This window comes from Streptomyces sp. NPDC044106 (assembly GCF_056433985.1).
Genome location: NZ_JBWKFZ010000006.1, coordinates 114,968 through 228,526, shown reverse-complemented (window position 1 = coordinate 228,526; position 113,559 = coordinate 114,968). Strand labels below are relative to the sequence as shown.

Below are 113,559 nucleotides of genomic sequence, written 5' to 3'. Positions count from 1 at the left end.
ATGTGCGGCTCCGCCGCGTGGGCGCGAGCCGGAAAGCAGCCGCAGCCGCGTCTGCTCGGTGTCTCGGCAGACGCGACTGCGGCTTTTCGCGGGCTGAGCGCGCAGTTCCCCGCGCCCCTGACAGATCACGGCACCCGCACCCACCGCGCCTTGCTCGGTGTGCCCTTGCCGTCCGTCACGAACAGCATGTACCAGCCCGACTCGACCAGGGACCGGTTCTTCGGGACCGTCACCGTGACCGAGTCCTTCGACTTCTTCAGGTCGAGCGCGATCGACGTCTGATCGATGTCCGTCACGTGCGTGGACGCGCTCGGCTTGATGAGGCGGGCCGTCTTGACCGACGCGGCCTGCCGGGTCGGAAACGTGCCCGACTCGCCCCGCCCGATCGTCTTCGGGCCCGCGCCCAGCGCCGGCTGCGCGCCGTGGTACAGGTACGGCGGCGTGTAGATCTCGATGCGCTGCTCGAAGACGCCCGGCTTGGTGTTGGCCTTGTCGGCGTAGAGCGAGTCGGAGCCGAAGAACATCACGCGGCCGTCGGGCAGCAGGATCGAACCGGAGTGGTAGTTGCGGCCCACCTCGGGGTCGGCCACCCGCTTCATCCCGCCCGTCTTCGCGTCGTAGATCCGCGCCTGGTGGATGTTGGAGTCGCCGCGTCCGCGGTAGTCCTCGGAGCCGCCGGAGATCAGCACGGTGTCGTCGGGCAGCGTGGAGATCTGCGGGTAGCGCGTGCCCTTCTCCAGCTCGGGTCCGTCGGCGAACCTCGGCTTCTCGGCCAGCAGGTCGACGATGCGGGTCTTCCTGCTCGACTCCTCGGACTCGCCGACACCGCCGCCGCCGACCACCATGTACTTCTGGTCCTGGGCGGGCGGCAGTTCGACCGTGCCGGAGGTCTCCAGGAGCTTGTCGTCGCTCAGGCCGGGGATGCCCCGCCACTTGTTGGTCCGCAGGTCCCAGATGCCGGGCTTGCGGCCGACGTCGTCCGGGCCGTAACCCGCGTTGGAACCGGAGTAGAAGAGCTTGCCGTCGGCCAGCTGGAAGATCGCCGGATAGGTCGGGAACTGCCGGATGCCCTTGGTGTACGTCCACTTCTTCGTCTTAGGGTCGTACACCTCGTTCTTGCCCGGGACCAGCTGGCCGATCTCGTCGAGTCCTGAGGTGGAGAGGATCCTGCCGTCGGTGAGCGTGGTCAGCGTGGGGTACCAGCGCGCCTCGTTCATCGGGTCGACCTTGATGTACCGCTCGGCGACCGGGTCGAACTCGAAGGCGTCCCTGATCCCCTGGAAGTCCTTCTTGTCCAGGGCGAGCTTCTGCGCCATGCCGTAGACGTTGCGGGTGTCGGCGCCCTTGAGGCCCTGGATGCGGTAGTTGTCCTGGGTGCCGGTCTCGTACTTGGAGCCGCTGCGGGCCGCCTCCACGTAGACCCGGCCCAGACCCGGCTCGGTGCGCAGGAACGCGCCGGTCTGCTTGTCGAAGACCTTCTTCGCCTTCTCGACGAGGATGTTGTCCTTGGAGACGAAGGTCTTGCCGTTCTTCTTGCCGGTGAACTTGGTCCCGGCCGGGATCGTCTTCGGCTCGTCGGGGTCCTCGTTGTGGACGATCATCAGGCCGCCGGCCTTGGTGATGTCGCCCTTCAGCTTCTCGTAGCGCTGCGTGCCGCCCGCGATCAGCAGATTGCCGTTGCCCAGCTGGGTGTGGCCCGTGCAGAACAGGTCGGTCGGCGTCGGGATCTTCTTGATGGTGTTCTTGACCGGGTCCCACAGCCGGGTGTCGAACTTCTTCTTGTCGAAGTTCTTCTGGTTGTTGCCCGACCCGGCGACAAGGAGCACCTTGCCGGTGTGCAGCAGGGCCGCGTGGATCGTGTTCTGGCGGTACTCCTCGGGGAAGTCGATGACCTGCCAGTGGCCGTTCTCGGCCTTGTACTCCGGCTTGTTGATCTTGTAGTCGTGGTACTTCTCCGAGCCCACGCGCCACAGCCACGGTCCGTTCATCCCCGCCAGCGCGAGGACGACCGCCGCGCCTATCGCGATGCGGCGGGCGCGACGGCGGCTGGAACGGTCTTTCATTTCTTACGTCCCCCAAGGGAAATCTGCATGGTCTGATCGGGTGCGGAGGCCCAGCTGGGCTTCTGCCGCGGAGCGTGGGGCCCGGGGGGCGGACCGAACTGGCCGGGCGGCCCGAACTGGCCGGACGGAGCGGGGTGGGCCTGCGGCAGGGGAGCCGTGGCGTCGCGCTGCTGCGGGACCGTCGTCCCGGGTCCCTGCGGCGGCCCGGAGGGCCCGGCTCCACCGGAGTGCCCGGCCTTCTTCCTCTCCTGCCGCATGCCCCAGCGCCACGCGAAGATCGGCGCCGCCGTGACAAGGAGGGCGAACGAGGCCCAGGTGATCATCGCCGGGTGGGAGTGCCCGTACACGAAGGACGCTGCCATCGAGCCCGCGAAGACCAGGATGAAGAACAGGTGGATGCGGAAGGTCCCGAAGAGGGTGTCGGGGCTCGCCGAGTCGCCCTTGGGGGTCACCACGAACTTGCTCTTGCGGCGCAGGGCGGCGTCCAGGAGCGAGCGGGCGTAGATCGGCGCGGAGAGGGCCGACATCACCATGCCCGCCACACCGCCGGAGCCCTCGGGCTCGTGCGGGGAGACGTTGTGCCTGCGGTTCCAGATGTAGAGGCCGATCTGGAGCGCCGAGGCGTTGCCGTACAGCATCAGCCAGATGGTCGGGTCGATGTTCACGCCGGACGCGCCGAGACCCAGGAACAGGGCGCAGCTCAGCGCCGCGAGGATCCAGTTCATGGCGGACATCGGGTAGAAGATGACCATCATCGTGTAGTTGAAGAGGCGGCCCGGGGGCAGTGAGAACGGCGCCTTCCAGAACTGCTTGAGGATCGTCTCGTACGTTCCGCGCGACCAGCGCAGCTGCTGGGTGAAGAAGTCCGTCCAGGCGTTGGGGCCCTCGCCGACCGCGAGCACATCGGGGGTGTAGACCGACTTCCACTTCTTTCCGGTCGCCGGGTTGGTGGCGCGGTGGATCTCGAAGCCGGTCGCCATGTCCTCGGTGATCGAGTCGTACAGGCCGCCGATCTGCTTCAGCGCCTTGATGCGTACGGCGTTGGAGGTGCCGACGAACATCGGGGCGCCGTAGGCGTTGCCCGCCCGCTGGATCAGCGCGTGGAAGAGGAACTGCTGGGACTCGGCGGCCTTGGTGACGAAATTGTCGTAGTTGCCGTAGACCTGCGGGCCGATGACGAAGCCGACGTTCTCGTCGCGGAAGAAGCCGAGCATCCGCTCCAGGTAGTTCGGCATCGGGACGTGGTCGGTGTCGACCGAGGCGAAGTAGTCGTACTCGTCGCCGTGCGCGTCGAGCCAGGCGTTGTAGTTGCCGTGCTTGGTCTTGGCGCGGTGCGGGCCCTTGGCCGTGTTCCACTTCGCCACGCCCTTGCGGGAGAAGTGGTGGACGCCGAGCCGCCGGCAGACCTCCTTGACCTCCGGGTCGTCACCCTCGTCGAGGAGCCAGACGTGCATGAGCCCGCGGTGCCGGATCCTGACCGCGGCCTCCAGCGTCTTCGTCACCATCTCGATCGGCTCCTTGCCGGGCACGAACGAGGTGAGGAAGGCGACGCGGGTGCCGGTCTCGGGCACCACGGGGACCGGGTCGCGGGCGACGAGCGTCGCGTGCGCGTTGGAGAGCACGTTCATGCAGCGGAAGAACTCGATCAGACCGATCGATATGAGCATGACGATGTCGAGCGCGGGCAGCCAGTCGTTGGCGACGTAGTCGCGCTCCGTCCAGTGCTCGGGCTGCAGCAGCCAGCCGAGCAGCACGAGCGAGAGCAGCGGCGCCGCGCCGAGCATCAGCGCGGCCCGTACCTTGTGCGGCTCCTGGGAGAGCAGCGAGCGGTACCGCACCGTGTACGGCTTGCCCGGGTCGGGCTGGGTCAGCGGCCCGGCGAGCCGGCTGTAGTGCTCGTAGTCGTACCGCGGCAGGGAGTTCTTGATTTTGCGGAAACCGCCCGTCCGGTGCGAAACCGCCCTGAGCTGGGTCGTCTCTGACGGGTCGTTCTGCTGTGCGCCCGCGCCCGTCGGCGTCGACGTCATGAGTCATCCCCCCGCACGCGATCACCCGCGTGTTCGTTGGTCGTTCCGGTCCGCTCGGTCCCCCTCGACCTTCGCGAACGCATCAGAGGCAGGCCACCGTCGGCTTAGACAGCGAAAGGCGACCTTCCGGTTGCATGATGCCCCCCTCGGCATCGCTTCATGAACGGGACCCCGCCCCTTGTCCCGCCACGGCCGAACCGGGTTCCCAACTGCCCCGCGTCGTCGGCCTCATGAGAGCCGATGGCTCCAGAACAGGGTTCTATGCCCTACGGCATGATCGCAAGGGCGAAGACCTCTTTACCGGTCATATGTGCGATTTGGGGCATCCGGTGAGACGGGTGAACTCAGGCGCGTGCGGATGTTGCCGAAGTGCTCACGCACCGCCTGCTCGGCCCTGAGGGTGTCGCCCGAGCGCACGGCCGCCAGGATCTCGCGGTGCTGGCGGCAGGTGACCCTGGGGTCCTGCGGCACGTCCACCAGATCGGTGCGGACCCGGTGGAAGGCGTCCCAGAACGCCTCAAGGACCTCGCCGAGGAGGAGGTTGCCGAGGCCGCGGTAGAGGGTGGCGTGGAAGGCCCGGTCGGTCTCGGCGCGCACGGCTGCCTCCGGGGACGCCGCCTCGGCCTCCATCCGTTCGACCAGGGCGTCGAGTTCGGCCAGGTCGGCGTCGGGGACCCGGCCCGCGAGGCGGGTGATCAGGCCGGTCTCCACGGCCTCGCGCAGCTCGAGGAGCTGGAGCAGGCTGTCCTCGCCGCGGTAGTGGCCCGCGACCGTGCGGAAGGCGAGGCCCTCGATCATCGGCGCGACGGACATCGGGCCGACATAGGTGCCGAAACCGTGCCGGATCTCCACGATCCCCATCGCCTGGAGCGCCTTGAGGGCTTCCCTGACGGAGTTCCTGCTGACACCCAGGCGCTCCATCAGCTCGGGCTCGGTCGGCAGTGAGGCCCCCGAGGGCAGCCTGGAGTCGATGATGAGCTTCTTGATCCGCTCCTGGATGTCGCGCGCCATGGCGCAACGGTAGCGGTACGCATACGGGGGCAGGCCCCGGACGGGCATGACCGGAAGGCGCCCCCGGGGCACGACGAAGGCCCCCCGCGTGAACGGAGGGCCTTCGCTGTCTGTGCGCCGCCAGGGACTCGAACCCCGGACCCGCTGATTAAGAGTCAGCTGCTCTAACCAACTGAGCTAGCGGCGCCTGCTGACCCGGAGAACTCTACCGGATGTCGGGCGGTGCTTCCGACCACCCGGCGGCGGTCCGCAGGGGCCCGGGGCGCCCGGTGAGGCCGAACGGCGGCCGCTCCATCATTCGGACCGTCAACATGCGATATCCCGGGACAGTTGCAAAACTGACGGACGTGCAGATGCGCGGAGATTCTTATTCGGGGTGTGAGGGGAATCGCATGGAGGCCGCTCCGCAGTTCGAGGAATTCGTTCCCGAGAGCGACTGCGGCTGTCCGGGCTGTATTCACTGGCGCCGGACGGAGCACACTCTGCCGCCGCGGCTCGGCGGCCACCCGGCGGCGCACGGCGCGCGCCGCGCCCTCGTCCTCGCCGCGGCGGCGGCCGCGGCGCTCGGCGGTCAGTCGCTGCCCGCCGTGGCATCGGTCGAGGTGGGAGGCCATGCGGCGGCGCCGGACGCGGCCCCGGCCGACGACGCCCCCGACACCCCGCAGGGCGCGGTGGCCCCGCTGCACGGCGGCTCGGGCACCCCGACGCCGGGGGCGCCCGCCGCGTCGGCGGCGCAGCCCATCACCCGGGCGGAGATCATCGCCAGGGCCGAGAAGTGGATCGCGGCGAAGGTGCCGTACACCATGGACAAGTTCTGGAGCGACGGCTATCGGCAGGACTGCTCGGGCTTCGTCTCGATGGCCTGGAACCTCCCGGGAAACGAATGGACGGGCAGCCTCGGAAAGTACGCGGTGCGCATCGCCAAGGATGAACTGCAGCCCGGCGACATTCTCCTCTTCCACAATCCGGCGGACCCCAACAAGGGATCGCACGTCACGCTTTTCGCGGGGTGGACCGACGCGGAGCGCACGCATTACGTCGCCTACGAACAGACCCGCCCGCACGCCAGGAAACAGGTCACCCCCTATCCCTACTGGACCGACGGGGACCGCTATCTGGCCTATCGCTACAAGGGTGTGAGCGACGGCACCCCGGGCGGCGCGGACTCCGCCGCCGCGCCGTACCCGGGCGCGCGCTCCTTCGGGCCCGGGGCGGACAACAAGTACGTGACGCGGCTCGGCAAGGCGCTGGTCGCCCGCGGCGGCAAGCGCTTCTACCGGTCGGGTCCCGGGCCGCGCTGGAGCGACGCGGACCGCAGGGCGACCCAGGCGTTCCAGCTGGCGCAGGGATGGCGGGGCGGGAACGCGGACGGGCTGCCGGGGCCGACGACGTGGTCGTACCTGATGAAGGGAAAGGGCCGGAACATCCCCGCACCGGGCGCGGGCGCGGACGGCCCCGCGACCGGCGCGGGCGGCGCGCAGGCGCCCGCCTACCCCGGCCGCGGCGTCTTCCGCCCGGGCAGCACGCACGCGGCGATCGAGCGGCTCGGCAGGCAACTGGTGAAGAAGGGCTTCGGCAAGCACTACGCGCGGGGCCCCGGGCCGCGCTGGAGCGAGAGCGACCGGCGCAATGTGGAGGCGTTCCAGCGGGCCCAGGGCTGGCGGGGCGCGGCGGCCGACGGTTACCCGGGGCCAGAGACGTGGCGGCGGCTGTTCCGGTGAGGGCGGCGCGGTGGGCGGAACGGGGAGACGGGGGGCGGGCCCGCACTGTCGTGCGTACGCCCGAAGAACGTGCCCCGCGCCGGACCGGACGGGACCGGACGGACACGATTCGCGTCAGGGCGTGGAGCAGGACGAGACACCGATGAGCCGAGGCACAGATGAGCCGAGGCACAGATGAGCCGAGGCATGGACGAGCCGAGGCACGGATGTGCCGCAGACACGGATGAGCCGGAGAGACGGATGAGGCGGAGGCACGGATGAGCCGGAGAGACGGATGAGTGCGACGGCGGCTTCCCAGCCACAGACCCCGCAGCCCGACGGGGCGCCCGAGCCGGCCGGCGCGCGACCGCCCCGGGTGATCCAGAGCGAGGCCACCACCGAGATCCCCGTGCACCTCCTCTTCCGCGACGATCCGGACGACGCGACGGGCGTACCGCTCCCGCCCGCCGTGGTGCGGCGCAGGCAAGGGACCGGGGAGCAGCCCCGCACGGCACGGCGGCCCGCACCGCCCGCCGTCGCCGAACCGCAGGCTCGGCCCGTCACCGACATCGACCCCGCGACGGTGGAGCGGCGGGCCTGGGTACTGCCCGGCCTCGCCGGAGTGCTCGGCGGCTGCGCGGGCGTCGCCGGCGGCGCGCTCTCGCTGTGGTGGGCGGGGGTGCTGCCGGAACCGCCGCTGCGGCTGACCGGGCTGCCGGGTTACGAGGGCGCGGGGCTCGGACCCGCGCAGTGGGCGTCGCTCGCCGGTTCCGGGACGCTCGGCCTCTTCGGGTTCGGCGGTCTCGCGCGCGGCCGGGTGGGCAGGGCGTGGGTGCTCAGCCTCTTCGGCCGCTACCGGGGCACGGTCCGGCGCACCGGCCTGATGTGGGTGAACCCGCTGCTGCTCCGCCGCCGGGTCGACGTACGGCTGCGGCACTGGCGGAGCGAGCCGATGCCGGCCGTGGACCGCAGCGGCGTGGCCCTGCGCGTGGTGGTGCTCCTCGTGTGGCGGGTGAAGGACCCCGCGCGGGCGACGCTGGCGATCGAGGACCACCAGGAGTATCTGCGGGAGTGCGTGGAGGCGGCCACGGCCAGGGTCGTCTCGCGGCTGCCCGCCGACGCCTTCCACGACGAGGCGCCCACCCTGCGCGACGCCGAGGCCGTCGGCGCCGCGCTGACCCGGGCGCTCGCGGCGGACACGGAGGCGGTCGGCGTCGAGATCTTCTCGGCCCGGCCCACCCGTATCGAGTACGCCCCCGAGGTCGCCGCCGCGATGCAGCGCCGCCGGGTCGCCGCGCTGGAGGCGCGCCACCGCGACACCGTGCTGACCTCGGTGGTCGACTCGGTCGAGGACACGGTGACGCGGCTGACCACCCGGGGCCTCGTGGAACTCGACGACTACGAGCGCAAGGCCCTGGTGAAGGACCTGACGGTGGCGTTCTGCACGGGCCACGGAGACCGTCACTGACCGCGGGCCCCCGGCCGGTGAACGATGCGGACGGATCCTCGCCGCTATTGGTATGGACATGTTCAACTAACGGCAATAATCTGAGCTTGGTCTAGACCGCAGTGCGCGCACGTCCCACGGAACTCCCCACGTTCGGCAGGAGCGGCACATGCGAAACAAGAAGGTTTACGCGGCCCTGGTCGGCCTCGGTACGGTCGGCGCGTTCGCGCTCTCCGCCGGTGGTGCCAGCAGTCATGGCTACACGGACCTGCCGGCCAGCCGGCAGATCAACTGCGCCAAGGGCGTGGTGTCCAACTGCGGTTCCATCCAGTACGAACCGCAGAGCGCCGAGGGCCCCAAGGGCTTTCCCGCCGGCGGCCCGGCCGACGGCAAGATCTGCTCGGCGGGCGTAGCCGGATTCGACCAGCTCAACTCGCCCAAGACGCCCGGGGGCGGGGCCTGGCCGACGACCAAGGTGAGTGGCGGTCAGAACTACACCTTCCGCTGGCAGTTCACCGCTCGTCACCGCACCACCGATTTCAAGTACTACATCACCAAGCAGGGCTGGGACGACAGCAAGGCGGTGACCAGGTCCGCCCTGGACACTACGCCGTTCCTCAGCGTTCCGTACAACAGCCAGCAGCCGCCCGCCACCCTGTCGCACAGCGGCACCATCCCCGGCGGTCGCAGCGGGCACCATGTGATCGTCGCGGTCTGGACGGTCGCGGACACGTCCAACGCGTTCTACGCCTGCTCGGACGTCGCCTTCTGAGCCCTGCCCGAGGACTTCCCCGCACTCCTCGGGCAGGTTCCGCGCACGCCGTGCCGACCACACGGCGTGCGCGGAAGCAGTCTTCAACGCGATGGCTGAGCCGACGGGCTCCACACCTGACGCGCCGTCAATTATGGTGCGCGGTCATGGAGAGCACCGGAGCCACGGTCGCGGAACTCGTAAAGGCGCGGTGGGGCGATCACCGCGCAGGACTGCGCCACACGGGCGGTGAGCTGAGCCACCACCAGGTGACGGCGGGGGCGGCGGCCAGGGCCGCACTCCTCGCCGACCTCCTGCGACGGCGCGGCGCACCGCACATCGGCGTACTGCTCGACAACACCCCCGAATTCCCGCAGTGGTTGAGCGCGGCGGCGCTCGCGGGCGCGGCCGTGGCGGGCATCAATCCCACCCGCCGCGGCCCGGAGCTGGCCCGCGACATCCTGCACACCGACTGCCAGATCCTGGTGACGGAACAAGCGCACCTGCCGCTGCTCGACGGCCTCGAACTCCCGGGCGTACGCACCCTGGTGACCGGCACCGAGGAGTACGAGGCACTGCTGGCGCCCTACGCGGACGCGAAGCCGGAACCCGCGCGCACGGTACGCCCGGACTCACCTCTCCTGCTCTACTTCACCTCCGGTTCGACGGGCGCCCCCAAGGCGGCGATCTGCAGCCAGGCACGGCTGGCGGCGGCGGGCGGCTCGCTGGTCGGGCACTTCGGCGTCCGGCCCTCGGACACCCACTACATCTGCATGCCCATGTTCCACGGCAACGCGGTGATCGCCGACTGGGCGCCGGCGCTGGCCGCGGGCGCGTGCGTCGCGCTGCGCGCCCGCTTCTCCGCGTCCCGCTTCCTTGGCGACGTACGTGACTTCGGGGCGACGTACTTCACGTACGTGGGCCGGGCGGTGCAGTACATCCTGGCCACGCCCGAACGCCCCGACGACCGGGAGAACCCGCTGCGGGTCGGCTTCGGCACCGAGGCGGGGGCGGTGGACGCGGCGCGCTTCGAGGAACGGTTCGGGGTACGGCTCGTCGAGGGGTACGGGTCCTCCGAGGGCGGGGCGGCGATCCAGCGCACCCCGGGCACACCGGCCGGGGCGATCGGCCGCGCCGCGCCCGGGGACGACCTCGCGGTGGTCGACCCCGGGACGCTGCGGGAGTGCGAGGCGGCACGGTTCTCCCCGGATGGCCGCCTGCTGAACGGGGGTACGGCGATAGGGGAGTTGGTCAACCGCGGCCCGAACCCCTTCGAGGGCTACTGGCGCAACGAGGAGGCCCAGGCGGAGCGGCAGCGGGACGGCTGGTACTGGACGGGCGACCTCTTCTACCGCGACGCGGACGGCTACCTCTACTTCGCGGGCCGCACGGACGACCGGCTGCGTGTGGACAGCGAGAACCTGGCGGCGGCGGTGATCGAGAACATCCTCGCGAGGTTCGCCGGGGCGGCGGCGGTGGCGGTGTACGCGGTGCCGGATCCGGTGGCGGGCGACCAGGTCATGGCGGCACTCGCGCCGCCGCCCGCCACCTCCTTCTCCCCGACCGCCTTCGCCGCCTTCCTGTCCGCGCAGCCGGACCTGGGGACGAAGATGGCGCCCCGCTTCGTACGGGTGGTACCGAGCATGCCGGTGACGGCGACGAACAAGGTCGCGCGGAGCGTGCTGCGCCGGGAGGGATTCCGGTGCGGGGACCCGGTGTGGTGGCGCCCCCCGGGCACGTCGGCCTACCACCGGCTGACCCCGCCCGCCGTCCAGGAACTGCTGCGGCAGTTCAGGGCGCGGGGCCGGGAGGACTTGCTGGACCGCTAGCCTGCCGCTTCGCGGGGGTTTCTCCCCCGCCTTCCGCCTGCGGGCGCGGACAGGCCCGCCGCTCCACGGCGGATGTATCCCACCCACCCACCCGTTTGCCCCGCAACGTACGGCAGGACGGGGCCAGCCCCCACCGGGCCGCAGTCGCACGCGCACCGGAGGGGACGTGGGGGTATGTGCGAACGGAGCACCGAGCATCCTGTAGCCCCATTGTCCGTGCAGCGCGACGCAGGGATAGCGAGTACGCACATACCCCCGCGGCCCCGCCCCACAACCGAACAACAGGCGCACCAGCCCAAACGTACCCGCACACGCCCCCGCTACCGTGCCCCCATGGCCCGGGGGCGTCGCCGAGGGCAGGTCGAACGCGGCGGTCGCCGGTGAACCGGGCGTCTCCGAGGCGGCGGCCCACCTGCGGGCGTGAGGGATCAGTGGGGAAGGGACACAAGTCGGTAAAACCGCTCGCTTGACCGATTACGATCCACGTCCATGAGCGCGTCAGAACAGCCCGGGGCAACGGCACAGCCCAAGACCACGGCACAGGGCGACACACCGGACGAGGCCGCCCAGAACCAGCAGAGCCCCGCCCCCGCCCCCACCCCCGCCGCCCGCGCCCGCCGCGCCCGCATCGCCGCGGCCTCGGTCCTGATGGCCGCCGCGGCGGTGGTGCTCGCGCTGCGCCTGGCGAGCAGGTCCTCCGTGCTCGTCGTCGGCGTCTACGGCCTGCTGCTCATCCTCTGCGGCGGAGTGATCGAACTGAGTCGCCGGGGCCGGACCAGGCTAGGCACGTACCTCCTGGCGGCAGGGCTGGCCGCGGCGCTGTTCATGGACGGCTTCGTACTGTCGTAACCACCACGACCGCCGCCCTCACGACTCAGATACCGCCGCCCTCACGACTCCAGATACCGCCGCCCTCACGACTCCAGATACCGCAGCACCGCGAGCACCCGCCGGCTGTACCCGTCGGCACGGGACAGGCCCAGCTTGTCGAAGATCGCGTTCAGGTTCTTCTCGACCGCGCTCAGCGAGATGAACAGCTTCTGCCCGATGGCCGCGTTGGTGTGCCCCTCCGCCAGCGCCTCGAGGACGGTGCGCTCCCGTGGCGTGAGCCGGGTCAGCGGGTCGGCGTGCGTGGTGCGGATGAGCAACTGCCGTACGACTTCGGGGTCGATGGCGGCGCCACCCGCGTGCACCCGTTCCAGTGCGTCAAGGAACTCCTCGACCTGGGCGACCCGGTCCTTGAGGAGGTAGCCGACCCGTTCGGCGCTCGAAGTGAGCAGCTACGCCGCGTAGTTGCGCTCCACGTACTGGGAGAGCACGACCACGCCGATCTCGGGGTGCAGCTCGCGGATCCGCACCGCGGCGCGCAGGCCTTCGTCGGTGTGGTCCGGCGGCATCCGGATGTCGGTGACGACGACGTCGGGGGCGCGCGCCTCGACCTCGCACAGCAGCGCGTCGGCGTCGCCCACGGCGGCGAGGACCTCGTGGCCCTCCTCGGCGAGCAGCCGGACCAGGCCCTCCCGCAGCAGGGTCGAGTCCTCGGCGAGGATTACGCGCACGGCAGCTCCGCGGTGATCGTGGTGGGTCCCCCGAGGGGGCTGTCGACCCGCAGCGTGCCGTCGAGCGCGGCGACACGGCTGCGCAGCCCGGTGAGCCCGCTGCCCGCCGGGTCCGCGCCGCCGACGCCGCTGTCGCGGACGAGGACGGCGAGCGTGGATCCGGTCTTCCGCACCCGTACGAAGACCTCGTCGGCCGCCGCGTGCTTGGCGGCGTTGTTCACGGCCTCCGACACGACGAAGTAGGCGGCCGTCTCGACGGAGGAGGGCAGCGGGTCCGGTACGTCGTACTCCATGCGTACGGGCAGCGCGCACCGCTCCGACACCCCGCCGAGCGCCTCGTGCAGGCCCAGGCTGTCGAGGGCGGTGGGGTAGACCCGCCAGGCCACCTCGCGCAGTTCGGTGAGGACTTCCCGCGCTTCCTTGTGGGCCTGTTCGAGCAGGGCGTCGGCCCGTTCGGGGGTGCGGCCGCGCCGGGCCCGGCCGAGCAGCATGGCGAGGGCGACGAGCCGCTGCTGGACGCCGTCGTGCAGATCGCGTTCGACGCGGCGCCGCTCGACGTCGACCGCGCGGACGACCGCGGCGCGGCTGGTGGCCAGTTCGTCGATGCGGCGCTGCATGAGTTCCCGCTCGCAGGGGCCGAAGCACTCGCGGGCGAGACGGGCGTCCTGGTCGGTCAGGGCGCGCAGGCCCTGCACGGCGAGGAAGAGCAGGGTGCCGCCGAGCACGACCTGGCTGAGCAGGTCGATCCAGGTCATCGAGGAGTGGGTGAGCGACACGGCGAAGATTCCGGCGAGGACGGCGCCGAAGTCGACGAGGCCGACCACCACCGCGCACAGCAGCCCGGAGTACGTACGGGCCGCGAGGTAGCGCAGGATCTGCTGGTCGCAGGCGCGGTGCTCGGGGAAGACGTCGTGGAAGAAGAGGGAGCGGCGCCGGCGCTCCAGGGCGGTGAGCCTGCGGGCGCCCGCGGCGAGCAGGGCGTGGGCGCGGCGGCGGGTGCGGGGCCAGAGCAGGAAGGCGCCGAGGGCCGTGCCCGCGACGACGAAGTACAGCAGTCCGAGCAGGGCGGTGAAGCAGCCGACGAGCACGCCGAGGACCCTGAGGACGAACGGGGCGGCCACGGGCTCCTTCACGCCGTCCGACATTAGCCGAGCCCTATCGGCAGCGGCGGTGTCGGGCCCCGGCGGCGTCCCGGGCCGGGTCACCGGGCCGGTTGCGGGACCGCACGCGCACCACCACGTACACCGCGACCGCCAGGAGGACGAGGACAAGGACGGCCTTGGAGAGCAGGCCCACGTACGTCTCGACCGCGTCCCACTGGTCGCCAAGCCAGTAGCCCGCCATGACGAGGACGGTGTTCCAGACGAGGCTACCCACGGTGGTGAGGGCGAGGAAGAGGGGCAGCCGCATGCGTTCCACGCCGGCCGGTACGGAGATCAGGCTGCGGAAGATCGGCACCATCCGGCCGAGGAGGACGGCCTTGGTGCCGTGCCGGTCGAACCACGCCTCGGTGCGTTCCAGGTCGGCGGGTTTGACCAGCGGCAGCTTCGCCCACAGGGCGTGCATGCGCTCGCGCCCGAACAGGACGCCGATCCAGTAGAGGGCGGCCGCGCCGACGACCGAGCCGAGCGTGGTCCAGAACAGCGCGGAGAACAGGCTGATCACGCCCTGGCCCGCGGCGAAACCGGTGAGCGGCAGGATCACCTCGCTGGGCAGCGGCGGGAAGAGGTTCTCCAGCGCGATGGCGAGCCCGGCGCCAGGACCGCCCAGCACGTCGACGAGGTCGGCAGCCCATCCTGCGATGCCGCCCGCGGGTTCCTGGGGGAGAGCGAGAGTCGTGAGGTCCATAGGGGGCAACGCTAGAAAGTGCAGGTCAGCGGCGGTATGAGGGTTGCCGTCGAGTGGGGGTGCGGAAAACCGCACCCTTGGCCCACCCCCGAGGGGACCAACGCGAAAGGGCGTCCCCGGAAGACCGGGAACGCCCTTTCGGCATTCGCAAGTGCGCCGCCAGGGACTCGAACCCCGGACCCGCTGATTAAGAGTCAGCTGCTCTAACCAACTGAGCTAGCGGCGCCTGCTGACATGTAAATAGTACCTGGTCCGAGAGGGTGCCTCCGACCACGGCGGGGAACCTAGATGGCCAGGGACAGCAGCACCGGCGCCGCCCCGCGGTTCAGCGTGTCCGCCGCCTCGCGCAGGCGGTGCGCGTGCTCGACCGGCAGGGAGAGCGCGAGGCACCCCACCGCGGACCCCGCGGTGATGGGTACGGCCGCGCACACCGTGCCGACCGCGTACTCCTGGAGGTCGAGGACCGGGACCGTGGCGGGCTGGGAGGCGAGGCGGTTGAGCAGGACCCGCTCGTTCGTGATCGTCCGGGAGGTGAGGCGGGCCATCTTGTGGCGTGAGAGGTGGTCCCTGCGGCCGTTCACGTCGAGCTGGGTGAGCAGGCTCTTGCCGACCGCGCTGGCGTGCGCGGAGGAGCGGAAGTCCACCCATTCGTTGACCGCGGGGGTGCGGGGTCCTGCCGCGAAGTCGGTGACGCGGACCTCGCCGTCCACGTAGCGGCTGATGTAGACCGCGGCGCCGATGGAGTCGCGCAGGCCGTCCAGGGTGCGCTGGAGCTTCTCGCGCAGCGCGTCGGCGTGGTCGCGGGCCGAGCCGAGGCGGCTGAGGGTCTCACCGGTGACGTACGCGCCGGAGGCCTCGTCGGTGAGCTGCTCGACGTACCCCTCGCTGCGCAGCATGCGGAGCAAGGGGGTGAGCTGGGCGAGGGGGAGGCCGGTGTCGCGGGCGATCCGGGCCGCGGTCACGCCGGTGTCGTGCCGGGAGACGGTCTCAAGGACTCGCAGGGCGCTCTGGACGGAGCGGTGCGGCGTGGTCGCCTCGTGCTTCAACGCCACGGCATCCCCCTGCGTGGAACGGTTCCGGACAGTCGGGCTCCGTCCCAGGATAGCCGTCAACTGGCCCATTCGGAGCGTCTGTTGCGGAGATTGGTGGCGCGCTCCGGCCGTGTCAGCAGGAACGCGCCACTCTGGCATATGCCAGTGTCAAGATCCGGTACGCGGACACCTCCCGGGCACCCGACCGGCCCCGGCACACCGGCCCCCGCTCACAGCACCGCGCCCCGGCCCCCGCTCACAGCACCGCGCTCAGGAACTCCCGGGTCCGCTCGTGCTCCGGCTCGGTGAAGATCTTCTCCGGCGTACCGGACTCGATGACCCGGCCCGAGTCGAACATGAGCACCTGGTCCGAGATGTCCCTGGCGAAGTTCATCTCGTGGGTCACGCACAGCATGGTGATGTCCGTGGTGTGCGCGATGTCGCGCAGCACGTCGAGGACGCCCGCCACCAGCTCGGGGTCGAGCGCGGACGTCACCTCGTCGAGCAGCAGCACCTGCGGGCGCATCGCCAGGGCGCGCGCGATGGCGACGCGCTGCTGCTGGCCGCCCGAGAGCTGGGTCGGGTACGCGTCGATGCGGTCGCCGAGCCCGACCAGGTCGAGCAGCTCGCGGGCCCGCTCCTCGGCCTCGTCCTTGGACAGGCCGAGGACGGTGACCGGGGCCTCGGTGATGTTTCTGAGCACCTTCATGTTCGGGAAGAGGTTGAACTGCTGGAACACCATCCCGATGTTCTTGCGGACCTCCCGAACGTGCTTCTCGCCGGCCGGGACGAGCTTGCCGTTCCTCTCCTCGTGGGTGAGGTAGTTGCCCCCCACCTTGATCGTGCCCTGCTCCGGCCTCACCAGCGTCATGAGCAGCCGCAGGATCGTGGTCTTGCCGGAACCGGAAGGTCCGATCAGCGTCACGTGCTTGCCGGAGGCGACGGAGAAGTCCAGCTCGTCGAGGACGACGTTCGAGCCGTAGCGCTTGACGACCTTGTCGAAGCGGATCAGCTCGCTGCCGTCGACGGCCGGGTTGGCGATTTCCTGGGAAGTGCTGCTGTCAGCGGACAAGGCGACGCTCCAAAACTCGCAGAAGAACAGAGGCCGGGTAGGCGATGACGATGAAGGCGACACCGACCACGCTGATCGCCTCGTAGGTGAAGGTCGTCTGGCTGTAGTTCTGGGCCTGGCCCAGCATGTCGAGCGCGCCGATGGCGGCCATCTGCGGCGACTCCTTCAGCATGACGATCACGTAGTTGCCGAGCGCCGGGATCACCCTGCGCACCGCCTGCGGCAGGACGACGGACGTCCAGGTGCGGCGCTTGGAGAGGCTGAGCGCGGTCGCCGCCTCCCACTGGCCCTCGGGGACGCCGTCGATGCCGGCGCGGTAGACCTCCGAGGTGTACGTCGAGTAGTGCAGCCCGAGGCCGACGATGCCCGTGGTGAGGGGCGACATCGAGGGGCCCCACTCCGGCACCACGTAGAACAGGAAGAACAGCTGCACCAGGAGCGGGGTGTTCCTGATGAACTCGGTGACCACCGTGACCGGCCAGCGGATCCACTTCTTCGGCGAGCGCTGGGCGATCGCCCAGACCAGGCCGAGGGAGAAGGCGATCAGGGAGCCGAACAGCAGCGCCTTGAGGGTGAGCCCCACACCGTCCCAGAAGACCGGCATGAAGTCGTCCACATGCGACCAGTTCCAGTTCACTTGGCACCCCCCGTGCCGGCGACGACGTCGATCGACGACTTCGAGCGCAGTCCGCCGAACAGGCTGGTCTTCTCCGGCGTCTGGCCCACCCGTTTCTTGGCGTGCCGCTCCAGGAGCCGCATGCCGCGCGTGAGGACGAAGGCGAAGACGAAGTACAGGGCGAGCAGCAGCGTGTAGATCGGCGCGCTCTCGTTCTTCACGAGCCGCACCAGGTCACCGGCGAAGGTCATGTCGGCCACCGCGATCAGGGACACCAGCGACGTGCCCTTGAGCAGCTCGATGAGCAGGTTGTTGAACGGCGGGATCATCTCCGGCCAGGCCTGCGGCAGTTCGATGCGGCGCAGCCGCTGCAGCGGGGTGAAGTTCAGGGCGATGCCGGCCTCGCGCTGTGCGGGCGGCACCGCGGCGAGCGCGCCGCGCACGATCTCCGAGCCGTACGCGCCGTACGTGATGCCCAGCGCGAGGATGCCCGCGAACATCGGCTGGAAGCTGATGTTGAACACCGGCGGCACCGTGAACGCGATCCAGAACATGAAGACCAGCGACGACGTGCTGCGGAAGATCTCGAAGTAGGCCCCGGCCAGGAACCGCACGATCCAGAACCGGGACGTGCGCAGCACCCCGATCGGGAAGGCGATCACGAAGGCGAGGGCCGCGCTGAGGAGCGTGACCTGGACGGTGATCCAGATGCCCGGCAGGAACCAGTTCCCGAAGAACTCCGACGACATCATGACAAGCCGCCCTTCGCCGGGGGGCAGAGCCTGGCCACGGTCAGGTCCGTCATCTCGGCCTCGGTGAAGCCGAACGGCTTGACGATCCGCAGCAGCTCGCCGCTCTCCTTGAGTTTGTGCAGCTCCTTGTTGAAGGCGTCCCGCAGGTTCTTCTCGGAGAGCCTGAAGGCGAAACCACCGGCGCCGTAGGCGGGCTTGCCGTCGACGACGGGCTGGAAGGGTTTCGTCGCCTCGACCCGCGAGTTCTTCTTGATCACCGTGCGGACGGTGACGTTGGTGCCGGCGAAGGCGTCCACCCGGCCCTGGGACACGGCGTCCATCCCCGCCACCTGGTCGGGCAGGACGAGCACGGACTTCACGCCCGCCGCCTTGGCGTAGTCGATCTCCGCGTAGGCGGTGCCGCTCGCCAGCTTCAGCCCCTTCTTGGCGATGTCCTCGTACCCCTTGATGCCGTGCGGGTTGCCCTTCTTCACGATGAAGGAGTCGAGCATGAGGTAGTCGGGGTCGGAGAAGAGCACCTGCTCGCAGCGGACCGGGTTGATGTACATGCCCGCCGACACCACGTCGAACTGCCGGGCCTGCGTGAGGCCGGGGATCAGGGCGCCGAACTTGGTGGGCACCGCCTTGACCTTGGGGATGCCGAGGCGAGGGAAGATGACCTTGGCGATCGCCGGCGCCTCGCCCGTGACCTCGCCGTTCTCGTCGATGTATCCGAACGGGACCTCGCCCGCGACACCGATCCTGACCGTGCCGCTGTCGCGCAGGCGGTCCAGCAGATCGCCCCCCTCAACCTTCCCCTCGTCGGGAACCCGGCTGCATGCCGAGACCCCGAGAGCGCCCAGTGCCGCCCCGCCCGCTCCGGTGAGCAGGGCGCGGCGGCGGACCGCTCTGCCGATGAATCCCTCGTTGTTCCCAAGTGGTGGAGCCATGGGCGCGCGGCTACCCGACTCGAAGCGAGTTATGCCGACGAATTCCGGCCCCTGATGCGATCGTTGTCCTCTTGACCCAGTGAGGAGCATGGGACACATGCCAGAGCGATTCATCGAAGTCTCCCTCGCCAAGCGGGGAGTCCAGTGCACGGCGAAACTGCTCGACGACCGGGCCCCGTTGACGTGTGCGGCGGTGTGGGAGGCGCTGCCACTCGGCTCGGACGTCTATCACGCGAAGTACGCGCGCAACGAGATCTACGCCCTCTTCCCGGCGTTCGCGGACCGGGAGCCGCCCCTGGAGAACCCGACCGTCACCCCCATCCCGGGAGACCTCTGCTACTTCTCCTTCTCCGGCACGGAACTGGGCACACAGGCCTACGGCTACGAGGCGGAGGCCGACGTGCGGGCGGGCACCACCGTCGTCGACCTCGCCCTGTTCTACGAGCGCAACAACCTGCTCCTGAACGGTGACGTCGGCTGGGTCCCCGGCATCGTCTGGGGCCAGATCGTCGAAGGCCTCGACCGGATGGCCGAGGCCTGCAACGACCTGTGGCGAGCGGGCGCCCAGGACGAGACGCTCAACTTCCGCAGAAAGTAGAGCCGTCCGGCGATTGAGGACCGGGGGTCCGGGGGCAGAGCCCCCGGGTCCTCAAGCCACGGCTGGCGGTGTGATGCCTCCCGCTCCGGCCTCGTACAACGCGTGCGCCGCCCGAAGCACCACCGTGTCGGCGTGCCGCGCCCCGACGATCTGCACCCCGATGGGCAACCCGTCGTCATCGACGCCGCAGGGCACCGTCGCGGCGGGCTGCTGGGTGAGGTTGAAGGGGTACGTGAACGGGGTCCAGCCCGTCCAGCGCCGGTGCCCCGACCCCTTCGGCACCTCGGTCCCCGCCTCGAACGCGGTGATCGGCAGCGTCGGCGTGAGCAGCAGGTCGTACGTCGAGTGGAAGCGGCCCATGCGCCGTCCCAGGTCCATGCGGACGTCGACGGCCGCGAGGTAGTCCAGCGCGCTGTACCGCGCGCCCTGCCCGCAGATCTCCCGCAGGCCCGGGTCGAGCAACTCCCGCCGGTCGGGCGCCAGCTGCTGCACGACGCGCGCCGCCCCGCTGAACCACAGGGTGTGGAAGGCCTCCACCGGCTCGGAGAAGTCGGGGTCGGCCTCCTCGACGTACGCGCCCTGCGCCGCGAGGGACTCCACCGCCCGCCGCACCGCCGCCGCGACGGCGGGCCGCACCGCGACCTGGCCGCCCAGCGAGGGCGAGTAGGCGACCCGCAGACCCCGTACGCCGCCGCCGAGGCCCGCACGGAAACTCCCCGCCACCGCGCCGAGTTGGGACCAGTCACGCGCGTCGGGGCCGGTGATGACCTCCATCATCAGCGCCGCGTCCGCCGCGTCCCGCGTCATCGGACCCACATGGGCGAGCGTGCCGAAGGGGCTCGCGGGATACAGCGGCACGCGCCCGTACGTCGGCTTCAGCGCGAAGATCCCGCAGAACGCCGCGGGGATGCGCACCGAGCCGCCGCCGTCCGTGCCGAGCGAGAGCGGGCCCGCGCCCACCGAGACGGCGACCGCGCTGCCCCCGCTCGAACCGCCCGAGGTGCGCGACGTGTCGTACGGATTGCGGGTGACGCCGCTCTGCGGGCCGTCCGTGACGCCCTTCCAGCCGAACTCCGGGGTCGTGGTGCGTCCGATGAACACCGCGCCGTGCTCGCGCAGGCGGGCCACCGACGGCGCGTCCTCGTTCCACTTCCCCTCCGGGCGCACGGTCAGCGAGCCGCGCAGGGTCGGCCCGTCGCGCATCAGGAGCAGGTCCTTCACCGACACGGGAACGCCGTCGACCAGGCCCTGCGGCTCGCCCCGCCGCCATCGCTCCGCACTGGCCCCGGCCTGCGCCAGAGCCGTCTCCGGCTCGATCCGGACGAACGCGTTCACCGCCGACTGGGTCTCCTCGGCCCGGCGCAGCACGGCACGGGTGGCGTCGACCGGGCTGAATTCGCCCTTGCGGTAGCCGTCGACGAGTTGTACGGCGGTGAGATCCGTGAGCTCGGTCATGCACGCTCCTCAGAAGCCAGACGGGTGGGGTGCCGTGCCATCAGTGCCCTGGGACATACCCACGTTCTTTGTCGACCACGTTCGCCAGTGGCCGTCCGGCCTCCCACGCCTCGTACAACTCGACGAACTGGGCGCCCAGTTCGTCGCGCCAGCCGATCGTGTCGCCGCTCATGTGCGGTGAGACGAGGAGGCCGGGAACCGTCCACAGCGGGCTGTCCGCGGGCAGCGGCTCCCGGTCGAAGACGTCGAGCGCCGCGCCCGCGATCCACCGGTCGGTCAGCGCCGCCACCAGGTCGCCCTCGACGACGAGGGGGCCGCGGCCGATGTTGATGAACCGCGCCGACGGCTGCATGACGCCGAAGCGTCGCGCGTCGAACATGCCGCGCGTGTCGTCCGTGAGCGGCGCCGCGCACACCACCCAGTCCGCGCGCGCGAGCAGCCGGTCGAGCTCCCCGGGCCCGTGCACGCCGGGGCGCGCGGTGCGGCCCACCAGCGCGGTGGTGATGCCGAGCGCCTCCAGCGTGCGCGCGATCGCCCGCCCGATGGGTCCCGAGCCCACCACGCACGCGCGCGTGCCCGCGATCCGCCGGGACTCGCGATGCCGCCAGCTCCGCTCGCGCTGCAGCTCCAGGGTGCGCGGCAGGTCCTTGCCCATGGCGAGCACGAGCGCGGCGACGTACTCCGCGATGGGCTGGTCGAAGACGCCGCGCGCATTGGTCACCAGCGTGTCGCAGGCGGCGAGTTCGGGGCACATCAGATGGTCCACGCCCGCGCTCGCGGTATGCACCCAGCGGGGCCTTCGCCCCTCGCCGGGCCAGGCGCGGCGCACCGCGTCGGAGGTGAAGTCCCACACGAGGAGCACGTCGGCGAGCGGCAGCCGCTCGGCGAGGGCGGTCTCGTCGGCGTGCAGGATCCGGGCCCGGCCGGTCAGGCTGCCGAGGCGCGGTGGTGGTGTCGGGGGGCCCGCGTCAAGGACGAGGACGGTCGTTTCGGACATCGAGGGGAAACCGTTTCGCAATGAGGTTCCGCTTCCCTGGCAGAGGTACGGCCGCGCCGGGTCGCAAACGCGTCGGAAACACGTGCCGGAAACCCGGTTCGGCCGTCTGAGATGTGCGGATTGACCACGCTCGCACCCGAACCTACCTTCGTCAACAGAGGCACTGCTGTACCGGCGGACCCTGTAGCCAGTACTCTCCGTGCAGCCGCTAGCACACTCTGTGCGGTACGTCCGCGCAGCATCCCCGTCCCGCCGTCCCGGCGCGTCGCCGGCATCGCTCGTCCCCGGCCTCCGGCCGGTCCCTGAACACACGCACGAACTTGGGGACTGTTCATGGACGTCTCTTTCCTCGGCGGACCGCACCCACAGCGAGGTGTAGGTGTCGTTGCCCCTTTCGATTTCGTCCTCGACCGCGAACTGTGGCGGTGGATCCCGGACGAGATCTCCCTCCATCTGACCCGTACGCCGTACGTGCCCGTCGAGGTCAGCCTCGACCTCGCTCGCCTGGTCAGTGAGCACGAGACACTCGGCGAGGCGGTCCGCGCGCTGACCGCCGCCGAGCCCGAAGTCCTCGCGTACGCCTGCACGTCGGGCAGTTTCGTCGGCGGCACCGCCGGTGAGCGCGCGATGTGCGAGGCCATGACACGGGAGGGCGCGGTCGCCTCGGTGACCACGTCGGGGGCGCTCCTGGAGGCCCTCGACGAACTGGGCGCGCGGCGCATCGCGCTCGTCACGCCCTACACCTGGTCGGTGACCCAGTCTCTGGAGGAGTACTTGGGCGAGGCCCGCGTCTCCGTGACGGCCCGCGCCTACCTCGGCCTCACCCGGCACATCTGGAAGGTCCCCTACCGCGATGTGGCGGACATGGCGCGCCGCGCGATCCAGGGCAGCGACGGAGGGGCCGACGCCCTCTTCATCAGCTGCACGAACCTCCCGACGTACGACGTCATCCCACAACTGGAAGCGGAACTGCGGATGCCGGTGATCTCCGCGAACCAGGTGACGATGTGGTCCGCCCTGCGTCGGCTGGGTACGCGTGCGGTAGGGCCCTACCAGGCACTGATCGATCCGTCGGCGCGGCCGGGCGCGATTCCGCTCGCCCCGCCGGCACCGCCGCAGGGCCTGCCCGAAGTACCACCCGCAGAAGGAGGAGGCTGGACGTGACGGCACTCGGATTTCTCTACCCGGGGAACTCGGCCGAGGACGAATACCCCCGCATGGAGCAGATGCTCGGCAGCGATGTCCGGCTGCAGGTCGTCCACACGGACATCGGTGAGGACGCGCACCGGGTCGACGCGCTGCTCGAAATGGGCTCGGACGCACGGCTCGCCGCGGGCGTCGAGGAGTTGCGGCTCTCCGGCGCCGAGGCGGTGGTGTGGGCGTGCACCAGCGGCAGCTTCGTGTACGGCTGGGAGGGCGCCCACGACCAGGTGCGCAAGCTGGCGATGGCGGCGGGCCTGCCCGCCTCGTCGACGTCGTTCGCCTTCGCCCATGCCGTACGGGAGGTCGGCGCGGTCCGCGTCGCGGTCGCGGCGACGTATCCGGAGGATGTGGCGGCCCACTTCTCCGCCTTCCTGAAGGCTGCCGGGGCGGAGGTCGTCTCGGCGCGCGGCAGCGGCATCGTCACGGCGGCCGAGGTCGGCACGTGGGGCCGCGACGAGGTGTTCGCCCTCGCCCGGGACGGCGACCACCCGGACGCGCAGGCGGTGCTCCTGCCGGACACGGCGCTGCACACGGCCGCGTACGTCACCGATCTGGAGGCCGAGCTCGGCAAACCGGTCCTGACGGCGAACCAGGTCACGGTCTGGGAGGCGCTGCGGCTGGCCCAGCGCCGGGTCAACGCGCCGGGGCTCGGCCACCTGTTCACAAGGGAGCCGGTGGTGCAGGCGGAGGGGTGAGGACGGGGCTCAGGGGCTGAGGATCAGTCTGACCACCGTTAACGTCTGGACCGACCCGGAGACGTAGTACAGGACGATGGCGCCGTCGATCGTCGCCTCCCGGCGGTCGGGGTCGTCCCGTACGGGCGTGGAGCCGTGCCCGTACGGGTCCCGGCCGATGGTCCGCACGAGCGCGGCGCGGAAGGCGTCGGGGTCGCCCATCTTGGCGAGGGTGTCGTCGGCGGGCGGCGCGTAGGTGACGCGGTGGCTCCGGCGGTGGCGAGGGCTCACGACGTGCCCCGCCTCTCGGCCTCGTCGGAGGCGAGCCGGGCGAGCCGGGCCTCGGCTTCCGGATCGGGCACGGCCTCCAGCATCCAGTGGCGCATCACGGCGTGGATCTCGTCGATCCCCGCCGCGTTGATGGCCCGGTCGAATTCGGCGCGCCGCCGCTCGGGCAGGGCGGCGCGGATGTCCGGGATGGTGTTGGGCACCTCGACCTCGACTCCGTCGACGAGGGTCTTCAGGGGATCGGCCATGGTCGGCACGGTAGTCGTGCGGGGCGACGGGGTGCGGGAAATCGGGTGGGCCGGGAATAAACGGAGTGACCCTCCTGTTGTTCCGGCCGTACCCGATCTTCCGTCAGGACCGACGCGACGTACGTACGTGTACGCGTACGTACATACGCATGCAGTGCAGGAGGCACCCCAGTGACAGTGGACCCGACCGGCGACGGCATCCGCGGCGAACGGCACGGGAGCGCGCCCGTACCGCTGTCCGTACTCGACCTCGTGACCGTCGGCGCGGGGCGCACCGCCACGGACGCGCTGCGCACCAGTGTGCGGATCGCGAAGCAGGCGGAGGCGCGGGGCTACCACCGCTACTGGGTGGCCGAGCACCACTCCATGCCGGGCGTCGCCTCGTCCTCCCCGGCCGTGATCCTCGCCCACCTGGCCGCCCACACCGACCGCATCCGGCTCGGCTCCGGCGGCGTCATGCTGCCCAACCACGCGCCGCTCGTCATCGCCGAACAGTTCGGCACGCTGGAGGCGATGGCGCCGGGCCGCGTCGACCTGGGTCTCGGCCGCGCGCCCGGCACGGACGGCGCGACCGCGGCGGCCCTGCGCCGCACGGACCGGCTGGGCGAAGGCGCCGACGAGTTCCCCCAGCAACTCGCCGAACTCACCCGCTTCCTGGACGACGACTTCCCGGACGGTCACCCCTACCGGCGCATCCACGCCGTCCCCGGGCCCATCCAGGCGACCTCGCCCGGCGGCGTCCAGTCCACGCACCGCCCGCCGCTGTGGCTGCTCGGCTCCTCCGGCTTCAGCGCGCGCCTCGCCGGTGCCCTCGGACTGCCGTTCGCCTTCGCGCACCACTTCTCCGCGCAGAACACGATCCCGGCGCTCGACCTGTACCGCGAGTCGTTCCGGCCCTCCGCGGTCCTGGATGCCCCCTACGCCCTCATCGGCGTCTCGGCGCTCGCGACCGACGACGAGAGCGAGGCCCGCCGCCAGGTCCTGGCCGCCGCCCTCAACATGGTCCGCCTGCGCACCGGCCGCCCCGGCCTCGTCCCCACCCCCGAGGAGGCGGCGGCGCACGAGTTCACCGAGATGGAGCGTGAGTTCGTCAACTCCTGGAACGCCAACGTCATCCACGGCACTCCCGACCAGGTCCGCACGGGCCTGGACGACCTGGCGAAGCGCACGGGCGCGGACGAGCTGATGATCACAGGCAACGCACACAGCGGCGAGATCCGCCTGCGCTCGTACGAACTCATCGCCGATGAGTACGGGTTGCCGTTGGCGTAGCGGGGAGGGGTGGTTTGACGGGTGCGGGTGGGTGGGGGCTGGGCGCGCCGTTCCTCGCGCCCCTGGGGGAGCCGGTGTGCTGCCGCCGTTGCCGCGGGGGGAAGCGGGGGTGTTTTGGGGGCGCGGGGAACTGCGCGAGCAACCACCGACGACTCGCACCCGCAGGCAGGCCGCCGCAGGCAGACGCGTCTGCGTGGTGCGGTGCAGCAGCCGGCGCGGCCCGCAGGGGGCTGGGCGCGCCGTTCCCCGCGCCCCTTGGGGGAGCCGGTGTGTTGCCGCCGTTGCCGCGGGGGGAAGCGGGGGTGTTTTGGGGGCGCGGGGAACTGCGCGAGCAACCACCGACGCCCCGCACCCGCGGGCAGGCCGCCGCAGGCAGACGCGTCTGCGTGGGTCCGGTTGGGATCGGCCGGTGCGGCCGATATGCGGGCTGGGCGCGCCGTTCCTCGCGCCCCTTACGGGGCGCCCCGCAACAACGTAGAGATGCGGTCCGCCGGCACGGGGCGGGAGTACAGCCACCCCTGCCCCGTATCGCAACCGATCTTCCGAAGCCGCGCAGCCTGAGCCGCAGTCTCCACGCACTCCGCCGTCACCGTAAGCCCGAGCCGGTGCGCGAGCTGGACCATCGCCTCGACGATGACCTCGTCGGCGGGGTTGGTGCGCTCCTCGCCCTCCTCGTACTGGAAGCCCCGTACGAAGGACCCGTCCAGCTTCAGCACGGACACCGGCAGCCGGCTCAGGTACGCCAGGTTCGAGTACCCCGTCCCGAAGTCGTCGATGGCGATCCGCACACCCATGTCGCTGAGCGCCTGAAGGGCCTGCAGCGGGCGCCCCGCCGAGCCCATGACGGCCGACTCGGTGAGCTCCAACTGCAGCAGGTGCGCCGGAAGCCCGGTCTCCGCCAGGATCTCCGCGACGTCCGCGACCAGGTCCGAGTCCCACACCTGCCGTACCGCCACATTGACGCTGACGAAGACCGGGTCGCGCTCGGGATGCGCCAGCTGCCAGCGCCGGGCCTGCCGGCAGGCACTCCGCAGCACCCAGCGGCCGAGCTGCACGATCGACCCGTCCTCCTCGGCGAGTCCGATGAACCGATTCGGCGTCAGCAGGCCGAACTGCGGATGCCGCCACCGTACGAGCGCCTCCACCCCGCGCACACCCTCGTCGTCGAGCCCCACCAACGGCTGGTACTCCAGGACGAATTCGTCCCGCTCGACGCCGGGCCGCAACGAGCTGGCGAGCGCCTGGCGCGTCATGCGGTGGGCGTTGCGCTCGGGGTCGAAGAGCGTCCAGCGGGCCTTGCCGTCCGTCTTCGCCCAGTACAGCGTGGTGTCGGCGGCCTGCATGAGCCCCGTCGTGGTGGTGCCCGCGGCGCGCCGCTCGACGACGCCGATGGACGCGGAGACGGAGAGCCGCTGCCCGCAGAGGTCGAACGGCTCCTGCAGGGCCGCCAGCGTCGTCTCGGCGAGGTCCACCAGCTGGTCCGTGCCGGTCGAGTCCTCGACGAGCAGCGCGAACTCGTCACCGCCCAGACGCGCGACCAGCGGCGCCGCCGCCCTGCCGTACCCGGCCCGGTCGGCGCAGCGCGTGAGCCGCTCGGCGACGGCGGCGAGCAGCCGGTCGCCGACCCGGTGGCCGAGGGTGTCGTTGACCGCCTTGAACCCGTCGAGGTCGAGGTAGCAGAGCCCGACCCGGCCGGTGCTCGTGTCGTCGTACATGCCCGCTTCGAGCGCGGCGGCGAGCCGTTCGAAGAACAGGTTGCGGTTGGGCAGCCGGGTCACCGGGTCGTGCATCTGCACATGGCGCAGCCGGGCCTGCAGCTCGCGGCGCGCGCTGATGTCGGCGGCGGCGAGGAGTACGGCCCCGCCCTTCCCGCTCCCGGCCCCGCCCCGGCCGACGGGCCCTGGGTCCGGCATCGACCCCGAGTCCGGCATGGACTCCGAGCCAAGCCCCGGCACGGGGTCCAGCTCCAGCTCCGGATCCGACATCCATGCCGATGCCGATGCCGACGCCGAGGCAGGCACAGGCGCCGAGACAGACACAGGCACATGCTCCGGCATCCGCTCCGGCATCCGCTCCGGCATCGGCGAGACCGTGATCTGCACCCACAGCGAGTGCCCGTCGGGGTGCTTCAGGCGCCGGGTGCAGCGCAGCCTTGCCTGCCGCCCGTGGAGCACCTCGCGGTACGCGTGCCAGGTGCGGGCGTCGGAGGTGAGGTCGATCAGGTCGGCGGCGACGCTTCCGGTGAGCGCCTCGGGGGCCGTGCCGAAGAGGTCGGCCAGGGCGTCGTTGGCGCTGAGGACCAGACCCTCGTGGTCGACGACGGCCAGGGGCAGTGGCGCGGCCGCGAACGCGGCGCGGTAGTCGGACCGCTCCGTGCGCCGGCGCTCCGCGCGGCGACGCTCCGTGACGTCGGTGGAGCTCCGGCCGGGTGCTGTGACCGTGGTGGGGGTGGGCCCTTCGGACGTTCCGTTCACCGCTCGCTCCCGCAGTGCAGTTGGTTCTCGAACAGGTCTCGTCGGGCGGCCGGCTGAGGCGGGCGGTGGGGGGAGGCCGGGCCCGCGCAGGAAAGTGTGCCGATCATAGAGGCTGGCCGGAGGCCCGTTCCAGCCGTACCGCCGGGGCGGACGGCGCCCGGCACCCTCGGCAGATCGTTTCTGCTCAGCCCTGAACTGATTCCGTTGCGACCCGATCGCTTGTGACGTTCCGTGAGCGTTCGGGGTGTCGCCATCCTGCCTCTCCCTCACTCGGAAGGGCCAGACCAACAGGGCGAACAGTAATAAATCATCACAAGGTGGGTGGGGTGTCCCGCATTCCGCACCCGGAGGTCGACGTGCCGCGTCAGCTCCCCCCTAGGGGACTCACCCGTGGAGGGGAGAATTCCCGTCTTCGCAGCGCCGCCGCCCTGCTCACCTCCCTGACCGCGCTGGCCGCCACCTCCCTGGTCGCCGGTCCCGCGAACGCCGACGCCACCGCGGGACCGTGCGCCCTGAGCCGCACCTCCGCGCACCACTCGGAGGGCCTCGACACCTGGAACACCGCCTACCCGCGCCCGGTCAGGACCCTGAACGCCGTCATGGTGTTCCTCTCCTTCCCGGACTCCCCGCCGCTGACCACCCCCGGGGAGCTCGCCGCCGACTACTTCCCGGCCACCGGCCAGTTCTTCGAACGCGCCTCGTACGGCAAGTTCAGACTGGCCCCGCATCCGCAGCGCGAGTGGGTCGAGATGCCGCAGGGCTCCCTGTCGTACGCCATACAGCGCGACTGGAACGCCAAGCGCCGCGCCGCCTATCTGCGCGACGCGGTGACGGCCGCCGACCCGCAGGTCGATTTCTCCCGGTACGACGTCATCTACTTCGTGGCCGACCCCGACGCGCCCGGCGTCGACTCGGACGCCACGAAGGTGGTGAACCTCGACCGGCCGATGCGGGCCGACGGCACGGACATCCGGCGCATCGTGACCGTCTTCGAGCGCCACCCGCCGGACCGCAACGTCCTGGCCCACGAGACGGGCCACGTCTTCGACCTGCCCGACCTGTACCACCGGCCGACCGACGGCAAGGGTGACTGGGACACCTACGTCGGCGACTGGGACGTCATGGGCAGCCAGTTCGGCCTCGCCCCCGACCTCTTCGGCTGGCACAAGTGGAAGCTCGGCTGGCTGGAGCGGCGGCAGGTGCGGTGCCTGGGCGCGGGGACCCAGCGGCTGACCCTGGACCCGTTGGCGGCGCCGCCGGTGCCCGGCGCCCTCGGCGGCACCCGGCTCGCCGTCGTCCGTACGGGCCGGGGCACGGCACTCGCCCTGGAGGCGCGCGGCGCCGTGGCCAACGACCGGGCGACGTGCACGGAGGGGATCCTCCTCTACCGGGTGCGGAGCGGGGCGGCGTCGGGCGGTGGCCCCGTCGAGGTGGTCGACGCCCACCCGGACTCGGAGTCCTGCTGGGGCGACTCGGTCTATCCGCAGCTGGCGGACGCCCCGGTGCGGGCGGGGGAGAGCTTCACGGTGCCCGGCGACGACGTACGCGTCGAGGTGGCGGGGCGGACGGCTTCCGGGGCCTGGACGGTGAAGGTGACGACGGGCTGAGAGCGGGTCCAGGTGTCGGGCTGATAGCCGGTCCGAGCGTCGGGCTATGAGCCGGTCCCGTCGGCATCGGCCGGGCATACGCGAGAAGCCCCCCGCTTCCGCGAGGGGCTTCTCACCGTCTGTGCGCCGCCAGGGACTCGAACCCCGGACCCGCTGATTAAGAGTCAGCTGCTCTAACCAACTGAGCTAGCGGCGCCTGCTGACGTCGTAGACCTTAGCACTCTGATCGCCGCGAGGAAAAATCGATATGCGGACCGCGGAGGAGGCCGCCGACCCGGCCGCCGACCTGGCCGCCCGTACACAGGCCCAGAGGATCACCTCCGGCCCCGGGAGCCACGGGTGGCGGGTGTCGGGGGCCACAAGCCACCGCGAACCGAGCCGGCCGCCGGGTGTGGCGCCCGGGGCGTCGGTGACGGCCGTGAGGGGTGGCACGGTGACCGCGTCCCCGGTGCCGTGACAGAGCACGGACGGGACGGCGGCGCCCCACTCCTCCCACTCCAGGAGGGCGGGCAGGCGCTGGGCGGTGCCGGGGGCGGTGAAGAGCAGGACGCGCCCGCGATGGGCGGCGACCGGCCCCGAACCCGGCCCCTCGCCCCATAACCGGTCGAGCATCCGCCGCCCGAAGACCGCGGGGACGCTCACCACGTCGAAGGCCGAGCCGCAGGGGAGTACGGCGGGGGCGGTGGGCTCGCTCCGCCAGAGGGCGAGGGCGCTGCGCGGGTACGCCTCCGCGGACGCGAGCCAGGCGGCCCCTTGGGCGGTGACGGCACAGGCGTCATGGGTGTGGAGGGAAGTACTGCTCATGCCAGGTACATGTACCGGTAGTGAGGGGTTCATCTCCGAGAGTTGCGGGAAATCGGGACAGCGAGGTGTGGAGAGGAGTACCTTGCCCCTCTGGCATATGCCACCAGATCCCTCGCGATCCGGCCGCCCGGCCCCCGGTCGCCTCGGCCCTCCGGGCCACCGGCGCCCCGCCCGCGCCCCCTCGGCTACCGCTTCTCGGCGCCGCCCCGCAGCAGGTCCCGCCCGAACTCGACCATCTTCTTCGCGTAGTCCTCGGTCCACTCGGCGCGCTCCGCGATCAGCGCGAGCGTCAGCCGGTCGAAACGGCGGGGGTCGGCGAGCTGCGCGGCCGCGATCGCCTGGAACTCGACGGACCGGTCCGCCGCGGCGCGGAACGCGTGGGCCAGCTCGGTCGCACGATCGAGGAGTTCGCGCGGGTCGTCCATCGACTCCAGGTCGAAGAAGTGCTCGGGATCACCGGTGGCTTCCGCCGGTTCGAAGAGCAGGGGCGCGGGTCGCATGCGCTGTTCGGTCCGGGGCCGCTCGGGCTCCGCCATGGTTGATCCTCCTCGTACGGGGGCGCGCCGTTCCTGCGGCGTCCGGCCGTCTCCCATTGTCCCCTGCCGCGCAAGTACGCGGTCGCGCTCTCAGAGCCTGTGTCATATCCCCGGCCGGGTGGTCGCCGTCTGGCACGCACGCTCGCCGCGTTGCCGAAAAGCCCTAGTAGCTCCGCTACAAGGACTTCCCGGCGCCTTGCGATCGCACGCACCAGACGACGCCCACTGATCCGGCCGGGGATATGACACAGGCTCTCAGGGGCGCCCCGGAGGGCGTTCCAGGGGCGCGGGGAACCCCGCGAGCAACCACGAACAGCCCGCAGCCCGACTCCATGGCCGCCACCGGCGGCGTGCCGGACTCCGTCCGGGGCGGGGCTATCGCGTCGGGCAGGGAAGTTCCGGCACGGCCCGATTCGGCGAGCAGCACACCAGGGCCAGGGACAGGAACGAGGGTCGTTCGAGGTAGCAGCCGTGCGACACGTCACCACCCCAACCGAGCCGTTCAGCGGCGGAGTGGACCAGTATCGCCAGCCGCGTACTGTCGCGGTCGGCTTCAGAATCGAACCGGGGCGCGTACTCGGTGAGCTGTTCCCCGAGCCATTGCGCGGCTTCCTTCGGTTCCTCCCACGTGCCGCGTACCAGCTTCCTGGGCTTGATGAGCCAGTACGCCGTTTCGAGCGGCGGAAGGTCCACGATGGGAAACTCCGCCTTCACTTCTTTGTACCGCTGGATCAGCTCCGGCTTGTCGGCCGGTGGTGGGTCAGGGTGCGGAGGCCGTCGCAGGGCCTCGTCGTCGAACCGTTGCTTGGAGCCGGTCCACAGGTAGCCGTGGTGGTGCAACTGTCGTCCCGTTCAGTGCAGGAAGAAGAGGGGCGCCCGACCGGCCCTGTCTCTCGGGGGTGAGTCAGGGCCAGGGGGCGCCAGGGATGGCCGTCAGGCGGACAGGCCGAAGCGGGCCGGGTCGATACCGGCCGCGTTCAGTTCCTCGGTGGTGAAGCGCAACGGCTCCGCACCGGGCCGTTTGCTGTCGCCCAACGCCCACGCGTGGGGGCCGATCTTCGCGAGCGTGGCGCAGGCCTCGCCGTCGGGGTGTGTGTTGCCTCCGCACGCCTTGTGGAAGGTGGCGCCTTCGATAGGCAGGCTGTACAGGTCGGTTCCGGGCATGGGTATGCCTTCCTGTGAGGTCAAAGACGAGACAGACTCAGAGCTGGTACTGATCCGACTTCGACACGTACACAACGCCAGGGGCAAGGGCCGTCGCCGACTCCCGAAAGAGCTCGCGCAGCACCGACCTGGAGTTGTCGCGCATCGCATTGGTCAAGTTGTCGGCCAGTAAGGCCGCCTCGGACGGGAGCAGAATCATTTCCGTGTCTGCCATATGCCGACCGTTCTTCGTCAGCCACACAGGAACGCGAATTTTCCCATCAGCATCCCGGTATGCCGGACGGCTCGGGATCGGGTCCATCCGCCAACCCTGCGGGGCCCTCTGTCTCTGGTGCTTCGGTTCGGACGGCATGAGTACATCCTCGGACTGCCAGCGAGGGACCTCTAGCCTCTTTCCCGTTGTCTCAAGAAGTCATCTCGGAGCCCTGCAACGAAGGCCCGCATTTCCTCACCCACGAGAGCCGTGCTCTCGAAACCAACGAACTTACTCACGTACAGCTCGACGTCTCTGGCTTCGGTAGTGGTGATCTCGGCGTGAGGGATTTCGACAATGGCTAGGTTTGTATCGAAAAGAACGAACGAGGAGCCAGGTAAGTCAGTCATAGGTGCCGACAGGGGAAGTACCCCGATACCCACATTCGGCATTCTCGACATAGTAATGAGCTTGTCTAGCTGCGCTGCCAGCATCGAGGGGCGAACGATTCTCCACCTGAGTACGGACTCAGTGATCACGAACCGAAAGGTTCGGCCGGTGCCGTGCAGGACCTCTTGCCGGAGCAGACGTGCACCCATCATCTTCTCTAGGGCGCCTTGCGTGTAGCCGTGCCTGCTAAGGATGGCGCGGGCGTATTCGGGGGTCTGGAGTAGGCCAGGAATGCATGACGGCTGAAAGAGCCGCATGAGGGTCGTCTGAGCCTCTATCGCCCGGATCTCGTCCTGGTGCTTGTGGAGCCCGGTACGCCGCAGGATGCGCCACGCCGTCGCCTCCGTCGCCGCCTTACGGGCAGCTTCGGTAAGTCGGGCCTTGACCTCCTCCGAGACCTCCAAGGCCGTGAGGATGCGCTCCACGTCTATCAGACTCGGCGCAAGCGCTTCGTTCTCAATCTTGCTGAGCTTGCTTGGAGACATGACAGCGCTACGGGCGACCGCCTTAGCCTGCTTTCCGCTGGCTTCTCGCAGTTCCCGTAGCGCCCGACCGATATTGATGTTGTTCACGCTGGCTTGTGCTGCTCCCACCAGTCGCGGAACGGGATAGCGTTACTCAGGGCTGCGTCTCGGTACTCTAGCCATTCCTGCGCCTGCTCCTCGGGGGCCAGTTCTGCGCCTAGAAATTCTCCGCCGTCGCCGTACTGCATAGTCACGACCGAGCGTTCATCGAAGGCCCAGAAGTCCGGCACACCTTCTAGAGGGCTCGGCTGTTCGGTGGTGTCGAGGATGAAGAACTCTTCCCCGGCTTCCTGGTTTCGGACGTAACCCCATCCGAGTTCGAACCGCAGGTAATCGCTCAAGGGGCGAGCCAGGATGTGCACGCGGTACATGCGCTTACCGGCTTGTGTGGCGTCCCGTACGGTCGTGACCCAACCGGCTGACTTGTACTCTTCCGGCTGCGGCTTACCGGCCAAGAATGCGTGGTAAGCGTTGACCCCGCCCGACTTGCTGTAGTCGTCCAGGGTCTCAAGCCGGAACGCTTCCCGCTGAAATTCCTTGAAGAGGTTCCCGAAGTCTTCAGGCGAGATGTTCACGGGCCACCCTCAAAAGCAGAGACACGGGGATACGCACGGCGGTTTCGTTGTTCGGTAGCTGCATGGTGGTGAGCGCTTCCTCGTCGTCCACCTTGAAGCCCTGCACTAAGACGTTCTCGGTGCCCTCTACCGCCCACACGGTCGGGCACGGCCCCTCGTCACATTCGCTTGCAAGCTGGTTGAGCTTCACTGGCTAACCCCCTGCGTAGGTCAGTGTCCTGTTCGATCCTCGCGACGCTGTGACAGCCGGGTCAAGGTGGCCCAGTTGAGAGAACAGGAAACTCGGGACGGTAGCCCACATACGGTCGTCACGAGGAAGGGAAGGAAGCTGCCTCGTCCGTGGGCGGTCTCATGACCCACGCATGACCAACAGCGGTCCGAACGCCGGACCGTGTACGGCGCAGGCCGCACGCTGGTTCAGGGACGCCACACCACGCGATGTTCGGACAAGTGATCCCACGTGGTAAACATTGCATCCCAGCCGTCCGGGAACTTCACCGTGACGCCCAGCTGGACCGGTTCCGTCGACGGGTGGTCGTCAAGCAGGGCGCTGACGCCCGCGCGGCAGACCACGATGCAGGCGTGCCGGTGGCGCGACGCCAGTACGCAGAGGCGGCCCGTCTCCAGGTGGAAGGCGGTCGCGTCGGGGCGGCCCGAGAGCGGGTGCAGGACGACCGTCACGTCGTACTCGCGGCCCTGGAGGCGGTTGGCCGTGTCCACCGTGACGTCCAGGACGCCAAGATCGGCGAGGGCCGCGCGGACCGCCGCCGCCTGGTCGCGGTGGGCGGTGCCGACCGCGATGCGGTCGGCGGTGAGAGGCGCGGGGTCGGGGCCGCGCTCCGACGTGGCGGCGCCCCCGCGGTCGAGGAGGCGGCGGACGACCTGGGCCAGCGCGTGGACCGCCTCGGGATCCGTGCGCGGCGTGTTGCGCGCGGGCAGTTCGAGGAGCCCCCAGCCCGACTCCGCCGCCTCGTCGATCACCCGGTCCGGACCCGAACCGTCCGACGGCACCGCGAAGACCAGCGAACGGTCCCCGTGGCCCGTGCCGCTGCGGAAGGGCGTGTACGGGTAGAACGCGTCGGAGACGAGGGGCGCGGCCGAGGCGGGAAGCCGCCAGGAGACCGGGAGGCGGTGCTGCGGCAGTTCGGGATTGTGGGCGAGGAGGGTGGTCACGGCCGAGGCCGAGGGATCGTACGACAGACCCGCCCACTGCTCCGCGCCGACGATCGAGAACGGATCCAGCTGCCCCGGATCGCCCACGAACAGCGCCCGCTCGAAGAGGCCCGCCACGGCGAGCAGCGCGTCCGAACGCATCTGGTACGCCTCGTCGACGATGGCGTGGCCCCACGGCGCGTCCAGCTGGTCGGCCTTGACGTGCGCCCACTTCGCGGCCGTCGAGATGACGACGTCCAGACCCGCGAGATCCCCCGCCTTCGTCGACTTGCGTACGTTCGCCAGGTCGTCGAGCGCCTTGTCGTACGGGTCGGCGTCGCTGCTGTGCAGACGGCCGACCGGAAGCTCGGGGTCCTTCTCGGCGAGGCGTAGGACCAGGTCGTCGACCTGCGCGTTCGTCTGCGCGATGATCATCAATGGGCGCCCGGCCGCAGCCAGTTCACGGGCCGCGCGGACCACGAGTGTCGACTTTCCCGCGCCGGGCGGGGAGTCCACCACGACGCCGCGGTGCGTGCCGTGCAGCGTGTCGTGGAGGATCGCCTCCGTGGCGCGCGCGGCGTCGGCGCCGGGGTCACAGGCGCCGCCCGCGGGCGGGGCGAGCTGCATCACAGGATGTCCTCCGCGGTGACGGGGTCGGGGCTCTGCGCGCGGGCCGGGTCCGTGGTGTCGGCGGGCGGTCCGCCGTGCGTCCACGGGGTGGCCTCCGGATCAGGCAGTTTGGGGCCGCCGCGCTGCTCGTGCTCGAAGAGGGTCCAGCAGATCCGGTCGCCCTTCTCGGGCACGGACCCCTGATCGGGCTCCTTGCCGCGACCCATCTTGTCGGTGAGGCGCAGCACGACGGCACCCTCCCCTTCGTACGCCACGAACTCCGCGGTCTGCGGCTTGCCCTGGAGCGAGCGGTACACCTTCGTGCGCTCGCCGAGGTGCGGCCGGTCGTCCGTGCGGACGGTGACGAGGGGACGCGGGCGCGGGCTCTTGGCCTCGCTGTACGCCATGACGACCTCCGTCACCTCACCGGCGAAGGCCTCGCCCGCGAGGCGGCGGCCCGCCATCACCAGGGGATCGTCGAGGGCTTCCTGGGCGTCCAGGCGCGCCTGTTCGCGCTCGCGGGTCGCCAGCTTGTTGGCCGCGGTGACCGCGTCGTCGACGCGCGGCTGCGGCGGCTCGCCCGCCGTCACGCGGTCGCGGTGCCCGGTGAACGACCAGCGGTCGCGGGTCCACCGCTCGGCGGCGCGCGGGGCCTCGGGGAGCGTGCACAGGGCGTCGAGACCGCGCCATACCGCGTCCCAGGTGGGACGCGTCCTGCTCTCGATGAGGGCGTGGATCTCCCGCTCGGCGGCGGTCAGCGCGGCCAGCCGCCGGTCGGCCTCGACGCCGTCCTCCGCGGCGGCAAGGGCGGTGCGCGCGCGGTCGTAGCGCTCCATGGCCGGGGCGAGCAGGTCGTTGTCGAACGCCGGGTCGGTGGCCGGTCCCGCGGGTGGGCACAGCAGCTGGCCGTCCCGGTCGCGGGCCAGTTCGGCGCGGAGCGCGGCCTCGGCGCCCGAGGTGCCCTCCGGGGCCTCGATCCAGGCGAGCAGGGCGCCCAGATGCTGGTCCTCAAGGCTGGACTGGCCGGTCGCCCAGTGCCGGGAGAGCAGCTCGGTCATGGCGACGAGCAGCGACGAACCGGGGACGCGGGCGCGCTCCCCGAAATGCGTCAGCCAGCGGCCGAGGAGGGGGACGCGGGGCGGCGCAGGGTAGGGCGCCTCGGGGTCCTGCTCGGCGGTGCGGCGAAAGCGCATGGAGCGGCCGAGGAGCCGTACGAACTCGATGCCGGCCCGGCTCGGGACGATCAGCTGCGGGGCGTCCGCGCAGAGCTCGACCTCGACCTTGACGCGTTTGCCGGTCTCCGGGTCGGTCTCGTTCCGCTCGGCGGCCTCGACGTCCTGCGCGAAACTGTCGACGTACGGCAGGACGACCTCGGCGAGCTGCGCGAGGAACGCGAAGCGCAGGTCGCGGTCGCGGGGCTGCGGGACGGTCAGGAGGCGGGGCGAGGTCCGCTCGGTCCCGACGAGCGCGCCGAGCGGCGCACCCGTCTCGCCCGCGGTGGTGAGCGGCACGAGGACGAGGGGCCGCTGCGAGATGTGCCGGTGCCGGACGGTGGCCCGCGGCTGGGCCCGCCCGGTACTGACCGCCTCAAGGCGGGCGAGGGTGTCGATCAGCGACATGGGCAGCCCCTTGCGGAGAACGGGTGGGTGGGTGAGGAGAACCCGCCGCGAAGTGGCAGGGCAGCCGGCCGCCCCACAACGGAAGCCCCACCCGGAAAGACGCCCACAAGAGCCGGCCTCAGCAAGAGCCACCCCCCAAGGCGCCCCCGCCGGACACCGCGGCCCTGCGCAGCCCCGCCGCCCGGCGCAACGCCGCGACCGCCGGGTCCGCCGGATCCCCCGCCGTCCCCGCGGCCGCCGCGAGAACCTCGCCGATGGTGCTCAGGCCGCCGAGCTCACCGCGGATCGAGCGCCCCAGGGCTGTCACGTCGCCCCGCGCGCGGGCCCGGTCCCGGCAGTGGAAGGCCAGCTCGCAGGCGGCCAGGCACTCGGGCGCGTACGTCGCGGGGACCGACTCGACCGCCGCGGCCAGCTCGTCGGCCGGGCGCCGCACGTCGAACGTGGTGCCTTCGGGGAGCTCCGCCGCGATGTCCTCGACCCGGGTCAGCCGCTCCAGCTGGCGACGGGTGACCGACAGCTGCTTGCGTACGTCGATCGCGGACGCGGCCAGCAGGTTGGAGAAGTCCTTGGGGCAGACGAGGAGGACGTGGTGCCGGACGTGGGGCGCCGGGTCCATGCGCCCGGCCACCCGCTCCAGCGCCAGTGCGTACACCGCGGCCTGGCGCGCGGCCGCGCCGACCTTCGCGGCGTCCGCCGAGCCGTCGATCATCGGGAAGGACTTGATCTCGACGACCGTCCAGGTGCCGTCCGGGTGGACGACCACCGCGTCCGGTTCGAGGAAGGCGGGCGTCCCGGCGACGTCCAGGGCCAGCATGGGGTGGTCGAGAAGCGTCCAGCCGCCGGACCCGGTGGCCTCCCGCAGCGCGAGCGCGGTGCGCGCGGCGCGGCCCTCGGGGCCCGCGGCGGACAGATCGGGCACGGAGGATTCGCCGGGCACGGGCTCGGGTCCGCCGCCCAGCCGGCCGTGGGTCAGCCGCAGCAGCTCCGCGCCGCCGTCGGCCTTGACCCGCGCCTCGAAGGCATTGCCCCGGATGAACGCGAACTGCGACTGGCCGAAGCCGGAGGGCGAGCCGAGCGACTGCGCGAGCGCCGTCTTGTCCACGCCCGCGCCGTCGAGCAGCGCGCGCCGTCTGCACCCCGGGTTGGCCGCGAGCGCGGCCAGGGCCCGGGCGTCCAGCGGTCGCGCGGGGAGATCCGCGCCGCGCAGCTCAGTGAGCCGGTGCCGGAGCGCCGTCCGCCGCTTCGGCCGGTCGGCCTGCCTCGGCCGGGCGGGCACTCGGCTCGGCGCCGGCGGCGGCACTCTGCTTGCGCTGTCGGGGAATTCGCTCACCTGCCGAAGTCTGGCACCCGGCACTGACAATTGAGGGCTCTGTGGTGGACGAGGTCGCGGAGGAGGACAGGAAACGCGCCCTGAGCCGGTTCGTCACCGGGTCCGTGAGCTGCCGCACGGGGCGTACGAGCAGGAGTCCGACACCCATCACGGCGACGCCCGCGAGCGCGTCGAAGAAGTAGTGGTTGGCGGTGCCCATCACCACGATCGTCGTGATGAGCGGGTAGGCGACCGCGGCCACCTTGGTCAGCGGCGAGCGCCCGCAGCGCCACAGCATCACACCGCACCACAGCGCCCACCCGACGTGCAGGCTCGGCATGGCCGCGTACTGGTTCGTCATCCCGCCGAGGCCGCGGGGCGCGCTCGCCTCGCCGCCCCACCAGCCGAAGTCGCTGTACTGCGCCATGGTGTCGACGAATCCGTGGCCCCCGCTCAGCAGCCGGGGCGGGCAGGTCGGCAGGAGCGTGAAGCCGATCAGGCCGATCATGGTGGAGATCATCAGCCACGCGCGTGCCGCGCGGTAGCGGACCGCGTGGCTGCGGAACAGCCAGATCAGGACGGCCGGCGTGACCAGGTAGTGCAGCGACGCGTACCAGAAGTCCGCGGGGACGCCGATCCAGGCGTTGGCCGTGAAGAGACGGTTCAGCGGGCTCTCCGCGTTGAGCCGCAGGAACTGCTCGACCCGGAGGATTCCCACCCCGTGGTCGACCGCGCTGGCGACGTCGCCACGGACGACCAGCCGTCCGGCCGAGTACGCGGCGTACACCAGCACGAGCAGTGGCAGCTCGGTCCACCAGCGAAGCCGGTGCCCGGTTGTGCCCGTCGTGGCCGGCACGTCGGTCTTCGGCATCCGGTCGGTCCCCCATCATCTCTGTTCATGCGGCGTATGCCGCGGCCTCACTTTACGGCGTACGCACAGGCCGTCGAGGCGTCCCCCGGCCGACTAAGACGCAGAGATCGGCACAGGGGTTGCCAAGGAGGGCGGTCGGTCGAATCCTGCCGCGTTCCGGGTGGGTGATGATGGAGGGAACAGGCGCCGACTGTCTGTAAAAAGCATCAAAAGTCCCGTCGGCCTGTGCGGCGGACGGGCGCGCGTACGACTTGGAGAGATCCCCATGGCACCCCGCATCCTGCTGGCCCGGCACGGACAGACGGAATGGTCACTGTCCGGGAAGCACACCGGCAGGACCGACATCCCCCTCCTGAAGGAGGGGCGCCGCGGTGCCGAACTCCTGGGCGAGCGGCTGCACCGCGCGCCCTACGACGGCCTCCCGGACGTCGAGGTGCGCACGAGCCCGCTCTCCCGCGCGCGGGAGACGTGCGAGATCGCCGGCTTCGGTGACCGCGCCACCGCCTGGGACGCGCTCATGGAGTTCGACTACGGCGCGTACGACGGCATGACCCCCGCGGACATCCAGGCGGTCCGCCCCGGCTGGTTCATCTGGCGCGACGGCGTTCCCGACGGCGAGACGCTGGAGCAGGTCGCCGCGCGCGCGGATGAGGTCGTCGACTGGGCCAGGAGCGCCGACCGCGATGTGCTGGTCTTCGCGCACGGCCACATCCTGCGGGTCATCGGCGCCCGCTGGCTGGGCCTCGGCATCGAGTTCGCGGCCCGCGTCCGCCTCAACCCGACATCCCTCTCGACTCTCGGCTGGGCCTACGGAGAGCCCGCCATCGAGTCGTGGAACGAGACGGGCCACCTGGCTTGACCCGACCCCCCTGCACGCACCGCTGATACCGCTGATACCGCTGATACCGCTACGTCCGCGCGGTGCGCAGGCGCGCGTGCTTCTCCAGGAAGTCGCTCACCTCGGCGTTGTCGCGGTGCGGCAGGAGCACCCGCGCCGTCGTGGCCAGCATCGACTGGATGCGCGAGGACTGCACCTCGCCGAGGAGCGCGAGGACCTCGAGCCCCGCCGTCGCGGCCTCGTCGGGACGGCCCGCGCGGGCCAGGTCGTCGGCGAGCTCGGCGGTGTAGAGGGCGATGTTCCGGGTGAACTGAGGGGTCTGCGAGGAGGCGGTGGCCGCCGCGAGCCGGGCGTGCCCCGCGGCCCGCGCCCACTCGCCGAGCGCCGACCAGCACTGCGCCTCGAGGCCCGCGAGCTCGGCCGGGCCGTAGAAGGTCATCCACTCCGGGTCGTCGTCGCAGGCCCCCCGGTCGAAGAGGCCGTGGGCGCGGATGAGTGCCTGCTCGCAGCCCGAGCGGTCGCCGAGCCCGGCCCACCCCCCGGCCTCCCGCAGCGCGAGGAGCGAGAGCAGCCGGTGCGAGCCGAGCCGGCGGGCGGCGCGGGTCGCCGCCTGCGCGGCCCGCACCGCCTCCCGGGGGCGGCCCGCGTCCCGCGCGAGGAAGGCCGTGTTGCAGAAGGCGTGCGCCTCCAGGGCGTCGTCCCCGCAGACCCGGGCCGTAGCGAGGGCCTCGGCGTAGTGCGAGCGGGCGTCGTCGAAGCGGCCCGAGTCGTGCGCCAGCCAGCCGACGGAGATGGCCAGTTCACCGGCGCCCGCGTGCAGCCGGTCCGAGGTGGACTGGCGGGTGGTGGTCCCGGCGTCGAGCAGGGTGTAGGCGGTGCGCAGGGGCGCCGCCGCGCGCCGGTAGAGGCCGTCGGCGCCGTGCCGGTCGTCGAGCAGCCTGATCTTGCGGACGGCCGCCTCGACCGCGCCGGCCTCGGCGTCGCCGACCTTGCGCCCGCGCAGCGCGGCCGCCTCCGCCGGGCCGCCCAGCGTGAGCCCGATGGGCCCGAGGGCCGCGACCACGGTGGCCGTCGAGCCGGTCATGAATGCGCGACGCTGCACGTCGCTCTCCTCGTGGGTCTGGACCGCGTACGGATCACAGGCGTGAGGGTCGGACCCGGACGGATGGGACTCGTACGGATGAATCGTGGTCGGTGGTCGGTTCGTTGTGCCGGTCCCGATGGTGCCGTTGAGCGCAGGCGCGTCGGGTTCGGCGTGCACATGCCTTCCGCGCACCAGGGCGCGGGGGGCGAATCCGAGGTCCGTCAGCGTCCTGCCCGGGAACATGTGCAGGAACACGCGTTCGTAGGCGTAGTTGGGGCAACGGATCTCGCCCGCCTCCACGCGTCCGACGTAGCGCGCGTCGCAGCTGACCCGCTCGCCGATCTCGCGGGCGGAGCGCCGCACCGCCGCGGCGAACTCGCCCGGCGAGCGCCGCCCGCGGAGCTGGCGGAAGACGAGGTTCGGTCGTGGGGACTGAGTTGACGATGCCATCGGTGAGGACGCCATGGCCGGACCCTCTCGTGCGGACCGTGCCGGAGTGTGCCCACGCTCGCGCACCGGGTTCCGCGCCCGCGCACTGGACCTCGCGGCGCTGCCCCTGTTCCGGCAGAGCACGAAGGTACCGGCTGTGACGGGCCCGACACACAGTGTTTGGCTACAAACCGGATATCTCACACCTCATCCGCCATGAACTGCCATCCTTTGCGGCGGCGCGCCGCAGTGCCTGTTGACGCCGAATCGCGTTGAACCACGAAGAGCGGGAGTCAGGCGGTCCCGCACTCGCGAGGAGGATCCCCTTGTTGGAGATCGGCATGGAGAACAGCGACTCCCGTACGAAGAACGGCGTGCCACCGGCCTCCCTGACGACAGCCCGGCACCGGCCATCCCAGGACCGCAGCGCCCCGCCGGGCCCGGTGCCCCGCGAAGAGGAGGGCTGCGACCTCGTCACGGTCCCGGCCAGGCAGGGGCTCGAAGCGGTCGACATCCTGCGCCGCGGCGCGGGCGACACCGTCGGCCCCGTGCTGCACGACGGGGGCTGCGACACCCTCGGCTTCCTGGTGCCGCCCGGCACCGCCGACGGCTGGGACCTGCCGGGCAGCGCCTGCACCCAGACCTTCGGGCGCGGCCTGAGTGTCCATGCCGAGCCGGAGCCGGGCCCCGACGGCCCCGTCGTCCCCGAGCCGCCGGTCGCGGGCACCGGCTGGCTGCTGCCCCCGGACGGTGAGAGCGACCCCGTGACCGACCCGGCCGTCCTGCGGGCCGCGCTCGGCCAGGCCGCCCGCACCATCGAGGCCGCCGACAACTGCCGCTGACCGGGAAACCGCCGCCGACCTGCGCCCCCGCACCACCCCGCGGGCCGCCCCGCCCCCGTACGCCGATAATGGCCGGATGGCAAGGAACAAGCGGTCCCGGGAAGCACGGGAGGCCGTCGTCGAGGATGTGGACGGCGGGCTCGCCGAACTCATGCCGGACCGGGACAGGCCCCGCGCCTGGACGCTGCTCGTGGACGGCGCCCCACAGTCCCACGTCGACCTCGACGACCCCGCGTACCTCGACTTCGAGTACCAGCGCAGGATCGGCCACATCGCCGACCTCGCCGCCCCGCCCGGCAAACCGGTCCACGCCCTGCACCTCGGCGGCGGCGCCTTCACCCTCGCCCGCTACATAGCCGCGACCCGCCCCCGCTCCACCCAGCAGATCGTCGAGCGCGACACCGCCCTCATCCAGCTCGTCCGCCGCGAACTGCCCCTGGACCCCCAGAGCCGCATACGCGTGCGCGGCACCGACGCCCGCGACGGCCTCGCCAAGATCGCCGACGGCTGGGCCGACCTCGTCATAGCCGACGTCTTCAGCGGGGCACGCACCCCCGCGCACCTCACGAGCACCGAATTCCTCACCGACGTACGCAGGGTCCTCAAGCCCGGCGGGTACTACGCCGCCAACCTCGCCGACGGCCCGCCCCTGGCCCACCTGCGCGGCCAGATAGCCACCGCGGCCGCGCTCTTCCCCGAACTCGCGCTCGCCGCCGACCCGGCCGTGCTGCGCGGCAAGCGCTTCGGCAACGCCGTACTGCTCTGCTCCGACCACCCGCTGCCCGTCGCCGAGCTGACCCGGCGCTGCGCGGGCGACCCGCACCCCGGCAGGGTCGAACACGGCCGCGGGCTCAAGGACTTCAGCGGCGGAGCGACGGCCGTTTCGGACGCCGGCGCGGTCGCCTCACCGGCGCCGCCCCCCTCGGTCTTCCGCTGACGGCGGCGCGGTCCGGTCCCTTGGGGACCGCACTGCCCGACTCCCGCCCGCTCAGTACTTGTTGATCTCCACACGCGGCGCCGTGTCGTGCCAGGTGCAGAAGACCGAGACCCGGGCCGCGCCCCCGGTGAACTCCACCCGGACCCACTTGTCCTGCTTCCACGTCTGCACCGACCAGCCCGTCGCCGGGGTCGCCGAGACCAGCGTCGCGGAGTCCCTGCCGAGGTCGAGGACGACCCGGCCGCCGTCGGTGTTGTAGCTCTTCACCGTGCCCGTACTGGAGGTCGTGGGCGGCGGCGACGGCTTGTCGACGTGCGTTCCGGACGGGTCGGGCGAAAGCGGCGCCTTCGACGCCTTGTGGGGCTTCGGGGACTTTGGGGGCTTCGAGGGCTTCTCGGTCGGCGTGGACACGGGGCGGTGCGTCGAGGAGGCCAGCGGATCCGCGCGACCGCCGTCGTCGCCCGCCAGGGGCAGGGCGCGCGGCGGGTCGTACGCGGTGCCCGCCATCACCGTGTGGACGCCCCACCAGGACAGCGTGACCGCCGCGCCCGTGGCGAGCGACCAGGCGATTGTGTGTACGAGTCCTCTGCGCATCGCGGGCCATACTGCACCACGCCTCGCGCAGCTGTCCCGCGGGACGGCCGGGCCCCGCGCTTCCCGGTGGGGGAGCGTCCCGGAGAGGACCGCGTTCCTCCGTATGGCGTACGGTGCCGCCCATGGCAAGTGTGCTCGTCGTCGAGGATGACCAGTTCGTACGCTCCGCCCTCATCCGGCATCTGACCGAGGCGTCGCACACCGTGCGCAGCGTCGGCACCGCCCTGGAGGCGCTGCGGGAGGTCGCGCATTACCGCTTCGACGTGGTGATCCTGGACCTCGGACTGCCCGACCTCGACGGGTCGGAGGCGCTGAAGATGCTGCGCGGCATCACGGACGTCCCCGTGATCATCGCGACCGCGCGGGACGACGAGACGGAGATCGTCCGGCTCCTGAACGACGGCGCCGACGACTACCTCACCAAGCCGTTCTCCGTGGAGCACCTCTCCGCGCGGATGGCGGCCGTGCTGCGCCGCGTGCGCGTCCCGGCCGGCGAGGGGCCGCCGAACGACGTCCTCCAGGTCGGCGGCCTCACCATCGACCCGCTGCGGCGCCAGGCCGATCTTGACGGGGCCCGGCTCGACCTGACCCGGCGCGAGTTCGACCTGCTCGCCTTCCTCGCCGGGCGGCCCGGCGTCGTCGTGCCGCGCAAGGAACTGCTCGCCGAGGTCTGGCAGCAGAGCTACGGCGACGACCAGACCATCGACGTACACCTGTCGTGGCTGCGGCGGAAGCTGGGCGAGACGGCCGCCCGCCCGCGCTACCTCCACACCCTGCGCGGTGTCGGCGTGAAGCTGGAGCCGCCGCTGCCGGAGCCACCACTGTGAGATGGGCCCTCGTCAAGGTCTGCCTGGCCGTCACGACGATGGTCGTGGTGGCCTTCGCGGTGCCGCTCGGCCTCGTCGTCAAGGAGATGGCCAGGGACCGGGCCATCTCGAACGCGGAGCGGCACGCCGCGGGAATGGGCCCCACGCTCTCCATCACCACCGACCGCGGCGAGCTCAACCGGGCCGTCGCCTCCTCCGAGGCGGGCGGCGAAGGGCGGATGGCCGTGTACGTACCGGCCATCGGCGGCGCCCCCGCCTTCGAGGTCGGCGACCCGCGGGCCGAGGCGCGCGCCGTGGAGGCCACCCGCAAGGAGGGCAGGGCGAGGACCACCGGGGTGCCCGGCGGGTTCGTGGTCCTCCAGCCGACCGCGCTCAGTTCGGGCACGGCCGTCGTGGAGATCTACGTGCCCGAGGCCGAGGTCAGCAACGGCGTGACCACGGCGTGGCTGGTGCTCGCGGGGGTGGGCATCGCACTCGTCATCGGCTCCGTGGCGGTCGCGGACCGGCTCGGCGTACGCATGGTCCAGCCCGCCAGGCGTCTGGTGGGCGCCGCGCACGACCTCGGCGAGGGCAAGCTGGGGGCGCGGGTGCCGGAGGAGGGGCCGACCGAACTGCGCCTCGCCGCCGTCGCGTTCAACTCGATGGCCGACCAGGTCGTCCAGCTCCTCGCCAACGAGCGGGAACTGGCGGCCGACCTCTCCCACCGGCTGCGTACGCCGCTGACCGTGCTGCGCCTCAACACGGCCTCGCTCGGTGACGGGCCCGCGGCCGAACAGACCCGCACGGCGGTCGAGACGCTGGAGCGCGAGGTCGACACGATCATCCGCACCGCGCGGGACGCCAAGCCGCAGACGGCCATGGCCGGAGCCGGAACGGGCTGCGACGCGGCCGAGGTGATCCGGGAGCGGATGGCGTTCTGGTCGGCGCTCGCCGAGGACGAGGGGCGCGAGGTCCGGGTCGCGGGCGTCGACCGGCCGGTCCGGATACCGGTGGCCCGCCCCGAACTGGTGGCCGCGCTCGACGCGTTGCTCGGCAACGTCTTCCGGCACACGGGCGAAGGCACCGCCTTCTCGGTGGACCTCCACAGCGGCGAGGACGCGGTGATCGTCCTCGTCTCCGACGCGGGCGGCGGCATCGCCGACCCCGAGGCCGCGCTGGCCCGGGGCGCGGGATCCGGTGAGGCCGGGTCCACCGGCCTCGGCCTCGACATCGTGCGCCGCCTCGCCGAGTCGACGGGCGGCGACGTGCGGATCGGCAGCTCGGTACTGGGCGGCACGGAGGTCCGCATCTGGATCCAGCTGGACGCGCGCCGTCCGGGGGAGGCCCGCCGGGGCCACCGGGGCGCCGCGGTACGCCGCCGCAGGCGCGCGCCCAGTACGGGCTGAAGGCCCTGCACAGTCCGCCGCGCCGGCGCCGGGCCGGCGGGGGGCGGAGACAGGCACGGAGACGGGCACGCGGACCGCACGTGAGGCAGGCGCCGGCGGCCCCGATCTTTAATCGACCCCCATCCCTCCCTTAAGCGCACCCTAAGATCCCCAACGCCCGCCCCGCATGGCCGTTTTGTCGCTCCGCGCCGGGCTAGCGTGCTGCCGCACCCCCACCCCCGTACAGCTAAGGCAGGCACGCGATGAGCAGCACGCACCGGCGCACGGTCAGCACCCGTTCCAAGGTCGTGGGAGGGCTTGTCGCCGCGGCACTCGTCGGCGGCGGCGCCTTCCTCTTCTCCGGGACGGCCCTCGCGACCAAGGCCCCGGCAGAGAAGGCCCACGCCGCGGCCGGGGCCGCGCGGGCCCCGAAGGCCGCCGCCCGGTTCGCGCCCTTCGTCGACACCTCCCTCACCCCGGCCTACGACCTGCTCGGCACGGCGGCGAAGACCGGCGTCAAGGAGTTCAACCTGGCGTTCATCACCTCCGGCGGCGGCTGCGCGCCGCTGTGGGGCGGCACCACCGCTCTCGGTGACGACAAGGTGGCCGCGCAGATCGGCGCCCTGCGTGCCAAGGGCGGCGACGTCCGCGTCTCCTTCGGCGGCCAGGCCGGCTCCGAGCTGGGTCTGAAGTGCGACGGCGCGGACGCGCTGGCCACGGCGTACGGCAAGGTCATCGACGCCTACAAGCTGACCAAGGTCGACTTCGACATCGAGGGCGCCGCCCTGCCGGACACCGCCGCGAACACCCGGAGGGCCAAGGCGATCGCCAAGCTGCAGAAGCGGCACCCCGGCCTGAACGTCTCCTTCACGCTGCCGGTGATGCCCGAGGGCCTGACCGGGCCCGGCGTCGACCTGCTGGCCGACGCCAGGAAGAACGGCGTACGGATCGGCGCGGTGAACGTCATGGCCATGGATTACGGCGCCTCCTACAGCGGCGACATGGGCACGTACGCCGTGCGGGCCGCCACCGCCACGCAGAAGCAGGCCAAGACCGCGCTCGGGCTCTCCGACGCGGCCGCCTGGAAGACCGTCGCCGTCACCCCGATGATCGGCGTCAACGACGTCGCGACCGAGGTGTTCAAGGTCGACGACGCCGCCCAGCTGGTGAAGTTCGCCAAGGCCAAGGGGCTCGGGTGGCTGTCGATGTGGTCCTCGACCCGCGACAAGGCCTGCGCGGGCGGCGCGTCCGGATCCGCGCAGCCGACGTGCTCGTCGGTCCAGCAGTCGCCGCTGGCCTACACGAAGGCGTTCGCGGCGTACAAGTAGGGAAGCCACCACCCAGAGGCGCCCCGGCCGGACTCCCCCCCCACCCGGCCGGGGCACCGCCATGCCAGTCCATGTCAGTCCAGATCAATCCTTGTCAGTCCAGGTCGGGGCCCTGCGGCAGCTCCCCGGCCGCGACCACCTTCGCGTACCAGTGGGCACTGGACTTCGGGGTGCGGGCCTGCGTCCCGTAGTCGACGTAGACCGCGCCGAACCGCTTGCTGTAGCCGTACGCCCACTCGAAGTTGTCGAGCAGCGACCAGAGGTAGTAGCCGCGCACGTCCGCGCCCTCCGCGATGGCGTCGTGCACCGCGGCGAGGTGGCCGTGCAGGTAGCGGATGCGGTCGGGATCGTGGACCTGGCCGCCCGCGCCAGGCTCGTCGTCGTAGGCCGCGCCGTTCTCCGTCACGTAGAGCGGAACCCCGGGGGCCTGAGCGGTGTACCCAAGGAGAAGGTCCTTCAGACCGGTCGGATCCACCGGCCAGTCCATGGCGGTGAGGTCACCGGGCGCCCGGTGGAAGGAGACGTGCTCGTCGGCGCCCGGCCAGGGGGAGTGGTTGCTGGCGCCGTGCCCGTCGGGGCGCGGCCCGGCGGTGCCGTCGGCGGGGGCTGCCGACACGACAGCGGGGGTGTAGTAGTTGATGCCGAGGAAATCGAGCGGGTGGTGGGCGGTGCGCAGGTCGTCGTCCCCGACGAAGGACCAGTCCGTGACGCTCGAGGTGTCCGCCAGCAGATCGTCGTCGTACGTACCGCGCAGCATGGGCCCGGTGAAGACGCGGTTGGCCAGCGCGTCGATCCGGCGCCGGGCATCCTCGTCGGCGGCCGACCCGGTGAGCGGGCGCACCGCGCTCGGGTTGAGGCTGACGCCGATCCGGGCGCGGCCCGGCAGCCCGTCGCGCAGCGCCTGGGCGCCCAGACCGTGCGCGAGGTTGAGGTGGTGAGCCGCGCGCAGGGCGGCGGCGGGGTCGGTGCGGCCCGGGGCGTGCACCCCCGAGCCGTAGCCGAGGAAGGCGCTGCACCACGGCTCGTTGAGCGTCGACCACATCTCCACGCGGTCCCCGAGCGCACCGGCGACGATCCCGGCGTACTCCGCGAAGCGGTAGGCGGTGTCCCGCTCGGGCCAGCCGCCTCCCGCCGTCGAACCGCTGGGGAAGGCATCCTCCAACTCCTGCGGGAGGTCCCAGTGGTAGAGGGTCACCATCGGCTGGATGCCGTGCGCGAGCAGCTCGTCGACGAGCGCGCGGTAGAAGTCGAGGCCGCGCTGCACGGCGGGCCCGCGCCCGGTGGGCTGCACCCGCGACCAGGAGACCGAGAAGCGGTACGCGGACAGCCCCAGGTCCGCCATGAGACGCACGTCGTCGCGCCACCGGTGGTAGTGGTCGACGGCGACGTCACCCGTGTCACCGCCGAGCACTTTGCCCGGCGTATGGCTGAACGTGTCCCAGATGGAGGGCGTGCGCCCGTCCTCCCGCACCGCCCCCTCGATCTGGTACGCGGCGGTCGCGGCGCCCCACAGGAAGCCGGGCGGAAAGGTCGGGTTGGCGGAGGCCGGATTGACGGAGGTCAGAGACATAGGAGCGCTCCCATGGGTGTTACGGAAAGGGGGGTGACGCACGGAAGGGGGAGTTGTCGTACGGGAAGGGGGAGTTGTCGTACGGAGAGGGGGAGTTGACGAATCAGTCGTACGGGCGGGGGCTCAGCCCTTGACCGCGCCCTGCATGATCCCGCCCACGATCTGCTTGCCGAACAGCACGAACGCGAGCAGCAGCGGCAGCGTGCCGAGCAGCGCGCCCGCCATGATCACGGACTGGTCGGGGATGGCCCCGCGGCCGAGCCCGGCGAGCGCCACCTGGACGGTCGGCTCGCCCTCCTGGGTCAGGGCGATGATCGGCCAGAAGAAGTCGTTCCACGCCATGACGAAGGTGAGCATGGCGAGGACCGCCATCGCGGGGCGCGCGGCAGGGAAGACCACGTGCCAGATCACGCGCCAGCTGCTCGCCCCGTCCACCCTGGCCGCCTCGATCACCTCGGTGGGCAGCGCCTCCGAGAGGTACTGCCGCATGAAGAACACCCCGAAGGCGCTGACCAGGGTCGGCAGGATGACGGACTGCAGCTGGTCGGTCCAGCCGAGGTCCGCCACCACCATGAAGAGCGGGACGACGCTGAGCTGGGGCGGCACCATCATCGTGCCGATCACGAGCAGCATCAGGAGGCCACGGAAGCGGAAGCGGAGTTTGGCGAAGGCGAAGCCCGCCAGAGTCGAGAAGAGCACGGTGCCGACGGTGATGGAGCCGGCCACGACCAGGGTGTTGAGGAGGGCCGTGCCCATGTTGGCGTCGGTCCAGGCGATCTCCAGGTTCTTGAACAGATTGCCGCCGAACCAGAAGGGAGGAGGGGTCTCGGCGAGCCGGGTGTTGTTGCGCGAGGCCGCGATCGCGGTCCACACCAGCGGGAAGAGCGAGCCGATGGTGAAGAGGATCAGTACGGCGTAGGTCACCCTGCCGCCGTGCAGCTGGCGCCCGGCGCCCCGCCTGCCGGTGCGTTTCGTGTCCTTCACGGCCCGGGTGCCGGGCCTCGTGAGCGAAGTGGTGGTCACGTCATCCCCTCACGCGCTCTTGCGGATCCGGCGGCTGATGGCCCAGTTGAGGAGACCGATCAGCACGAGAATCAGGAACATCGTCCAGGCGATCGCCGAGGACCGGCCCAGGTGCTGGTTGAACCAGCCCTGCTCGTAGAGGTAGAGGCCAAGGGTCTGGAACTGGTGGTCGGAGCCGCCGGTGGGGCTCGCGCCCTGGCTGAACAGCAGCGGCTCACCGAAGAGCTGGGTCGCCCCGATCGTCGAGACGACACAGGTGAACAGGATCGTCGGCCGCAACGAAGGGATCGTGACGTGCCGGAACTGCTGCCAGCGGCTCGCGCCGTCGAGCGCCGCCGACTCGTACAGGTCGTGCGGGATGGCCTGCATCGCCGCCAGGTAGATGAGCGCGTTGTAGCCCGTCCACCGCCAGATCACGATGGAGGAGACGGCGAACTGCGCGGACCAGTCGCCGTTCTGCCAGTCGACGGCGTCGACGCCGATCAGGCCGAGCCCCCAGTTGATGAGCCCGTGATCGGTCCTGCTGAACATCAGCACGAAGACCAGCGTCGCCGCGGCCACCGACGTGGCGTACGGGGTGAGGATCGCGACCCGGAAGAACATCGAGCCGCGCAGCCGGTAGTTGAGGAGGTGGGCCAGGCCCAGCGCCATCATCAGCTGCGGCACGGTCGAGAGGAGCCCGATGGTGAAGGTGTTGCCCAGCGCGTTCCAGAAGAACTCGTCGTCCCAGAGCCGGGTGAAGTTGCGCAGCCCCACCCACTCCATGTCGGTGGGCGTGCCGAGCTCCACGCGGTGCAGCGAGGCCCACCCCGTGTAGAGGAGCGGGAAGAGGCCGAAGGCGATGAAGAAGAGGAAGAAGGGGGCGATGTACGCATAGGGACTCCACTTGACGTCCCAGCGGTAGCGGCGGCTGCGCCGTGCCCGGCGGCGCTCGTCGGCGGGGTCCGCGGACCGGGTGCGCTCGACCGTGGTTTCGGTGCGGGGGGCCGCGCCCTCCTCCCCGTGGGAGGGCGCGGCGGTGCCGGCGTCACTCGTCATCCCGGTCACTGGTCCAAAGCGTTGTCGATCGTCTTCACGGCCTTGTTCCAGGCCTCGTCGGGAGAGGTTCCCGTCTGGTCGACGCCGAGCATCCCCGTGTCGGCCAGGTACTGGGAGATGATCCCGTCCTTGGGGCCGATGGGCTGGACCGGCACGCCCTTGGCGGCGCGGGAGAAGATCCGGCCCACGGGGGCGTTGCCGAAGTAGGGGTTCTTGGCGTCCTTGACCTCGGGCAGGGCGTACGCGGCGTCGGCGCTCGGGAAGCTGGCCCGCTCGTCGAAGAGGGTGGCGAGCTGCTTGGGCTCGGTCAGCCAGGCGGCGAGCTTGGCGGCCTCCTCCTTGTTCTTGCCCGCCTCGGGCACGGTCAGGAAGGAGCCGCCCCAGTTGCCGGGCCTGGGCGAGGGGGCGACGTCCCACTTGTCCTCGCCCTTGTCGCCCGCCTTGTCCTTGATGTAGCCGAGCATCCAGGGCGGGCAGGTGAGGGTGGCGAAGGAGCCGTTGGAGATGGCCTGGTCCCAACTGGGCTGGAACTGCTGGAGCTTGGCGGTCAGGCCCGCCTCGGCGAACTGGGCCGCGAGGTCCCAGCCGTGCTTGACCTCGGCGCTGTCCTTGTAGACCAGCTCGCCGCTCTTGTCGTAGAACTTCTCCTTGCCCGAAGCGTGCACGGCGGCCATCACGCCGGTCGCGCCGTCCACGAAGGAGGTGCCCTTGGGGGCCTTGGCCTGGTAGCGCTTGCCCGCCGCGAGGTACTTGTCCCAGTCACCGGCCCAGAGCTTGCCGACCTCCTCGCGGTCGGTGGGCAGGCCGGCCTTCTCGAAGAGGTCCTTGCGGTAGCAGATGCCGGTCGGACCGATGTCGGTACCGAGTGCGATCGTCTTGCCGTCCTTGGTGGTGCCCTGCTGCCACTTCCAGTCGAGGAAATCGTCTCTGTCGACGCCGCCGGTCTTGCCGAGGTCCATCAGCTTGCCGGAGTGGGTGGTGGTCAGCTCGGCGATGTTGCCGACCTCGACGGCCTGGATGTCGGAGAGGCCGCTGCCGCTGCTGAGGTGGGTGAGCAGGGCGGGCCAGTAGTTCTCGTTGCGCTGCACGGAGTTCTGCTTGATGGCGATGTCCGGGTGGAGCTTCTCGTACTCCTTGTAAAGACCGGCCTCCTGCAAGCCGAAGGCTCCGAAGACGCCGATCGTGAGCGTCGTCTTGCCCTTGCCGCCTCCTCCACCGCCGCCCGAGGAGCCTCCCGGCTCGTCGCCGTCGTCGGCACAGCCGGCCAGCAGGCCGGCGGCGAGAGCGGTGACGGCCGCGAGGACGGTCACCTTGCGATACGTAGAAGTCCTGTGGCGCATTACGTCCTCCTCATGCCCGGACGTGCCGACCGCCCTCGGTCAACCAGAGGTGACAGGCCGCGAGTTGGGCTGCCGGACGTGGGCGGGGGGCGTGCGGGTCGTGTAAGAGCCAGGTACGGTGGGAGCGCTCCCATGTGTGATGTCTTGAAGAGTCGCGGCTCTCCGCGGGGGTGTCAAGGCGGCGGACGCCAAGAGTTGAAGGCATCCGGCGGGCGGCGGCCGAGCCGCGCCCGGGACGGGGCCGGCCGGGCGGCCGGCGGTGGCCCGGCTGTTAGATTCGCGTCGTTGGGAGGCACAGATGGGGACTGGTCAGCCCAGGGGGCGCGGCGGGAGACGGCCCACGCTCGAAGAGGTTGCGGCCCGCGCCGGGGTCGGGCGCGGCACCGTGTCCCGGGTGATCAACGGCTCGCCCCGGGTGAGCGAGCGCACCCGTGCGGCGGTCGAGGAGGCGGTGGCCGAGCTCGGTTATGTTCCGAACACGGCGGCGCGGGCGCTCGCCGCGAATCGTACGGACTCGATCGCGGTCGTCGTCCCCGAGCCGGAGTCGCGCTTCTTCGCCGAGCCGTACTTCTCGGACATCATCCACGGCGTGGGCCAGGCCCTCGCCGACTCGGACATGCAGCTCCTGCTGACCTTCGCGGGCGACGACCGGGAACGCCGCAGGCTGGCCCAGTACCTGGCCGCGCACCGCGTGGACGGCGTGCTGCTCGTCTCGGTGCACGCCGACGACCCGCTGCCCGACCTCCTGGAGCAGTTGGAGATCCCCGCGGTCATCAGCGGCCGCAGATCGGCGGACGAGACGCTGGCCTCGGTCGACTCGGACAACTTCGCGGGAGCACGGGCCGCCGTCGGCCATCTGATGGACCGGGGCCGCCGCACGATAGCGACGATCACCGGCCGCCTCGACGTGTACGGCGCCGAGCGCCGCCTGGACGGATACCGCGACGCCCTGGAGCGCGCGGGCCGCCCGGTCGACGAGACGCTGATCGTGCAGGGCGACTTCACCGAGGAGGGTGGCCGCCGCGCGATGGCCGAACTCCTGGAACGCGCACCGCACTTGGACGCGGTCTTCGCGGGCTCGGACGTGATGGCGGCGGGCGCCCGGCAGGTACTGCGCACGGCGGGCCGCCGGATACCGGAGGACGTGGCCCTGGTCGGCTTCGACGACTCGGCGATCGCCCGCCACATGGACCCGCCCCTGACGAGCGTGCGTCAGCCGATCACGGAGATGGGCCGCACGATGACGGACGTCCTGCTCGGGGAGATCGCCGCCGCCGGACAGGCCGGAAGCGGACGGCCCGGGGGAGCGGGCCGCGGGCGCCGCCCGCAGATCGTGCTGCCCACGGAGCTGGTGGAGCGGGCCTCGTCCTGAGGGCCTGTGTCATGTCCCGGCCCCGGCCGTGCGGTGACCGGGCCGAGGAGGCCCTCGCCACGCTGCGTAACCCTTCGACATGCGCCTGTGGTCGCCACGCCCGAAGCTGTGACGGGGGGAACGAGTCCCACTGTGAAAGCACGAAGGGAACCCATCATGGGTATGAAGGACCAGTTCCAGGACAAGGCCGAGCAGCTCAAGGAGCAGGCGAAGAAGGGTCGGTCCGGCGCTCAGGACGAGGCGTCCGAGCGCAGCAGCCAGGCGAAGGACCGCGCCCGCAAGGGCCAGGAGCAGGCCCGGGACGTCGCCGACGACGCGCGGGACCGCTTCCAGTCCTGACTGTCCGGCCCTGGCCGATGTGCTGATGTCCAGGGCCCCGGCGTGAAACACGGTGGCGGCTGCAGCGCCCCGTGACCGAGCCCCCGTCTCGCGTGTCCGAGACGGGGGCTCTTCGCTACGAGAGCGGTCAGCTGTTGGCGCAGCTGTTGTTGGAGACCGGGTTCAGGAGCGCCAGGACGTCCACGCCGACGTTGCAGACGTTCACGGGGACGTGGATGGGCACCTGCACGTTGTCGCCGGAGAGGATGCCGGGGCTGTTGCCGGTCGTACCGGTGGGGCCGTCGTCGGCGAGGGCCGTACCGGCACCTCCCAGAACGGTCAGCCCCGACAGCAGCACGGCTGCGGTGAGTACACGGGCACGACGCATGGAAGACCTCCAAGGGTTCGGGAACGCGTGCGAGTCCAACTCATCGCAGTACTCGCCCGTTCGCGACCGCTGACCGCCATACGAACGACAGCGCGGGCGACGGCAGGGCCTTGAGGATCTTGTCCGCTTCGTGGCTGGAAGCGAGTCACACGAGTTTTCGCCAGGTTTGTCAATCGGGTCGCGGTAATGAGCTGAATTGCCAAGATGGCTGCTGTCCCCGCCGACCGGCCGAGCTGTCGGGCCGGCAGCGGCATGCGGCGTCGTCCACGAAGGGAAGTTCGATGGCGAACGAGCTCAAGTACGGCGACCAGATCCATCTGCAGAACGGCTACAACGGCTGGCAGGGCGGCTACCTCGACACCAACGGTCACAGCGCCGCCAGCGGCGGCAAGTACCAGGTGTCGACCGCCGATTCGCCCTCCCGGGGCAAGGGCACCGGCACCTGGGAGATCCTCTCCGCGTCCGGCAAGTCGGCGGGCCAGCCCGTCGTCAGCGGTGACGTGGTGTACCTGCGCAACCTGTACGGCGGCGACGGCGGCTACCTCGACACCAACGGTCACGCGAGTGACGTGCAGAAGACCGCGGGCGCCAAGTACGACGTGTCGACCTCCGAGGCACGGGACCGCGCGGCGGGCACCGGCCGCTGGCGCATCTTCGCCCGGAGTTCGAGCCCGGCCGACCAGAACGTCAGGGCGGGCGACGTGGTCCACCTGTGGAACCTCTATGGCGACAACGGCGGCTTCCTGGAGACCAACAACGTCTCCACGGCCACCGGCGGCAAGTACGACCTGTGCACCAACGCGTACGTCAACCGCAGCTCGGACGTCGGCGACTGGAAGATCCACAGGGCCCAGGGCTGACCGGAGCGGAACGGCACGGACAGAGCGCGGCACGAGCGGGAGCCGACCCGGTTTCACGGGTCGGCTCCCGCGCTGTTCCCGCGCGCTCGCCGCGACCGCGTGCGGACCGCCGAACGGCTTCTCCAGTGGCGGGCCGCAAGAAGCGTGCATAGAACGGGATACACGCTCACTGCGGGGCGAGGACGTCCCGCTGAAATGGAGAAGTGAAATGGCCGCTGAGTCATTCTCTGCCGCTGGGGATACGTCAGGGACCGGCGAACCTCTGGTTTCGACGTCGCTCCACTGGGGCACCGCGCAGCTCGGCGCCCCGCCACGCCCCGAGTCCGCGCCATGGCCCCAGGCAGCCGACCCCGGCACCGATCACCGCGCCGGCCCGGCCCCCGGCCCCGCCACCGGTGACGTGCCGTCGGAACGGCCCGCGCCCGCCGCCATCGACCGGTCCTCGGAAGAGCCGGTGCGGGACACCGAGGACGAAGCGGTGGAAGAGCTCATACGAGTCGCCGTGGTGTCCAGGCCCCTGGATGACGTGGTCGACCTCGTCACCCTCCTGGAGCAGTCGCCCGAGGACATGCCAACTGCCAAGTCGGTCCTCCGGCTGGCCGCTGTCGCCCGCTCCGTCGACGACGTCACCCAGCTGGTGGAACGCCTCGGTCCGCCGGAGCGCCCGGCCAACCACATGGACGAGGCCATCCGGCACGCCATCGAGGAACGACCCATTCCTGAGGTGAGCCGCCTCGTCCACCTGCTCTCCCGTCCGCCCTGCGACCCGCACAGCGGCGCCGAGGCGGTGCACGCCGCGGGTACGACCAGATCCGTCGAGGACCTGATGCAGCTGATCGGCAGCCTGCGCGACCACCGGGTCACCGACAGCGTCGAGGCCAGGACCCCGGCCGCCCCGCCGGTGCCGGCCAAGCCGCCCGCGGGGACCGTGCACGGCGCCCCGGCCGCCGCGGCCACACGCACCAAGGGCGGCACGCCGTTGGCCTGGCCGCGCCGCACGGCGGGCGTACTCCTCCTGCTCTGCGCCGCGGCCCATCTACCGCTGCGCTGGGCGGGCACGCCCACCCTCGGCCTGGCCGCCGCGGCCGGTGTCTCCTTCCTCTGTGCAGCGGCGGGCGTGGCGCTCTGCCTGAGCCGGTCGCCGGTCGTGGCCGTGGTGAGCACCTTGATCGCCGGCGCGCTGGCCGTCGGCCATCTCCTGGACGACCGCCTCGCCTCCAGAACGCTCGCCTACGTACTGCGCCCCGACGGAATGCCCGCGGCACTCCCCGCCCTGTCGGCGGTGGCAGCGACGCTGGCCGCCCTCCTGGTAGTGGCACTCACGGTCGCCGGCCTCAGGGCCGCGGCGGACAGGGCCCCGGCGGTGTAGCGGGACACGAGTGCTGGTGCAGCAGGACACGAGTGCTGGTGCAGCAGAACACGAGCGAGCGCGCACGACGAAGCGCGCACAAGAAGAAGGGCCGGCCCGCTTTCGCGGACCGGCCCTTCTTCATCAGGGTGAGTGACGGGACTTGAACCCGCGGCCACCTGGACCACAACCAGGTGCTCTACCAACTGAGCTACACCCACCATGTCCGGTCTTCTGTCGTTCTTCCGACCGGCCGAGAAAAAGTGTACAGGGTCCGAAGGGGTGCTCGCGCACACCTTTTCCGGACCCCGTACACGGGGCGTGTGCGGAGGCTAATCCGCAGGCAGGACGTGCTTGGCCGCGATCGTCCTCGCGGTGTCCGAGTCCGGTCCGGGCTGCGGGACGAAGATCGCCTCGCGGTAGTAGCGGAGCTCGGCGATGGACTCGCGGATGTCGGCGAGCGCGCGGTGGTTGCCGTTCTTGTCCGGACTGTTGAAGTACGCCCTCGGATACCAGCGCCGGGCCAGCTCCTTGACCGAGGAGACGTCGACGATCCGGTAGTGGAGGTACTCCTCCAGGGTCCGCATGTCCCGCGCGAGGAAGCCGCGGTCGGTGCCGACCGAGTTTCCGCACAGCGGAGCCTTGCGGGGCTCCTTGACGTGCTCACGTACGTACGCCAGGACCTGCTCCTCGGCGTCGGCCAGCGTGGTGCCGCCGGCCAGCTCGTCGAGGAGCCCCGAGGCGGTGTGCATGGTGCGCACCACCTCGGGCATGGTCTCCAGCGCCGCGTCCGGCGGGCGGATCACGATGTCCACACCCTCGCCGAGCACGTTCAGTTCCGAGTCGGTGACCAGTGCGGCCACCTCGATAAGTGCGTCGTCCGTCAACGAGAGCCCGGTCATCTCGCAGTCGATCCACACCATGCGGTCGTTCATGCGTCTTACCCTACGGCGCGCTCCTCTGGCCGGGCAGGGGAGCGCGTCCCGGTGCGTACGCGTCCGAGTGCGGCTTGCCGGGATCGGTGGGCACCGAGGCCGACGGACCGAGCGCGCTGGCGGCAGCCGTGCGCCGGGTCTGGGTCGGCACCGGGCCCGCCTCCACGAGGGTGGGCACCGACTGCGCCGTCGCCGCCACGGACTCCAGCGCCCGCTCGCCCTGTGGCCTGCGGGCGCGGTAGGCGGCCCGGTAGGCGGCGGGGGACGAGCCGAGCTGGCGCCGGAAGTGGCCCCGCAGCGCCACCGGCGAGCGGAAGCCGCAGCGGCCCGCGACCTCGTCGACGGAGTAGTCGGAGGTCTCCAGGAGCCGCTGTGCCTGGAGCACCCGCTGGGTGATCAGCCACTGCAGCGGCGCGCTGCCGGTCAGCGAACGGAACCTGCGGTCGAAGGTGCGCCTGCTCATGTACGCGCGCGCGGCCAGGGTCTCCACGTCGAACTGCTCGTGGAGGTGTTCCAGGGCCCAGGCGACGACCTCGGCGAGCGGGTCGGCGCCGATCTCCTCGGGTAAAGACCTGTCGAGGTAGCGCTCCTGGCCGCCGGCCCGGCGCGGTGGCACCACGAGCCTGCGGGCGAGCGCGCCCGCCGCTTCGTTGCCGTGGTCCGTGCGCACGATGTGCAGACAGAGATCAATTCCGGCCGCGGTGCCCGCGCTCGTCAGGACGTCCCCGTCGTCGACGAACAGCTCGCGCGGGTCCACGTGGACGGACGGGTAACGCTTCGCGAGCGTCGGCGCGTACATCCAGTGGGTGGTCGCGGGGCGCCCGTCGAGCAGTCCCGCCGCGGCGAGCACGAACGCGCCGGTGCAGAGCCCGACGATGCGGGCGCCCTCCTCGTGTGCGCGCCGCAGCGCGTCGAGCGCCTCCGGTGGCGGCGGAGATGTGATCGACCGCCAGGCCGGTACGACGACCGTGCCCGCCCGGCCGATCGCTTCCAGCCCCTGTGGCGCGGTGAGTTCGAGCCCGCCGGTGGTCCGCAGCGGTCCCTCCTCGCCGGCGCACACGAGCAGCCGGTAGCGGGGGACGCCGGCGTCCTGCCGGTCGATGCCGAACACGGAGAGCGGTATGGAACTCTCGAAGATGGGACCGCCGCTGAAGAGCAGCACCGCTACGATCTCCCGGCGGCGCCGCCCCGAGAGTTTCCGAGCCGTGGTCTCCGGCGCGGCAGTGGAGTCGTGGCTCATGGTGCTAAACCCCCCTCGGTCGTCGCTCCCTGTTCTTGACGTGCTTGCTGGGCCTGTCGCTCCTGCACGTTTCCCCTCGGTCCTCCACCAGTCCCCCGCCGTAATACAGTCAAGATCGAATCTACTGCGTCCCGTGCTGCCGGGGTGACCAGTTCATCACTCGGCAGATTGTCGACATGGCAACTTGGCGTGAAGCATTCGATCACGAAGCGTTGCACTCGCGCGGCCCGCTGGGAAGTGCGCCTCGGCTCCATGGCCGGTCCCCGTAGGGTGCGCGCGGCCCGAGAGCACCTTTCAGCCCTGGTCGGACGGGGGTTGAGGGGGCGTTCGGCCAGGGGATCGACGAGCCCCGGAAGTTGGCTGAAAAGCTATGGGAGCGTGTGTGTGAATCAGTCAGTCCACCGGCGCGCTGTCGGCACTGTGACGAGTGCCCCTGTGCGCCCCCGAACCCGTTCTGCTGTGCCGTCCGCGGTGCGCGTTGTTCTGTTCTGCAAGCAGTCGCGCGGCGCCCCTCTCGGACTGCCGCAGGAGTAGCCGGCAGACCCCGGTGACGGCCACGAGACCGAGCGCCGAGCCGGTGGCGCCGGCCAGTGAGGTCCCGTATCCCACGAGGACGACGGGGACCAGGACGCAGCTGAACGCCGCCCAGCGGACCACGTCGCTCACGGAATCCTGGGCGGGCGCGCCGTGCGGCGCGGGGCCACGCGGTGCCGACGCCCCGGCGGCGGAGCGGCGCTCCCGTGCTCCTTCGGGCGGGCGCCGGCGGCCGTGCGCCGGGGCGCGCCCACCGTGATCGGCTTGCTGGTTCGCTTGCGCCCACTGGGCCTGCTGACCCTCCGCGGCTTGCTCGGGTGAAGCAGGGAAGCGGGTGGAGGGTGGGGGCGCGGTCGGGAATCGAGGCACGGCGTGCTCCCTGTGGCAGTGAGGTACGGAGGTTCAACGCCCGGTCCCGCGACCGGTCACTGGGGAGGGTGCGGGGTGGCGCCGGACGGGTGGGCAAACCGCCTGTAGGAGGCAGCAACCATTGCCATACGGGCGAGGCTCGTGCATGCTCCGGTGAACGCCGGGAGGCCTGTGCAGGCCACTCCGGGGCTCGTGCGGGGGTTTACACGGGCTCTGGGCAGGAGGGGAGTGCCGCCGTACCCTTGGGGGTATGGCGTTGGGAAGATGATTCCCGGACGACCTTCCAGGTCCTGAACTTCCGCGTCACCTGAAAAAGCCGACCCTCCCACAGAGGACTCCTTCGCCGAGACACCGATGGCCGGTCACGAATTCTCCGAACCCGCGGACCGCAAGAGGCAGGTCGCTGATCCGACAGCGACCCCCCGAGCGGCGGAAGAACCACGCCACCCCTGCGACCCCGCCTTCCAGCACGGCGTCGTCGTCGGCTTCGACGGCTCGACCTCCAGCGAGCGTGCCCTCGCGTACGCGATCGGAATGGCCCACCGCTCGGGCTCCGGTCTGATCATCGTCCACGTCGCCAACCGGCTGCCCACCACGGTGTGGGCGGGGTGCGAGCCCCCGGTCTTCGTCGACGTGCCGGACCACCGCACCGAGGTGCTCGGCCTGGAGCTGGCCTGCGCGGACTATCTGTCCGAGGTGCCGTGGATCCTCGTCGAGCGCGGCGGCGACATCTGCCACGAGCTGGAGGAGGTCGGCCGCGAGTACAGCGCGGACGCGATCGTCGTCGGCTCCACGCACGGCATCGTCGGCCGCATCTTCGGCTCGGTCGCGGGACGGCTCGCCCGCCGTGCGCAGCGGCCCGTCGTCGTCATTCCGTAACACCCCCGCCCCCATGGCGAGTTGAGCGGGCGCTGAGCGGGCGACTGAGCGGACGCACCATCAACACCCGTCGTGCGGCGGCTTTGCGCGCAGATAAATCTACTCACGCGTAGAGGTGCTTTGTGCCCTTGTGAAGGGTACGTAGGCGGGTACACGCAAGGACGCCTCCACGGGAAGCGGCACCGCCACTCTCGGCCAACCTGGCCGGGGAGTTCGGGTGCTTCCTCCTGGTCCGTCCACAAATCTTCTGGGCCGGGGTAATGGGCGACCCCGGCCCCTCGAGGAACGGCCCCCTGTGTGCTGGTGGCACGCACAGGGGGCCGTTCGTGTGGAGGTTTCCACCGGTCGACGGGCGCTATTGGACTGCCACTACTGGACTGCCGCTACTCGACTGTCACTATTCGACGGTCACGGACTTCGCGAGGTTGCGCGGCTTGTCGATGTCCCGGCCGAGCGCCAACGCCGTGTGGTAGGCGAGGAGTTGCAGCGGGATGCCCATCAGGATCGGGTCCAGCTCGTCCTCGTTCTTCGGGACGATGATCGTCTGGTCGGCCTTCTCCTGCTCCTGGTGCGCGACCGCGAGGATCTTGCCGCTGCGGGCCTTGATCTCCTCGAGGGCGGCGCGGTTCTTCTCCAGGAGGTCGTCGTCCGGGACGATCGCGACCGTGGGGAGGGCGGGCTCGATGAGGGCGAGCGGGCCGTGCTTCAGCTCGGAGGCGGGGTAGGCCTCGGCGTGGATGTACGAGACCTCCTTGAGCTTGAGGGAGGCCTCGCGGGCGACGGGGTAGCCGCGTACACGACCGATGAAGAGCATCGAGCGGGCGTCCGCGTAGCTCTTGGCGATCTTCTTGATCTCGTCCTCCTGCTTGAGGATCTCCGAGATCTGGCCGGGCAGCTTGCGCAGGCCCTCGATGATCCGCTTGCCGTCGGAGACCGACAGGTCGCGGATGCGGCCCAGGTGCAGGGCGAGCAGGCCGAAGGCGACCGTGGTGTTGGTGAAGCACTTGGTGGAGACGACGCAGACCTCCGGACCCGCGTGGACGTACACGCCCGCGTCGGCCTCGCGGGCGATCGCCGAGCCGACGACGTTCACGACGCCGAGGACGCGGGCGCCCTTGCGCTTCAGCTCCTGGACGGCGGCGAGCACGTCGTACGTCTCGCCGGACTGCGAGACCGCGATGTAGAGGGTGTCGGGGTCCACGACCGGGTTGCGGTAGCGGAACTCGGAGGCCGGCTCCGCGTCGGCGGGGATGCGGGCCAGCTCCTCGATCATCTGGGCGCCGATCATGCCCGCGTGGTACGAGGTGCCGCAGCCGAGGATCTTGACGCGGCGCACCTTGCGGGCGTCGTGCGCGTCGAGGTTGAGGCCGCCGAGGTGCACGGTGGAGAAGCGGTCGTCGATGCGGCCGCGCAGCACGCGGTCCACGGCCTCGGCCTGCTCGAAGATCTCCTTGTGCATGTACGTGTCGTGGCCGCCCATGTCGTACGACTCGGCCTCCCACTCCACGGTGGTCGGCGAGGCGGTCGTGCGCGAACCCTCGGTCGTGTAGGTGCGGTAGTCGTCGGCCTTGATGGTGGCCATCTCGCCGTCGTCGAGGGTGACGACCTGGCGGGTGTGGGAGACGAGCGCGGCGACGTCCGAGGCGACGAACATCTCCTTCTCGCCGATGCCGAGGACGACGGGGGAGCCGTTGCGGGCGACGACGATGCGGTCGTTGAAGTCGGCGTGCAGGACCGCGATGCCGTACGTGCCCTCGATGTGGCGCAGGGCCTCGCGGACCTTCTCCTCCAGGGTGTCGGCCTGGGAGCGGGCGACGAGGTGGGTGAGGACCTCGGTGTCCGTCTCGGAGAGGAACTCGACGCCGTCGGCGGTGAGCTTGGCGCGCAGGTCGGAGGCGTTGTCGATGATGCCGTTGTGGACGACGGCGACCTTCTCGTCCTGGGACAGGTGCGGGTGGGCGTTCTCGTCGGAGGGGGCGCCGTGGGTGGCCCAGCGGGTGTGCGCGATGCCGGTCGTGCCCTTGAAGCGGGCGGGCACCTTGGCCTCCAGGTCACGGACGCGGCCCTTGGCCTTGACCATCTTCAGACCCGCGGCCTTGGGGCTGGTGACGGCGATGCCCGCGGAGTCGTAGCCGCGGTACTCCAGGCGCTGCAGGCCTTCGAGGAGGAGCGGGGCGACGTCACGCTTGCCGATATATCCGACGATTCCGCACATGGAGGGATTCCTAGCCGTAGACGATGCGGCGCAGCTGCCTGAGCGTGAGCTCGGGCGGCGCGACCGCGCGGTATTCGAGATCCGCCGAGATCTGCTGGAAGATCGCCGCGTTCAGCAGGCCCTGACCCTGCAGCTCGCGGTGGCGGCGACGGACGAACGCTTCGGTCGTCTCGTCGAAGTAGGCGAGCACGTCCTGGACGACCCGCAGCGCTTCGCCCCGCTGGAGCGGGGTGCTGCGGGTGAGGTGATCCACCAGGTCGTCGTGCATTCGTTGATCCTGGGGTATCGCATGCCCATTCGCAAGAATCCTGCCCGAAATCGGGCAGGGTCGTGTCGGAATGGGCGCTCACATGCGTCGTAGAACCGCCTGCTTGGCCGTCGCGAACTCGTCGTCCGTGAGAATTCCGGCCTGGCGGAGCTCGCCGAGCTCCCGCAGGCGGCGCAGCAGGGCGTCGTGGTCGTCGGCCGGGGCCTGCGGGGGCGGGGCCGGGGTGGCCGTCGCGTCGGCGGGGGCGGCCGTGAGCGACTTCGCCGCGGCGGGGGCCGCGGGGTGCGGCAGGCGCACCTGCACGGCGGCGGCCACCAGCGCCATCAGGGCGTCCTTCTTGAAGCCCCACAGCTCGACCGCGTTCGGGTCGTACTTCGCCGGGGCCTTGGTCGGGGCGTTCCGCACGGTGAACCGGAGGTGGCCGTTTTCCAGACCGGCCGCGGGCAGCCACTCCACGGCCGCGATGTCGGCGAGCGCCAGCGACCGCGGGCCCGCCGCCGACTTCGCCTCCTCCGTCTTCCAGTTCCACTCAAGCCGGACGCTCTCCCCGTCGAAGCTCGCCGTGCCGTCCCCGGCGGAGACGGACAGCGGCACGGAAGGGCCGGTGAGGAGGTAGCTGTCGCAGGGGGTGCTCGGCACCTGTTCGAGCAGGTGGGCGCCCCGGACCTCGTCGACCAGATACTCCGCGACCCCGTACCGGTCGGGCTCGACGTGCAGCTGGTACGGGTCCGCCGAGTCCGGCAGGTTCCCGCCCGTCGCCTGGAGCAGCGGATCGGCGCCGTCGCGCAGGCGCAGCCGCAACCGCCCCGACTTCTTGCCCTGTTCGAAGGCTATGCCCGTCAACGCCGCCAGGGGCACGGTCACTTCGCCCAGCGTCCTGCGCAGCAGTGAGACGTTCTTGTCGTGACCCGGCACCAGGCGCAGCGTCTCTCCGTCGAAGGTCCAGGTCCCGTCACGCTGGATGATTTCCGCCATGCGGGGATTGTCGCACCGACCACGTGGACGTACGGTCCACCCCCCTTTGCCCCCATGTCCCTCTGCCCCGCGCCTCCTTGCCCTCATGCCTCCCCGGCCGCATGCCTCCTGGCCCTTGACCCCTCGCGGGGCCCGGGTTACCAATGGGGACCGTTCGATTCGATTGCGATGCACCACAGTTGCGCCACGCGCCACCACAGACGCGCCGCACCCGTGCCCCACCGCGGCGCCGGCCCGTCGGAGGGACCCGCTTGTGAGATCGCAGACAAGATCGACACGACTACTCGGTGCGCTGCTGCTCGTGGCGGCCGCCGGAATCTCCTCGTTCGCCGCCGCGCCCGCCCCGCACCCGGCGGAGCCGCCCGTCACACCGCTAGGCCAGGTGGTGCCCGCACCCCTGAAGGCCGAGGCGGGCGGGGCCGGGTACGAGATCACCGCCAGGACCCGGATCATCGTGGGCAAGGGCGACTCCGAGGAACGGCGTGTGGGCGAGTACCTGGCCGATGTGCTGCGGCCCTCCACCGGCTACCGGCTCCCGGTCACCACCGGCAAGGGCGGCGACGGCATCCGGCTGCGCATCAGCGCCGACCCGGCGACCAGGGCGCTCGGCGACGAGGGGTACCGCCTCGTCTCCGCGCGCGGCTCCCTCACCGTCACCTCCCGGACCGGCGCGGGGCTCTTCCACGGCGTGCAGACGGTGCGCCAGCAACTGCCCGCGGCCGTCGACAGGACGACGCGGCAGCGCGGACCGTGGCGGATCGCGGGCGGCACCATCAAGGACGCGCCGCGCTACGGCTACCGCTCTACCATGCTCGACGTCTCCCGGCACTTCTTCACCATCGACCAGGTCAAGCGCTACATCGATCAGGCGGCGCTCTACAAGATGAACAAGCTGCACCTGCACCTCAGTGACGACCAGGGCTGGCGCATCGCCGTCGACTCCTGGCCGCGCCTCGCGACGTACGGCGGTTCGACGCAGGTCGGCGGCGGCAAGGGCGGCTACTACACGAAGGCGCAGTACAAGGAGATCGTCGACTACGCCGCGTCCCGGTACCTGGAGGTCGTCCCCGAGATAGACATGCCGGGGCACACCAACGCCGCACTCGCCTCGTACGCCGAGCTGAACTGCGACGGCGTCGCGCCGCCGCTCTACACCGGCACCGAGGTCGGCTTCAGCTCGCTGTGCGTGAAGAAGGACGTCACCTACGACTTCGTGGACGACGTCATCCGCGAGCTCGCCGCGATGACGCCCGGCGAGTACCTCCACATCGGCGGCGACGAGGCGCACTCCACCAGCCACGAGGACTTCGTCGCCTTCATGGACAAGGTGCAGCCGGTGGTCGCCAAGTACGGCAAGACGGTGGTGGGCTGGCACCAGCTGACCGGCGCGAAGCCCGTAGAGGGCGCCGTCGCGCAGTACTGGGGCTACGACAGGACGGGCGCCGCCGAGCGCGAGCAGGTCGCGAACGCCGCGAGGAACGGCACCAAGCTGGTCCTCTCGCCGGCCGACCGCTCCTACCTCGACCACAAGTACACCAAGGACACCCCGCTCGGACTCTCCTGGGCGGGCTACGTCGAGGTGCGGCGGTCCTACGACTGGGACCCGGGCACGTATCTGGCGGGCGCCCCGGCGGACTCCGTCATCGGCGTCGAGGCGCCGCTCTGGTCGGAGACCCTCTCCACCACCGCGCACCTCGACTACATGGCGTTCCCGCGGCTGCCCGGCATCGCCGAGCTGGGCTGGTCGCCCGCGGCCACGCACGACTGGGACACGTACAAGGTGCGGCTCGCCGCGCAGGCCCCGCGCTGGAACGCGCTGGGCATCGGCTACTACAGGTCGCCGCAGGTGCCCTGGCCCGCCGACTAGCCGGTCCTACTTGAGCTTCTTCGCCCGCTCGATCGCGGTGGCCAGGTCCTCCAGGATCGGCGCGCACTTGTCGTACGAGAAGATGGGCTCGGCGACGCGCGGGATGACCTGCCCGGCCTTGACCGCGGGCAGCTTCCGCCAGGTCGGCTTGGACTTGTCCAGGTCGGCGGGCTGCAGCGCGGAGGTGCGGTTGTCCATCATGATGACGTCCGCGTCGTACTTGTCGACGTTCTCCCAGCTGAGGTTCTCGAACCAGCCGCCGGACTCGTTCTTGGCCTTTTCCGGCGGCTCGACGAGGTTCACGCCGAGCGCCTTGAAGTACTCCAGGTCGACGGAGAGGTTCGAGCCGGAGACGTAGAACAGGTCCTGGCTCGCGGAGCCGACGAGGACCTTGATGTCCTTGTGCGCCTTGGCGACCTTGCGCAGCCGCTCCGAGGCGTCCTCGAAGCGCTTCTTCGCCTTGACGACCTTGTCGGACTTCACGTCCGCGCCGAGCGACTCGGCGAGCGCCTGGATGCGCTGCAACGGGTGCGTGAGCTGGCGGTCGTAGACGCTGATGCCGACGCTCGGAGCAAGCTTAAGGATCTTGTCCTTGCTCTCCTCGGGCACGTACCAGAGGGTGCCCTGGTCGTCGAACATCGTGGAGATCAGCAGGTCCGGGGCGAGGCCCGCGTACTTCTCGATGTTGAACTGGCCCCACTGGTTGCCGATGACCGTCAGCTTGCTGACGTCCATGTCACCGGCCTGGACGTCGGCCTTGCCGTCCTTGGTCTTCGTCGGGCCGAAGACGCCCTTGACCTCGATGCCGTAGTCGAACAGGGCGGCGGCGACGCCGGTGAACGCCACGATGTTCTTCGGCGTCGCGTCGCGCTTCACGGTCGTGCCACGGTCGTCCTTGAAGCTCCAGGGCCCGGTCTTGCCGCCGCCCCCGGTCTTGCCGGACCCGTCCTTCTTCTCGGTGCTGCAGGCCGCCAGGGCGGCGGTGAGGCCGAGGGCGCCACCGGCGGCGAGGACGCCGCGACGGGAGAGCTGGGGGAAGCGGGCCTGGGGCATGAGGGTCTCTGCTTTCGTGACGTACGGCAGCGGGGCCGCTGGCCGGAACTAGAGCTTAGGCTAACCTAAGCTAACTTCCGGCTCGGCGACCCCTCGTGTCACGCCCGGCCGAGGACTCCGGCCCCGCCCTGAGGACTCCGGCCCCGTCCTGAGGCCTCAGCCCGCGAACCCCAGCTCCCGGGCGATCAGCATGCGCTGCACCTCACTGGTGCCCTCGCCGATCTCCAGGATCTTGGAATCCCGCCACATGCGCGCCACCGGATACTCGTTCATGAAGCCGTACCCGCCGTGGATCTGGGTGGCCTCGCGGGCGTTGTCCACCGCGACCGTCGACGAGTAGAGCTTGGCGATGGCCGCCTCCTTCTTGAACGGCTCGCCCGCGACCAGGCGCGAGGCCGCGTCGTGCCAGCCGACGCGGGCCATGTGCGCCCGGGTCTCCATGTCAGCGATCTTGAACTGGATGGCCTGGTTGGCGCCGATCGGCCTGCCGAAGGCGTGCCGCTCCTTGGCGTACTTCACGGACTCGTCCACGCAGCCCTGGGCGAGCCCGGTGGCGAGCGCGGAGATCGCGACGCGGCCCTCGTCGAGGATGTGCAGGAACTGGGCGTACCCGCGGCCCTCCTGGCCCAGCAGGTTCGCGGCGGGGACCCGGACGTCGGAGAAGGACAGCTCGCGGGTGTCCGAGGCGTTCCACCCCACCTTCGAGTACGGCGCCGCCACCGTGAAGCCGGGCGTCCCGGACGGCACGATGATCGAGGAGATCAGCGGGCGGCCGTCCTCCTTGCGGCCGGTGACGGCGGTGACCGTGACCAGGCCCGTGATGTCCGTGCCGGAGTTGGTGATGAAGCACTTGGAGCCGTTGATCACCCAGTCGTCGCCGTCGCGCACCGCCGTCGTGCGTGTGCCGCCCGCGTCCGAGCCGCACTCCGGCTCGGTCAGACCGAACGCGCCGAGGATCTCGCCCGCGCACAGCCTCGGCAGCCACTCGCGCTTCTGCTCCTCCGTACCGAACAGATGGATCGGCATGGCGCCGAGGGAGACGCCCGCCTCCAGGGTGATCGCCACGGAGGAGTCGACGCGGGCGAGCTCTTCGAGGGCGATGCCGAGCGCGAAGTAGTCACCGCCCATCCCGCCGTACTCCTCGGGGAAGGGCAGGCCGAACAGGCCCATGCGGCCCATCTCGCGCACGATCTCGTACGGGAACTCGTGGCGCTCGTAGAAGTCGCCGATCTTGGGGGCGACGACGTCGTGGGCGAACGCCTCGACCGTACGGCGCAGTTCCTCGTGCTCGGGGCTCAGACGGTGGTCCATCGTTGTTCACTGCTCCTGGGTTCAGGCGTCGCCCGGCGCGGTCTGCTCTTCGTGGGAGCGGGCCGTGAGGGCACGGACGGTGCGGGACGGGCTGGGTCGGCCCAACTGCTCGGCCATCCAGGCGCTCGTGGCGCTGAGACGGACGAGATCGACCCCGGTCTCGATGCCGAGGCCGTGCAGCATCCAGACGAGGTCCTCGGTGGCGAGATTGCCGGTGGCGCTCTTCGCGTACGGGCAGCCGCCGAGGCCGCCCGCCGACGCGTCCACCGTGCTCACGCCGTGCTGGAGCGCGGCGAGGGTGTTGGTGAGCGCCTGGCCGTACGTGTCGTGGAAGTGGACGCCGATGCGCTCGGTCGGCACCTGTACCGCGTTGAGCGCGGCGAGCATCGCGGAGACGTGGCCCGGCGTGGCCACGCCGATGGTGTCGCCGAGGCTCAGCTCGTCGCAGCCCATGTCGATCAGGGCGCGGCAGACGCGGACGACCTTGGAGATGGGCACGGCGCCCTCCCAGGGGTCGCCGAAGCACATCGAGAGATAGCCGCGGACATGGGCCCCCTGCTCGCGCGCGCGAGCGACCACCGGCGCGAACATGGCGAGCGCCTCGTCCACCGTGCGGTTGAGGTTGGCCCTGGCGAACGAGTCGGTGGCGCTGGCGAAGACGGCGACGCACCCGGCGCCGAGCGCGAGGGCGCGGTCCAGGCCGCGTTCGTTCGGCACCAGGACCGGCAGGCGCACCTCCGGGAGGTCGCCGAGGAGCGGGAACAGCTGCTCGGCGTCGGCCAGTTGGGGCACCCACTTGGGGTGCACGAAGCTGGTCGCCTCGACGGTCGTCAGGCCCGCGTCGGCGAGGCGGTGGATGAACTCCGCCTTGATCCCGGTCGGAACGACCGTCTTCTCGTTCTGCAGGCCGTCGCGGGCGCCCACCTCGTGGATGCGGACCCGGGACGGCAGGCCCCGGGTCGGCACGACCATGGGGAGCGGGGCCTCGGCCAGCTCCAGGGGGGTGTCCCCGGGGTCCTGCGCGGCCGTCGGATCGGTGGTCATTCCTGCTCCTCCTCGGGGGTGACGACGGCGAGGATCTGGTCCATGGCGACGGTCGTGCCCGGGGTGACGTCGAGTTCGGTGACGGTGCCCGCGTGCGGGGCGGAGATGACGTGCTCCATCTTCATCGCCTCGACGACCAGGAGGCTCTGGCCCGCGGCGACCTGGTCACCGGGGGAGACCTTGACGACGGTGACGGTGCCGGGCATGGGGGCGGTGAGGGCGTCGGCACCCGCGTGTGCGGCGCCGGTGAGGGAGGCGGCCACCGGGTCGTGGTCCTGGATGTGCCAGGCGTCACCGTCCCGGCCGAGCCAGTCGCCGGCGCGGCGGAAGGTGTGCAGGGTGCCGTCCAGGGTGACCGAGACGCGGTCGGGCGTGACGGTGTGGCCGGGGTCGCGGAGCCGGTGCGCGACGGGTTCGAGTCCCGGTGCGCGCAGCCAGTGCGTCACGGGTGCCGGAGCGCCGCCGAGCCGCCAGCCGCTGGGGACGGAGAAGGGGTCGGTCCATCCCTCGCCGGCCGGGGCGAGGGCGGCCTCGCGGACGGCGGCCGCCGCCTCGTACACCTCGTCGGGGACGCCGTCGGGGACGAGGCCGTCGGCTTCGCGCTCCACGAGGCCGGTGTCCAGATCGCCCGCGACCACGGCCGGGTGGGCGAGGAGCCTGCGCAGGAAGCCCGCGTTGGTCGGCACGCCCAGGGTGACCGTGTCGGCGAGGGCGGCGCGCAGCTTGCGCAGGGCCGTGGCGCGGTCGGGGCCGTACGCGATGACCTTGGACAGCATCGGGTCGTAGAGGCTGCCGACCTCGGTGCCCTCGCTGAGGCCGGAGTCGGTGCGCACGCCCGCGCCCTGCGGCTCGTGCAGGGACAGGATGGTGCCGCCGGAGGGCAGGAAGCCGCGCGCGGGGTCTTCCGCGCAGACGCGGGCCTCCACCGCGTGCCCGGTGAGCGTGATGTCGTCCTGGGAGAAGGGCAGGCGCTCGCCCGCCGCCACCCGCAGCTGCCACTCCACCAGGTCGAGCCCGGTGATGAGCTCGGTGACCGGGTGCTCCACCTGGAGACGGGTGTTCATCTCCATGAAGTAGTACGAGGAGGGGTCGGAGCCGGGGACGATGAACTCCACCGTGCCCGCGCCCGCGTACCCGCAGGAGCGGGCCGCCTGGACGGCCGCCTCGCCCATCGCCGCGCGGGTGGCCTCGTCGAGGAGGACGGAGGGCGCCTCTTCGATGATCTTCTGGTGGCGGCGCTGGAGGGAGCATTCGCGCTCGCCGAGGTGGATCACGTTCCCGTGGCCGTCGGCCAGGACCTGGATCTCGATGTGGCGGGGGCGGTCGACCCACCGCTCCACGAGCAGCGTGTCGTCGCCGAAGGAGGCGCGGGCCTCGCGGCGGGCGGCCGCGATCTCCTCGGTGATGAGCGCCTCGTCCCTGACCAGGCGCATGCCCTTGCCGCCGCCGCCCGCGCTCGGCTTGAGCAGCACCGGGGTGCCGATCTGCCGGGCCGCGTCGGCCAGTTGGGCATCGGTCAGGCCGCTGCCCGAGGAGCCGGGGACGACCGGCACACCGGCCGCCTTCACGGTCTCCTTGGCGCGGATCTTGTCGCCCATGAGGGAGATGGCGCTCGCGGGCGGCCCGATGAAGACGAGACCGGCGTCCGCGCACGCCTGGGCGAAGCCGGCGTTCTCCGCGAGGAAGCCGTAGCCCGGGTGGACGGCCTGGGCGCCGGACTTCGCGGCCGCCTCCAGGAGGCGCTCCACGGACAGATAGCTCTCGGTGGCCGGCGGCGGGCCGATCCGCACCGCCGTGTCGGCCTCGCGCACATGGCGGGCGTCGGCGTCCGCGTCGCTGAACACGGCGACCGAGCGGACGCCGAGCTGCCGCAGCGTACGGATGACGCGGACCGCGATCTCGCCGCGGTTGGCGACCAGAACTGTTTCAAACATCGTCATTCGTTCCTCACATCCGGAAGACGCCGAAGCCGGGCTCGCCCAGGGGAGCGCCCGCGCACGCGGTCAGGGCCAGACCCAGCACCTGCCGGGTCTCCATGGGGTCGATGACGCCGTCGTCCCAGAGGCGGGCCGTCGCGTAGTAGGCGTTGCCCTGCTCGTCGTACTGCGCGCGGATCGGGTCCTTGAAGGCGTCCTCGTCCTCGGCGGACCACTCCTCGCCGCGGGCCTCGATCTGGTCGCGCTTGACCGTGGCGAGGACGGAGGCGGCCTGTTCGCCGCCCATCACGGAGATCTTGGCGTTCGGCCACATCCACAGGAAGCGGGGGCTGTAGGCCCGGCCGCACATCGAGTAGTTGCCCGCGCCGTACGAACCGCCGACGACGACCGTCAGCTTCGGCACGCGGGTGCAGGCCACGGCCGTCACCATCTTGGCGCCGTGCTTGGCGATGCCACCCGCCTCGTAGTCCCGGCCGACCATGAAGCCGGAGATGTTCTGCAGGAAGACGAGGGGGATGCCGCGCTGGTCGCACAGCTCGATGAAGTGGGCGCCCTTCTGGGCGGATTCGGAGAAGAGGATGCCGTTGTTCGCGACGATGCCGACCGGGTGGCCGTGGATGTGGGCGAAGCCGGTCACCAGGGTCTGGCCGTACTCCGCCTTGAACTCGGCGAAGCGGGAGCCGTCCACCACGCGCGCGATGACCTCGCGGACGTCGTAGGGGGTGCGGGAGTCCGTCGGCACCGCGCCGTACAGCCCCAGGGGGTCCACCTTGGGCTCCTCCACCGGCCGCACCGGCCACGGCAGCTCCGCGCGCGGGGGCAGGGTGGAGACGATGGTGCGCACGATGCGCAGTGCGTGCGCGTCGTCCTCGGCGAGATGGTCGGTGACTCCGGAGGTCCGCGAGTGGACCTCGCCGCCGCCCAGTTCCTCGGCGGTGACGACCTCGCCGGTCGCGGCCTTCACCAGCGGCGGGCCGCCCAGGAAGATCGTCCCCTGATTGCGGACGATCACCGCCTCGTCGCTCATCGCGGGCACATACGCCCCGCCGGCCGTGCAGGAGCCGAGGACGGCGGCGATCTGCGGGATGCCGGCGCCGGACATCCGGGCCTGGTTGTAGAAGATCCGCCCGAAGTGCTCGCGGTCGGGGAAGACGTCGTCCTGCATCGGCAGGAAGGCGCCGCCCGAGTCGACCAGGTAGAGACACGGCAGCCGGTTCTCCAGGGCCACCTCCTGCGCGCGCAGGTGCTTCTTCACCGTCATGGGGTAGTACGTGCCGCCCTTGACGGTCGCGTCATTGGCGACGATCACGCACTCGCGCCCGGAGACGCGGCCGATCCCCGCGATGACACCGGCCGCCGGGGCGCCCCCGCCGTACAGCCCGTCCGCCGCGAGCGGGGCCAGCTCGAGGAAGGGGGAGCCGGGGTCGAGGAGTGTGTCCACGCGCTCGCGCGGCAGCAGCTTGCCGCGCGCCACATGGCGGGCCCGCGCCCGCTCGCCGCCGCCGAGGGCGGCCGCCGCGAGCTTGGCCCGCAACTCCTCGACGAGGGCGGTGTGCGCCGCCTCGTTCGCCCGCCATGCCTCGGACGCGGGGTCAGCCGCGCTCGCCAGCACTGGTGCCTGCCGCATCAGTCGAGCCCCCTTGCTCGGTCCGTTCGGTCTCCCCGGGCCCGGCGGATCGTCGCCCGGAGCGGTTAATGACCGTTAACGCGTTTCCTTCAGGTTAACGACCGCTAACCGGCCTGTCTAGAATCAATTCCATGGCCACCAGAACCGACGCGCCCACCCGGCGCGAGCAGATCCTCAAGGAGGCCGCCCGGCTCTTCGCCGAGCGGGGCTTCCACGGCGTGGGAGTCGACGAGATAGGGGCCGCCGTCGGCATCAGCGGGCCCGGTCTCTACCGGCACTTCGCGGGCAAGGACGCGATGCTCGCCGAGCTGCTCGTCGGCATCAGCGGCCAGCTCCTGACGGGCGGCAAGCGCTGCGCGGCCGAGGTGGGGGGCACGCCCGAGCGGGTCCTCGACGCGCTGATCCAGGGGCACATCGACTTCGCGCTCGACGACCGCTCCCTGATCACCCTGCACGACCGTGAGCTCGACCGCCTGCGGGACAGCGACCGCAAGCTGGTCCGCCAGCTCCAGCGGCAGTACGTGGAGATCTGGGTCGACGTCGTGCGCAAGGTCTATCCGGACCTCGCCGAGAACGCGGCGCGCGTGGCCGTGCACGCGGTCTTCGGGCTGCTGAACTCCACGCCGCACCTGAGCCGCCGCGACGCGCTGCCGAGCCGGTCGGCCATGGCGGACCTTCTGCACCGCCTGGCACGGGGGGCCTTCGCGGCCGCCGCCGAGTGACACGCGTCTCTGGACGCTCTGGTGACCGCCGGGTAACCTGCCTCTGAGCAAGCGCTTAGTCGATGCAGGCGAGATGCAGGCAGAAGGAGTTCTCCGTGCGCCGTACCGTTTTCAATGAGGACCACGAGGCGTTCCGGGAGACCCTGCGCGCCTTCATCGAGGCCGAGGTCGTCCCGGTCCACGACGAGTGGTTCGCCGCCGGTCAGGTGCCGCGCGAGTTCTACTACAAGCTCGCCGAGCTCGGCCTCTTCGGCATCAACGTCCCCGAGGAGTTCGGCGGCGCGGGCATGGACACGCACAAGTTCGAGGCCATCCAGTACGAGGAGACGGCCCGCGCGGGCGTCAGCTTCGGCGGCTCCGGCGTGCACGTGCTGCTCGCCCTGCCGTACATCAAGGCGCTCGCCACCGACGAGCAGAAGAAGCGCTACCTGGAGAAGTTCGTCTCCGCCGAGGAGATGTGGGCCCTCGCGATGACCGAGCCGGGCACCGGCTCCGACCTCGCGGGCATGAAGACCACCGCCAAGCTCTCCGAGGACGGCACCCACTACGTCCTCAACGGCTCCAAGACCTTCATCACCGGCGGTGTGCACGCCGACCGCGTGATCGTCTGCGCCCGCACCTCCGCGCCCACCGCGGAGGACCGTCGCTTCGGCATCTCGCTCTTCGCCGTCGACACCAAGTCCGAGGGCTACTCCATCGGCCGCAAGCTCGACAAGCTGGGCCTGAGGACCTCCGACACCGCCGAGCTCGCCTTCGTCGACGTCAAGGTCCCCGTCGAGGACCTCCTCGGCGAGGAGAACAAGGGCTTCTACTACCTCGGCAGCAACCTCCCCTCCGAGCGCTGGGGCATCGCCTACGGCGCGTACGCGCAGGCCAAGGCCGCCGTCCGGTTCGCCAAGGAGTACGTCAAGGACCGCACGGTCTTCGGCAAGACGGTCGCCTCCTTCCAGAACACCAAGTTCGAGCTGGCCGCCTGCCAGGCCGAGGTGGACGCCGCAGAGGCCGTCGCCGACCGCGCACTTGAGGCGCTGGACGCCGGCGAGCTGACCGCCGCCGAGGCCGCGTCCGCGAAGCTGTTCACCACCGAGGTCGCGCACCGCGTCATCGACAAGTGCCTCCAGCTGCACGGCGGCTACGGCTTCATGAACGAGTACCCCATCGCCCGCCTGTACGCGGACAACCGCGTCAACCGCATCTACGGCGGCACCAGCGAGGTCATGAAGATGATCATCGCCAAGAACATGGGCCTGTAGAACGCCTGTAGAAATACCTTCATGAACCAGGCACTTGAAGCCCTCCTCGATCTGCTCGACCTGGAGCAGATCGAGGAGGACATCTTCCGGGGCGTGAGCCGCTCGGCGCTCGTGCCCCGCGTCTTCGGCGGCCAGGTCGCCGCGCAGGCCCTCGTCGCCGCGGGCCGCACCGTCCCCGACGACAGGCCTGCCCACTCCCTGCACGCCTACTTCCTGAGGCCGGGGGACCCCGGCGCGCCCATCGTGTATACGGTCGACCGCATCCGTGACGGCCGCTCCTTCACCACGCGCCGGGTCGTCGCCGTCCAGCACGGGCAGCCGATCTTCCACCTCTCCGCGTCCTTCCAGACGTACGAGGAAGGGCTGGAGCACCAGGCCGCGATGCCGCCCGCGCTCGACCCCGAGACGCTGCCCACCGCCGCCGAGATGCTGCCCAGGCACCTGCCGCGCGAGGTCGCCGACCGGCTCCTGGAGACCCGCGCCGCGGTCGACCTGCGCTACGCCGACGCGCCGCCCTGGGGCACCGTAGGGCAGCCCCGCGAACCGCGCTCCCAGGTCTGGTTCCGCGCCAACGGCAAACTCGCCGACTACGAGGCCGACCCCCTGCTGCACGTCTGCCTCGCCACCTACGTCTCCGACATGACGCTGCTCGACTCCGTGCTGCTCGCGCACGGCCGCGGCGGCTGGGCGGTCGGTGACGTCGTCGGCGCCTCGCTCGACCACGCCATGTGGTTCCACCGGCCCTTCCGCGCGGACGAATGGCTGCTGTACGACCAGGAGTCGCCCACGTCGTCCGGCGGGCGCGGTCTCGGCCAGGCGCGGATCTGGACGCAGGACGGGCGACTCGCGGTCACCGTCATCCAGGAGGGCGTCGTTCGCGTTCCCCGCTGATCAGACATACCGTCCGATACATGTCGGAGAACACGGGACACCAGGAGAACGCCGAGAGCACCTTCACCGTCGTCGTCGCCGCCGTCGCCAACCTCGGGATCGCACTGGCCAAGGCCGTCGCGGGCGTCATCAGCGGATCCAGCGCCATGCTCTCCGAAGCGGCGCACTCCGTGGCCGACACCGTCACCGAGCTGATGCTGCTCGTCTCCTTGAAGGCGAGCGACAAGCCGGCCGACGAGGAGCACCCGCTCGGCTACGGCGGCGCCCGCTACATCTGGGCGCTGCTCGCCTCCGTCGCCACCTTCGTCGGCGGCGGCGTCTTCGCCGTCTACGACGGCATCCACACCCTCACCCACGGCGAGGACCCCGGCGACCCGCTCGTCTCGTACATCGTCCTCGCCGTCGCCTTCCTTCTGGAGGGCTACTCGCTGCGCACCGGCCTCAAGCAGGCGCGCGGCGAGGCCGACCGCTTCGGCGTGCACATCAAGCGCTACCTCCGCCAGACCCCCGACACCGCGGTCAAGGCCGTCGTGATGGAGGACTCGGCAGCCCTCGTGGGTCTCGTGCTCGCCGCGGCCGGGCTGCTCGGCGGGCAGCTCACCGGATCCGGCGCGTGGGACGGCATCGCCTCGCTCTGCATCGGCGTGCTCCTCGTGTACGTGGCCTGGGTCCTCGGCCACGCCAACTCCGAGCTGCTCATCGGGCGTCCGCTGCCGCCGGAGATGCGCGCCGCGATCCGCGCCGAGCTCCTCGCCGACCCGCACGTCGTGGACGTACTGGAGCTGACCACGCTCCTCCAGGGCCCCAAGGAGGCGCTGGTCGCCGCGAAGGTCGACTTCCGGGACGTGTCGTCGGCCGGGGACATCGAGCGGGCCTGCGACCGGATGGCCCGCCGCATCCAGGAGCGCTTCCCCGCGATCAGGCGGGTCTACCTGGACCCCACGCCGGGTCCGGCTCAGGAGCCGGGCACAAGGCCCGCGGCGTCGAGCAGGTAGGCCGTCAGCGGGTCGTAGTGGCGCGGGCTCGTGACGTGGTCGTCGAGCGGCACGGTCACCTGCACGGTGCCCTCGGCCTCGCCGATGAACAGCGCCGGGTCGTTGCAGTCCGCGTACCCCACGGAGTCCAGGCCGCGCTGGCCCGCGCGCCCCGCCCAGCCGTGGTCGGCGACGACGAGGCCGGGCAGCGGGCGGCCCTCGCGCTCCAGGCCGTCCAGGATCGCGTTCATCGGCTCGGGCGAGTGCGTGTGCCACAGCGTCGCGCCTCGCTCGAGCACCGCGACGTCGGCGAACTGGAAGACCATTCCCTCGTCGGCCGTCAGGCCCTCGGGGATCACCACGATCTCGCAGCCGGCCGCGCGCAGGGCCGCGGCGGTCGCGCGGTGCACGTCGAGCAGGCCGCCGGGGTGGCCGGTCGCGAACAGCACGCTCTCCTTGGCGGCGGCCGCCTTGCGCAGGCGGGCCGCCATCCGCTCCAGGGCGTCGACCGTCAGCTCCGGGTCGATGGTGTCCTGGCCGTGCCGGAACTGCGGGTCGTCGATGACGCCGCAGCGCTCGGCCATCACCGCGAGGACGTCCTGCTCGTCGGTCCAGCGGTCGCCGAGCTCCAGACCGAGCCAGTAGTGGCGGTCTCCGTTCGCGAGCTTCCTGTAGTGGCTGAGGTTGTTCTCGCGGGGGGTGGCGACGTCGCCCGCGATGCGGGTGCGGATGAGATGGGCGACCAGGTCGGCACGGGTGGGTATGGGCATGGCCCCCATTGTGCCGGTGCTCGGGCCGCGGGGCCTCGGGGATTTCCTGGTCGGCGTTGGCTGTTGTGTCGAGCGGCGACGGGGTGGGGCGGTTTGTCTTTTTCGGGTGCGGGATCGTGGGGGCTTGTCGCGCGGTTCCCCGCGCCCCTGAAAGCTCCCCCCGGCGCCTGAATGCCCCGGCACCGGGGACCCGATGTCCACCGGGGCGCTCTCAGAGCCTGTGTCATATCCCCGGCCGGGTGGTCGCCGCCTGGCACGCACGCTCGCCGCGTTGCCGGAAAGCCCTCGTAGCTCTGCTACGAGGACTTTCCGGCGCCTTGCGATCGCACGCACCAGACGACGCCCACTGATCCGACCGGGGATATGACACAGGCTCTAACCGGGCCTGCTCAACGCGAACCACAGTTCCATGCGGACGTCCGGGTCGTTCAGGTCCGTGGTCAGGAGGGACTCGCAGCGGGCGATGCGCTGGCGGACCGTGTTGCGGTGGACGGAGAGGGCCAGGGCCGTGCGGTCCCAACTGCCGTGCAGGGAGAGCCAGGTGCGCAGGGTTGTCGTCAGGGCCTCGTTGCCAGTGAGCGGGGCGAGCAGCACGCGCGCATGGGCGTCGGCCTCCTCGGGGGCGACCAGGGCGGCGATGCCGGTCTCGTGGTGGCGTACGAGGGGGACGCGGGTGGCCTCCGCGCGGCGCAGGGCGCGGGCCGCCTGCGCGTCGGCGGCAGGCAGCTCCCCGGGCGGTGCGGCGGCGGAGACGCCCAGGGTCCAGCCGTCGGCGGGCGTGATCTCGCGGTCGGCGGGGACGAGGAGGCGTACCGCGTCCCCGGGCTCGCGCGGGTCCACCAGGGCGCTGCCCAGCGCCGTGGCGAGCGCCGGCGCGGCCAGCGGACCGTGCTCCCCGCGCGCGTGCACCACGGTCCAGAGGCCGCTCCCCAGGAGAGGACCGATTTCGTCGACCGGCGTCCCTAGGAGCAGCCGTACGAGGGCCGCCGAGCGGGCCGCCTCGGAGGCGCCCTGGTGTTCGCCGGTGAGGAGCGAGAGCAGGACGACCGCGGCTCCGGCGATGGTGTGGTCGCCCGGTTCGCGGCGGTCCGTGGCGAGCCCGAGCGCGAAGCCGCGGCCGCCGCCCAGGGCGTAGGCGGCGAGGTGCGTGGCCCCCGCGGTGTCGGCGGCGGACGCGGGGGAGGCGGGGGTGGTGCGGCGGACGATCCCGGTCAGCTCCCGCAGCGCGTCCCGTACGCCGTCGGCCAGGGGCTGCCCCGCTGCCTGCAACTCCGCCCCGTCCGGCCCGTACAGCACTGCGGCGCCGCCCAGCCGGGCCGCAAGCTGGCGCAGGACGGCGGGGACGGGGTCGGGGCGCGCCGCCGCCGTGGCGAGGCCCTGCTGCGCCTGTGTGACCCGGCGCAGCTCCGCGTGCCTGGCCTCGGCCATCAACCGCCACACGGCGCGGGCGACGCCGCTGAAGGTGGTGCGGGGCGGGACCTCGACGAGCGGCAGGCCGTACCGGTCGCAGGCCTCGGCCAGGGCGCGCGGCACCGTGTCGTGCACGGGTGCCACACCGAAGCCGAGGGCCGCGCCGCCCGCCGCGACGATGCGGGCCACGTAGTCGTCCAGGTGGCCGTCCGGGGCCGCCGGGTCCGTGATGTGCACGCCCGCGGTGAGCAGCAGCTCGCCGCCGAGCAGATACGGGTACGGGTCCCGCATCTCCGAGGTGTGCACCCACTGCACGGCCGTACCGGCGGCCCGCGCGTCGGGTCCGGCGATCTGGCGCAGGCCCAGGTCGTCGCGGGCGAGCAGCGCGGCGAGCGGGACGGGCGGGGTCGGGGGGACCGCCGGTGGGGTGGCGGGTCCGGCGGCAGGGTCGGTCATGGTGGACGATTCCTCCATATCCGTCGCGGAGAGTAGAGGAAACGTACACTTCAGCGTCGCATTCCGGCCACCTAAGGTCGTGCCGACCACAGGCAGCGGGTACGGGCGGATGTCCCCGCGGCCGGTCGCCACCCCCACTCCATCTGCACGACACGCCACCGAGGTGCGCGAAGGAGGCCCCCTTATGGCCGTCGACTACACAGTGATCGTCGTCTATCTCGCCGGGATGCTGGCCATGGGCTGGTGGGGCATGCGCCGCGCCAAGTCCAAGGCCGAGTTCCTGGTCGCCGGGCGGCGCCTCGGGCCGTGGATGTACTCGGGGACCATGGCCGCGATCGTCCTCGGCGGCGCCTCCACCATCGGCGGCGTCGGCCTCGGCTACCAGTACGGCCTCTCCGGCGCCTGGATGGTCGTCACCATCGGCCTCGGCATCCTGGCGCTCAGCGTGTTCTTCTCGGCCCGCATCGCGCGCCTGAGGGTGTACACCGTCTCGGAGATGCTCGACCTGCGCTACGGCGGGCGCGCGGGCGTCATCTCCGGGGTCGTCATGTGGGCGTACACGCTGATGCTCGCGGTCACCTCGACCATCGCGTACGCCACGATCTTCGACGTCATCTTCGACATGAACCGCACCCTGGCGATCGTCCTCGGCGGTTCGATCGTCGTCGCGTACTCGACGCTCGGCGGCATGTGGTCCATCACGCTCACCGACATGGTGCAGTTCGTGGTGAAGACGGTCGGCGTGCTGCTCCTGCTGCTGCCCATCGCGGTCGTCAAGGCCGGCGGCTTCGGTGAGATGAAGGCCGAGCTGCCCACCGCGTACTTCGACCCGCTGGGCATCGGCGGCGAGACGATCTTCACGTACGTGCTGATCTATACGTTCGGCATGCTCATCGGGCAGGACATCTGGCAGCGCGTCTTCACGGCGCGCAGCGACAAGGTCGCCCGTTACGGCGGAACCGTCGCCGGTACCTACTGTCTGCTGTACGCGGTCGCGGGCGCTGTCATCGGCACCTCGGCCAAGGTCATGTACCCGCACCTGCCGAGCGCCGACGCGGCCTTCGCGACCATCGTCAAGGACGAGCTGCCGGTGGGCGTCCGGGGGCTGGTCCTGGCCGCCGCGCTCGCCGCGGTGATGTCGACGTCCTCCGGAGCGCTCATCGCCTGCGCGACCGTCGCCAACAACGACATCTGGTCGCGGCTGCGGGGCACGGTCACCAAGGGCGGCGACGAGCCGCACGACGAGGTCAGGGGCAACCGCGTCTTCATCCTCGTCATGGGTGTCGGCGTGATCGTCATCTCCATCGCGCTCAACGACGTCGTCGAGGCCCTGACCGTCGCGTACAACCTGCTGGTCGGCGGACTGCTCGTGCCGATCCTCGGCGGCCTGCTCTGGCGCCGCGGCACCGCGGCCGGCGCGCTCGCCGCCGTCGCCACCGGCGGTCTCTCCGTCATCGGGCTCATGTGGGGGTACGGGATCCTCGCCAACGAGCCCGTCTACTACGGCCTGCTGACCTCCCTCGCCGTCTACGTCGTGGTCTCCCTCGCCACGAAGCCCACCGACGCGGCCGTGCTCGCCGCCTGGCGCGAGCGGCTCGCCGGGCGGGGAGCGGAGCCCGAGGCCCCTCCGGTCCCCGTACCTCAGTCCCCCCTCCCTCAGTAGAGTTCAGAAAGCGCCCACAAAGCGCATCGAAGCGTGCAGAGACGCACAAAGGAAGGCACCCCATGAGCAGCAACGAGACGCCCCGCGGCCCCGTCGACTCCTCCCGCATCCCGCGGTACGCGGGCCCGGCGACGTACGCCCGGCTGCCCCGCCTCGACGAGGTCGGCGGCAGGACGGATGTCGCGGTGGTCGGCGTGCCCTTCGACACCGGTGTCTCGTACCGCCCCGGCGCCCGCTTCGGCGGCAACGCGATCCGTGAGGCCTCGCGCCTCCTGCGCCCCTACAACCCGGCGCAGGACGCCTCGCCCTTCGCGCTCGCGCAGGTCGCCGACGCGGGCGACATCGCCGCCAACCCGTTCAACATCAACGAGGCCGTGGAGACCATCGAGGCCGCCGCCGACGACCTCCTCGGCTCCGGCGCCCGCATGATGACCCTCGGCGGCGACCACACCATCGCGCTCCCGCTGCTCCGCTCGGTCGCCAAGAAGCACGGCCCGGTCGCCCTGCTCCACTTCGACGCCCACCTGGACACCTGGGACACCTACTTCGGCGCCGAGTACACCCACGGCACGCCGTTCCGCCGCGCCGTCGAAGAGGGCATCCTCGACACCGAGGCGCTCTCCCACGTCGGCACGCGCGGCCCGCTCTACGGCAAGCAGGACCTCACCGACGACGAGAAGATGGGCTTCGGCATCGTCACCTCGGCGGACATCTACCGCCGTGGCGCCGACGAGGTCGCCGACCAGCTGCGCCAGCGCATCGGCGACCGCCCGCTGTACATCTCCATCGACATCGACTGCCTCGACCCGGCGCACGCCCCGGGCACGGGCACGCCGGAGGCCGGTGGCATGACGTCGCGTGAGCTCCTTGAGATCCTGCGCGGCCTCGCCTCCTGCAACCTCGTCTCCGCCGACGTCGTCGAGGTCGCCCCCGCGTACGACCACGCCGAGATCACGGCCGTCGCCGCCTCCCACACTGCGTACGAACTGACGACGATCATGAGCAGGCAGATCGCCGCGGGACGCGCCCGGGACGCGGAGCAGAACGCGAAGTGAGCGCGGCCACAACACCGTTGAACGCCTAGGTACGCCGGGCCTGTACGGCCCGGCGGCCGGAGAGCCCGCCGGGCCGGAGCCCGGGCGAGAAGGAGAAGACGACGCATGACCCACGACCACGACGTGGTGCTGCGCCCCACGCCGCGCCAGACCGAGGCCGCCCTGAACCCGCCCCCCGGGCGCAACGGCGGCGACCTCGTCGTCGAGACCCTCGCCGGTCTCGGCGCGACCACCGTCTTCGGGCTCCCCGGCCAGCACGCGCTCGGCATGTTCGACGCGCTGCGCCGCTCCTCGCTCTCGTACGTGGGGTTCCGCGTCGAGAACAACACGGGCTTCGCGGCGGACGCGTACGGCCGCGTCACCGGCGAGGTCGCCCCGCTGCTGCTCTCCACCGGGCCCGGCGCGCTGACCTCGCTCGCCGCGCTCCAGGAGGCGGCGGCGGGTTCGTCGCCGGTCCTCGCCATCGGCAGCCAGGTCCCGGTGGCCGGGCTCGGTGGCGGCCGCCACGGCTATCTGCACGAACTGCGCGACCAGCAGGCCTCGTTCCGTGACGTCGTCAAGTCCGTGCACACCGTCCGCACGGCCTCGCAGATCCCCTCCGCCATCGCCGCGGCCTGGGAGTCGGCGCTCACCGCGCCGCACGGCCCGGTCTGGGTGGAGATCCCGCAGGACGTGCTGCTCGCGGAGACGACCCTGCCCGCCGTGACGGCGATGGACGCGACGCCCGAGGACGTCGTCCCGCGCCCCGAGCTGACCGCGGTCGCCGCCGACCTGCTCTCCCGCGCCGAGCGCCCGGCGATCATCGCGGGCGGCGGCGTCGTAAGGGCGGACGCCTCCGGCAAGCTCCGCGCGCTCGCCGAACTCGTGAACGCCCCCGTCGTCACCACCTTCGGCGGCAAGGGCGCCTTCCCCTGGGAGCACCCGCTCTCACTCCAGTCGTGGCTGGAGGACCGGCACACCACGGACTTCCTGGAGGACGCGGACGTCCTGCTCGTGGTCGGCTCGGGCCTCGGCGAACTGTCCTCGAACTACCACACGTTCAAGCCGCGCGGCCGGGTGATCCAGATCGAGGCCGACGCCGGGAAGCTGGAGTCCAACCACCCCGGGCTCGGCATCCACGCGGACGCGCGGATCGCCCTGTCCGCACTCCTGGAGACCATCGAGGCGCCCCGCGAGGACCCGTCGGCGCCCGAGCGGGTCGCCCAGGTGCTCGACAAGGTCCGCGAGCGCATCGACGCGCAGGACCTCACCCTGGAGCGGCAGGTGCTCGCTGCCGTCCGCGAGGCCCTGCCGGACACGTCGCCGTCCTTCTGGGACATGACGATCCTGGCGTACTGGGCGTGGTCGGCGTTCGACGCGCGGCGCCCCAACACCATGCACTCGGCGCAGGGCGCGGGCGGTCTCGGCTACGGCTTCCCCGCGGCGCTCGGCGCGGCGGTCGCGGACCCCTCCCACCCGATCCTCGCCGTCTCGGGCGACGGCGGCGCGATGTACTCGATCGCGGAGCTGGCGACGGCCAGGCAGTACGACCTGCCCGTGACCTGGCTGATCGTCGACGACGGCGGCTACGGCATCCTGCGCGAGTACATGTCCGACGCCTTCGGCGAGGCGACGGCGACGGAGCTGGCGCGGCCGGACTTCGTGAAGCTGGCGGAGTCCTTCGGGGTGCCGGGGGTGCGGTCCTCTCCGGAGACGCTCCGGGACGACCTGGCGAAGGCGCTGTCCGAGCCGGGGCCGAGCGTGGTGGTGCTTCCGGCGGTGCTCCGGATGTTCGCGCCGACGCATCTGGACTGAGAGACAGCCGTACATATTTTCGGCATTCGTGCAACCTTTCACCACCCCTGGTGAGTCATGTGGGGCGAGTGCGCTGGGGGCGCACTCGTTTCGCACAAGGGGATGGGAAGCTCCATGACTCACCGGACATCCGGTATATCCAGCCGTGCCCGCGTACTCTCGGCGGGTCTCGCCGCCGGAGTGCTCGTGCCGCTCGCCGCGGCCGCCACGCCTGCCACCGCCGCCACGCCCACCGCGGCGCCGCAGGTCAGCTGTACCTCAGCGCAGGCCGGCCTGGCCGCCAAGCTGAAGAAGGACATCACGGCCGCCCTGAAGAACCGCAAGGGCACGATCGCCGTCGGTCTGCGCGACCGCACCACCGACACCACCTGCACCCTGAACGCGGGCACCTCGTTCGACTCGGCGAGCGTCGTCAAGGTCACCGTCCTCGCCACGCTCCTGTGGGACGCGAAGAAGACCGAGCGCAGGCTGACGACCCGCGAGTCCGACCTCGCGTACGCCATGATCACCAAGTCCGACAACGCGGCGACCAGCGCGCTCTGGCGCCAGCTCGGCACGGGCAAGGTCAAGGGCTTCCTCAAGGCCGCCAAGATGACGAAGACGGTGCCCGGCACCGGCGGCTACTGGGGCCTGACCCGGATCAACGCGGCCGACGAGCAGAAGCTCCTCGCCCTGGTCACCGCCAAGAACGCCGTCCTGAGCGACAACTCGCGCGCGTACATCCTCAAGCTGATGGGCAAGGTGACCTCCTCGCAGCGCTGGGGCACCCCCGCGGGCGCGCCCTCCGGCGTCGCCATCCACGTCAAGAACGGCTGGCTGCAGCGGTCGACCCACGGCTGGCGGGTGCACAGCATCGGCGCGTTCAAGGGCGGCGGCCACGACTACACGATCTCCGTGCTCACGCACGGCAACAGCACCATGAACTACGGCGTCGCGACCATCCAGGGCGTGGCCAAGGCCATCCACAAGGACCTCACGCCCCGCGCGTCCGCGGTGAACAGGTACGTGCCGACGGACACGCCGCGGGAGGCCTTCGTGGCCGTGCCCGCGGCCTGAGCCCCTCGGGCAGCCGCGGCTCCGCCGTGGCTCGTCGCGCAGCTCCCGCGTCCCTCATGGGGCGCGGGTTTGTTGCGGCGGGATGAAAATCGCATCGCGCCGTGTTGGGCCTCTCGGCAGGTCAGGTCGACGGGAGGCAGCACGTGGCGGAGCAACGGGGTGGAGCCGAGCGGGAGAAATCCGGCTGGGCAAGGCGACTCACCGGATACGCGTGGCGCTATCCGAAGGACGTCGTGCTCGCGCTGGGCTCCTCGCTCGCCGGCATGGCCGTCATGGCCCTCGTGCCGCTGATCACCAAGGTGATCATCGACGACGTCATCGGGCAGGACGGCCGGGGCGGGGACCGCTCCATGGGCCCCTGGGCCGGCGCGCTGATCGGCGCCGCCGTCCTCGTCTACGTCTTCACCTACATCCGCCGCTACTACGGCGGCCGGCTCGCCCTCGACGTCCAGCACGACCTGCGGACCGAGATGTACGGAACGATCACGAAGCTCGACGGGCGGCGCCAGGACGAGCTGTCCACCGGGCAGGTCGTCGGGCGCGCCACCAGCGACCTGCAGCTGATCCAGGGCCTGCTCTTCATGCTGCCGATGACCATCGGCAACATCCTGCTCTTCGTGATCTCCCTGGTGATCATGGCGTGGCTCTCCCTGCCGCTCACCTTCGTCGCCCTCGCCGTCGCCCCCGCCCTCTGGTTCATCGCCCGCCGCTCCCGCTCCCGCCTGCACCCCGCCACCTGGTACGCGCAGGCCCAGGCCGCCGCCGTCGCCGGAGTGGTCGACGGCGCCGTCAGCGGCGTACGCGTGGTGAAGGGCTTCGGCCAGGAGGACCAGGAGACCGGCAAGCTCAGGGAGGTCGGGCGCAAGCTGTTCGCCGGACGGCTCCGCACCATCCGCCTCAACTCCCGCTACACGCCCGCCCTCCAGGCCGTCCCCATGCTCGGCCAGGTCGCCATGCTGGCCCTCGGCGGCTGGCTCGCGGTCAAGGGCGAGATCACGCTCGGCACGTTCGTCGCCTTCTCCACCTACCTCGCCCAGCTCGTCGGTCCGGTGCGGATGCTCGCCATGGTCCTCACCGTCGGACAGCAGGCCCGCGCAGGCGTCGAGCGCGTACTCGAACTCATCGACACCGAGCCGAGCATGAGCGACGGCACCAAGGAGCTGCCCGCCGACGCCCCCGCGACGGTCGAGTTCGACGAGGTGGGCTTCGGGTACGAGGACGGCCGCCCCGTCCTTGACGGACTCACCTTCCGGATAGCCCCCGGCGAGACCCTCGCCGTCGTCGGCTCCTCCGGCAGCGGCAAGTCCACCGTCTCGCTGCTCCTGCCGCGCTTCTACGACGTCACGCACGGCGCCGTCCTCATCGGCGGCCGCGATGTGCGCGAGCTGACCCTCGACTCCCTGCGCGCCGCCATCGGGCTCGTCCCCGAGGACTCCTTCCTCTTCTCCGACACCGTGGGCGCCAACATCGCCTACGGCCATCCGGACGCGACCCGCGAGGAGATCGAGACCGCCGCGCGCGCCGCCCAGGCCCACGGCTTCATATCCGACCTCCCCGAGGGGTACGACACCAAGGTCGGCGAGCAGGGCCTCACCCTCTCCGGCGGCCAGCGCCAGCGCATCGCGCTCGCCCGCGCCATCCTCACCGACCCCCGCCTCCTCGTCCTCGACGACGCCACATCGGCGGTCGACGCGCGCGTGGAGCACGAGATCCACGAGGCGCTGCGGAGCGTCATGGCGGGGCGTACGACGCTCCTCATCGCCCACCGCCGCTCCACCCTCGGTCTCGCCGACCGCATCGCCGTCCTCGACGACGGACGCCTCGCCGACCTCGGCACCCACGCCGAGCTGGAGGAGCGCTCGCCCCTCTACCGGCGGCTGCTCACCGACCCCGATGAGCTCGGCGGCGTCTCGCCGGGCCACGCACTCCCCGCCGACCTGCCCGAGGACACCTCCGTACGCGACGAACTCGACGCCGAGTTCGACGCCGAGCGCGGCATCACGCCCGCCCTGTGGACCGGCGACAGGGAGCCCAAGGACACCGCCCTCTCCGGGATGCCGTCCACGCCCGAACTCCTCGCGCAGGTCGAAGCGCTGCCCCCGGCCGACGACACCCCCGGCATCGACGAGGCGCGGGCCGTCACCCCCGAGGAGTCCTACGGGCTGCGCAGGCTGCTCGCCGGGTTCGGTCTTCCGCTGCTCTTCAGCCTGCTGCTCGTCGCCGTCGACGCGGGCATGGGGCTGCTGCTCCCCGTCCTCATCCGGCACGGCATCGACGAGGGCGTCAGCCAGCTGGCGCTCGGCGCCGTCTGGGCGGCCTCCGGGCTCGCCCTCGCCGCCGTCGTCGTGCAGTGGGCGGCGCAGACCGGCGAGACGCGCATGACCGGACGTACCGGGGAACGGGTCCTCTACTCGCTCCGGCTCAAGATCTTCGCGCAGCTCCAGCGGCTCGGGCTCGACTACTACGAGCGGGAGCTGACCGGGCGCATCATGACCCGGATGACGACCGACGTGGACGCGCTGTCCACCTTCCTGCAGACCGGACTCGTCACCGCGTTCGTCTCCGTCGTCACCTTCTTCGGCATCATGGCCGCCCTGCTCGTCATCGACGTACAGCTCGCGCTCGTCGTCTTCGCGACACTGCCGCTGCTGGTCGTTGGCACGTACTTCTTCCGCAAGTCCAGCGTGAAGGCGTACGAGCTGGCGCGCGAGCGCGTGTCCGTGGTCAACGGCGACCTCCAGGAGTCCGTCGCGGGGCTGCGCATCGTGCAGGCCTTCCGGCGCGAGCGCACGGGCGCCGAGCGGTTCGCCCGCAACAGCGACAGCTACCGCCAGGCCCGCATCCGCGGCCAGTGGCTGATCTCCGTGTACTTCCCGTTCGTGCAGTTCCTGTCGTCCGTCGCCGTCGTCGCCGTGCTGATCGTGGGCGCGGGCCGGGTCGAGGCGGGCACGCTGACCACCGGCGCGCTCGTCGCGTACCTGCTCTACATCGACCTCTTCTTCGCCCCCGTGCAACAGCTCTCCCAGGTCTTCGACGGCTACCAGCAAGCCACCGTCTCGCTCGGCCGCATCCAGGAGCTGCTCCAGGAGCCGACGTCGACCAAGACCGCCGACGAGCCGAAGGAGGTGGCCTCGCTGCGCGGCGACATCGCCTTCGAGGGCGTGGACTTCGCGTACGCGGCCACCGGCGAGGGCGCGCCCGAGGAGGCGCTCAGCGGTGTGACCCTGCGGATACCCGCGGGACAGACCGTCGCCTTCGTCGGCGAGACCGGCGCGGGCAAGTCGACGCTCGTGAAGCTCGTCGCCCGCTTCTACGACCCCACGGGCGGTCGCGTCACCGTCGACGGCACCGACCTGCGCTCCCTCGACCTCACCGCGTACCGCCACCGCCTCGGTGTGGTGCCGCAGGAGGCGTACCTCTTCGCGGGCACGGTCCGCGACGCCATCGCCTACGGGCGTCCCGACGCCACCGACGCCCAGGTCGAGGCCGCCGCCCGCGCGGTCGGCGCGCACGACATGATCGCCACGCTGGACGGCGGCTACCTCCACGAGGTCACCGAGCGGGGCCGCAACCTCTCCGCAGGACAGCGCCAGCTGATCGCGCTGGCCCGCGCCGAACTCGTCGACCCCGACATCCTGCTCCTCGACGAGGCGACGGCCGCGCTCGACCTCGCCACGGAGGCGCAGGTCAACCAGGCCACCGACCGCATCGCGGGCAAGCGCACCACCCTGGTCGTCGCCCACCGCCTGACCACGGCGGCCCGCGCCGACCGCGTCGTCGTGATGGACGGCGGCCGGGTCGCGGAGGACGGCACGCACGAGGAGCTCCTCGCGCTGGACGGTCGGTACGCGCGACTGTGGCGGACGTTCGTGGGGGAGCCGGTGGAAGCGGTCTGAGGGCAGCCCCTAAGGACCCTGGGCGGGGCGGACGGAAAAGGCGGGGGATCGCGCAACCGCACGGGGCACGGGCTGCGTCCGTACATCAGAACGTGAGGCAGATGTGGCGGACGTGGCAGACGCGTCAGGTGTGACGGGAGGGGCAGCTGTGAGCAGTGGTCGCGGCGGTGGTCGGATACGACGGCGGCTGGCGCTCGGCACCGCCGTGCTCGCAGGCGCCGTCCTGTTCGCCCTCGCGGGCCCCGGCACCGCGTCGGCGGAGGCCGCAGTCGCCCCCTGCGCCGGCCGCAAGGTGCGTACGCTGCCCTTCAGCGGCGGCCGGGTCGACGTCTTCAAGAGCCGCGGTTACGTCTGCGCGGTGGTCTTCGCCAAGCACTCCGGCGGCCGCAGGACGATGTCCGTCAGCATCAAGGCGCGCGGCGGCAGGCCCGCGCGCGACGCGGGCCGTTACACCCACCACGCGGGCCCGGTGACGGTCCACGCCGGTCACCGCTGCGTCTGGGTGAAGGGGAAGGTCGGCGGGCGCGGGGTCAGTTCGGGCTGGATTCTCTGTTGATGCGGGCTGTGCCCGCTGTTGCCGCAAGGCAATTCCCCCTGGTGCGGATTCAGTTGCTCCGTTAGGTTCCGGGGCATTGCTGTGTCGACAGGGGAGGGTGCATGCGCAAGGCGCTCAGATGGCTGCTGTCGCTCGTGGTGCTGATAGGCACGGTGGGCGTGGCCGGAGCGACGACCGGGGCGGCCACAGCCGCGGAACCGGACGGGACCACCAGTGCCAACAGCACTGAAACCGACATCAAGGACAGGCTGCTCGCCATACCCGGCATGAGCCTGATCGAGGAGAAGCCGTATCCGGGCTACCGCTTCTTCGTCCTCAACTACACCCAGCCGGTGGACCACCGGCACCCGTCCAAGGGCACCTTCAAGCAGCGCCTGACCGTGCTGCACAAGGACACCGCCCGCCCGACGGTCTTCAGCACCAGCGGATACAGCGTCTCCACGAACCCCGGCCGCAGCGAGCCGACACGGATCGTCGACGGCAACCAGGTCTCCATGGAGTACCGCTTCTTCACGCCCTCGCGGCCCGAGCCCGCCGACTGGTCCAAGCTGGACATCTGGCAGGCCGCCTCCGACCAGCACCGCATCCACCAGGCCCTCAAGCCGATCTACGGCAAGAAGTGGCTGGCCACGGGCGCCTCCAAGGGCGGCATGACGGCGACGTACTACGAGCGCTTCTACCCGCGCGACATGGCGGGCATCGTCTCCTACGTCGCGCCCAATGACGTGGTCGACAAGGAGGACTCGGCCTACGACAGGTTCCTCGCGCGCGTCGGCACCAAGGAGTGCCGCGAAAGGATCCAGGCCGTCCAGCGTGAGGCGCTGGTGCGCAGGGAACCGCTGTCGGCGAAGCTCGCGGCGTACGCGGCGGCGGAGGGCTACACCTTCAACACCGTCGGCACGCTCGACAAGGCCTTCGAGGCCGTCGTCCTGGACCTGGTGTGGGGCTTCTGGCAGTACCAGCCCGCCGCCACCGCCTGCGGGAAGATCCCGGACGCGGCCACCGCGACCGACCAGGCGCTCTACGACTACGTCGACTCGGTGGGCGGCTGGTCCTCCTACACCGACCAGGACCTCAGCGCCTACACGCCGTACTACTACCAGGCGGGCACGGAGCTCGGCTCGCCCGACATCAAGCAGCCCTGGCTCGGCAAGCTGAGCCGCTACGGATACCAGCCGCCGCGGAACTTCGTGCCGCGCGACATCCCGATGAGGTTCCGGCAGCAGCCGATCCAGGACGTGGACCGGTGGGTGCGGCACAACGCGCGGCGGATGATGTACGTGTACGGCGAGAACGACCCGTGGGGCGCAGAGCCGTTCCGTCCCGCGCGCGGCGCCGGCCACGACAGCTACGTCTTCACCGCGCCCGGCGCGAACCACGGGGCGAGCGTCTCGCAGCTCGTCGCGGACCAGAAGGCGAAGGCGACGGAGCGCATCCAGGCGTGGGCCGGGGTCTCCTCCCCGTCGGCCTCGGGCAAGCCGCTCGCCCCGTACGACAAGAAGCTCGACCGGCGGGACGTCAAGAGGGAGCTGACGCTGCGGCCGTGAGGCGTCGGCGGTTCAAAGACGGGCTCTGACGCTCTGACGGGTTCTGCCCGTCGTCAGAGGGGCCGAAGCGGTGCTTCGGCCCCTCTGACGCGTCGTACGCCTTGTCCCGTCGTACGCCTTGTTCCGTCGTATGCCGCCGATCCGTGTGTCAGTACGTCAGGCCGTGGCCGACCGGGTACAGCACCCGCGCCGGGTCGTCCGCCCGGCGCACCGGGACCGGCAGCCGCCCCTGGGGTGCCGTCCTGCCCGCGATCACGCGTGCGGCGGCGCGCAGTTCGACGTCCGTCCACGAGTAGGAGGCGAGGGCGGCGTCGACCGGGGGCAGGTGCGCCACGTCGTACGGGTTGCGGATGGCGAGGGTGACGACGGGCAGGCCGGTGGCTTTGAGGGCGGCCACCAGGGTGGCCTGGCCGTCGGCGCTCTCGTCAGCCCCGAGCGGCCTCCCCCGGCTGTCCGGGCTCGCGTCCAGGTCCGTGTCCAGCTCCGTGTTGGCCGCCTGGGTGTTGTCCTTGGTGGCCGTGTGGGTGGTGACGTTGTACGTCGCCACCAGGACGGCGTCCTGCTCCTGCGCCGCCGCCACGGCCTTCTCGATCGTCGCCTCGTCGGGCGCCGTTCCGGTGGGCAGGACCACGGCCCGGAAGCCCAGGCTGTTGAGGGCGCCCGCGAGGACGGTGGTCGGGGGGCCCGTGGTGCCGGACGGCGAACCGGGGTCCGCGCCGACCACCAGGATGTCGGGGTGGGTGTCGGGCGACAGCGGGAGGAGCCCGTCGGGGTTGAGCAGCAGGGTCGTGGTGGCGTCGGCGATGCGGTCGGCGGTGACCTGGTGTGCGGGCGTGCCGACGGTGGCGTCGACGGCCTCGGGGGTGGGGTGCGTGGTCGGCTGTTCGCCCAGCCGGTCGGTGAGGAGGCCCACGTCCGCCTTCATGCGGAGCACGCGCAGTACGGACTCGTCGATGCGCTCCTCCGTCAGCTCGCCGTCCGCCACCGCCTTGAGCACGGCGTTCCATGCGACATCCGGGCGCGGCGGATTCAGGAGCTGGTCGGCGCCCGCCTTCAGCGCGAGTACGGCCACGCGGTCGTCGCCGTACTTCGTCCGTACGCCGCGCATCGCGAGCGAGTCCGTCGCGATCACGCCGTCGTAGCCGAGTTCCTCGCGCAGGAGGCCGGTCAGGATCGGGTGGGAGAGCGTCGCGGGGTCGCCCGACGGGTCGAGGGCGGGCACCACGATGTGGGCGGTCATCACCGAGTCGACGCCGGCGGCGATCGCGGCCCGGAACGGGGGCGCGTCGTAGCGCTCCCACTCCTCGCGGGTGTGGTGGATGTGCGGCAGCTCGGTGTGGCTGTCGTCCCGTGTGTCGCCGTGCCCGGGGAAGTGCTTGGCCGCGGTCGCGATGCCCGAACTCCGGTAGCCCTCGATCTGCGCGGTCACGAAGCCCGCGACCGCCTCCGGGTCGGCGCCGAAGGAGCGTACGCCGATGACCGGGTTGGCGGGGTCGACGTTGACGTCGGCGTCCGGGGCGTGGTCCTGGCGGATGCCGAGGGCGTGCAGTTCGGCGCCGGCGATGCGGGCGGCCTCGCGGGCGTGCTCGTGCGAGCCGGACGCGCCGAGGGCCATGGCGCCGGGCAGGAGCGTGGCGGGGGCGCCGATGCGGGCGACGGCGCCGTGCTCCTGGTCGACGGAGATGAGCACGGGGAGGACGGGGTCGGTGGCGGCCGCCGCCGCTCGCTGGATGCCGTGGGAGAGTTCGGCGATCTGGTGCGGGGAGCGGGTGTTGTGGGCCCAGCCGAAGTAGATGACGCCGCCGAGACGGTAGCGGGCGATCAGTTCGGCGGCGTCGCGGACGCCTAGCTCCCGGAGGTTCGTGTCGACGTCGGCGGGGTCCGGGTCGGTGGCGGTGTGCCCGTACACGTGCATCACGAAGAGCTGGCCGACCTTGTCCTCCAGGGGCATCGTGCCGATGAGGTCGCGGAGCTCGCGGTCGCGATGGCGGTCGCGGTCTTCGGGGTGGGGCACGGGGGGCTCCTGCGGGCCGGGGAAAGTTACTTTCAGGAGCAACGGATATCCCGAAGCTTTCTGCCGGTCAAGGGAGGGGTGGGGTGTGTGCGGGTCCGTTTGGGCTGGGGCGCCTCGGGTGCGTCTGTGGGGCGGGGCCGCGGGGGTATGTGCGTACTCGCTATCCCTGCGTCACGCTGCACGGACAATGGGGCTACAGCGTGCTCGGTGCTCCGTTCGCACATACCCCCACGTCCCCTCGGGAGCGCGTGCGACTGCGGCCCGGTGGGGGCTGGCCCCGTCCTGCCGTACGTTGCGGGGCAAACGACCCCCGCCCCCGCCCCTACCTCTGCCGTGCGTTGCGGGGCAAACGGGTGGGTGGGTGGGATACATCCGCCGCGGAGCGGCGGGCCTGTCCGCGCCCGCAGACGGAAGGCGGGGGGAGATACCCACCCGCCCACTCCGCCGCGAAGCGGCGGTCCCGCTCGTGCCTGCGGAAGGCTCAGAAGGAGCCGCTCACCAGCCGGGAGAGCAGCTCACGGCCCGGCCCCAGCAACCCCTCCAGCGGCGCAGCCTCCCCGTACCAGCGCTTCTCGTACTCCCAGCACAGCCACCCCTCCCAGTTCTCCCGGCCGAGCAGGGACACGCACTCGGCGAGCGGCAGCGCCCCGGCGCCGAGCGGCAGCGGCGTCGTGTCGTCCGGTGAGGCGACGTCCTTCACCTGGACGTAGCCGAGGTAGGGGGAGAGCGCGGCGAACGTGTCGGAGACGGACTCGCCGCCGAGCCAGGTATGCATCAGGTCCCACAGCGCGCCGACCTGCCGGTGGCCGACGGTGCCGAGCACGCGCGTGAGGTCGGCACCCGTGCGGTGCGAGTCGTGGGTCTCCAGGAGGATGCGTACGCCTGCGTCGGCCGCGTACCGGGCGGCCGTGCCGAGCCGCCTCGCGGCCGTGGCGTCGGCCTCCGCCGTGCTCTGCTCGGTGCCGCCGCCCGGGAAGACGCGGATGAAGGGGGCGCCCAGGTCACGGGCGAGGGTGACGAGGGAGCGGATCTCGTCGAGGACCGGCCCGTCGTCACCGGGGGCGGCCACGCGCGCGTACCCGGCGATACCGAGGATCTCCACGTCGGCGGCCTTGAACCCGGCGGCCACGTCGGCCCGTTCGGCCGGCCCGAGCCCCGGGTGCACCGGCTCCTCGGGGTGCGCGCGGAGCTCGACGCCGTGGTAGCCGTGGGTGGTGGCGAGCCGCAGCACGTCGGGTACGGGGAGGCCGGGCACGCCGAGGGTGGAGAAGGCGAATCTCATGGTCCCGACAGTAGGCGGCGTCCCGGACCGGTCAACCCCGCACGACGTCGGCGCGTCAGAGGAACGCCAGCCGCGCGCCCAGCGCCGCGAAAGCCACCGCGAAGGTACGCCGCATCCAACTCACCACCCGGGGGCGCGAGATGACCTGATCGCGCATCGCCGCCGCGAACCGCCCGTACGCCACGAAGACCACGAACGTGATCAGCATGAAGTACGCGCTCAGTTCCGTCATGCGCAGGAAGGCGTACGGCTCGTCGGCGCTCACGAACTGCGGCAGGAACGCGAAGAAGAACAGCGTCAGCTTCGGGTTGAGGATGTTGATCAGCACGCCCGTCAGGATCGTGCGGCCCGCCGAGCGCGGCTCGCTCTCCCGCTCGGCGGTGAGCTCGCTCTTGTCGCGCAGCGTGCTCCACGCCATGTACAGCAGGTAGGCCACGCCCAGGTACTTGAGCGTCTGGAAGGCGACCGCGCTGGTGTTCAGGAGCGCGGCGAGGCCGGTGATCGCGGCCACCATGTGCGGGACGACGCCCAGCGTGCAGCCGACGGCGGCGATCACCGCGGCGCGGGTGCCGCGGGAGAGTCCCGCCGCGATCGTGAAAAGGACGCCGGTGCCCGGTGTCACGCAGACGACCAGAGAGGTGAGGAGGAATTCCATGGCTCGACCCTGACGTCACAATGGCTCCATGAACAGGTCCATTGGATCTCCTTCCGACCGGTCCATAATCGCGGACGTCCCCGTTGCCACCTCCGACTGGTTGCAGCTCAACGCCGCCGACGCACCCAGGGGCGGGCTCTGCGACTGGCTGACCCGGCAGATCAGGGGCGCCATCGCCGACGGCCGTCTCGGCGTCGGCAGCAGGCTCCCCGCGACCCGCACCCTCGCCGCCGACCTGCGCGTCTCCCGAGGCGTCGTCACGGAGGCCTACCGGCGGCTCACCGAGGACGGGCAGGTCGAGGGGCGGGGGCGCGGCGGCACGGTGGTGGTGGCCGCGCCACACGCGGCGCTCGGAGTGCCGGGTTCCGCAACGCCCGTACAGGATGCGGGCTTTCACCCGTACCGCGGTAGGGGTGACGAGCCGCCCCCACCCCCTGCCGGCCTCTTCACCGCCCCTCCCGACCTCGGCGTCTTCGACGCCATCCGCGCCGCGCCCGCCCGCATCGACCTGTCGCCGGGGCTGCCCGACCTCTCCGCCTTTCCGCGCGCGGCCTGGCTGCGGGCCGAGCGATCCGTGCTCGCCGGACTCACGCCGTCGGACTTCGGGTACGGGGATCCGCGCGGCACCCCGGCCCTGCGAGCCGCCGTCGCGCGCTGGCTCTCCCGCAACCGGGGGATCCCCGCGGCGCCGGACGACGTGATGATCGTGAACGGCACGGCCCAGGCGCTGCGGCTGCTCGTCGACGTCCTGCACGCCGACGGGATCTCGCAGGTGGCGGTCGAGGAGCCGGGATCACTCGGCGTACGCCAGCACCTGCGGCCGCTCGGCACCCCGCCCGTGCCGGTCGACGCCCAGGGCATCCGCGTCGACGCGTTGCGCGCCACCGGGGCCCCTGCCGTGCTGCTGACCCCCGCCCACCAGTTCCCCACCGGTGTCGTCCTCGGCGGCGAACGGCGCCGCGAACTGATGGAGTGGGCCCGCGACGGCGGCCTGGTCATCGAGGACGACTACGACGCCGAACACCGTTACGACCGCCCCGCCGTACCGGCGCTGCGCTCCCTGCTCCCGGACCACGTCTGCTACGCGGGCAGCGTCTCGAAACTCCTCGCGCCCGCCCTGCGCCTCGGCTGGCTGCTCGCGCCGCCCGCCCACCGGGAGGCCCTCGTCGACGCCAAACGTCTCATCGACCTCGGCAGTGGCGCCCTGCCCCAGCTCACCCTCGCCCACCTCATGGACTCCGGCGCCCTCGAACGCCACCTGCGACTCATCCGCAAACACCACCGCAGGCGCAGGGACGCGATGATCGCGGCGATCAGGACGCATCTGCCGGGGGCGGTGGTGCACGGGGCGGCGGCGGGCCTGCACCTGATGCTCACCCTCGATGAGCACACGTACGACCACACGTACGCCGGCACCGACACGACCCTCGCCACGCAGGCCCTCCACCACGGTGTGAAGACCCACCCCCTGTCCTGGCACACCCAACTCCCGCACCCCCTGGGCCTGGTCCTCGGCTACGCGGCGAGCGGCACGGCGGAGATCGAGGAGGGGGTGGGGGTGCTGGGGAGGGTGGTGCGGGGCGGGTAGCCGCCCGCCAGGGTGCGGGCGGCCCCTACCGCGCCGCCGGGGCCCCCGTGGAGCCCCGCACCATCAACTCCCCGTGCACCGTCGCCACCCCACCGGGAGGCCCGTTCTCCTTGCCCATGGCGATGCGGCCCGCCCGTGCGCCCGCCTCGTGCAGGGGGAGGCGGACCGTCGTCAGTGCGGGGACCGCGTCGATGCTGAAGGGGAGGTCGTCGAAGCCCGCCACCGAGACGTCGTCGGGGATGCGCAGGCCCTTGTCGCGCAGGGCCGCGCACGCGCCGAGTGCCACCGTGTCGTTGGCGGCGACGACCGCCGTCAGGTTGGGGGCGCGGCGCAGGAGTTCGTCCGTGGCGTCGTAGCCGGAGCGGCGGTCGTAGGGGCCGTGGACCGTCAGCGCCGGGTCGTCCTCGATGCCGCGGGCGGCGAGCGCGGCGCGGTGGCCCTCCAGGCGGTGCCGGGTCGTCGTGCGCTCCTCGGGGCCCGCGATGTAGCCGATGCGCCGGTGGCCGAGGCTCAGGAGGTGTTCCGTCAACTGCTGGGCGCCGCCGCGGTTGTCGAAGGTGAGTGCCACCGCCGCCGTGTCCGGCGCGGGCGGCCGGCCGCAGAGCACGACCCGTGTCCCCGCCTCCGCGAGTCGCCGCAGCTTGCCCGCGATGGCGCAGGCGTGGTCGGGGTTCTCGACGGCCCCGCCGGTGAGGACGACCGCCGCGGCGCGTTGGCGCTGCAGGAGCGTGAGGTAGGTGAGTTCGCGCTCGGGGGAGCCGCCGGTGTTGCAGACGACGGCCATCCGCTCGCCGCCCGCGCGCCCGCCGGGTCCGCCGATCTCGGACTGCACGGCCCCCGCCATGATCCCGAAGAAGGGGTCCGCGATGTCGTTGACGAGGATGCCGACCAGGTCGGACGTGGCCGCGGCGAGCGCGCTCGCGGGGCCGTTCAGGACGTAGTCGAGGTCGTCCACGGCGCGCAGGACGCGTTCGCGGGTCGCGGCGGCGACCGGGTAGTTGCCGTTCAGCACGCGGGAGACGGTGGCGGGGGACACCTGCGCGCGGGCCGCGACATCCGCCAGGGTCACAGTCATCTCGTCGTCCTCCGGTCACCCGTCTCGTCGACTTCCGCCACGCCCGCGACCGAAGCCCTTGTCGCCACCTTGTCCGGCAGGCTAGCTTGCCCTTGGGTAGAAAGCGCTTGCTACGCACCTACGGAGGGACTGTCGTGACACGCAAGACGGTGCGCATCGCCATGAACGGCGTCACCGGACGCATGGGCCACTGCCAGCACCTGGTCCGCTCGATCCTCGCCCTCCGCGAGCAGGGCGGCCTCGACCTCGGCGACGGCACCGTGCTGTGGCCCGAGCCCGTCCTCGTCGGCCGCAGGGAGCACGCGCTGCGCGCGCTCGCCGCCCAGCACGGTCTGGAGCACGTCTCCACCGACCTCGACGCGGTCCTCGCCGACCCGGCCGTCGACATCTACTTCGACGCGCAGATCACCTCGGCCCGCGAGGACGCCATCAAGCGGGCCGTCGCCGCGGGCAAGCATGTCTACACCGAGAAGCCGAGCGCCACCGGGCTCGACGCCGCCCTCGGGCTCGCCCGCCTCGCCGAGGACGCCGGCATCAAGCACGGCGTCGTCCAGGACAAGCTCTTTCTGCCGGGCCTGCTCAAGCTGAAGCGGCTCATCGACGGCGGCTTCTTCGGCCGCATCCTGTCGGTGCGCGGCGAGTTCGGCTACTGGGTCTTCGAGGGCGACTGGCAGCCCGCCCAGCGCCCGTCCTGGAACTACCGCGCCGAGGACGGCGGCGGCATCGTCGTCGACATGTTCCCGCACTGGGAGTACGTCCTGCACGAACTGTTCGGCCGCGTCCGCACCGTCCAGGCGCTCACCGCCACCCACATCCCGCGGCGCGTGAACGAGGACGGCAGGCCCTACGACGCCACCGCCGACGACGCCGCGTACGGCATCTTCGAGCTGGACGGCGGCGCCATCGCGCAGATCAATTCCTCCTGGGCCGTCCGCGTCAACCGCGACGAGCTCGTGGAGTTCCAGGTCGACGGCACGGAAGGGTCGGCGGTCGCGGGCCTGCGCAACTGCCGCGTACAGCACCGGAGTACGACGCCGAAGCCCGTCTGGAACCCGGACCTGCCCGCCACCCACTCCTTCCGCGACCAGTGGCAGGAAGTCCCCGACAACCAGGGCCCCGAAGGGTTCGACAACGGCTTCAAGGCGCAGTGGGAGCTCTTCCTCAGGCACGTGTACGCCGACGCGCCCTACCGCTGGGACCTCCTCGCCGGCGCGCGCGGCGTGCAACTCGCCGAGCTGGGCCTGAAGTCCGCCGCCGAGGGCCGCCGCATCGACGTACCGGAGATCACGCTGTGAGCACCCCCGTCCTGCTCCCGGCCGCGGACGGCGGCACGCGCGCGTACACCCCCCGCGCCGACCCGCTGCGGCTCACGCCCGCGGGCCCACCGGCCTCCCGCACCGTCTTCTCCGCCGCCCACGTCGTCGCCGACCCCTGCGCGGACGTCTCCCCGGACGGCCCCGCCGCCGTCGACTGGGACGCCACGCTCGCCTTCCGCCGCCACCTCTGGTCGCACGGCCTCGGTGTCGCCGAGGCCATGGACACCGCCCAGCGCGGCATGGGCCTTGACTGGCCGGCAGCCGCCGAGCTGATCCGCAGGTCGGCCGCCGAGGCGAAGGCCGTCGACGGCCGGATCGCGTGCGGCGTCGGCACCGACCAACTGGCGCCGGGGGCCTCCCTTGTGGACGTACGGGCCGCGTACGAGGAGCAGCTCGCCCTCGTCGAGTCGGCCGGCGCCCGCGTGATCCTCATGGCGTCCCGAGCACTCGCCGCCGCGGCCACCTCGCCGGACGACTACCTGGAGACGTACGGCCACCTCCTGCGCCAGGCCCGCGAGCCGGTGATCCTGCACTGGCTCGGCCCGATGTTCGACCCCGTCCTTGAGGGCTACTGGGGCTCGGCCGACCTGGACGCGGCCACGGACACCTTCCTGGAGGTCATCGCCGCCCACCCCGGCAAGGTCGACGGCATCAAGGTCTCGCTCCTGGACGCCGGCCGCGAGATCGCCCTGCGCCGCCGCCTGCCCGACGGCGTGCGCTGCTACACGGGGGACGACTTCAACTACCCGGGGCTGATCGCGGGGGACGACCACGGCTTCAGCCACGCCCTGCTCGGCATCTTCGACCCGCTGGGACCGCTCGCCGCGTCGGCCGTAAGGGCCCTGGACACCGGCGACGTGAAGGGCTTCCGCGAACTCCTCGACCCGACAGTGGAACTGTCACGCCACCTCTTCCAGACCCCCACCCGCTTCTACAAGACCGGTGTCGTCCTGCTGGCCTGGCTCGCCGGGCACCAGACGCACTTCACCATGGTCGGCGGCCTGCAGTCGGCCCGCTCGCTGCCCCACCTCGCCCGCGCCTACGAACTGGCCGACGGGCTCGGCCTCTTCCCCGACCCGGCCCTCGCGGCCGCCCGCATGCGCTCCCTGCTCACCGTCCACGGAGTCCCCCAATGAGCACACCGGTGCCGCTGTCCCGGCTGAGCCTCAACCAGGAGACGATCAAGCAGTGGTCGCTCCCCGAACTCGCGGCGGGCTGCGTCAAGGAGGGCGTCACAGCGGTCGGGCTGTGGCGCGCGCCCGTGCAGGAGTACGGGGTCGGGCGCACCGCCCGCCTGCTGCGGGACGCCGGGCTCACGGTGACGAGTCTGTGCCGGGGCGGCTTCTTCACCGGCCCCGACGGGGCGGCACGCGCGCGTGCCCTCGACGACAACCGCGCGGCGGTCGAAGAGGCGGCGGCCCTCGGCACCGACACGCTGGTCCTGGTCTCGGGCGGCCTGCCGCCCGGCAGTAAGGACCTGACCGGCGCGCGCGAGCGCGTCGCGGACGCGCTCGCCGTCCTCGGGCCCTACGCCCAGGAGCGGGGCGTGCGCCTCGCCATCGAGCCGCTGCACCCGATGTTCGCGGCCGACCGCTGTGTGGTCTCCACTCTCGGCCAGGCCCTCGACCTCGCGGAACGCTTCCCCGCGCACCAGGTCGGCGTCGTCGTGGACACGTACCACCTCTGGTGGGACGACCGGGCGCCCGCGCAGATCGCGCGGGCGGGCGCGGGCGGCCGGCTGCACGCCTTCCAACTGGCTGACTGGATCACGCCGTTGCCCGCGGGCGTGCTGCTCGGGCGGGGGCAGCTCGGTGACGGCAGCGTGGACTTCGGGGCGTTCCGCGCGATGGTCGACGGCGCGGGGTACCGGGGCCGGATCGAGGTGGAGATCTTCAACGAGGCGCTGTGGGCGCGCGACGGGGGTGAGGTGCTGAGGGAGACGGCGGAGCGCTTTTGCGCGCATGCGTGAGGCGCGGGTGCGCGCATGCGCGGGCGCGGTGCGGCTGCTTCTTCCGGTGGCCGGAGTTCCGGTGGTCGGAGTTCCGGTGGCCGGAGGCGGCTACTTCCTGCCGCCCAGGATCTGGCCCAGCAGATCGCCGAGCCCGCCGGAGGACGCGGAAGGGCCCGCCCCGCCGGAGGCCTTCTTGCCCGCCGCCCGCTTGGAGAGCACCGCGAGGACCACGGGGATCAGCATCTCGATCACGCGCGTGACCGTCGCCACGGGCAGGCCGGTCTTCTTGGCGACCGCGTTGGCGACCGGCTTGCTCATCCTGGCGAGCACACCGGACATCATCCCGCCGCCCGCGAGGCCGCCGAGACCGCCGAGGCCGCCGAAGGACGCCACCCCGTGGAGGGGCGCATCGCCGGGTGCGGGCGCACCGCCGACCTCGGCGACGGCCTGACGCATCTCCTCGGCCTCCGAGGGGTCGGCCGTGGCCGCCTTGTCCTGGAGGTTCCCGGAGAGCGCGGACGCCGTGGTGCCCACGACCTCCTGGGCGCCGGACGCGTCCGTGCCGAGCAGCCCTGCGATCTCCTGGAGCTTGTCGTCGCCCAGCTCGTGCAGCACGTCCTGCTCGAAGGACCGAGGTTCATCGCTCATGCGTCAAACGCTACGTGCACCCCGCTTTGTCAGCATCTGGAAGCCGCTCTGAAAATTTTCCGCAACGCCGTGCAACCCTTCGGGCACCACGCGTGTCGTACATGGAGTCAGGGCTTCAGTGGGGGGAATCCGGGATCTGGGGGGATCCAGGCGATCCGGGGGGATCGAGAAGTTCTGGCAGGGGAGGGGAACCCGAAGGGGCCCGGTCCATTGGACCGGGCCCCTTCGAAGGTCCCTGCGCCCGGAGCCGGTCCGCGCGCAACGATTCCGCGCCCGTGAAGTTGTCCACAGGCCCACCGCGCTGTCGGTGCCGGGCGGTAGCGTCGGATCATGGCGAGTCCAGTTGCGGCGACGGCGGTGCTCGAGGGGGTCCTCGAGCGCATCACGTACGCCAACGAGGAGACGGGGTACACGGTCGCGCGCGTCGACACCGGACGAGGCGCGGGCGACCTGCTCACCGTCGTCGGCGCGCTGCTCGGCGCACAGGTCGGCGAGAGCCTGCGGATGCAGGGCCGTTGGGGCTCCCACCCGCAGTACGGCAAGCAGTTCACGGTGGAGAACTACACGACGGTGCTGCCCGCCACCATCCAGGGCATCCGCCGCTATCTCGGCTCAGGCCTCATCAAGGGCATCGGCCCGGTGATGGCCGACCGGATCACCACGCACTTCGGCGTCGACACCCTCGACATCATCGAGACCGAGCCGAAGCGCCTCGTGGAAGTGCCCGGACTCGGCCCCAAGCGGACGAAGATGATCGCCGCCGCCTGGGAGGAGCAGAAGGCCATCAAGGAGGTCATGGTCTTCCTCCAGGGAGTCGGGGTCTCCACCTCCATCGCCGTGCGCATCTACAAGAAGTACGGCGATGCGTCGATCTCCGTCGTGAAGAACGAGCCCTATCGCCTCGCCGCCGACGTCTGGGGCATCGGCTTCCTCACCGCCGACCGCATCGCCCAGTCCGTCGGCATTCCGCACGACAGCCCCGAGCGCGTCAAGGCCGGTCTCCAGTACGCCCTTTCACAATCCACCGACCAGGGCAACTGCTTCCTCCCCGAGGAGCGGCTCATCGCCGACGCGGTCAAGCTCCTCCAGGTCGACACGGGCCTCGTCATCGACTGCCTCGCCGAACTGGCCGGTGACGAGGAGGGCGTCGTCCGCGAGACGCTCCCGGGACCGGACGGCGGCGACGACATCACCGCCGTCTACCTGGTCCCCTTCCACCGTGCCGAACTCTCCCTGGCAGGCCAGTTGTTGCGCCTCCTGAGAGCCGACGACGACCGCATGCCCGCCTTCCGGGACGTCGCCTGGGACAAGGCGCTCGCCTGGCTCGCGGCCCGCACCGGCGCCCAGCTCGCGCCCGAGCAGGAGGAGGCGGTCCGGCTCGCGCTCACCCAGAAGGTCGCCGTCCTGACCGGCGGGCCCGGCTGCGGCAAGTCCTTCACGGTCCGCTCCGTCGTCGAGCTGGCCCGCGCCAAGAAGGCCAAGGTCGTCCTCGCCGCCCCCACGGGCCGCGCCGCCAAGCGCCTTGCCGAACTCACCGGCGCGGAGGCCTCCACCGTGCACCGCCTGCTCGAACTGCGGCCCGGCGGAGACGCGGCGTACGACAAGGACCGGCCGCTCGACGCCGATCTGGTCGTCGTCGACGAGGCCTCGATGCTCGACCTGCTGCTCGCCAACAAGCTGGTGAAGGCCGTGCCGCCCGGCGCCCATCTGCTCTTCGTCGGCGATGTGGACCAGCTGCCGAGCGTCGGCGCGGGCGAGGTGCTGCGGGACCTGCTGAGCGACGGCAGCCCGGTCCCCGCCGTCCGCCTCACCCGCATCTTCCGCCAGGCCCAGGAGTCGGGCGTCGTCACCAACGCCCACCGCATCAACTCCGGTGTCCCGCCCATCACCCAGGGCATGAAGGACTTCTTCCTCTTCGTCGAGGACGAGACCGAGGACGCGGGCCGCGTGACGGTGGACGTCGCCGCGCACCGCATCCCGCAGAAGTTCGGCCTCGACCCGCGCCGCGACGTGCAGGTCCTCGCGCCCATGCACCGCGGCCCCGCGGGCGCGGGGAACCTCAACGGCCTCCTCCAGCAGGCCATCACGCCCGCGCGGCCCGGCCTGCCCGAGAAGCGGTTCGGCGGCCGGGTCTTCCGCGTCGGCGACAAGGTCACCCAGATCCGCAACAACTACGAGAAGGGGCAGAACGGCGTCTTCAACGGCACGGTGGGCGTCGTCACCGCCCTCGACCCCGACGAACAGCGGCTCACCGTCCGCACCGACGAGGACGAGGAAGTCCCCTACGACTTCGACGAGCTGGACGAGCTTGCGCACGCGTACGCCGTGACGATCCACCGCTCCCAGGGCAGCGAGTATCCGGCGGTGGTGATCCCGGTCACCACCGGCGCCTGGATGATGCTCCAGCGGAACCTGCTCTACACGGCCGTGACGCGCGCCAAGAGGCTGGTCGTCCTCGTCGGTTCGCGCAAGGCTCTGGGACAGGCAGTGCGCACGGTCTCCGCGGGGAGGCGCTGCACGGCCCTGGATTTCCGACTTTCCGGGCGCCGCGGAGCCATTCCCGGCTGATTTGATCGATCAAATGAGTCGGAAACCTCACACAGGGTTTCCGGAACCGGGGCGAAGGGGGCAGGATGAGCAGGTTGGCGGCACTGAGTGCCGCCAATTGGCCCAATGGTCGACCCCGAGTGCACTCTCCAGGGCCAAATGGGGGATGGTAGAGACAGTCAGGGCACCTCGAAGAAGAGGCACAACGTCGGTGAGGGATGACGTGAGCGAGAACGCTAACAACGGTGTAGTACTGCGGTACGGCGACGACGAGTACACCTACCCGGTGATCGAGTCGACCGTCGGCGACAAGGGCTTCGACATCGGGAAGCTCCGCGCCCAGACCGGTCTGGTGACCCTGGACAGCGGCTACGGCAACACCGCCGCCTATAAATCCGCCATCACCTATCTCGACGGTGAAGAGGGCATCCTCCGGTACCGCGGCTACCCGATCGAGCAGCTGGCCGAGCGCTCCACCTTCACCGAGGTGGCGTACCTCCTGATCAACGGCGAGCTGCCGAAGGTCGACGAGCTGGCCACCTTCAAGAACGAGATCACGCAGCACACCCTGCTGCACGAGGACGTCAAGCGGTTCTACGACGGCTTCCCGCGCGACGCGCACCCGATGGCGATGCTGTCGTCCGTGGTCAGCGCGCTGTCGACGTTCTACCAGGACAGCCACAACCCGTTCGACGAGAAGCAGCGTCACCTCTCGACGATCCGCCTGCTCGCCAAGCTTCCGACGATCGCGGCCTACGCGTACAAGAAGTCGCAGGGCCACCCGGTCGTCTACCCGCGCAACGACCTCGGCTACGTCGAGAACTTCCTGCGCATGACCTTCTCGGTGCCCGCCGCCGAGTACGAGCTGGACCCGGTCGTCGTCTCGGCGCTCGACAAGCTCCTGATCCTGCACGCGGACCACGAGCAGAACTGTTCGACCTCCACCGTGCGCCTGGTCGGCTCCTCGCAGGCGAACATGTTCGCCTCGATCTCGGCCGGCATCTCGGCCCTGTGGGGCCCGCTGCACGGCGGCGCCAACCAGTCCGTCCTGGAGATGCTGGAAGGCATCCAGGCCTCCGGCGGCGACGTCGACACCTTCATCCGCAAGGTGAAGAACAAGGAAGACGGCGTGAAGCTCATGGGCTTCGGGCACCGCGTCTACAAGAACTTCGACCCCCGGGCGAAGATCATCAAGGCGGCGGCGCACGACGTCCTCTCGGCGCTCGGCAAGTCCGACGAGCTGCTCGACATCGCCCTGAAGCTGGAGGAGCACGCGCTGGCCGACGACTACTTCGTCGAGCGCAAGCTCTACCCCAACGTGGACTTCTACACGGGCCTCATCTACCGCGCGATGGGCTTCCCGACCGAGATGTTCACCGTGCTCTTCGCGCTCGGCCGCCTCCCGGGCTGGATCGCCCAGTGGCACGAGATGATCAAGGAGCCGGGTTCGCGCATCGGCCGCCCCCGGCAGATCTACACGGGCGAGGTCCTGCGCGACTTCGTCCCGGTCGAGGGCCGCTGACCCTCCCCGGCAAAGCGGAAAGCGCCCCGCCGTCGATCCCCCCACGGGTCGACGGTCGGGGCGCTTCCCTTTTTCCCGGTGCGGATTCCCCCCACGGGATCCGGCCGGGCGTCTGTGGATTGCCCTGCGGTCTGCCGGGACGCGTACGTACGGGAGGGCCGCTCAAAGCTCCCCGGTGCACGTGCCCCGGCAACGCAATGTCCAGGAACATCCCCCAAGATGCCCCTCGACGCGGAAGACGTCCCCCAAGACATCTTCCTGCATCGCCCCATTAGACTCGCGACTCCCCTCAATGGTTACGTTCCAATCACTGTGATCTGCGTCTCTTGCATATGTCCAGTACATGCGCAAGAGCACCGGTATGGGGATTCTGTGACGGGTGTGAGGGTGCTGAAACGACCCTGTGAAGGGGTTATGTGAAGCTCCTCAGCCGAAGGCTGTTCGTCACCACGAAGACGGAGGAGAACGCCATCGCGGCGCCCGCGATCATCGGGTTGAGCAGACCGGCGGCGGCGAGCGGCAGCGCGGCGACGTTGTAGCCGAAGGCCCAGAAGAGATTGCCCTTGATGGTGGAGAGGGTCTTGCGGGAGAGCCTGATGGCGTCGGCCGCGACCCGCAAGTCCCCGCGCACCAATGTCAGGTCACTCGCCTCGATCGCCGCGTCCGTGCCGGTGCCCATCGCCAGGCCGAGGTCGGCGGTGGCGAGCGCTGCCGCGTCGTTCACGCCGTCCCCGACCATCGCCACGACCTTGCCCTCGCCCTGCAACCGCCGTACGACATCGACCTTGTCCTCGGGCAGCACCTCCGCGTACACGGCGTCCGGCGCGATGCCCACCGCGCGGGCGACCGTTTCGGCGACGGCCCGGTTGTCGCCGGTGAGCAGCACCGGCGTCAGGCCGAGCGCACGCAGCCGGCGCACCGCCTCGGGGCTGGTCTCCTTCAGGGCGTCCGCCACGGCGAGGACACCGCGGGCGGCGCCGTCCCAGGCGACCAGGACGGCCGTGCGTCCCGCCGCCTCCGCGTCGTCCCGCAGCTTGGCCACCGCCTCAAGGCCCGTCACGCCCGCCTCCGCGAGCAGCCGTTCGCGGCCGACGAGCACGTCGTGGCCCTCGACGGTGCCGCGCACCCCGGACCCCGCGACGTTCTCGAACCGCTCCGGCGCGGGCAGCTCCCCGACGGCGGTCCCGAGCCGGTCCGCGGCGCCCGCCGCGACGGCCCGGGCGACAGGGTGCTCGGAGGCGTGCTCAAGGGCGCCCGCGAGGCGGAGCAGCTCCTCCTCCCCGGTGTCCCCGGCGACCTGGACGTCCGTCAGCTCCATGCGTCCCGTGGTCACCGTGCCGGTCTTGTCCAGGACGACGGTGTCGACGCGGCGCGTGGACTCCAGGACTTCGGGGCCCTTGATGAGGATGCCGAGCTGGGCGCCGCGGCCGGTGCCGACCATGAGGGCCGTCGGCGTCGCGAGGCCGAGCGCGCAGGGGCAGGCGATGATCAGGACGGCGACGGCGGCGGTGAACGCGGCGGTCGCGTCGCCGGTGGCACCGAGCCAGCCGCCGAGCGTGCCGAGCGCGATGAGCAGCACCACCGGCACGAAGATGCCGGCGATCCGGTCGGCGAGGCGCTGCACCTGGGCCTTGCCGGTCTGCGCGTCCTCGACGAGCCGCGCCATCCGCGCCAGCGAGGTGTCCGAGCCGACGCGCGTCGCTTCGACCAGGAGGCGCCCCGCGACGTTCACGGTGCCCCCGGTCACGGCGGCGCCCGCGCCCACGTCGACCGGCACGGACTCGCCGGTCAGCATGGAGGCGTCGACCGCGGAGGCGCCCTCGACGACGGTGCCGTCGGCCGCGACGGTCTCGCCGGGGCGTACGACGAAGCGGTCCCCGACGGCCAGCCGGTCGACCGGCACCCTGACCTCGGCGCCGTCCCGCACCACCGCCACGTCCTTCGCGCCGAGTTCGAGGAGGGCGCGCAGCGCCGAACCGGCCTTCCGCTTGGAGCGGGCCTCCAGCCAGCGCCCGAGCAGGATGAACGTGATGACGCCCGCGGCGACTTCGAGGTAGATGGTCGAGGCGCCGTCGCCCGGCGATGCGGTGAGGTCGAAGCCGTGCCGCATCCCCGGCATCCCGGCGTCGCCGAAGAACAGCGCCCACAGCGACCAGCCGAAGGCGGCGAGCGTGCCGACGGAGACGAGGGTGTCCATGGTCGCTGCCGCGTGCCGCAGGTTGGTGAACGCCGCCCGGTGGAAGGGCAGCCCGCCCCAGACGACGACGGGCGCGGCGAGCGTCAGCGAGAGCCACTGCCAGGAGTCGAACTGCAGGGCGGGGACCATCGCGAGCAGCACGACGGGCAGGGAGAGGAGCGCGGAGACGGTCAGGCGCTGCCGCAGGGTGTCGGGTTCGGTGATGTCGGCGGTGGTGGGGGCCGCCGCGGCATCGGCACGGTCATCGGGGGCCGGCGCGGGCGGGACGATCTCCTCGGCCGTGTAACCGAGCTTCTCCACCAGGGCGATGAGCCCGCCGACCTCGACCCCGTCGGCGTACTCGATCCGCGCCTTCTCCGTGGCGAGGTTGACCGTGGCGGTCACGCCCTCCACGCGGTTCAGCTTCCTCTCGATGCGCGACGAGCAGGAGGCGCAGGTCATCCCGCCGACGGCGAGTTCGACTTCGGAGACTTCCGTGACGTCCGGCATGGTTCTCTCGTACTGCTTCCGGGTCGTGGGACGGCTGCGGGCCCTGTGGCGCCGGTGTCGGCACCACAGGGCCCGGGGTACCCGGCGGTCCGCAGCTCAGACGTGGCGGCGGGGCCGGGCTCGGGTCCGGGGCGTCAGGCCTTGACGCCGACGAGCTCGTAACCCGCCTCGTCGACGGCGGCGCGCACGGCGGCCTCGTCGAGCGGGGCCTCGGAGACCACGGTGACCAGGCCCGTGGACGCGACGGCCTGTACGGAGCCGACGCCCGCGAGCTCCGAGATCTCGGCGGAGACGGCGCCTTCGCAGTGCCCGCAGGTCATCCCCGTCACCTCGTACACGGTGGTGACGGCGCCCTGCGGCGCCTCGGTGCCGCCGGAGTGGCAGGAACCGCTGGGGGAGCAGCAGGAGCCGGTCGTCTCGGACGCGGCCTGCGGGAGCTCGGTCTGGGCGCTCATGTCGTTCTCCTCGGGGGTGTGTACGTATGCGGCGTAGCGTGCGGGAGGGGGCCCCGGAGCCCCGGTGATCTCCCGACACCACTGAGACTATACCCCTAGGGGGTATTTCTCAACGAAAAGGGGGGCCGTCGCGTCATCCTCTGCGCCGGTTCCCCGGCCGGGCCGCGACCCAGGCGCGGATGGTGTCCGCGTACCAGTAGGGCTTGCCGCCCTCGATGTGGTCGGGGTCCGGCAGTAGACCGTGCTTGCGGTAGGAGCGCACGGTGTCCGGCTGCACACGGATGTGTGCGGCGATCTCCTTGTACGACCAAAGCCTGCGGTCGGTCATCAGTGGCACCTCCCTGCGCGCGCCCAGGGCGGCCGAAAGGCCGACGGGGGAGCTGGGCGCGGCGCGCGGCGATCACTCAGCCTGTGCCCGGTGAACGACGCTGAGTGACCGCAGGGGAGCGGCTGTGGACCGCCTGTGACGCAAGACCCGCGTACACGGGACATGTGTGACAGGACGCACGTGTTTGTGACACGAGTGACGCGTGGCGCCGGGCCGAAGAGATGACTGGGCGTACTAGGCGCCGCACGACCGCAGGTAGGAGCGGGTGCGGCGGGCGATCGGAAGGGGATCGTCCGGCGCGCACGGGTACATGTCCTGCTCCACGATGGCGAACAGGTCGACGCCCAGCCGCTGGGCCGCGGTGAGGACGGGCTCCAGGGCGGGCACCCCGGCGGGCGGCTCGCACATCACCCCGCGCGCCACGGCGGGCCCGAACGGCACCTCCTGGGCCCGCACTTCGGCGAGGACCGCAGGCTCGACCTGCTTGAGGTGCAGATAGCCGATGCGTTCGCCGTACGTCTCGATCAGCTTGACGCTGTCACCGCCGCAGTAGGCGTAGTGGCCGGTGTCCAGGCAGAGCGAGACGAGGTCCGGATCGGTGGCGTCGAGGAAGCGGCTGACGTTCTCCTCGGTGTCGATGTGGGTGTCCGCGTGCGGGTGCACCACGACGCGCAGGCCGAACCGCTCGCGGACCTCGTGGGCAAGCCGCTCGGTCTGGGTGGTCAGTTCGCGCCATTGTGCGGGCGTCAGGACGCGGTCCTCCAGGACCTCGCCGGTCTTGTCGTCGCGCCAGAAGGAGGGGATGACGACGAGGTGCCCGGCCCCCACGGCCTGCGCGAGCGCGGCGTTGTCCGCGACGTGGGCCCAGGTCTTCTCCCAGACGGCGGGTCCGTGGTGCAGGCCCGTGAAGACCGTGCCGGCGGACACCTTGAGGCCGCGTCGGGCCGTCTCCGCGCGCAGTTCGGCCGGGTCGGTGGGCAGATAGCCGTACGGGCCGAGCTCGATCCACTCGTATCCGCACTCCGCGACCTCGTCGAGGAAGCGGCTCCAGGGCACTTGGCGCGGGTCCTCGGGAAACCACACGCCCCACGAGTCGGGCGCCGAACCGATACGGATGCGAGACAGCGTCGTCATGTCAGCCAGCCTCCAGGCCGTTTCGGAAGAGTGTCAAGCAAGTGGTCCGAATGTAAGGACAAATTGTTGACAGGATTCCCGGGGCGGGATTAGACCTGGGGGCACACGGACGAGACGAAGGGGCGGGCCGCCATGAACGCACGTGTCGCGATGGGGAGGCGTGCGGGGTGAGCGAACCGTACGACGTCATCACGATGGGCCGGATCGGGGTGGACCTGTACCCCCTGCAGACGGGAGTGCCCCTCGCCGAGGTGACCGCGTTCGGGAAGTTCCTCGGCGGCTCGGCGTCGAACGTCGCGGTGGCCGCGGCCCGGCTCGGACGCCGCGTCGCCGTCATCACCCGCACCGGAGAGGACCCCTTCGGCGACTACCTCCACACGGCGCTGCGGGAGTTCGGCGTCGACGACCGCTGGGTCACCGCGGTCGCGGGCCTGCCGACGCCGGTGACGTTCTGCGAGATCTTCCCGCCGGACGACTTCCCGCTGTACTTCTACCGGCAGCCGAAGGCGCCCGACCTGGAGATGTACGAGAGCGAGCTCGACCTCGACGCGATCGCGACGGCGCGGATCTTCTGGATGACGGGGACCGGGCTCTGTGCGGAGCCGAGTCGCACGGCCACGTCGGCGGCGCTGGCCGCGCGGCGGGCGGGGGCCGGCGCCACGGTGTTCGACCTGGACTGGCGGCCCATGTTCTGGGCCGATCCCTCGCAGGCCCGGCCCCACTACGCCGCCGCCCTCGCGCACGCCACCGTCGCCGTCGGCAACCTCGACGAGGTCGAGATCGCCACGGGGGAGCGTGAACCTCGCGCGGCGGCCCGTGCGTTGCTCGACGCGGGGGTCGAACTGGCCGTCGTCAAACAGGGGCCCGACGGAGTGCTCGCGATGAACCGCGCGGGCGAGGCGGCGCGGGTGCCGCCCCTGCCGGTGAAGGTCCTCAACGGGCTCGGCGCGGGGGACGCCTTCGGCGGGGCGCTGTGCCACGGGCTGCTCGCCGGTTGGGAGCTGAGCCGGATCATGCGGTACGCCAATGCGGCGGGGGCGATCGTGGCTTCCCGGCTGGAGTGTTCCTCAGCCATGCCCTTCGCCGGCGAGGTCGCCCTTGCGGTGGAAGCAGGGGCTGTCACATGACCCGGGGTCACCGTTCACGGGACTCAGCCCCGGCCCCCGCTCCTCGGACGACGGAGGGGCTGGAACGTTCCGTCGACGTCGCGGCGCTGGCCCGCACCCGCGCCCGGCACCCCGAAGCCATCGCCGAGGCCGCCTCCCGGCGCGGGCGGCGGGAGCTGCTCGGGACGACCGGGCGGCTGATGATCGTCGCCGCGGACCACCCCGCACGCGGCGCCCTCGGCGCAGGGGCCGCGCCCCTCGCCATGGCCAACCGGCGGGACCTGCTCGAACGGCTCTGTCTCGCGTTGTCGCGGCCCGGGGTCGACGGAGTCCTCGCAGGCGCCGACGTGCTGGAGGATCTGCTGCTCCTCGGCGCCCTCGACGGCAAGGTCGTCATGGGATCGATGAACCGGGGCGGACTGGCCGGGGCCGTCTTCGAGATGGACGACCGGTTCACCGGGTACCGGCCCGCGGACATCGAACGGCTCGGCTTCGACGCGGGCAAGCTGCTGCTGCGCGTCGACTACGACGACCCGGGGTCCCTGCGGACCCTGCACTCCGCGGCCCGCGCCGTCGACGCGATGGCGGAGCGCGGACTTCCGGTCTTCGTCGAGCCGTTCCTGACCGGCCGGGGCCCGGACGGCACGGGGCCGCTCCGCAACGACCTGAGCGCCGACGCCGTCACCCGTTCCATCGCCATCGCCTCCGGCCTCGCAGGGACCTCCGCGTACACCTGGCTGAAGGTCCCCGTCACCGAGAACCCCGACGACATGGCCCGCGTCATGGAGACCTCGACGCTGCCCGCCGTGCTGCTCGGCGGCGACGTCGGGGGCGATCAGGACGCCGCGTACGAGAAGTGGCGCGGCGCCTTGCAACTGCCCACCGTGCAGGGTCTCGTCGTCGGCAGGGCCCTGCTGTATCCGCCCGACGGCGACGTGGCGGGGGCGGTCGACACCGCCGTGGGGCTGTTGTAGCGGGCGGCGGGGCAGCGGATACCGGTGGGGGCAGAGCGGCTGGGAGGCCCATATGACGTACGTACCGAAAGGGAGCGCGGCCGACGGTCCGTACGCCCTCTCCATCGATCCGGAGCGGGCCGGCTGGACCTACTCCCAGCTGCGCGTCGTCGAGATCGAACCGGGCGGGCTGCACTCCTTCGCCACCGGTGGGAGTGAATGGATCGTGCTCCCGCTGACCGGCGGCTGTACGGTGCAGACAGCAGACGGGATCATCGAACTGCTGGGCCGCGAGAGCGTGTTCAGCGGAGTCTCCGACTTCGCTTACGTGCCGCGTGACGCCCGGATCCAGATCGCCTCCGGCGCGGGAGGCCGCTTCGCCCTGGCAGGAGCGAAGTGCGAGCGTCGACTCCCCGCCCGCTACGGCTCCGCGCCGGAGGTACCCGTCGAGAGCCGCGGCGAGGGCGGCTGCACGCGCGAGGTCCGCAACTTCGCGTCCGCGGACGCCTTCGCGTGCGACCGGCTCATCGCCGTCGAGGTGATCACGCCCGGCGGCAACTGGTCCTCGTACCCGCCGCACAAGCACGACGAGCACCGTCCTGGCGTCGAGGCGGAGCTCGAGGAAATCTACTACTTCGAGATCGAGGCGCGAGGCGGCCGTGCGGGGATGGGGTACCAGCGGGTCTTCCCGTCCCGGGAGGGCGGCACCGACGTGCTCGCCGAGGTCCGCACCGGGGACGCCGTGCTGGTGCCCGACGGCTGGCACGGGCCGTCCGTCGCCCAGCCGGGGCACACGATGTACTACCTGAACGTGATGGCGGGTCCGGGCGAGGAGCGGGAGTGGCGGATCTGCTTCCACCCCGACCATACGGAGGGATATCGATGACGGGGACCCCGAACGACAGTGTCAGGCTCACCACCGCGCAGGCGCTCGTGCGCTTCCTGTCCCGGCAGTTCACCGAACGGGACGGCGTCAGGCAGCGGCTGATCGGCGCGACCTGGGGCATCTTCGGGCACGGCAACGTCGCCGGTATCGGCCAGGCGCTCGTCGAGCACGCCGACGACATGCCCTTCCACCAGGGGCGCAACGAGCAGGCCATGGTGCACGCCGCCGTCGGGTACGCCCGGCAGTCGGGGCGGCTCTCCACCCACGCCGTCACCACGTCCATCGGGCCCGGCGCCACCAACCTCGTCACCGGCGCCGCGCTCGCCACCGTCAACCGGCTGCCCGTCCTGCTGCTGCCC

General features: G+C 71.4%; 99 protein-coding genes, 4 tRNA genes and 1 pseudogene (1 of these 104 running past the window's edge). 43 read left to right on the top strand and 61 right to left on the bottom strand.

The genetic code is table 11. The features are described 5' to 3' along the window. Positions 1-125 precede the first annotated feature (125 nt). The 4 genes from glxA to AC07DI_RS12710 form a co-directional block, all read right to left on the bottom strand. A complete protein-coding gene (gene glxA, locus AC07DI_RS12725; RefSeq protein ID WP_478904216.1) occupies positions 126-2,063 on the bottom strand; it encodes a radical copper oxidase GlxA in 1,938 nt (645 codons plus the stop codon). Next, complete coding sequence (locus tag AC07DI_RS12720; protein WP_478904214.1) at positions 2,060-4,090, bottom strand: glycosyltransferase family 2 protein; 2,031 nt, start codon at positions 4,088-4,090, stop codon at positions 2,060-2,062. The genes glxA and AC07DI_RS12720 overlap by 4 nt, the downstream gene beginning before the upstream one ends. A 297-nt stretch (positions 4,091-4,387) precedes the next feature. Further along, positions 4,388-5,101 (bottom strand): FadR/GntR family transcriptional regulator, encoded by a 714-nt coding sequence (locus tag AC07DI_RS12715; protein WP_384253864.1) that lies wholly within the window; start codon positions 5,099-5,101, stop codon positions 4,388-4,390. 113 nt (positions 5,102-5,214) lie between these two features. Next, a tRNA-Lys gene (locus AC07DI_RS12710) sits at positions 5,215-5,288 on the bottom strand. A 205-nt stretch (positions 5,289-5,493) separates the two neighbouring features. Here AC07DI_RS12710 and AC07DI_RS12705 point away from each other — a divergent pair. The 5 genes from AC07DI_RS12705 to AC07DI_RS12685 all read left to right on the top strand — a co-directional run bounded on the left by AC07DI_RS12705 (position 5,494) and on the right by AC07DI_RS12685 (position 11,677). Next, positions 5,494-6,822, top strand: coding sequence for a peptidoglycan-binding protein (locus AC07DI_RS12705; RefSeq protein ID WP_478904212.1), 1,329 nt, complete (start codon positions 5,494-5,496; stop codon positions 6,820-6,822). 274 nt (positions 6,823-7,096) lie between these two features. Next, positions 7,097-8,269, top strand: a complete 1,173-nt coding sequence (locus AC07DI_RS12700) for an SPFH domain-containing protein (RefSeq protein ID WP_478904210.1) — start codon at positions 7,097-7,099, stop codon at positions 8,267-8,269. A 148-nt stretch (positions 8,270-8,417) separates the two neighbouring features. Next, the gene (locus AC07DI_RS12695) at positions 8,418-9,020 is read left to right on the top strand and encodes a lytic polysaccharide monooxygenase auxiliary activity family 9 protein (protein ID WP_384253870.1); all 603 of its coding nucleotides are present in this window, start codon (positions 8,418-8,420) and stop codon (positions 9,018-9,020) included. A gap of 146 nt (positions 9,021-9,166) precedes the next feature. After that, positions 9,167-10,828, top strand: coding sequence for an AMP-binding protein (locus AC07DI_RS12690; protein ID WP_478904208.1), 1,662 nt, complete (start codon positions 9,167-9,169; stop codon positions 10,826-10,828). Positions 10,829-11,317: 489 nt separating this feature from the next. Next, positions 11,318-11,677, top strand: a complete 360-nt coding sequence (locus AC07DI_RS12685; protein WP_478904206.1) for a hypothetical protein — start codon at positions 11,318-11,320, stop codon at positions 11,675-11,677. A 65-nt stretch (positions 11,678-11,742) separates the two neighbouring features. On the opposite strand, the pseudogene AC07DI_RS12680 reads toward AC07DI_RS12685, so the two are convergent. The 9 genes and pseudogenes from AC07DI_RS12680 to ehuB all read right to left on the bottom strand — a co-directional run bounded on the left by AC07DI_RS12680 (position 11,743) and on the right by ehuB (position 18,635). Further along, positions 11,743-12,387 (bottom strand): annotated as a pseudogene (locus AC07DI_RS12680) (response regulator transcription factor). Continuing rightward, complete coding sequence (locus AC07DI_RS12675) at positions 12,378-13,532, bottom strand: sensor histidine kinase (protein WP_384253880.1); 1,155 nt, start codon at positions 13,530-13,532, stop codon at positions 12,378-12,380. Before AC07DI_RS12675 ends, AC07DI_RS12680 begins: the two are co-directional and overlap by 10 nt. A gap of 10 nt (positions 13,533-13,542) precedes the next feature. After that, positions 13,543-14,235 carry a DedA family protein gene (locus AC07DI_RS12670; protein WP_478904204.1) on the bottom strand — a complete coding sequence of 231 codons (693 nt, stop codon included), beginning with the start codon at positions 14,233-14,235 and terminating at the stop codon, positions 13,543-13,545. A gap of 152 nt (positions 14,236-14,387) precedes the next feature. Beyond that, positions 14,388-14,461, bottom strand: a tRNA-Lys gene (locus AC07DI_RS12665). A gap of 58 nt (positions 14,462-14,519) precedes the next feature. Further along, positions 14,520-15,287 carry an IclR family transcriptional regulator gene (locus AC07DI_RS12660; protein WP_478904202.1) on the bottom strand — a complete coding sequence of 256 codons (768 nt, stop codon included), beginning with the start codon at positions 15,285-15,287 and terminating at the stop codon, positions 14,520-14,522. A 235-nt stretch (positions 15,288-15,522) separates the two neighbouring features. After that, positions 15,523-16,338 carry an ectoine/hydroxyectoine ABC transporter ATP-binding protein EhuA gene (gene ehuA, locus AC07DI_RS12655; RefSeq protein ID WP_384253886.1) on the bottom strand — a complete coding sequence of 272 codons (816 nt, stop codon included), beginning with the start codon at positions 16,336-16,338 and terminating at the stop codon, positions 15,523-15,525. After that, positions 16,328-16,975: an ectoine/hydroxyectoine ABC transporter permease subunit EhuD gene (gene ehuD, locus AC07DI_RS12650; RefSeq protein ID WP_384253889.1), complete on the bottom strand. Its 648-nt coding sequence runs from the start codon at positions 16,973-16,975 to the stop codon at positions 16,328-16,330. Before ehuD ends, ehuA begins: the two co-directional genes overlap by 11 nt. Next, on the bottom strand, positions 16,972-17,703 hold the full coding sequence (gene ehuC, locus AC07DI_RS12645; protein ID WP_384254086.1) for an ectoine/hydroxyectoine ABC transporter permease subunit EhuC: 732 nt from the start codon (positions 17,701-17,703) through the stop codon (positions 16,972-16,974). Before ehuC ends, ehuD begins: the two co-directional genes overlap by 4 nt. Next, positions 17,703-18,635 (bottom strand): ectoine/hydroxyectoine ABC transporter substrate-binding protein EhuB, encoded by a 933-nt coding sequence (ehuB, locus tag AC07DI_RS12640; protein ID WP_384253891.1) that lies wholly within the window; start codon positions 18,633-18,635, stop codon positions 17,703-17,705. The genes ehuC and ehuB overlap by 1 nt, the downstream gene beginning before the upstream one ends. A gap of 97 nt (positions 18,636-18,732) precedes the next feature. On the opposite strand from ehuB, the gene AC07DI_RS12635 reads away from it, so the two are divergent. Continuing rightward, positions 18,733-19,233: a DUF3830 family protein gene (locus AC07DI_RS12635; protein WP_478904200.1), complete on the top strand. Its 501-nt coding sequence runs from the start codon at positions 18,733-18,735 to the stop codon at positions 19,231-19,233. 51 nt (positions 19,234-19,284) lie between these two features. Here AC07DI_RS12635 and AC07DI_RS12630 read toward each other — a convergent pair whose 3' ends face one another. Continuing rightward, positions 19,285-20,688 (bottom strand): amidase, encoded by a 1,404-nt coding sequence (locus AC07DI_RS12630; RefSeq protein WP_478904198.1) that lies wholly within the window; start codon positions 20,686-20,688, stop codon positions 19,285-19,287. A 40-nt stretch (positions 20,689-20,728) separates the two neighbouring features. Continuing rightward, positions 20,729-21,685 (bottom strand): D-2-hydroxyacid dehydrogenase, encoded by a 957-nt coding sequence (locus tag AC07DI_RS12625; protein WP_384253899.1) that lies wholly within the window; start codon positions 21,683-21,685, stop codon positions 20,729-20,731. 333 nt (positions 21,686-22,018) lie between these two features. Here AC07DI_RS12625 and AC07DI_RS12620 point away from each other — a divergent pair, with 333 nt between their 5' ends. Together AC07DI_RS12620 and AC07DI_RS12615 are read left to right on the top strand one after the other, a co-directional pair. Then, positions 22,019-22,849, top strand: coding sequence for a maleate cis-trans isomerase family protein (locus AC07DI_RS12620; RefSeq protein WP_384253902.1), 831 nt, complete (start codon positions 22,019-22,021; stop codon positions 22,847-22,849). After that, positions 22,846-23,583: a maleate cis-trans isomerase family protein gene (locus AC07DI_RS12615; protein WP_384253904.1), complete on the top strand. Its 738-nt coding sequence runs from the start codon at positions 22,846-22,848 to the stop codon at positions 23,581-23,583. Before AC07DI_RS12620 ends, AC07DI_RS12615 begins: the two co-directional genes overlap by 4 nt. Before the next feature lie 9 nt (positions 23,584-23,592). On the opposite strand, the gene AC07DI_RS12610 is transcribed toward AC07DI_RS12615, so the two are convergent. After that, positions 23,593-23,784, bottom strand: a complete 192-nt coding sequence (locus AC07DI_RS12610) for a hypothetical protein (RefSeq protein WP_384254088.1) — start codon at positions 23,782-23,784, stop codon at positions 23,593-23,595. Between the two features lie 65 nt (positions 23,785-23,849). Then, entirely contained in the window at positions 23,850-24,098 is a 249-nt protein-coding gene (locus AC07DI_RS12605; RefSeq protein ID WP_384253907.1) for a hypothetical protein, read from the bottom strand. A 171-nt stretch (positions 24,099-24,269) separates the two neighbouring features. Here AC07DI_RS12605 and AC07DI_RS12600 point away from each other — a divergent pair, with 171 nt between their 5' ends. Next, on the top strand, positions 24,270-25,370 hold the full coding sequence (locus tag AC07DI_RS12600; RefSeq protein WP_384253910.1) for an LLM class flavin-dependent oxidoreductase: 1,101 nt from the start codon (positions 24,270-24,272) through the stop codon (positions 25,368-25,370). 452 nt (positions 25,371-25,822) lie between these two features. Here the strand turns inward: AC07DI_RS12600 and AC07DI_RS12595 are convergent, their stop codons facing one another. Next, a complete protein-coding gene (locus AC07DI_RS12595) occupies positions 25,823-27,844 on the bottom strand; it encodes a sensor domain-containing protein (RefSeq protein ID WP_478904196.1) in 2,022 nt (673 codons plus the stop codon). Positions 27,845-28,170: 326 nt separating this feature from the next. Between AC07DI_RS12595 and AC07DI_RS12590 the strand changes: the two genes are divergently transcribed. Continuing rightward, on the top strand, positions 28,171-29,451 hold the full coding sequence (locus AC07DI_RS12590; protein WP_478904195.1) for a M6 family metalloprotease domain-containing protein: 1,281 nt from the start codon (positions 28,171-28,173) through the stop codon (positions 29,449-29,451). 122 nt (positions 29,452-29,573) lie between these two features. Here the strand turns inward: AC07DI_RS12590 and AC07DI_RS12585 are convergent. From AC07DI_RS12585 to AC07DI_RS12525, 13 genes are all read right to left on the bottom strand, one after another. Next, a tRNA-Lys gene (locus AC07DI_RS12585) sits at positions 29,574-29,647 on the bottom strand. Next, positions 29,638-30,255, bottom strand: a complete 618-nt coding sequence (locus AC07DI_RS12580; RefSeq protein ID WP_478904194.1) for a bifunctional DNA primase/polymerase — start codon at positions 30,253-30,255, stop codon at positions 29,638-29,640. Before AC07DI_RS12580 ends, AC07DI_RS12585 begins: the two co-directional genes overlap by 10 nt. A 185-nt stretch (positions 30,256-30,440) precedes the next feature. Then, positions 30,441-30,791 (bottom strand): hypothetical protein, encoded by a 351-nt coding sequence (locus tag AC07DI_RS12575; RefSeq protein WP_384253918.1) that lies wholly within the window; start codon positions 30,789-30,791, stop codon positions 30,441-30,443. 375 nt (positions 30,792-31,166) lie between these two features. Beyond that, positions 31,167-31,631, bottom strand: a complete 465-nt coding sequence (locus tag AC07DI_RS12570; RefSeq protein WP_478904192.1) for a hypothetical protein — start codon at positions 31,629-31,631, stop codon at positions 31,167-31,169. Between the two features lie 93 nt (positions 31,632-31,724). Next, positions 31,725-31,955 (bottom strand): DUF397 domain-containing protein, encoded by a 231-nt coding sequence (locus AC07DI_RS12565; protein WP_478904190.1) that lies wholly within the window; start codon positions 31,953-31,955, stop codon positions 31,725-31,727. A 37-nt stretch (positions 31,956-31,992) separates the two neighbouring features. Further along, positions 31,993-32,256, bottom strand: coding sequence for a hypothetical protein (locus tag AC07DI_RS12560; RefSeq protein WP_478904188.1), 264 nt, complete (start codon positions 32,254-32,256; stop codon positions 31,993-31,995). An 83-nt stretch (positions 32,257-32,339) separates the two neighbouring features. Further along, the gene (locus tag AC07DI_RS12555; RefSeq protein WP_478904187.1) at positions 32,340-33,170 is read right to left on the bottom strand and encodes a helix-turn-helix domain-containing protein; all 831 of its coding nucleotides are present in this window, start codon (positions 33,168-33,170) and stop codon (positions 32,340-32,342) included. Next, entirely contained in the window at positions 33,167-33,697 is a 531-nt protein-coding gene (locus tag AC07DI_RS12550) for a DUF6879 family protein (RefSeq protein WP_478904186.1), read from the bottom strand. Before AC07DI_RS12550 ends, AC07DI_RS12555 begins: the two co-directional genes overlap by 4 nt. Continuing rightward, positions 33,681-33,887 carry a hypothetical protein gene (locus tag AC07DI_RS12545; protein WP_478904184.1) on the bottom strand — a complete coding sequence of 69 codons (207 nt, stop codon included), beginning with the start codon at positions 33,885-33,887 and terminating at the stop codon, positions 33,681-33,683. The genes AC07DI_RS12550 and AC07DI_RS12545 overlap by 17 nt, the downstream gene beginning before the upstream one ends. 227 nt (positions 33,888-34,114) lie before the next feature. Further along, complete coding sequence (locus AC07DI_RS12540; RefSeq protein ID WP_478904182.1) at positions 34,115-35,476, bottom strand: AAA domain-containing protein; 1,362 nt, start codon at positions 35,474-35,476, stop codon at positions 34,115-34,117. Next, positions 35,476-37,077 carry a hypothetical protein gene (locus tag AC07DI_RS12535; RefSeq protein ID WP_478904181.1) on the bottom strand — a complete coding sequence of 534 codons (1,602 nt, stop codon included), beginning with the start codon at positions 37,075-37,077 and terminating at the stop codon, positions 35,476-35,478. The genes AC07DI_RS12540 and AC07DI_RS12535 overlap by 1 nt, the downstream gene beginning before the upstream one ends. A 118-nt stretch (positions 37,078-37,195) precedes the next feature. Next, on the bottom strand, positions 37,196-38,353 hold the full coding sequence (locus AC07DI_RS12530; RefSeq protein ID WP_478904179.1) for a hypothetical protein: 1,158 nt from the start codon (positions 38,351-38,353) through the stop codon (positions 37,196-37,198). After that, positions 38,286-39,257: a phosphatase PAP2 family protein gene (locus AC07DI_RS12525; RefSeq protein WP_384253939.1), complete on the bottom strand. Its 972-nt coding sequence runs from the start codon at positions 39,255-39,257 to the stop codon at positions 38,286-38,288. Before AC07DI_RS12525 ends, AC07DI_RS12530 begins: the two co-directional genes overlap by 68 nt. A 265-nt stretch (positions 39,258-39,522) precedes the next feature. On the opposite strand from AC07DI_RS12525, the gene AC07DI_RS12520 reads away from it, so the two are divergent. Continuing rightward, positions 39,523-40,116: a histidine phosphatase family protein gene (locus AC07DI_RS12520; RefSeq protein ID WP_384253941.1), complete on the top strand. Its 594-nt coding sequence runs from the start codon at positions 39,523-39,525 to the stop codon at positions 40,114-40,116. Between the two features lie 49 nt (positions 40,117-40,165). Here AC07DI_RS12520 and AC07DI_RS12515 read toward each other — a convergent pair whose 3' ends face one another. Further along, a complete protein-coding gene (locus AC07DI_RS12515; RefSeq protein WP_384253943.1) occupies positions 40,166-41,644 on the bottom strand; it encodes an NsdA family TPR-like regulatory protein in 1,479 nt (492 codons plus the stop codon). Between the two features lie 305 nt (positions 41,645-41,949). Here AC07DI_RS12515 and AC07DI_RS12510 point away from each other — a divergent pair, with 305 nt between their 5' ends. Then, the gene (locus tag AC07DI_RS12510) at positions 41,950-42,450 is read left to right on the top strand and encodes a hypothetical protein (RefSeq protein WP_384254096.1); all 501 of its coding nucleotides are present in this window, start codon (positions 41,950-41,952) and stop codon (positions 42,448-42,450) included. A 76-nt stretch (positions 42,451-42,526) separates the two neighbouring features. After that, positions 42,527-43,387 (top strand): spermidine synthase, encoded by an 861-nt coding sequence (locus AC07DI_RS12505; RefSeq protein ID WP_478904177.1) that lies wholly within the window; start codon positions 42,527-42,529, stop codon positions 43,385-43,387. Between the two features lie 51 nt (positions 43,388-43,438). Here AC07DI_RS12505 and AC07DI_RS12500 read toward each other — a convergent pair whose 3' ends face one another. Then, positions 43,439-43,981, bottom strand: coding sequence for a hypothetical protein (locus tag AC07DI_RS12500; RefSeq protein WP_478904175.1), 543 nt, complete (start codon positions 43,979-43,981; stop codon positions 43,439-43,441). Between the two features lie 122 nt (positions 43,982-44,103). Between AC07DI_RS12500 and AC07DI_RS12495 the strand changes: the two genes are divergently transcribed. From AC07DI_RS12495 to AC07DI_RS12485, 3 genes are all read left to right on the top strand, one after another. Next, positions 44,104-44,808, top strand: a complete 705-nt coding sequence (locus tag AC07DI_RS12495) for a response regulator transcription factor (protein WP_384253950.1) — start codon at positions 44,104-44,106, stop codon at positions 44,806-44,808. Then, positions 44,805-46,193: a sensor histidine kinase gene (locus AC07DI_RS12490; RefSeq protein WP_478904173.1), complete on the top strand. Its 1,389-nt coding sequence runs from the start codon at positions 44,805-44,807 to the stop codon at positions 46,191-46,193. The genes AC07DI_RS12495 and AC07DI_RS12490 overlap by 4 nt, the downstream gene beginning before the upstream one ends. A 242-nt stretch (positions 46,194-46,435) precedes the next feature. Further along, a complete protein-coding gene (locus AC07DI_RS12485; RefSeq protein ID WP_478904171.1) occupies positions 46,436-47,500 on the top strand; it encodes a chitinase in 1,065 nt (354 codons plus the stop codon). A gap of 94 nt (positions 47,501-47,594) precedes the next feature. Here AC07DI_RS12485 and AC07DI_RS12480 read toward each other — a convergent pair whose 3' ends face one another. The 4 genes from AC07DI_RS12480 to AC07DI_RS12465 form a co-directional block, all read right to left on the bottom strand. Beyond that, entirely contained in the window at positions 47,595-49,070 is a 1,476-nt protein-coding gene (locus tag AC07DI_RS12480; RefSeq protein WP_478904169.1) for a GH1 family beta-glucosidase, read from the bottom strand. A gap of 123 nt (positions 49,071-49,193) precedes the next feature. After that, positions 49,194-50,093 (bottom strand): carbohydrate ABC transporter permease, encoded by a 900-nt coding sequence (locus tag AC07DI_RS12475; RefSeq protein ID WP_478904167.1) that lies wholly within the window; start codon positions 50,091-50,093, stop codon positions 49,194-49,196. A 9-nt stretch (positions 50,094-50,102) separates the two neighbouring features. Next, positions 50,103-51,131, bottom strand: coding sequence for a carbohydrate ABC transporter permease (locus AC07DI_RS12470; RefSeq protein WP_384253959.1), 1,029 nt, complete (start codon positions 51,129-51,131; stop codon positions 50,103-50,105). 5 nt (positions 51,132-51,136) lie between these two features. Beyond that, positions 51,137-52,471 (bottom strand): ABC transporter substrate-binding protein, encoded by a 1,335-nt coding sequence (locus AC07DI_RS12465; RefSeq protein WP_478904165.1) that lies wholly within the window; start codon positions 52,469-52,471, stop codon positions 51,137-51,139. A gap of 298 nt (positions 52,472-52,769) precedes the next feature. Here AC07DI_RS12465 and AC07DI_RS12460 point away from each other — a divergent pair, with 298 nt between their 5' ends. Next, complete coding sequence (locus tag AC07DI_RS12460) at positions 52,770-53,843, top strand: LacI family DNA-binding transcriptional regulator (RefSeq protein ID WP_384253963.1); 1,074 nt, start codon at positions 52,770-52,772, stop codon at positions 53,841-53,843. 156 nt (positions 53,844-53,999) lie between these two features. Then, the gene (locus AC07DI_RS12455) at positions 54,000-54,182 is read left to right on the top strand and encodes a hypothetical protein (protein ID WP_478904163.1); all 183 of its coding nucleotides are present in this window, start codon (positions 54,000-54,002) and stop codon (positions 54,180-54,182) included. Positions 54,183-54,309: 127 nt separating this feature from the next. On the opposite strand, the gene AC07DI_RS12450 is transcribed toward AC07DI_RS12455, so the two are convergent. Then, positions 54,310-54,549, bottom strand: a complete 240-nt coding sequence (locus AC07DI_RS12450; protein WP_478904161.1) for a chaplin — start codon at positions 54,547-54,549, stop codon at positions 54,310-54,312. Positions 54,550-54,830: 281 nt separating this feature from the next. On the opposite strand from AC07DI_RS12450, the gene AC07DI_RS12445 reads away from it, so the two are divergent. Together AC07DI_RS12445 and AC07DI_RS12440 are read left to right on the top strand one after the other, a co-directional pair. Continuing rightward, positions 54,831-55,409, top strand: a complete 579-nt coding sequence (locus AC07DI_RS12445) for a hypothetical protein (protein WP_478904160.1) — start codon at positions 54,831-54,833, stop codon at positions 55,407-55,409. Between the two features lie 208 nt (positions 55,410-55,617). Then, positions 55,618-56,778 (top strand): hypothetical protein, encoded by a 1,161-nt coding sequence (locus AC07DI_RS12440; RefSeq protein WP_478904159.1) that lies wholly within the window; start codon positions 55,618-55,620, stop codon positions 56,776-56,778. A 127-nt stretch (positions 56,779-56,905) separates the two neighbouring features. Here the strand turns inward: AC07DI_RS12440 and AC07DI_RS12435 are convergent. The 4 genes from AC07DI_RS12435 to AC07DI_RS12420 all read right to left on the bottom strand — a co-directional run bounded on the left by AC07DI_RS12435 (position 56,906) and on the right by AC07DI_RS12420 (position 59,598). Further along, positions 56,906-56,978, bottom strand: a tRNA-His gene (locus AC07DI_RS12435). A 111-nt stretch (positions 56,979-57,089) separates the two neighbouring features. Beyond that, positions 57,090-57,692, bottom strand: coding sequence for an oligoribonuclease (gene orn / locus AC07DI_RS12430; protein WP_384253992.1), 603 nt, complete (start codon positions 57,690-57,692; stop codon positions 57,090-57,092). A gap of 10 nt (positions 57,693-57,702) precedes the next feature. Then, positions 57,703-58,932: a helix-turn-helix domain-containing protein gene (locus AC07DI_RS12425; RefSeq protein ID WP_384253995.1), complete on the bottom strand. Its 1,230-nt coding sequence runs from the start codon at positions 58,930-58,932 to the stop codon at positions 57,703-57,705. Positions 58,933-59,325: 393 nt separating this feature from the next. Further along, entirely contained in the window at positions 59,326-59,598 is a 273-nt protein-coding gene (locus AC07DI_RS12420; RefSeq protein ID WP_384253997.1) for a hypothetical protein, read from the bottom strand. A gap of 591 nt (positions 59,599-60,189) precedes the next feature. Between AC07DI_RS12420 and AC07DI_RS12415 the strand changes: the two genes are divergently transcribed. Beyond that, the gene (locus tag AC07DI_RS12415; protein ID WP_384254000.1) at positions 60,190-60,714 is read left to right on the top strand and encodes a universal stress protein; all 525 of its coding nucleotides are present in this window, start codon (positions 60,190-60,192) and stop codon (positions 60,712-60,714) included. 397 nt (positions 60,715-61,111) lie between these two features. On the opposite strand, the gene glmS is transcribed toward AC07DI_RS12415, so the two are convergent. The 3 genes from glmS to AC07DI_RS12400 all read right to left on the bottom strand — a co-directional run bounded on the left by glmS (position 61,112) and on the right by AC07DI_RS12400 (position 64,172). Then, a complete protein-coding gene (gene glmS, locus AC07DI_RS12410; protein ID WP_384254002.1) occupies positions 61,112-62,929 on the bottom strand; it encodes a glutamine--fructose-6-phosphate transaminase (isomerizing) in 1,818 nt (605 codons plus the stop codon). Between the two features lie 10 nt (positions 62,930-62,939). Further along, entirely contained in the window at positions 62,940-63,197 is a 258-nt protein-coding gene (locus tag AC07DI_RS12405) for a hypothetical protein (RefSeq protein ID WP_384254004.1), read from the bottom strand. Between the two features lie 78 nt (positions 63,198-63,275). Next, on the bottom strand, positions 63,276-64,172 hold the full coding sequence (locus tag AC07DI_RS12400; RefSeq protein ID WP_478904157.1) for a DUF4429 domain-containing protein: 897 nt from the start codon (positions 64,170-64,172) through the stop codon (positions 63,276-63,278). 253 nt (positions 64,173-64,425) lie between these two features. Here AC07DI_RS12400 and AC07DI_RS12395 point away from each other — a divergent pair, with 253 nt between their 5' ends. After that, positions 64,426-66,039: a beta-N-acetylhexosaminidase gene (locus AC07DI_RS12395; RefSeq protein ID WP_478904155.1), complete on the top strand. Its 1,614-nt coding sequence runs from the start codon at positions 64,426-64,428 to the stop codon at positions 66,037-66,039. Positions 66,040-66,045: 6 nt separating this feature from the next. Here AC07DI_RS12395 and AC07DI_RS12390 read toward each other — a convergent pair whose 3' ends face one another. The 5 genes from AC07DI_RS12390 to AC07DI_RS12370 all read right to left on the bottom strand — a co-directional run bounded on the left by AC07DI_RS12390 (position 66,046) and on the right by AC07DI_RS12370 (position 73,011). Further along, a complete protein-coding gene (locus tag AC07DI_RS12390; RefSeq protein WP_478904154.1) occupies positions 66,046-67,092 on the bottom strand; it encodes an ABC transporter substrate-binding protein in 1,047 nt (348 codons plus the stop codon). A 156-nt stretch (positions 67,093-67,248) separates the two neighbouring features. Then, entirely contained in the window at positions 67,249-68,403 is a 1,155-nt protein-coding gene (locus AC07DI_RS12385) for an acyl-CoA dehydrogenase family protein (protein ID WP_384254014.1), read from the bottom strand. Positions 68,404-68,424: 21 nt separating this feature from the next. Then, positions 68,425-69,447, bottom strand: a complete 1,023-nt coding sequence (locus AC07DI_RS12380; protein ID WP_478904152.1) for a hydroxymethylglutaryl-CoA lyase — start codon at positions 69,445-69,447, stop codon at positions 68,425-68,427. Then, complete coding sequence (locus tag AC07DI_RS12375) at positions 69,444-71,381, bottom strand: acetyl/propionyl/methylcrotonyl-CoA carboxylase subunit alpha (RefSeq protein ID WP_478904150.1); 1,938 nt, start codon at positions 71,379-71,381, stop codon at positions 69,444-69,446. Before AC07DI_RS12375 ends, AC07DI_RS12380 begins: the two co-directional genes overlap by 4 nt. Positions 71,382-71,394: 13 nt before the next feature. Then, positions 71,395-73,011, bottom strand: a complete 1,617-nt coding sequence (locus tag AC07DI_RS12370) for a carboxyl transferase domain-containing protein (RefSeq protein ID WP_384254021.1) — start codon at positions 73,009-73,011, stop codon at positions 71,395-71,397. 131 nt (positions 73,012-73,142) lie between these two features. Here AC07DI_RS12370 and AC07DI_RS12365 point away from each other — a divergent pair, with 131 nt between their 5' ends. The 4 genes from AC07DI_RS12365 (at position 73,143) to AC07DI_RS12350 (ending at position 76,872) form a co-directional block, all read left to right on the top strand. Continuing rightward, positions 73,143-73,733 (top strand): SACE_7040 family transcriptional regulator, encoded by a 591-nt coding sequence (locus AC07DI_RS12365; RefSeq protein WP_478904148.1) that lies wholly within the window; start codon positions 73,143-73,145, stop codon positions 73,731-73,733. 95 nt (positions 73,734-73,828) lie between these two features. After that, positions 73,829-74,986, top strand: coding sequence for an acyl-CoA dehydrogenase family protein (locus tag AC07DI_RS12360; protein ID WP_384254027.1), 1,158 nt, complete (start codon positions 73,829-73,831; stop codon positions 74,984-74,986). Between the two features lie 21 nt (positions 74,987-75,007). Beyond that, positions 75,008-75,877: an acyl-CoA thioesterase gene (locus AC07DI_RS12355; RefSeq protein WP_478904147.1), complete on the top strand. Its 870-nt coding sequence runs from the start codon at positions 75,008-75,010 to the stop codon at positions 75,875-75,877. A gap of 20 nt (positions 75,878-75,897) precedes the next feature. Further along, on the top strand, positions 75,898-76,872 hold the full coding sequence (locus AC07DI_RS12350; RefSeq protein WP_478904145.1) for a cation diffusion facilitator family transporter: 975 nt from the start codon (positions 75,898-75,900) through the stop codon (positions 76,870-76,872). Here AC07DI_RS12350 and AC07DI_RS12345 read toward each other — a convergent pair. Then, positions 76,833-77,621, bottom strand: coding sequence for a phosphatase (locus AC07DI_RS12345; RefSeq protein ID WP_384254034.1), 789 nt, complete (start codon positions 77,619-77,621; stop codon positions 76,833-76,835). The genes AC07DI_RS12350 and AC07DI_RS12345 overlap by 40 nt on opposite strands. Before the next feature lie 375 nt (positions 77,622-77,996). Then, positions 77,997-79,487: a PucR family transcriptional regulator gene (locus tag AC07DI_RS12340; RefSeq protein WP_478904143.1), complete on the bottom strand. Its 1,491-nt coding sequence runs from the start codon at positions 79,485-79,487 to the stop codon at positions 77,997-77,999. A gap of 184 nt (positions 79,488-79,671) precedes the next feature. Here AC07DI_RS12340 and AC07DI_RS12335 point away from each other — a divergent pair, with 184 nt between their 5' ends. The 7 genes from AC07DI_RS12335 (at position 79,672) to AC07DI_RS12305 (ending at position 91,054) form a co-directional block, all read left to right on the top strand. Next, complete coding sequence (locus AC07DI_RS12335) at positions 79,672-81,150, top strand: sodium:solute symporter family protein (RefSeq protein WP_478904141.1); 1,479 nt, start codon at positions 79,672-79,674, stop codon at positions 81,148-81,150. Between the two features lie 62 nt (positions 81,151-81,212). Next, a complete protein-coding gene (speB, locus tag AC07DI_RS12330; protein ID WP_384254041.1) occupies positions 81,213-82,205 on the top strand; it encodes an agmatinase in 993 nt (330 codons plus the stop codon). Positions 82,206-82,310: 105 nt separating this feature from the next. Beyond that, positions 82,311-83,999, top strand: coding sequence for a thiamine pyrophosphate-binding protein (locus tag AC07DI_RS12325; protein WP_478904139.1), 1,689 nt, complete (start codon positions 82,311-82,313; stop codon positions 83,997-83,999). Positions 84,000-84,113: 114 nt separating this feature from the next. Next, positions 84,114-85,055 (top strand): serine hydrolase, encoded by a 942-nt coding sequence (locus AC07DI_RS12320; protein WP_384254065.1) that lies wholly within the window; start codon positions 84,114-84,116, stop codon positions 85,053-85,055. 143 nt (positions 85,056-85,198) lie between these two features. Then, complete coding sequence (locus AC07DI_RS12315; RefSeq protein ID WP_478904137.1) at positions 85,199-88,951, top strand: ABC transporter ATP-binding protein; 3,753 nt, start codon at positions 85,199-85,201, stop codon at positions 88,949-88,951. Positions 88,952-89,099: 148 nt separating this feature from the next. Next, on the top strand, positions 89,100-89,507 hold the full coding sequence (locus AC07DI_RS12310) for a hypothetical protein (RefSeq protein WP_478904135.1): 408 nt from the start codon (positions 89,100-89,102) through the stop codon (positions 89,505-89,507). Positions 89,508-89,608: 101 nt separating this feature from the next. Then, positions 89,609-91,054, top strand: coding sequence for an aminopeptidase (locus tag AC07DI_RS12305; protein ID WP_478904133.1), 1,446 nt, complete (start codon positions 89,609-89,611; stop codon positions 91,052-91,054). Positions 91,055-91,202: 148 nt separating this feature from the next. Here the strand turns inward: AC07DI_RS12305 and AC07DI_RS12300 are convergent, their stop codons facing one another. From AC07DI_RS12300 to AC07DI_RS12290, 3 genes are all read right to left on the bottom strand, one after another. Next, positions 91,203-93,005 (bottom strand): glycoside hydrolase family 3 protein, encoded by a 1,803-nt coding sequence (locus tag AC07DI_RS12300; RefSeq protein ID WP_478904454.1) that lies wholly within the window; start codon positions 93,003-93,005, stop codon positions 91,203-91,205. A gap of 544 nt (positions 93,006-93,549) precedes the next feature. Then, positions 93,550-94,350, bottom strand: coding sequence for a sugar phosphate isomerase/epimerase family protein (locus tag AC07DI_RS12295; protein ID WP_478904132.1), 801 nt, complete (start codon positions 94,348-94,350; stop codon positions 93,550-93,552). 55 nt (positions 94,351-94,405) lie between these two features. Next, positions 94,406-95,005 (bottom strand): LysE family translocator, encoded by a 600-nt coding sequence (locus AC07DI_RS12290; protein WP_384259349.1) that lies wholly within the window; start codon positions 95,003-95,005, stop codon positions 94,406-94,408. Positions 95,006-95,033: 28 nt separating this feature from the next. On the opposite strand from AC07DI_RS12290, the gene pdxR reads away from it, so the two are divergent. Beyond that, positions 95,034-96,593, top strand: a complete 1,560-nt coding sequence (gene pdxR / locus AC07DI_RS12285) for a MocR-like pyridoxine biosynthesis transcription factor PdxR (protein ID WP_478904130.1) — start codon at positions 95,034-95,036, stop codon at positions 96,591-96,593. Positions 96,594-96,618: 25 nt separating this feature from the next. Here the strand turns inward: pdxR and AC07DI_RS12280 are convergent, their stop codons facing one another. After that, positions 96,619-97,668, bottom strand: coding sequence for a LacI family DNA-binding transcriptional regulator (locus AC07DI_RS12280; RefSeq protein ID WP_478904128.1), 1,050 nt, complete (start codon positions 97,666-97,668; stop codon positions 96,619-96,621). Positions 97,669-97,802: 134 nt separating this feature from the next. Between AC07DI_RS12280 and AC07DI_RS12275 the strand changes: the two genes are divergently transcribed. The 3 genes from AC07DI_RS12275 to AC07DI_RS12265 are packed head-to-tail and all read left to right on the top strand — an operon-like array spanning position 97,803 to position 100,953. Continuing rightward, positions 97,803-98,963: a Gfo/Idh/MocA family protein gene (locus AC07DI_RS12275; RefSeq protein ID WP_478904126.1), complete on the top strand. Its 1,161-nt coding sequence runs from the start codon at positions 97,803-97,805 to the stop codon at positions 98,961-98,963. After that, positions 98,960-100,120: a dihydrodipicolinate synthase family protein gene (locus AC07DI_RS12270; protein WP_478904125.1), complete on the top strand. Its 1,161-nt coding sequence runs from the start codon at positions 98,960-98,962 to the stop codon at positions 100,118-100,120. The genes AC07DI_RS12275 and AC07DI_RS12270 overlap by 4 nt, the downstream gene beginning before the upstream one ends. Continuing rightward, positions 100,117-100,953, top strand: a complete 837-nt coding sequence (locus tag AC07DI_RS12265; RefSeq protein ID WP_478904123.1) for a sugar phosphate isomerase/epimerase family protein — start codon at positions 100,117-100,119, stop codon at positions 100,951-100,953. The genes AC07DI_RS12270 and AC07DI_RS12265 overlap by 4 nt, the downstream gene beginning before the upstream one ends. Positions 100,954-101,043: 90 nt before the next feature. Here AC07DI_RS12265 and AC07DI_RS12260 read toward each other — a convergent pair whose 3' ends face one another. Beyond that, positions 101,044-101,583, bottom strand: a complete 540-nt coding sequence (locus AC07DI_RS12260; RefSeq protein ID WP_384259334.1) for a DUF937 domain-containing protein — start codon at positions 101,581-101,583, stop codon at positions 101,044-101,046. 330 nt (positions 101,584-101,913) lie between these two features. On the opposite strand from AC07DI_RS12260, the gene recD2 reads away from it, so the two are divergent. Further along, complete coding sequence (recD2, locus tag AC07DI_RS12255; protein WP_478904122.1) at positions 101,914-104,151, top strand: SF1B family DNA helicase RecD2; 2,238 nt, start codon at positions 101,914-101,916, stop codon at positions 104,149-104,151. Between the two features lie 202 nt (positions 104,152-104,353). Then, positions 104,354-105,652, top strand: coding sequence for a citrate synthase (locus AC07DI_RS12250; RefSeq protein WP_355819913.1), 1,299 nt, complete (start codon positions 104,354-104,356; stop codon positions 105,650-105,652). A 412-nt stretch (positions 105,653-106,064) separates the two neighbouring features. Here the strand turns inward: AC07DI_RS12250 and AC07DI_RS12245 are convergent, their stop codons facing one another. The 4 genes from AC07DI_RS12245 to AC07DI_RS12230 form a co-directional block, all read right to left on the bottom strand. Next, positions 106,065-108,338 (bottom strand): heavy metal translocating P-type ATPase, encoded by a 2,274-nt coding sequence (locus AC07DI_RS12245; protein ID WP_478904120.1) that lies wholly within the window; start codon positions 108,336-108,338, stop codon positions 106,065-106,067. 134 nt (positions 108,339-108,472) lie between these two features. Next, positions 108,473-108,793: a heavy-metal-associated domain-containing protein gene (locus AC07DI_RS12240; protein ID WP_478904118.1), complete on the bottom strand. Its 321-nt coding sequence runs from the start codon at positions 108,791-108,793 to the stop codon at positions 108,473-108,475. Between the two features lie 133 nt (positions 108,794-108,926). Next, positions 108,927-109,121: a MarR family transcriptional regulator gene (locus tag AC07DI_RS12235; RefSeq protein WP_478904116.1), complete on the bottom strand. Its 195-nt coding sequence runs from the start codon at positions 109,119-109,121 to the stop codon at positions 108,927-108,929. Positions 109,122-109,355: 234 nt separating this feature from the next. Next, positions 109,356-110,255 carry a sugar phosphate isomerase/epimerase family protein gene (locus tag AC07DI_RS12230; RefSeq protein WP_478904115.1) on the bottom strand — a complete coding sequence of 300 codons (900 nt, stop codon included), beginning with the start codon at positions 110,253-110,255 and terminating at the stop codon, positions 109,356-109,358. A 167-nt stretch (positions 110,256-110,422) separates the two neighbouring features. Between AC07DI_RS12230 and iolC the strand changes: the two genes are divergently transcribed. The 4 genes in view from iolC to iolD are tightly spaced (at most 52 nt apart) and all read left to right on the top strand, a layout consistent with a single transcriptional unit that may run on beyond the window. Beyond that, positions 110,423-111,382 carry a 5-dehydro-2-deoxygluconokinase gene (gene iolC / locus AC07DI_RS12225; protein ID WP_478904114.1) on the top strand — a complete coding sequence of 320 codons (960 nt, stop codon included), beginning with the start codon at positions 110,423-110,425 and terminating at the stop codon, positions 111,380-111,382. Then, a complete protein-coding gene (locus tag AC07DI_RS12220) occupies positions 111,379-112,335 on the top strand; it encodes a Cgl0159 family (beta/alpha)8-fold protein (protein WP_384259320.1) in 957 nt (318 codons plus the stop codon). The genes iolC and AC07DI_RS12220 overlap by 4 nt, the downstream gene beginning before the upstream one ends. 52 nt (positions 112,336-112,387) lie before the next feature. After that, positions 112,388-113,200: a 5-deoxy-glucuronate isomerase gene (gene iolB / locus AC07DI_RS12215; protein ID WP_384259317.1), complete on the top strand. Its 813-nt coding sequence runs from the start codon at positions 112,388-112,390 to the stop codon at positions 113,198-113,200. Continuing rightward, positions 113,197-113,559, top strand: the beginning of a protein-coding gene (gene iolD, locus AC07DI_RS12210; RefSeq protein WP_478904111.1) for a 3D-(3,5/4)-trihydroxycyclohexane-1,2-dione acylhydrolase (decyclizing). Its footprint extends 1,527 nt past the window's final position; 363 of the gene's 1,890 nt are visible here — the first part of the coding sequence; its start codon is at positions 113,197-113,199; its stop codon lies off the right edge, out of view. Before iolB ends, iolD begins: the two co-directional genes overlap by 4 nt.

Coding starts and splice junctions, on each gene's coding strand:
- glxA (WP_478904216.1), bottom strand. CDS start 2,063: ATGAAAGACCGTTCCAGCCGCCGTCGCGCCCGCCGCATCGCGATAGGC.
- AC07DI_RS12720 (WP_478904214.1), bottom strand. CDS start 4,090: ATGACGTCGACGCCGACGGGCGCGGGCGCACAGCAGAACGACCCGTCA.
- AC07DI_RS12715 (WP_384253864.1), bottom strand. CDS start 5,101: ATGGCGCGCGACATCCAGGAGCGGATCAAGAAGCTCATCATCGACTCC.
- AC07DI_RS12705 (WP_478904212.1), top strand. CDS start 5,494: ATGGAGGCCGCTCCGCAGTTCGAGGAATTCGTTCCCGAGAGCGACTGC.
- AC07DI_RS12700 (WP_478904210.1), top strand. CDS start 7,097: ATGAGTGCGACGGCGGCTTCCCAGCCACAGACCCCGCAGCCCGACGGG.
- AC07DI_RS12695 (WP_384253870.1), top strand. CDS start 8,418: ATGCGAAACAAGAAGGTTTACGCGGCCCTGGTCGGCCTCGGTACGGTC.
- AC07DI_RS12690 (WP_478904208.1), top strand. CDS start 9,167: ATGGAGAGCACCGGAGCCACGGTCGCGGAACTCGTAAAGGCGCGGTGG.
- AC07DI_RS12685 (WP_478904206.1), top strand. CDS start 11,318: ATGAGCGCGTCAGAACAGCCCGGGGCAACGGCACAGCCCAAGACCACG.
- AC07DI_RS12675 (WP_384253880.1), bottom strand. CDS start 13,532: ATGTCGGACGGCGTGAAGGAGCCCGTGGCCGCCCCGTTCGTCCTCAGG.
- AC07DI_RS12670 (WP_478904204.1), bottom strand. CDS start 14,235: ATGGACCTCACGACTCTCGCTCTCCCCCAGGAACCCGCGGGCGGCATC.
- ehuC (WP_384254086.1), bottom strand. CDS start 17,703: ATGTCGTCGGAGTTCTTCGGGAACTGGTTCCTGCCGGGCATCTGGATC.
- ehuB (WP_384253891.1), bottom strand. CDS start 18,635: ATGGCTCCACCACTTGGGAACAACGAGGGATTCATCGGCAGAGCGGTC.
- AC07DI_RS12635 (WP_478904200.1), top strand. CDS start 18,733: ATGCCAGAGCGATTCATCGAAGTCTCCCTCGCCAAGCGGGGAGTCCAG.
- AC07DI_RS12630 (WP_478904198.1), bottom strand. CDS start 20,688: ATGACCGAGCTCACGGATCTCACCGCCGTACAACTCGTCGACGGCTAC.
- AC07DI_RS12625 (WP_384253899.1), bottom strand. CDS start 21,685: ATGTCCGAAACGACCGTCCTCGTCCTTGACGCGGGCCCCCCGACACCA.
- AC07DI_RS12620 (WP_384253902.1), top strand. CDS start 22,019: ATGGACGTCTCTTTCCTCGGCGGACCGCACCCACAGCGAGGTGTAGGT.
- AC07DI_RS12610 (WP_384254088.1), bottom strand. CDS start 23,784: ATGGGCGACCCCGACGCCTTCCGCGCCGCGCTCGTGCGGACCATCGGC.
- AC07DI_RS12605 (WP_384253907.1), bottom strand. CDS start 24,098: ATGGCCGATCCCCTGAAGACCCTCGTCGACGGAGTCGAGGTCGAGGTG.
- AC07DI_RS12580 (WP_478904194.1), bottom strand. CDS start 30,255: ATGAGCAGTACTTCCCTCCACACCCATGACGCCTGTGCCGTCACCGCC.
- AC07DI_RS12575 (WP_384253918.1), bottom strand. CDS start 30,791: ATGGCGGAGCCCGAGCGGCCCCGGACCGAACAGCGCATGCGACCCGCG.
- AC07DI_RS12565 (WP_478904190.1), bottom strand. CDS start 31,955: ATGCCCGGAACCGACCTGTACAGCCTGCCTATCGAAGGCGCCACCTTC.
- AC07DI_RS12560 (WP_478904188.1), bottom strand. CDS start 32,256: ATGGACCCGATCCCGAGCCGTCCGGCATACCGGGATGCTGATGGGAAA.
- AC07DI_RS12540 (WP_478904182.1), bottom strand. CDS start 35,476: ATGCAGCTCGCCCCGCCCGCGGGCGGCGCCTGTGACCCCGGCGCCGAC.
- AC07DI_RS12535 (WP_478904181.1), bottom strand. CDS start 37,077: ATGTCGCTGATCGACACCCTCGCCCGCCTTGAGGCGGTCAGTACCGGG.
- AC07DI_RS12525 (WP_384253939.1), bottom strand. CDS start 39,257: ATGCCGAAGACCGACGTGCCGGCCACGACGGGCACAACCGGGCACCGG.
- AC07DI_RS12520 (WP_384253941.1), top strand. CDS start 39,523: ATGGCACCCCGCATCCTGCTGGCCCGGCACGGACAGACGGAATGGTCA.
- AC07DI_RS12515 (WP_384253943.1), bottom strand. CDS start 41,644: ATGGCGTCCTCACCGATGGCATCGTCAACTCAGTCCCCACGACCGAAC.
- AC07DI_RS12510 (WP_384254096.1), top strand. CDS start 41,950: ATGGAGAACAGCGACTCCCGTACGAAGAACGGCGTGCCACCGGCCTCC.
- AC07DI_RS12505 (WP_478904177.1), top strand. CDS start 42,527: ATGGCAAGGAACAAGCGGTCCCGGGAAGCACGGGAGGCCGTCGTCGAG.
- AC07DI_RS12500 (WP_478904175.1), bottom strand. CDS start 43,981: ATGCGCAGAGGACTCGTACACACAATCGCCTGGTCGCTCGCCACGGGC.
- AC07DI_RS12495 (WP_384253950.1), top strand. CDS start 44,104: ATGGCAAGTGTGCTCGTCGTCGAGGATGACCAGTTCGTACGCTCCGCC.
- AC07DI_RS12485 (WP_478904171.1), top strand. CDS start 46,436: ATGAGCAGCACGCACCGGCGCACGGTCAGCACCCGTTCCAAGGTCGTG.
- AC07DI_RS12480 (WP_478904169.1), bottom strand. CDS start 49,070: ATGTCTCTGACCTCCGTCAATCCGGCCTCCGCCAACCCGACCTTTCCG.
- AC07DI_RS12470 (WP_384253959.1), bottom strand. CDS start 51,131: ATGACGAGTGACGCCGGCACCGCCGCGCCCTCCCACGGGGAGGAGGGC.
- AC07DI_RS12465 (WP_478904165.1), bottom strand. CDS start 52,471: ATGCGCCACAGGACTTCTACGTATCGCAAGGTGACCGTCCTCGCGGCC.
- AC07DI_RS12460 (WP_384253963.1), top strand. CDS start 52,770: ATGGGGACTGGTCAGCCCAGGGGGCGCGGCGGGAGACGGCCCACGCTC.
- AC07DI_RS12455 (WP_478904163.1), top strand. CDS start 54,000: ATGGGTATGAAGGACCAGTTCCAGGACAAGGCCGAGCAGCTCAAGGAG.
- AC07DI_RS12450 (WP_478904161.1), bottom strand. CDS start 54,549: ATGCGTCGTGCCCGTGTACTCACCGCAGCCGTGCTGCTGTCGGGGCTG.
- AC07DI_RS12445 (WP_478904160.1), top strand. CDS start 54,831: ATGGCGAACGAGCTCAAGTACGGCGACCAGATCCATCTGCAGAACGGC.
- AC07DI_RS12440 (WP_478904159.1), top strand. CDS start 55,618: ATGGCCGCTGAGTCATTCTCTGCCGCTGGGGATACGTCAGGGACCGGC.
- orn (WP_384253992.1), bottom strand. CDS start 57,692: ATGAACGACCGCATGGTGTGGATCGACTGCGAGATGACCGGGCTCTCG.
- AC07DI_RS12425 (WP_384253995.1), bottom strand. CDS start 58,932: ATGAGCCACGACTCCACTGCCGCGCCGGAGACCACGGCTCGGAAACTC.
- AC07DI_RS12415 (WP_384254000.1), top strand. CDS start 60,190: ATGGCCGGTCACGAATTCTCCGAACCCGCGGACCGCAAGAGGCAGGTC.
- glmS (WP_384254002.1), bottom strand. CDS start 62,929: ATGTGCGGAATCGTCGGATATATCGGCAAGCGTGACGTCGCCCCGCTC.
- AC07DI_RS12405 (WP_384254004.1), bottom strand. CDS start 63,197: ATGCACGACGACCTGGTGGATCACCTCACCCGCAGCACCCCGCTCCAG.
- AC07DI_RS12400 (WP_478904157.1), bottom strand. CDS start 64,172: ATGGCGGAAATCATCCAGCGTGACGGGACCTGGACCTTCGACGGAGAG.
- AC07DI_RS12390 (WP_478904154.1), bottom strand. CDS start 67,092: ATGCCCCAGGCCCGCTTCCCCCAGCTCTCCCGTCGCGGCGTCCTCGCC.
- AC07DI_RS12385 (WP_384254014.1), bottom strand. CDS start 68,403: ATGGACCACCGTCTGAGCCCCGAGCACGAGGAACTGCGCCGTACGGTC.
- AC07DI_RS12380 (WP_478904152.1), bottom strand. CDS start 69,447: ATGACCACCGATCCGACGGCCGCGCAGGACCCCGGGGACACCCCCCTG.
- AC07DI_RS12375 (WP_478904150.1), bottom strand. CDS start 71,381: ATGTTTGAAACAGTTCTGGTCGCCAACCGCGGCGAGATCGCGGTCCGC.
- AC07DI_RS12370 (WP_384254021.1), bottom strand. CDS start 73,011: ATGCGGCAGGCACCAGTGCTGGCGAGCGCGGCTGACCCCGCGTCCGAG.
- AC07DI_RS12365 (WP_478904148.1), top strand. CDS start 73,143: ATGGCCACCAGAACCGACGCGCCCACCCGGCGCGAGCAGATCCTCAAG.
- AC07DI_RS12355 (WP_478904147.1), top strand. CDS start 75,008: ATGAACCAGGCACTTGAAGCCCTCCTCGATCTGCTCGACCTGGAGCAG.
- AC07DI_RS12350 (WP_478904145.1), top strand. CDS start 75,898: ATGTCGGAGAACACGGGACACCAGGAGAACGCCGAGAGCACCTTCACC.
- AC07DI_RS12345 (WP_384254034.1), bottom strand. CDS start 77,621: ATGCCCATACCCACCCGTGCCGACCTGGTCGCCCATCTCATCCGCACC.
- AC07DI_RS12340 (WP_478904143.1), bottom strand. CDS start 79,487: ATGACCGACCCTGCCGCCGGACCCGCCACCCCACCGGCGGTCCCCCCG.
- AC07DI_RS12335 (WP_478904141.1), top strand. CDS start 79,672: ATGGCCGTCGACTACACAGTGATCGTCGTCTATCTCGCCGGGATGCTG.
- speB (WP_384254041.1), top strand. CDS start 81,213: ATGAGCAGCAACGAGACGCCCCGCGGCCCCGTCGACTCCTCCCGCATC.
- AC07DI_RS12325 (WP_478904139.1), top strand. CDS start 82,311: ATGACCCACGACCACGACGTGGTGCTGCGCCCCACGCCGCGCCAGACC.
- AC07DI_RS12320 (WP_384254065.1), top strand. CDS start 84,114: ATGACTCACCGGACATCCGGTATATCCAGCCGTGCCCGCGTACTCTCG.
- AC07DI_RS12305 (WP_478904133.1), top strand. CDS start 89,609: ATGCGCAAGGCGCTCAGATGGCTGCTGTCGCTCGTGGTGCTGATAGGC.
- AC07DI_RS12300 (WP_478904454.1), bottom strand. CDS start 93,005: ATGCCCCTGGAGGACAAGGTCGGCCAGCTCTTCGTGATGCACGTGTAC.
- AC07DI_RS12295 (WP_478904132.1), bottom strand. CDS start 94,350: ATGAGATTCGCCTTCTCCACCCTCGGCGTGCCCGGCCTCCCCGTACCC.
- AC07DI_RS12290 (WP_384259349.1), bottom strand. CDS start 95,005: ATGGAATTCCTCCTCACCTCTCTGGTCGTCTGCGTGACACCGGGCACC.
- pdxR (WP_478904130.1), top strand. CDS start 95,034: ATGAACAGGTCCATTGGATCTCCTTCCGACCGGTCCATAATCGCGGAC.
- AC07DI_RS12280 (WP_478904128.1), bottom strand. CDS start 97,668: ATGACTGTGACCCTGGCGGATGTCGCGGCCCGCGCGCAGGTGTCCCCC.
- AC07DI_RS12265 (WP_478904123.1), top strand. CDS start 100,117: ATGAGCACACCGGTGCCGCTGTCCCGGCTGAGCCTCAACCAGGAGACG.
- AC07DI_RS12260 (WP_384259334.1), bottom strand. CDS start 101,583: ATGAGCGATGAACCTCGGTCCTTCGAGCAGGACGTGCTGCACGAGCTG.
- recD2 (WP_478904122.1), top strand. CDS start 101,914: ATGGCGAGTCCAGTTGCGGCGACGGCGGTGCTCGAGGGGGTCCTCGAG.
- AC07DI_RS12245 (WP_478904120.1), bottom strand. CDS start 108,338: ATGCCGGACGTCACGGAAGTCTCCGAAGTCGAACTCGCCGTCGGCGGG.
- AC07DI_RS12240 (WP_478904118.1), bottom strand. CDS start 108,793: ATGAGCGCCCAGACCGAGCTCCCGCAGGCCGCGTCCGAGACGACCGGC.
- AC07DI_RS12235 (WP_478904116.1), bottom strand. CDS start 109,121: ATGACCGACCGCAGGCTTTGGTCGTACAAGGAGATCGCCGCACACATC.
- AC07DI_RS12230 (WP_478904115.1), bottom strand. CDS start 110,255: ATGACGACGCTGTCTCGCATCCGTATCGGTTCGGCGCCCGACTCGTGG.
- AC07DI_RS12220 (WP_384259320.1), top strand. CDS start 111,379: ATGACCCGGGGTCACCGTTCACGGGACTCAGCCCCGGCCCCCGCTCCT.
- iolB (WP_384259317.1), top strand. CDS start 112,388: ATGACGTACGTACCGAAAGGGAGCGCGGCCGACGGTCCGTACGCCCTC.